The organism is Micromonospora sp. NBC_00858 (genome assembly GCF_045207365.1).
Classification (GTDB): domain Bacteria; phylum Actinomycetota; class Actinomycetes; order Mycobacteriales; family Micromonosporaceae; genus Micromonospora.
The window spans coordinates 796,755-912,097 of record NZ_CP108828.1; the positions used below are offsets into that span (position 1 = coordinate 796,755).

Here is a 115,343-nt window from a genome sequence, read left to right on the forward strand (position 1 = left end):
TCAGCGGGTACGCCCACCGCAGGTCGCCGAGCGCGGAGTGCCCGGTGGGCAGGCCGGCGTCGTCCCGCTCGATCACCGTGACGCCCCAGTGTCCGACAACGACCATGGTGATGGCGAGCGCGCGAAGCAGATCGATGTACCGCTCCCGGTCGGCCGGGGTGCGCTCGGCGAGCTGGCGCAGGCGGCCCATCGCCTCAGGCTATGCGCCCCGGCACCGGCCGGTGGTGTAACGGTTCGCTGTCAGGACTTGAAGTCGGGCCCCGGCTGTCGTAGAAATTCTTCAGTAACATCGTGTGAACTGAAGAGAATCAACGTGCCTCGCGAGACGGACGCCTTCCCCCACTCACCCGGCGACCGCCCGACCCGACCCGAGGAGAACCCATGAACAGGCGTGACATCCTGCAGCGCAGCGCCGCTGCCGGCCTGCTGGCCACCCCCGCCGCCGCCCTGCTGACCGGCTGCGCCAGCGGCGGCGGTGACAAGGACGACAACGCTGCCTACAAGGGCACCAAGAGCGAGCAGAACCCGCTCGGCGTCAAGGAGGACGCACCGCTCGAGGTGGTGATTTTCGGCGGTGGTTTCGGCGAGGAGTACGCCAAGGCCCACGAGGCCATGTACACCGAGAAGTACCCGAAGGCGAAGGTCAAGCACTCCGCCACCCAGGAGATCAGCAAGACCCTCCAGCCGCGCTTCGTCGACGGCACCCCGCCGGACGTGGTCAACAACTCCGGCGCCGGTCAGATCGACTTCAACGGCCTGGTCAGCCAGAACGCCATCGCCGACCTCGGCGAGTTGCTCGCCGCCCCGAGCCTCGACGTCCCCGGCAAGACGGTCAAGGACACCCTCCTGCCCGGCGCGGTCGAGGTCGGCTCGTACGACGGCAAGTTCCTGGTGTTGAACTACACCTACACCGCCTACGGCATCTGGTACTCCAACAAGCTGCTCACCGAGCGTAAGTGGGAGTACGCCAAGACCTGGGACGAGCACATCGCGCTCTGCAAGCAGATCAAGGCCGCCGGCATCGCCCCCTGGACGTACGCCGGCCTGCACCCCCGTTACATGAGCTGGCCGGTGATCGCCACCGCGATCAAGCTCGGCGGCCCCTCGGTGGCCACGGCGATCGACAACCTGGAGCCGAACGCCTGGAAGTCCGACTCGATGAAGACCGCCGCCGACGCGTGGCACCAGATCGTCAAGGACAAGTTCATCCTGGAGGGCTCGCCCGGCCTGGACCACAAGCAGTCGCAGACCGCCTGGTGCCAGGGCAAGGCCGCCTTCATCTCCTGTGGCTCCTGGCTGGAGAGCGAGCAGAAGGACGTCACCCCGGCCGGGTTCAACATGACCATCGCGCCGACGCCGAGCCTGGGCAGCGGCGACAAGCTGCCGTTCGAGGCGATCCGGGGCACCGCCGGTGAGCCGTTCATGGTGCCGGCCAAGGCCCGCAACGTGGCCGGTGGCCTGGAGTACTTCCGGACCATGCTCTCCAAGAAGGGCGCCCAGGACTTCACCCGGAAGGTCGCCAGCCTCACCGTGGTCGCCGGCGCCACCGAGGGCGTCGAGCTGCCGTACGGGCTGACCAGCGTGGTCAAGGCGCTCGACGCGTCCGGCGCCAACGGCTTCAACTGGGTCTACAACAACTACTACCGCAAGCTGGAGCGCAACCTCGTCGACGCCGCGTGCGGCGAGTTCTTCAGCGGCCGGATCGGCCCGGCGGAGTTCCTCGAGCAGTGCCAGAAGGGCGCCGACTCGATCGCCCAGGACAGCTCGATCAAGAAGTACAAGCGAGCGGCCTGACAGCCCGGCCGGCGGGGGTGGACCCACCCCCGCCGGCCGTATTCCGGGGAAAGGTCCTCACTGTGAGACATGGCAAGTGGCCGCTGATCGTCACCTTCCTGGTGCCGCCGGTCCTGCTCTACGTCGTCTTCGTGGTCTCGCCGTACCTGCAGGCGTTCCAGATCTCGACCACCGACTGGCTCGGCTACTCGCCCGACGCCAACTCCGTCGGCCTGGCGAACTTCAAGACCCTGTGGCACGACGACTACGTCTGGAACGCGTTGAAGAACAACGCGATCCTGCTGGCCCTGGTGCCGGTGCTGACCATCGTGCTCGGGCTCTTCTTCGCCACCATGCTCGCCATGGGCGGACGCAAGGGCCGCGCCGGTGTGACCGGGGTACGCGGCGGCGCGCTCTACCGCACGGTCTACTTCTTCCCGCAGGTGCTCTCCGTGGTGATCATCGCGCTGCTCTGGAAGGAGGTCTACCACCCCAACAAGGGGCTGCTCACCGCCACTCTGCACGGGATCGGCCTGTCCGCGCCGACCTGGCTCGGCGATCCGGCGACCGCCTTCTGGTGCGTGCTCGCGGTGATGGTGTGGAGCAACGTCGGCTTCTACGTGGTGCTGTTCGGCGCCGCGATGTCGGCCGTGCCGAAGGAGATCTACGAGGCGGTGCTGCTCGACGGTGCGTCCCGCTTCACCACGCTGCGCCGGGTCACCCTGCCGCTGCTCTGGGACACCGTCCAGGTCGCCTGGGTCTACCTGGCCATCTTCGCCCTGGACGGGTTCATCCTCGTGCAGTTGATGACCAACGGTGGGCCGAACTTCTCCACCGACGTGATCGGCGTCCGGATGTACGACACCGCCTTCGGCAGCGAGACCAAGTTCGGCTACGCCTCGGCGATCGGCGTGGTGATGTTCTTCCTGACCCTCTCGGTGGCGGCGCTGTCGCTGCGGGCCGGCCGGCGCGATCGGATCGAGTACTCGTGACCACACTGGACAAGCCCGCCCCCGCCGCCACCGCACCGACACCAGGCGCTGGCCGGGACCGCCCGGTCCGCCGGGAGTTCGGCGTGGCCAACGCCTTCTCGCACGGCTTCCTGCTGCTCTGGGGCCTGCTCACCGTGCTGCCGCTGCTGTGGATGTTCATCAGCTCGTTCAAGACCAACGGGGAGATCCTGGCCGACCCGTGGGGGCTGCCCGAGACGCTGCACTGGGACAACTGGGTGCGGGCCTGGACCGGCGCGCACATCGGCCGGTACTTCCTCAACAGCCTGGTGGTGGTGGCCGGCTCGGTCAGCCTCACCATGCTGATGGGTGCCACCGCCGCGTACGTCTTCGCCCGGTACGAGTTCCGCGGCCGGCAGTTCGTCTACTACCTGTTCGTCGGCGGCCTGATGTTTCCGGTGTTCCTCGCCCTGGTGCCGCTCTTCTTCGTGGTCCGCAACGCCGGTCTCTTCGGCACCTGGACCGGGCTGATCCTGGTGTACGCGGCCTACTCGCTGCCGTTCACGGTCTTCTTCCTGACCGCGTTCTTCCGGACCCTGCCGACCTCGGTGGCGGAGGCCGCGATGGTCGACGGGTGCGGTCACTTCCGGCTCTTCTTCCGGGTGATGCTGCCGATGGCGCGTCCGGGACTGATCAGCGTGGCGATCTTCAACTTCCTCAGCCACTGGAACCAGTTCCTGTTGCCGCAGGTGTTGATGCAGGGCGACGAGTCCAAGTGGGTGCTCGCCCAGGGGCTGTTCGCCCTGTCGGTGAGCCAGGGCTATGCCGGCGACTACGCCCGGCTCTTCGCCGGGTTGAGCATCGCGGTGCTGCCGGTGCTCGCCGTGTACGTGGGCTTCCAGCGGCAGGTGCAGGCCGGGCTGACCGCAGGCCAGCTCAAGTAATACGGCCGGTGCCGACCCCGGAGTCTCATCCTCCGGCCCCGGCGGGCGCTTGACCGATCCTGATCTCATCGCGCCTCGCGCCCTTGATCGCGCTCGATCCTGGAAAGAGTCCCCACCTCGTGGCGGGAGGGGACTACATCCTGGATCGAGCGCGCTCATCGCGTGGTGGCCGCGCGCCGTGCGGCGGCGGGCCGCCCGTGGATGGTCAGGGGGTGGCGGGGAAGAGTCGGGCGTGCAGGGTGGCCGGGTCGGTGAGCTCGGGTAGCTCGCGGGCGGCGAGCCAGGCCGCGGCGGCGGCCCCGTCGCCGGCGGTGCGCAGCGGGGCCTGCGGCCAGCGCCGGCCGACCTCGGCTCGGACGGCGGCCGCCAGCGGGGTGTCCCCGGTGAGCAGCCCGCCGCCGAGCACGACCGGCGTCACCGCACCGGCTGGGCGGATCCGGTCCACGCTCTCGGCGAGGTGCGCGGCGGCCTCGGTGACCAGCGCGGTGGCGACGGGTTCGCCGTCGGCGGCGGCGGTGACGACCAGCGGCGCCAGGCGGGCCAGCTCGACCGGTGGCCGGCGGGTCACCGTCTGGATCGTGGCGTCCACGGTGTCCCGGGAGCGGGGGGCGATCTCGGCGCTGCCCATCAGTTCGGTGAGGACCGCCGTGGTCAGTGCGCCGGGGGTGCGGCCGGCGTCCAGGTCGGCGAGCAGCCGGCGGACCGACTCACGGCCGAGCCAGAAGCCGGACCCGGCATCGCCGAGCAGCCAGCCGTGGCCGTCGGCGACCCGGTCCAGTCGCAGGTCGCGGACCTGGGCGGTGATCGCCCCGGTGCCGGCGATGAGCATCGTGCCGTCGGGGGCGGCGGTGCCGGAGGCGTAGGCGACCAGGGCGTCGCCGTACACGGCGTACGGGCAGCGCAGGCCGGCGTCGTGCCAGGCCCGGTCGAAGGCGGCTCGTCCGGCCGGATCGGCGAGCAGCCGGGCTGCCCCGGCCAGCCCGATCGTGCCGGCCGCCACCCGGGTCGGGTCGACGTCGGCGAGCGCGCCGCGGAGCGCGGTCAACAACTCGGCGGCGGCCTGGTCGGCGCCGTGACTGGTGGGGTTGCCGCCGCCGGCGCGACCGGTGCCGAGGCGTTCGCCGGTCAGGGTCAGGGCGGTCGCCCGGGTGGACGTACCGCCGACGTCCAGGCCGACCACGACGGTGTCGGACATCGGCACGGCCTCCTTGCGCTGGGCGGCGATCGGCCTGTTCATGCTGGTCGGCGTCGTCCCAGAGGGCAAGATCCGGCGGGCCCGGCAGGGTGTGCGCCAGGTAACAGTTTGAAAACTTCGCCCACGGTCTTGACATAGACGGTCGTTCAGTAAGAAATTTTACCACTAACAGTTAACAGTCTTTTCGGAAAGGTGAGGCGTCCCATGGTTGATCACGAGGTGGACACCGCCGCGGGGACCGCGGTGGTCGACGCCGACGCGTTCGACCGGCGGGGCGCGCTCGGGTCGGCCTCCGACGGGGTGCTGGCCCGGGTCCGCAACGGTCTCGGTGAGCTGACCGGCGCGCTGCGTCGGGTCGCCGAGCACGTGCTGAGCGATCCGGAGGCCGCCGCCCGATCCACGATCGTGGAGCTGGCCGAGCGCAGCGGCACCTCCCCGGCGACCATCACCCGCTTCTGCCGGGCGATGGGCTTCGAGGGCTATGCCGACCTGCGGCTGGGCATCGCCTCCGAGACCGGGCGGGCGCGCTCGGCCGGGTGGACCATCGACATCGGACGCGAGATCCAACCGAGCGACCCGCTGGCCCGGGTGCTCGACCAGATCATGGCCGCCGACACCCGGGCCATGCACGACACCGCCACGCTGCTCGACCTCGCCGAGGTGGAGCGGGCCGCGGTGGCGATCGCCGGCGCCAGCCGGGTGAACATCTTCGGTGCCAGCGGCAGCGCGCTGGTCGGCGAGGAGATGCAGTTCAGCCTGCACCGCATCGGTGTGGCCGCGTGGGCCTGGAACGACGTGCACGAGGGGCTTGCCAGCGCCGCGCTGCTGCGCGCCGCTGACGTGGCGCTGGGCATCTCGCACACCGGGCAGACCCGGGAAACCATCGAGATGCTCGCCGAGGCGGGCAGCCGGGGTGCCACGACCATCGCGCTGACCGGCTTCCCCCGTTCGCCGTTGGCCGAGCTGGCCGACATCGTGCTGCTCACCGCCAGCCAGGCGACCACCTTCCGGCCGGACGCGCTCTCCGCCCGCCACCCCCAGCTGGTCGTGCTCGACCTGCTCTACATCGCCGTCGCCCAGCGCACCCACGACCGCGCGCACGCGGCCTTCCGGCGCACCGCGCAGGCCGTCGACGGGCACAAGGCCGCGAAGGGAGCCGTTTCATGATCAGCGCCCAGGGGTACGCCGACGCGGTCCGCCCGGTGCTCGACCGGCTGCTCGACTCCGAGGCCGACGGCATCACCCGGGCCGCCGACCTGATCGCCGAGAGCCTGCGCGCCGGCGGGGTGCTCCAGGCGTTCGGCGCCGGGCACTCTGAGGCGTTCGCCGCCGAACTGGTCGCCCGGGCCGGCGGGCTGGTCCCCACCAACCGGCTCTCGGTACGTGACCTGGTGGTGCACGGAGACGCCCCGCGGGACGTCCTCGCCGACCCCAAGCTGGAACGCGACCCCTCCATCGCCCACCAGATCTACGCGCTCGCGGCGCCGCAGCCGCACGACGTGTTCGTGGTGGCGTCCCAATCCGGCATCAACGGCTCGGTGGTCGAGCTGGCGGCGCTGGTCACCGAGCGCGGTCACCCGTTGATCGCGGTCACCTCCGTCGAGCACACCGCACGGGTCGCCCCGCGGCACCCGTCCGGTCAACGGCTCGCCGACCTCGCCGACGTCGTGCTGGACAACGGCGCGCCGTACGGCGATGCACTGCTGCCGCTCGAGGGCGGCGGCGCGGTCTGTGCGGTCTCCTCGGTCACCACGGCGCTGCTGGCGCAGTTGCTGACCGCGGAGGTCGTACGACGGTTCCACCAGGCCGGAGAGGTGCCCCCTATCTACCTCTCCGCCAACGTCCCCGGCGGGGACGAGCACAACATCGCCCTCGAGTCGCGGTACGCCGGACGTCTCCGGCGTACCGCCTGACCCGAATTCCACAAGGAGAGACGACGATGTCGATTACCCCCGAGCACCCGGCCGCACTCGACCGTCGCACGGTGCTGCGTCGCGCCGCCGCCGTGGGCATGCTCGCCACTCCGGCCATCGGCCTGCTCAGCGCCTGCGCCACCAGCGGCGGCGACGAGGAGAACGAGCAGGTCGCCGGCGGCACCAAGAGCGCCACCAACCCGCTCGGCGTCAAGGACGACGCACCGATCGAGGTGGTCATCTTCAACGGCGGCTACGGCGAGAAGTACGCCACCGACGTGCACGAGCCGCTGTACAAGAAGGCGTTCCCCAAGGCGGAGATCAAGCACCAGTCCACCCAGGCGATCTCCACCATCCTCCAGCCGCGCTTCGCCTCCGGCAAGCCGCCGGAGTTCGTGAACAACTCGGGCGAGAAGCTGATGGACTTCGGCGCGCTGGTCGCCGACGGTCAGCTGCAGGACCTCACCGAGCTGTGGGACGCCCCGTCGGTCGACGACCCGGCCAAGAAGGTCCGCGACACCGTGGTGCCCGGCACCATCGAGGCGGGCTCGTTCAACGGCAAGCCGTACGTGCTGTACTACGTCTCCACCGTCTTCGGTATCTGGTACTCCGGCAAGCTGTTCAAGGACAACGGCTGGGCGCCGGCGAAGACCTGGGACGAGTTCATCACCCTGCTCACCGCCATCAAGGCCAAGGGCATCACCCCGTACGGCTACGCCGGGGCGAACGCGGCCTACTACCAGTGGAACGTGATCCTCACCCAGGCCGCGAAGATCGGCGGCGTCGAGGTGCTGAAGAACATCGACAACCTGGAGGACGGCGCCTGGAAGCAGGACGCGGTCAAGCAGGCGGCCACGGCGTGGGCCGAGGTCGGCTCGAAGTTCATCGACAAGAGCTTCGAGGGGCTCAAGCACACCGACGTGCAGCTGCGGCAGAACCAGAACAAGGTGGCCCTGTACCCCAGCGGTGACTGGCTGGAGGGCGAGCAGAAGAAGGACACGCCGTCCGGCTTCGAGTACCAGCTCATGCCGGTGCCGAGCCTGACCGCTTCGGACAAGCTGCCGGCCACCGCGCTGCGGGCCACCGCGGGCGAGGGCTACTTCGTCTCGGCGAAGAGCGCGAACCCCAAGGGCGGCCTGGAGTACATGCGCCAGATGCTCTCCAAGGCGGGCGCGAAGGGCTTCACCGAGGTGGTCAAGGCCCCGACCGTGGTCACCGCCGGCTCGGAGGGCTTCGCCTTCCCGCCCGGTGTGGCCAGCTCGCAGGCCGCGCTCAAGGCGGCCGGCCAGGACGTGTTCAACCTGTACTTCGACGGCTGGTACAAGGAGCTCGACACGGAGGCGCGCACCGCCACCAACGAGCTGATGTTCGGCCGGATCAACGCGGACGCGTACCTGGAGCGGATCCAGAAGCGCGCCGACGCGATCAAGAAGGACAGCTCGGTCGCCAAGTTCAAGCGCTGATCGATCGGAGCGTAGGGGTCATGCGGCACGGCAAGTATCCATTCGTGATCGGGTTCCTGTTTGCCCCGGTCACGCTGTACGTGGTCTTCGTCATCGCGCCGTACGCGCAGGCGTTCCAGATCTCGATGACCAACTGGCGGGGGCTGTCGGCCCCGCAGTGGGTGGGCTTCGACAACTACCGGAGGCTTCTCGACGACGGCGCCTTCTGGAAGGCGGTCCAGCACCACGGCGTACTGCTGCTTGCCCTGCCGCTGATCACCATCGCCATCGCGTTGTTCTTCGCCTTCCTGCTCAACGTGGGTGGCAAGAGCAGCGGGGGGCAACGCCAGGGGGTCTGGGGGGCGAAGTTCTACCGGGTGGTGTTCTTCTTCCCCCAGGTCCTGGCGGTGGCCATCATCGCGGTGCTGTTCCAGATGGTGTACCGGCCGAACGAGTCCGGCCTGATCAACGGCGTGTTGATGAAGCTCGGCTTCGACCCGGTGCTCTTCCTGGTCCGGCCGAACCTGGCCCTCTGGTCGATCATCGCGGTGCTGGTCTGGCAGGCCGTCGGCTTCTACGTGGTGCTCTTCTCGGCCGGGATGGCCTCCATCCCGGGTGAGATCTACGAGGCCGCCGAGATGGACGGGGCGACCAAGGTGACCCTGTTCTTCCGGGTCACGCTGCCGCTGCTCTGGGACACCCTCCAGGTGGCCTGGGTCTACCTGGGCATCGCGGCGTTCGACGCGTTCGCCATCGTCGCGGTGCTCTCGGTGGACGGCGGCGGCCCCGACGGCGCCACCACGGTGCTGGCCATGGAGATCTACCGCAACGCGTTCGTCTACTCGAAATACGGCTACGCCTCGGCCATGGGCGTGGCCCTGTTCTTCCTGACCCTCACGTTCGCGGCGCTGACGCTGCGGCTCAGCAAGCGGGAAAGCGTGGAGTACTGATGAACCCGCAGTCGACGCTGCCGCCGACGCCGGCGGCGAAACCGCCGAAGACCGGCGACCCGGGTGCCTCCGGTAGGCGAGGGCGGAAGGGCCCCCGCTCGGAGGTACGGCTCTTCGCTGGCCTGGGGCACATCGCGCTCGCCGTGTGGGCGGTGATCGTGATCGTGCCGATCCTCTGGACCTTCCTCGCCGCGTTCAAGAACACCAGCGAGATCTTCAGCAGCCCGTGGACGCTCCCGGCCGAGTTGCGGTGGGAGAACTTCGGCCGGGCCTGGACCAAGGCGAACGTCGGTCGGTACTTCCTCAACAGCGTCATCGTGGTCACGTGCAGCACCTTCGGCACGATGCTGCTCGGCTCGATGGCGGCGTACGTGCTGGCCCGGTACAAGTTCTGGGGCAACCGGGCGATCTACTACCTCTTCGTCTCGGGGTTGGCCTTCCCGGTCTTCCTGGCCCTGGTGCCGCTCTTCTTCGTGGTGAAGAACCTGGGCCTGCTGGACACCCACACCGGGGTGGTGCTGGTCTACATCGCGTACTCGCTGCCGTTCACGATCTTCTTCCTGGCCGCGTTCTTCAAGACGCTGCCGTCCTCGGTGGCCGAGGCGGGGTTGATCGACGGCTGCGGGCACACCCGGCTGTTCTTCCAGGTCATGATGCCGATGGCGAAGCCGGGCCTGATCAGCGTGGCGATCTTCAACATCATCGGTCAGTGGGCGCAGTACCAACTTCCGCTGGTGCTGCTCTCCAATTCGAAGGACAAGTGGGTGCTCACCCAGGGCATCGCGGACATCTCGGTCAACGCCGGTTACGAGGCGGACTGGTCCGGGTTGTTCGCCGCGCTGACCATCGCCATCCTGCCGATGATCATCGTGTACGCGGTCTTCCAGCGTCAGATCCAGGCCGGCCTCACCTCCGGCGCGGTGAAGTAGCCGCCGCTCAGTAGGCGCGGGTTCCGGCAGGAGTGGTCAGGATGATGGCCACTCCTTCCGGGACTGCGGACGCTCGTCGGCATGCCACGAGTGCCAGAGGGCGGCGTACGCCCCGCCGGCCGCGACGAGATCGTCGTGGCTGCCGATCTCGGTGATCCGGCCGTCCGCCAGGACGGCGACCCGATCGGCGTCGTGCGCGGTGTTGAGCCGGTGCGCGATCGCGATGACGGTCCGCCCGACGAGCACGGCGGCCAACGCCCGCTCGGTGCGCCGGGCGGTGGTCGGATCGAGCGCGGCGGTCGCCTCGTCAAGGATCAGCGTGTGCGGGTCGGCGAGCACCAGCCGGGCCAGTGCCAGTTGCTGGGCCTCGGCCGCGCCGAGTGGCCGGGCACCGTCGCCGAGCGGGGTGTCCAGGCCGTCGGGCAGCTCGGTGTACCAGTCGGCGCCCACGGTGGCCAGCGCGGCGCGCATCTGCTCGTCGGAGGCGTCCGGCGCGGCGAAGGCGAGGTTGTCGCGTACCGAGCCGATGAAGACGTGGTGCTCCTGGGTGACCAGGGCGATCCGGCGACGACGCTCGGCGGGGTCGAGGTCGGTCACCGGGCACCCACCGATGCTGACGACGCCGCGGCGCGGCGCGTCGATCCCCGCCAGCAGCCGGGCCAGGGTGGACTTGCCCGCCCCGGACGGGCCGACGACGGCCAGCCGCTCGCCGGGCCGTACCTCCAGATCGATGCCGTGCAGCACGTCGTGCCCGCCGGCGTAGGCGAACCGCGCCTGGCGCACGACGAGCCGTTCACCCCGCGACGTGGCCGTCGTGCCGGGCGGCTCCGGCGGGACCAGGCCCACGCCGAGCACCCGGGCGAACGACGCGAAGCCGCGCTGCGCCTGCTCCGTCCACTGCAGCAGCCGGTCCAGCGGATCGATCGCCTGCTGCAGGTAGAGCGCGGCGGCGATCACCGCGCCGAGCGAGACCATCTCCCGGGAGAGCAGGTACCCGCCGACGAGCAGGACCATGGCGATCGGCAGCGGATAGCTGGCCTCCACCACCGAGAAGAACACGGTGCGCAGCGCGAGAGTCGCCCGCCGGGCCCACCACACCCGCGTGATGCGAGTGGTGCCGTGCCCGATCCGGTCGTCGGCCAGCCGCAGCGCCTCCACGGTCCGGGCACCCTCGGCGGTGGTGGTCAGCGTCTCGGTCAGTTCGGCGGCCGCCGCCCCCTCGGCGAGGTACGCGGAGGTGGCCCGCCGCAGGTACCAGCGGGTCACCGCCCAGATCGACGGCAGCCCGGCCAGCGCCGCCAGCCCGAGCAGCGGGTGGAGCAGGAAGACCGCCCCGAACAGCAACGACAGCTGCACCGACGCGATGACCATGGTGGGCACCACGTCCCGGACGGTGGTGCCGACCGTCGACACGTCGACCGAACTGCGGGTGGCCAGGTCCCCGGAGCCGGCCCGCTCGACGACCGAGACGGGCAGCCCGAGTGTCCGGTCGACGAACTCCTCGCGCAGTTCGGCGACGGCCCGCTCCCCGAATCGGTGGCCGGCGTACTGGGCGTACCGGGAGAGCAACGCGCTCACCAGGACACAACCACCGATCGCCAGCGCCAGTCGGTCCACCGTGGCCACACCCGCGCCCGCGGTGACCCGATCGACGATGGTGCCCAGCAGCCAGGGCGGGGCGAGCCCGGCTACCGCTGCGGCGCTGTGCAGCGCCAGCACGACGCCGACCGCGCGCCGGTGCCGGCCGATCAGGTCACGCAGCGCCCGGCGGACGGTGCCGCGCTCGGCCACCGGCAGCCGGCTCACGGGTGGACCCCCGCAGCGTCGGCGGACCGGTCGATGTCGGGATCGGCACTGCCCCGGGCCACCAGGTACCGGTACCCGGGGTCCTGGTCGAGCAGGTCGGTGTGGGTGCCGGTGGCGACGATCCGGCCCGCCCGCAGGTGGGCGACCAGGTCGGCCCGGCTCAGCAGCAGCGGCGACGTGGCGAGCACGATGGTGGTCCGCCCGGCCCGCGCGGTACGCAGCCGGTCGGCGATCCGCGCCTCGGTGTGCGCGTCCACCGCCGATGTCGGGTCGACGAGGATCAGCACCTCCGGCTCGGCCAGCAGCGCCCGGGCCAGGCGTACCCGTTGGCGTTGACCGCCGGAGAGGGTGCGGGCTCGGGCGTCGATCACCGTGTCCAGGCCGGCCGGCAGGGCATCGACGACGTCCTCGGCCGACGCGGCCCGCAGAGCCGCGCGGATCCGGTCGTCGTCGGCCTCCGGCCGGGCGTCGTGGTCGGCTCCCGACCGGGCATCGTGGTCGGCTCCCGACCGGGCATCGTCGTGGTGGCCGTCCGGCGGGGACAGCAGGATGTCGCGCAGCGTTCCGGCGAAGAGGTACGAGTCGTGGTCGGCGACCAGGATCCGGGCCCGGACCTCGTCCAGGGCGATCCCGGTCAGCGGCACGCCGCCCCAGGTGGACTCGCTGGCCACGTACCGGCCGAGTCGATCGGCCAGTGCCAGCGCCGCCGCCGGATCGTCGGCGGCCACGCCGGTCAGCCGGCCGGTACGGACGGTCAGCCCGGTCATCGGGTCGTGCAGGTCGGCGGGGCGGTCGGGCGCGGCCCTGACATCCGGCCTTCGTGGGTCGGGCACGGTGCCCCGGCCCCGCCGACCCGGGCCGCCGACGTCGTCCGGGGTGAGCTTGAGCAGGGCCACGATCCGCCGGGCGGCGACCCGGCCGCGAATCAGCTGGTGGCTGCCCTCCAGCAGGAACCAGACCGGCACGATCAGGGTCGCCACGTAACCGTAGACGGCGACCAACTCGCCGACCGTGACGTCACCGGTCACCGCCATCCGCGCCGTGAGCCACACCACCGCCGCCAGAAACAGCCCGGGGATGGCCACCGTCGCCGCGTCGATCCAGCTGTTGACCGCGCCGACGCGGTAACCCTCGGCGAGCAGGTCCCGGGATCTGGCCGCGTACCGGCGGGCGAAGAGGTCCCGGCCGCCCACCCCGGCGAGCACTCGCAGCCCGGCCACGATGTCGCCGGATCGGGCGGTGAGCGCTCCCTGTTGCGTCCGGTAGACCGATTCCGCCCGTTCGAGGCGGCGTAGCAGCGGCCCGACGACCAGCGCGACCGCCGGCACTCCCAGCAGCACGCAGAGCGCGAGGACCGGGGAGATCGACCAGAGCAGCACGGCGATGACCGCGTACGCGACGACCGCGCCGACCCCCGGCCCGGTCAGCGTCAGCACCTGCGCCGACCAGTCGATGTCGGAGCCGCCGATGGTGGCCACCTCGCCTGCGGCGGCCCGGCGCGGCAGTACCGCGCCGATGCGGGACACCTGGCGCAGCACGACGGCCGCCGAGCGGGCCTTGGCGTCCTCCCGGATGAAGGTCATCGTGCGGTGTCGCATGATGCCCAGGTACGACAACCCGACGCCCGCCACGACGATGGCCGCGACCCAGAGTGCCAGGGCACGGCTGTCGTGTGCGCGCAGCCCGTCGTCGACGGCGCGGGCGATCAGGTAGGGCCGGAGGGACAAGCCGACCATCCAGGCCGTTCCGAGCAGGCTGCCGCGCAGCACCCGCCAGGGCTGGCGGCGGACCAGCCACCAGAGATAGCGCATTGGCCCCCCGGTGTCCGGAATGCCAGGGTCGGAATGCGGGATCTGCGGGGGCACCCGGCCACGCTACCGAGCCTTCCCACGATCCACTGTCCGGTTTTCGCGCGCCCGACCGCGCGCGCCGGCCCGGTTTCGATGGATGGGCTCGGCCGATGTCACAGGGGCGAGGCAGAATCGCATCCGTGCTGGTGGCGGTGGTGTCCGACGAGCGGGGCGGGGGAGAGCTGCGTCCGCTGGATGCCGCCGGCCGGCCGTCCGGCCCGACCGAGATCGTCACCGACCTGACCGCCGCGGTGGCCAGGTGGGAGGCCGCCGGGCATCCGCGCTGGGTGTGGCCGACCGCCGGTGCGGTCTACCCGGCGCTGCTGCGGGCCGGGGTGCGCGTCGAGCGCTGCCACGATGTGGAGCTGACCGAGGCGCTGCTGCTCGGCCACGCCGGCCGCTGGGGCGAGCCACGATCGTTCGCCGCGGCCTGGGCCCGGCTCAGCGGCGCGCCGGTGCCGCCCGATCCGCCGCCGCGTCCGGCCGCTCCGCCCGGGCACGGTCAGGGCGCGCTCTTCGACGCGCTGCCCGGCCCGGCCGGCCCGGGCATCGACGCCCTGATTCAGGTGTACGCCGACCAGCTCGCCCGGATCGCCGACACCGAGCACCCGGGCCGGTTCCGGTTGCTGGTGGCTGCCGAGTCGGCCGGCGCGCTCATCGCGGTGGAGATGGGCGTCGCGGGGCTGCCCTGGCGGGCCGAGGTGCACGACGCCATCCTCGGTGAGCTGCTGGGTGAGCCGTCTCCGGTCGGCGGCCCGCCGCGCCGGCTGGCCGAGCTGGCCGCCCGGATCGCCGACGCGTTCGGCGTCCGTCGGCTGCACGCCGACTCCCCGGCGGAGCTGCTGAAGGCGTTCGCCCGGGTCGGGGTGGAGCTGCCCAACACGCGGGCCTGGGTGCTGCGTGGGGTGGACCATCCGGCGGTGCCGCTGGTTCTGGAGTACAAGGAGCTCTACCGGATCTGGACGGCGCACGGCTGGTCGTGGCGCGAGCAGTGGGTCCGTGACGGGCGGTTCCAGTCGGAGTACGTCCCGGGCGGGGTGGTCTCCGGCCGCTGGGCCACCCGGGGCGGTGGCGCTTTGCAGATCCCCAAGGTGATCCGCCGCGCGGTGGTGGCCGACCCGGGCTGGCGGCTGGTGGTCGCCGACGCCGGTCAGTTGGAGCCCCGGGTGCTGGCCGCGGTCTCGGGCGACGCCAGGCTGGCGGCGGCGGGCGGGGCCGGCGACCTGTACGCCGCACTGGCCCGGGACGCCTTCGCCGGTGACCGGGCCAAGGCCAAGGTGGCCCTGCTCGGGGCGATGTACGGGCAGACCGGCGGGGCCGCGGTGCCCGCGCTGGCGGTGTTGAAGCGCAGCTACCCGACGGCGTTCGGTTACGTCGAGGCGGCGGCGCGCACCGGTGAGGCGGGCGGGTTGGTGCGCTCCTGGCTGGGGCGCACCTGCCCGCCCGGCTCGGCGGGGTTCGGCGACCCCGATGACGTGCCGACCGACCCGGATGGCGCAGCCGACCGGCAGAGTCCTCGGGCTCGCGCCGCGCGGTCGCGGGGGCGTTTCACCCGTAACTTCGTCATCCAGGCCACGGCTGCGGAGTGGGCCTCCACGCTGCTGGCGACGCTGCGCACCGAGCTGGCCGGCACCGACGCCGAGCTGGTCTTCTTTCAGCACGATGAGGTGATCGTGCACTGTCCGGCGGCGCAGGCCGAGGCGGTGGCGGCGGCGGTGGGCCGTAGCGGCGAGCGGGCCGCGGGGCTCCTGTTCGGCGACACCCCGGTGCGGTTTCCGCTGGATCTGTCCATCGTCGACTGCTACGCCGACGCGGCATAGCGCACAATTTTCCTATTTGCCCCGCTACCCGGGGCTGGCCGCACTCGTTGCATCCGGTGTCCGTAGGACGGGATGGACCGGGTACCGCCGTGCCCGGTCCGTTCCACGGTGGAGGGGGCGCAGCTGAACCGGATCGCAGGAATGATCATCGCCGCGGGCGGGGGGCGCCGCATCGGTGGCCCCGAGGCGCTGCTGCACCAGGGGGAGAAACCCCTGGTCAACCAGATGATCGACACGATGACCGAGGCGGGCTGCGAGCAGATCGTGGTCGTGCTGGGTGCCGCCGCCGAACAGGTCCGGGAGACCGCCGACCTGGGCAAGGCAACGGTAGTGATCAACAAAGCGTGGGGCACCGGGGTCGGCTCGTCGATCCGGGCCGGCCTGGCCGCCATGGATGACGAGGGGATCGAGGCGGTGGTGGTGGTCCCGGTCGACATGCCGGGCCTGACCGCGGTCGCGGTCCGGCGGGTGGCCGCGCTGCCGTACCCGGATGTGCTGGTCTGCGCCACCTACGACGGGCTGCGCGGCTACCCGATGCTCTTCGGCCGTCGGCACTGGTCCGGCATCGCCACCCTGGCCAGCGCCGACGTGGGCGCCCGGCCCTACCTGTTGGCGCACAAGGACCAGATCGTCGACATCGCGTGCGACTCGGTGGCCGACGGCAGCAGGGTCGACACCCCGGAGCTGATGGCGCTCTACGGGCTCACCGTTCCGCCGCAGCGCGTCGGCGTCTGAGCGCCGGTCGAACCGGGCCGTGGCCGCGCCGTGACCCGGCCGGCCGGGCGGGCAGTTGCCCGTCGGGTCGGCCGGCGCGGGGATGACCCGGCGGCTGCCGTCAGTCCGTCGGCTGGTCCGGCGTCCCGGTCTCGACCAGGCGCCGGTACCAGTGCGCACTGTCCTTCCAGGTGCGCTCCTGGGTGTCGTAGTCGACCCGGATGATCCCGAACCGCCGGTCGTAGCCGTAGCCCCACTCGAAGTTGTCCAGCAGCGACCAGACGAAGTAGCCCCGGACGTCCGCGCCCTGTTCGCGGGCATCCGCGATGGCGGCGATGTGCCGGCGCAGGTAGTCGACACGCCGCTCGTCGTGCACCGTGCCGTCGGCCGACACGACGTCGTCGAACGCCGCGCCGTTTTCGGTGATCATCAGGGGCTGGCCCGGGTACTCCTGGCGCAGCCGCAGCAGCAGGCCGGTCAGCGCGGCCGGGTCGATGTTCCAGCCCATCGCCGTGTGCGGGCCGGGCTGGGGCAGGAAGTCGACGTCGTCGGCGCCCACCCACGGTGAGTGCGCCGAGGCGCCGTGACCGTCGGCGTCCGACCGGGCCGAGTGCCCGTCCCAGGCGCGGACCAGGGTGCTGGAGTAGTAGTTGACGCCGAGCACGTCCAGCGGCACGGCGGCCACCTTCTCGTCGCCGTCGCGGACGAACGACCAGTCGGTGACGCTCGCCGTGTCGGCCAGCAGGTCGGCCGGGTACGCCCCGCCGAGCATCGGCCCGAGGAACGACCGGTTGGCCAGCGCGTCGATGCGCCGCACCGCGTCGGCGTCCGCTGCCGAGTCCGACTCCGGACGGATCACGTGCAGGTTCAGCGTCACCGAGAGTTCGGCCGTCGGCGCCAACTCCCGCACCACCCGACCGGCCAGGCCGTGCGCCAGGTTGAGATGGTGCACCGCCGCCAGCGCGGCGGCCGGTTCGGTACGCCCCGGGGCGTGCACGCCGGAGGCGTAGCCCAGGTACGCCGAGCACCACGGTTCGTTCAGCGTTGTCCAGGTGTGCACCCGGTCGCCGAGCGCGGCGACGATCCCGGCCGCGTACTCCTCGAAGCGCAGCGCGGTCTCCCGCACCGGCCACCCGCCGGCGTCCTCCAGCTCCTGCGGCAGGTCCCAGTGGTACATGGTGGCCACCGGGTGGACCCCGCGCTCCAGCAGGCCGTCCACGAGCCGCGAGTAGAAGTCCAGGCCGGCCTGGTTGAACCGGCCGGCGCCACCCGGCTGCACCCGCGGCCAGGAGATGGAGAACCGGTACGCGCCCAGGCCCAGCCCGGCGATGTGGTCCAGGTCCTGCGGCCAGCGGTGGTAGTGGTCGGCGGCCACGTCACCGGTGTCGCCGTTGTGCGTCCGACCGGGGGTGTGGCTGTAGGTGTCCCAGATGGACGGCCCGCGGCCGTCCTCGGTGGCCGCGCCCTCGATCTGGTACGCCGCCGTGGCCGAGCCCCAGACGAAGCTCTCCGGGAAGGTACGGGACATCATCGCGCCGCCACCTCGGTCCCGGCCACCACGCAGTGGTACGCCGACGAGGCGCCCGCCACCAGTTCGGCGGTGGCGACGCCGTCGCGGAAGCTCACCTCGAACTCCGTTCCGGGCCCGTCCCCGGGCGACGGGATCCGTACCCGTTGGCGTTGCCCCTCCGCCGGTGTGTAGAGCCGCAGTTGCACGCCGTCCGCCCATTCGTAGTCCGGCCGGTCGGAGCGCGCCCCGAACGGGATGATCGCGCCCGGCCGGGCGAGCACCGGGACGCTGTCGAACTCGTGCTTCTCGGTGACCCAGGCCGGGCCGGTGAGCTGCGCGCCGGTGACCAGGTGGGTCCAGGTGCCGGCGGGCACGTAGAAGGTGACCTCCCCGTCGGCGCTGAGCACCGGCGCGACCAGCACGTCGGAGCCGAGCATGTACTGCCGGTCCAGGTGCGCCGCGGCCGGGTAGTCCGGGAACTCCAGGATCATCGGCCGCATCATCGGCACCCCGTCGCGTTGCGCCTCCTGCGCTGCGCCCGCGAGGTACGGCATCAGGCTGAGCTTGAGCCGGGTGAAGTGCCGCAGCACGTCAACCGCCTCCTCGTCGTACGCCCACGGGACCCGGTACGAGCCGGAGCCGTGCAGGCGGGAGTGCGAGGAGAGCAGCCCGAAGGCGATCCACCGCTTGAACACCGTCGGGTCGGGGGTGCCCTCGAAGCCGCCGATGTCGTGGCTCCAGTAGCCGAAGCCGGACGCGGCCAGGGACAGCCCGCCGCGCAGCGACTCGGCCATCGCCACGAACGTCGACTCGCAGTCGCCACCCCAGTGCACCGGGAACTGCTGGCCTCCGGTGGTGGCCGAGCGGGCGAACAGCACCGCCTCGCCCTCCCCGCGCTCGGCCTCCAGCAGTTCGAAGACCGCCTTGTTGTAGAGGTAGGAGTAGTAGTTGTGCATCCGCTGCGGATCCGAACCGTCGTGCCACACCACGTCGGTCGGAATGCGCTCACCGAAGTCGGTCTTGAAGCAGTCGACGCCCATGTCCAGCAGCGCCTTGAGCTTGCCGGTGAACCAGCGGACCGCGTCCGGGTTGGTGAAGTCGACCAACGCCATGCCGGCCTGCCACTTGTCCCACTGCCAGACCGACCCGTCGGCGTTGCGGACCAGGTAGCCGGCCTCGCGGCCCTCCTCGAACAGGTACGAGCGCTGCGCGATGTACGGGTTGATCCAGACGCACACCTTCAGGTCGCGCTCGTGCAGCCGGCGCAGCATCCCCTCCGGGTCGGGGAAGGTCGCCGGGTCCCAGACGAAGTCGACCCAGTGGAACTGGCGCATCCAGAAGCAGTCGAAGTGGAACACCGACAGCGGCAGGTTGCGCTCGGCCATCCCGTCGACGAACTCGGTCACCGTCTTCTCGTCGTACGAGGTGGTGAACGACGTGGACAGCCACAGCCCGTACGACCAGGCGGGAACCCGGGCGGGTCGGCCGGTCAGCGCGGTGTAGCGGCGCAGCACGTCCTTCGGGGTGGGCCCGTCGATGACGTAGTAGGTGAGCGACTGGCCCTCGACGCTGAACTGGGTCTGCGTGACGACCTCCGAGCCCACCTCGAAGGAGACGTGCTCCGGGTGGTCCACGAACACCCCGTAGCCGGCACTGCTCAGGTAGAACGGCACGTTCTTGTACGCCTGCTCGCTGGCGGTGCCGCCGTCGGCGTTCCAGATGTCGACGGTCTGGCCGTTCTTCACGAACGGGCCGAACCGCTCGCCCAGCCCGTACACCGTCTCGCCGACACCGAGGGCGAGCCGCTCGTGTACGTGCCGGCGGCCCTCGCCGTCGGTGACGATGCCGACGCTGCGCCCGGTGGACGCGGTGACCAGCCGGTCGCCGTGCAGGAATTCGACCCGCCACCCGTCGATGAGCGCGACCCGGGCGGTCAACTCGCCGGTGGTCAACGACGCGCTGATCCCGGTGACGTCGACGTGGATCGGGTGCTCGTCGTCGGTGGCCAGCCCGAAGTGCGGCTCCTGGGGCAGCCCGCCGCTGTGGTGGCCGATGGTCACGCCGACGACGCCGGGGGCGGGGGAGAAGAACCGGACGGTGACCACCGGCCGGTTGAGGGTGTCGCCGCGTCCGGTGATCTGACCGGCCGGCGCGAAGACGGTGAAGCCGCGCTCGTCCGGCTCGACCGATTCCACTGTGCCGGGGCGCAGCACGCTGACCCCCGGGCGCAGTTGCCAGTACCCGTCGGTGAACTTCACTTCTCGGCTCCTGCCGTGATGCCGCGCGCCAGAGTGCGCTGGAAGATGAGGAAGAAGATGATGGCCGGCACCAGGCTGATCAGCGCGCCGGCGTTGGTGGTCGGGGCGTCCATCAGGCGGTCGCCCTGCAACGACGCGAGCGCGACCGGGATGGTCTGCGTCTGGTTGTCGATCAGCATGACCAGCGGGATCAGGAACTCGTTCCAGGTCCAGATGAAGAAGAAGATGAGCAGCACCGCGAGGGTGGGCCGCAGGTTGGGGAAGACCACCCGCCACAGGATCGTCCACTTGCCGGCGCCGTCCAACGAGGCGGCCTCCAGCAGTGAGCGCGGGAACGTGCTCATCACCGAGGCGAGCAGGTAGGTGCCGAACGCGCTCTGGATGACGGTGAAGATGATGATCACCGAGAGTTGCGTGTTGTAGAGGCCGACCTGCTTCGCGACGTAGTAGAGCGGGTAGATCAACGCTTCCTGCGGCAGCATGTTCGCCAGCAGGAAGAGCCCGACGATCCAGAGGCGTCCGCGGACCCGGCCGATGCCCAGGGCGTACGCGTTGAGCAGTGAGACTGCCACGCCGAGCACCGCCACGGAGCCGGCGATGAGCGTGGAGTTCCAGAGCTTCAGCGGGAAGTTCACTGTGGTCCAGTACGTCCGCAGACCCGTGGTGTAGAACTCCGTCGGCCAGCTCAGCGGGCCGCCGTTGGAGTAGTCGCTGGGCGATTTGAACGCGTTGAGCAGCATGAACGCGAACGGCACCAGCATCACCAGCGCGCCCAGCGTGACCAGGGCGAGCACCACCCAGCGGCTGACGCCGCGATGGTGCCGGTCGCGGACCGGACGGGTTCGGGACGGGGCGGGCGCGCGGTCCGCCGGAGTGAGCGTGACGGCCATGTCAGATCCCCCGGTCCCGGCGCTCGCTGCGGTACTGCATCCAGATGAACAGCACGGCCACCACCACGATGATCAGGGTGAGCACTGTGGAGATCGCGGAGCCGTAGCCGACCTGGAGCTTCTTGAAGAACGTGTAGTACGCGAAGTACGAGGGCACGTTGGTGGCGTTCTCCGGGCCACCGCGGGTCAGGGCGAAGATCGGCCCGAACACCTTCAACGCGGCGATGGTGCAGGTCAGGGCCACCACGAAGGTCTCCGGCCGGATCTGCGGAAGGGTGATCGCCCGGAACCGGTGGACCCAGTTCGCGCCGTCGACCTCGGCCGCCTCGTACAGCTCGGGGTCGACCCGTTGCAGCGCCGCCATGAAGACGACCACCGGGTAGCCGATCTGCACCCAGATCATCACCGCCATCACGGCGGGCAGCGCGGTGTCCGGGTCGCCGAGCCAGTCATGGCGTAGCGCGCCGAGACCGACCGCGTCGAGCAGACTGTTGAACGCGCCGTCGGGGCGCAGGATCCAGCCCCAGACGATGCCGGCCACCACGACGGGCAGCACCTGCGGGAGGTAGAACGCGGCCCGCAGCGCGGCGGCGGTGCGCGGCCGGAACCGGCGGCCGATGATGTCGAAGAGCACCGAGGCGAGCACCAACCCGAGCAGGGTGGGCACCACCACCATCGCGATGAGCATCGCGACGGTGTTCCGGAACGACGCCCAGAACACCTCGTCGTGCAGCAACTGCTGGTAGTTGTCCAGGCCGACCCAGGTGGGGTCGCCGACCCCGGACCACTTGGTCAGCGACAGGTAGCCGGTGCCGACCAGCGGTGCGCCGATGACCAGGATGAAGAGCACCGCTCCGGGGAGCAGGTAGAGCCAGTACGAGGCGTTGCGGCCGCGACGTTTCCGGCCTGGCGCGGGCTGAGTCGGTGTCGTCGCCGGGTGTGCGGCGGCGACGGTCTCGGAGACTGCCATGGAAGATCCTTCCCGGCGGGGCGGGCGGGCGCGCCGGTCGTGCCGGTCACGCCCGCCGCTCGCCGTGTCACTTGCCGGTGATCTCCTTGACGCCGTCGGCGTACGGCTTGGCGATCGAGTCGAGGACCTGGTCGGGCGACTTGGAGCCGTTGATCAGGCCCTGGAAGCCGGAGACCAGCACGTCGTAGTAGCCGGGAACCGGCCAGTCCGGGTAGAAGGCGAGGCCGTCCTGCTTGCTGACCGTGTTGAAGTCCTCGATCAGCTTGCGGTCCTTGGGGTCGCTGATCTTCGCCGGGTCAGCGGCGACGGGCACGCCACCGTTGTTGCCGATCAGGTCCTGGATCTCCGGACGCAGGGTGATGTCGATGAAGTCGTACGCCAGGCCCTTGGCCTTGCTGGTCGCCGGGACCACCCAGAGGTTGCCGGATGAGCCGGCCTGCAGGGTGTTGCCGGGGAAGAGGAAGGTGTCCCAGTTGGCCTTCATCTCGGCCTTGAACCGGCCGTACCACCAGCTGCCGGAGACGATCATCGGGGTCTTGCCGCCGATGAACGCGGTGCCCATGTCCTCGGCCTTCAGGCTCGCCGAGTCCTTGGCGACGTAGCCCTTCTTCACCCAGTCGGCGAAGGTCTCCGCGCCGGACTTCAGCGGGTCGGCCTTGAAGTCGACCGGATTCTTGTAGAGCTGGTAGTTGTCGACGAACTGCCGGTCCGCCTTGGCCAGCGCCAACTGGTAGAAGAGCTGACCGGCCGGGTACTCGGCGCCCGCCATGCCCAGCGGGGTGACGCCCTTGCCGACGAAGGTGTCCATCGCGGAGGTCATCTCGGCCATGGTGGTCGGGACCTTGATGCCGTGCTGCTGGAAGAGGTCCTTGTTGTAGTAGACCGTCACGTACTCGCCGTAGTTCGGCACGCCGAACCAGTTGCCCGAGCCCATCACGCCCTTGTCGCTGTAGCGGGCGGTGGTCTGCAGGCTGGGGCTGAGCTTGCCGGCCCAGCCGCGCTTGTCGGCCTCGGCTGTCAGGTCGGTGAGCAGGCTCTGGGAGGAGAGCAGGCCGGCGGTCGCGTTGCCCTTGTTGTACTCCATCACGTCCGGGCCCTCGGACGAGTTGATGATCATGCCGGCGTTCTGCTGAATCTGCTCGAACGCCTTGCGCGCGAAGCGCACCTCGACGCCCGGGTGCTCGGCCTTGAAGATCTCGATCGACCGGTCCCAGGCGACCCCCATGGCACTGTTGGCGCTCTCGTAGTGCCACAGTTTGAGGGTCTTGGCCCCGCTGTCGTCCCCGCTGTCCCCACCGCCGCACGCGGCCATGGTGGTCGTCGCGGTCGCTGCCAGGGCGAGCGCGGCGACGATTCGGCGGAATCGCTGCATTGCTATCCTCCTCATTGAGTATCTAGCCGGTACTTCACTGGGCCCGTCGTCGCGTTGCAGCGCGGCGGCGGGCCGTTTTAGCTGGTCAACCCCCGTTGGTCGGTGACCGCCCGGGTGCGTCCGGTGCTGGCCGTCGTGGCACGGCGGTCGATCCCCGGACTTCCAGCGCACATGGCAGCAGTTGCTGGTGGCGCTCGTCGCCGGACCCGTCCAGGTGGCGCAGCAGCGCCTCGATGGCGATCCGACCCATGGCCGAACCGGGAGACGTCATCGCGGTCAACGCCGGGGTGGCCAGCTCGGCGACCTGCCGCGAGGTGACCATCGAGACGACCGAGACGTCCTCCGGCACCGAGAGCCCTCGGCCGGTCAGCTCGCCGAGGATGCCGAAGATCGCGGTCTCGTTCATGGCCAGCACGGCGGTCAACTCCGGTGCCTGCGCGAACGCGGCGGCCAGGGCCGCCCGCCCGCCCGCGGCGCTGTCCTCGGCCGGGATCATCACCGGCTCCAGGCCGTGCCCGGCCATCGCCGACACAAAGGCGTCCCGGGTACGCAGCGCGGGGCCGTAGCCGCTGGCCAGGGTGGCGGCCGAGTGGTTGACGTAGACGATGCTCCGGTGGCCCAACCCGACCAGGTGGGCGACGGCCTCCCGCACGGTCTGCTCGAAGTCGATATCGACGTAGGAGAGCGCGGTGGTGTCGCCGGTGCGGCCGATCAGGACCAGCGGAACGCCGGCCTCCTGGAGCACGGTGACCCGCTCGTCGGCGAGCTGCACCTCCATCAGCACGACCCCGTCGAGCATCCGCTGGCTGGCCAGCCGCCGCAGGTCGTCGAGGTCGCCGCCGCCGACCGGCGAGAGCACCAGGTGGTAGCCGGCGGCGCTGGCTGCGGCGGCGGCGCCGGTGACGAAGGCGGTCTCGGTCGCGCCGAGGCCGCGCTCGTCCATCGGCATCAGCAGGCCCAGGATCCGGCTGCGCCGGCTGGCCAGGCCGCGGGCCATCGCGTTGGGCTGGTAGTCCAGCTCGGCCATCGCGGCGAGCACCTTGTCCCGGGTGGCCTGGGAGATCGGCCGGGTGCCGGTGAGCACGTACGACACGGTGCTGACCGAGACCCGGGCGAGGCGGGCTACGTCGTGCATGGTGGCCATCGCGCACCTCCTCCGGCCCAGCGTGGGATCGCTCCCGAATAATCGTCGAAGCGTTTCGACGAAGCGTTTCGACAGACGCTAGGCCACCCGTTACGACGACGTCAATAGCCGATGTCGAAAAGAAAGTCGGGCTGCCCTAAGGCCCCTCGGTGCTGCCCGTACTGGCCGCGCCGCGTCCCTCACCCGCCCCTTGGTGGTGCGCCGAACGCCATGGTCACGCTCGATCCTGGATGTAGTCGCCTCGTACCCCACCGGAGGCCACTACATCCAGGAGCTTGTCTCATCCTGTTTGGGCTGCTCAGGGATGGTTGACAGGTCGTGGTGGTGTGGTTGGGGTGCTGGTGTGCGGGTGTGGATCTTCGGTGTTGATCATCTGTCTAGCGGTTGATTTCGGTGTTGGTCAGCACGAGTAGGGCGCGTAGCAGGGTGGTGGCGTGTGGGCGCCAGCCGTGGCGTAGTCGGGTGAGGATGCGCCAGTTCTTGAGGTGAGCGTGGGCGTGTTCATTGGCCGCGCGTTCGCGGCTGAGCAGGGTGTTCACGCTGTGTTGGGCGGGGGTGAGGGGGTGGTGGCGGTTGCCGCGTCGTCCGGTGATGACGGTGGGGTTCTCGGGTTGGTCGTCGAGGCGGGTGTGGATGCGGTCGCAGATGACGGCGAGGTCATGACGGCGTAGCCGGGTGGGTAGGCGTAGGCGTTTGGCTTGGGTGGCTTCGTGGGTGCGGGCGCCGGCGGCGGCGGAGATCCAGAGCAGCCGGCCGTGGTGGTCGGTGAGGGTGAGTACGCGTAGGTGGTGAGCCTTGTGTTTGCCGCACCACAGGCGTCGTTCGGCGCGGCCGCTCGGGCGGTGCACGGGCAGGCAGGTGCCGTCGAACAGCAGCGGGTCCTCACTGCTGGTGCGGGCGGTGTGGGTGAGGACTCGGTCCAGGCGGGGCGCCATCGCGGCGAGAGTGGTGATGGTTTGCCGAACCCAGCGGCGCACGCTGTGATGCGACACCCCGTAGGCGGCGGCGAGGTCGGCGGGACGCTGATCATGGCGGAGCACGGCCAGCACGATGAGGGCGACCTGCTCATCGGGCAGCTTGCGCCACCGCGAGCGCACACCACGGCGATACCGGCGGATCGCTTGAGTGATCATGGTCAGCGACTTCGTCGACAAGGGCAGATGGACCTGGTAGACCAGAGCATGGCCCTCGGTGGGCGTGTTGTCGTGTGTCACGACCTGCAACCCTCACCGAGGGCCCTGCTATGAGCCACGCGCAACACCGGAACAGATCGAACCTTCCCGAGGGCAGTCGATCATCAGCGAAGATCACCACACCCTGACCAGCGCCGCGACCCCACGACTCGTCCTGTCAACACCACCCCACCAGCCCAAACAGGATGAGACAAGCTCCAGGATCGAGCACGATCTTGGATGCGACGGCACCCGACGGGCCGCGCACCCGACGGCGGCGCCCTGCCCACCCGGGCGGCGGAGGCCGCGGGGTCAGGAGAGGTCGAACAGGGCGGCGGCGCTGTCCCAGCAGACCGCGCGCAGCCAGTCGTCGCCCAGGTCCAGCCGGGCCAGCCCGGTCAACTGATCGGCGTACGGGTAGGGGATGTTCGGGAAGTCGCTGCCCAGCAGTACCTTGCCCGCCAATCCCAGCTCGCGCAGCCGGGGCAGCTCGTCGGCCGGGAAGGGTACGAACCGGTCGAAGAACGGGGTGAACGCCATCGTGGTGTCCAGCCGGACCCGCTCGTACGCCTCGGCGAGGTCCAGGAACGCCCGGTAGTCGGGGGCGCCGAGGTGCGCCACCACGGCGGTCAGCCGGGGGTGGCGGGCCAGCAGGGCGGCGAACGGCTCCGGTCCGGTGTGCGTGGTCCCCACCGGGGCGTGCCCGGCGTGCACCACCACGGGTACACCCGCGTCGGCGAGCATCCCCCATACCCGGTCGAGGTCCGGGTCGGTCGGCGAGAAACCGCCGACCTGCACGTGCACCTTGAACAGCCGGGCCCCGCCGATCAGCGCGGCCTCGACATAACCGGGAGCCTCCGGCTCCGGAAAGAACGTGGCCGAGGGCAGGCAGCCCGGGGTGGTCCGGGCGAACTCCAGCGTCCAGCGGTTCAGCTCCGCCGCCATGCCCGGTCGGTGCGGGTACGCCAGCGCGCCGAACGCGCGTACCCCGAGCCGGCGCAGGTGCGCCACCCGGTCGGCGTCGCTCCACCGGTAGCGGATGGGCCACTCGGTGCCGACCAGCGGCCCCGCGGCGTCGAAGTACTCCCACACCCGGCGCAGCAGCCGCGGTGGCAGGAAGTGCACGTGCACGTCGGCCAGCCCGGGCAGCCCGAGCGCGCGCCAGAACTCCGGCACCTGCTCATCCGCTGCTGGCGGTGACTGCTGCGGCGCCGGGTCGGTCATATCTCGATGTTGAACCGTTGCAGCACCGAAGGAGCGATCAGACCCGCGGTGGAGAGCAACGCGACCACGGTCAGGACGGCGCGCAGCACGACCACCTCGGTCTTGCTGCCGGTACGCAGCGCGATGCTGTTCGGCAGGCCGATCATCGTCCACATCCGCCGTCTGATCGGGATCGGCCAGAGGATCGGCACCCCGGCCCGGGTGATCATGTCGCCGAGGATGTGCACGAAGCAGCCCACCCCCACGGCCACGCCGATCAGCGGATAGCCGCGCCCGCCCGGGAGGTTGACGAAGGTGAACCAGGCCGCCCCGGCCGAGGCGAGGGTCACGATCACCCAGCCGGCCCGCTCAGCCCAACCGTCGAACAGCCCGCGCAGAGCCAGGCCGAACATGAAGAACAGGATGGTGATCACCGCCCACTTGCCGTACGCGGTGCAGAGCGCGGTGGTGCCCCAGCCGACCAGCAGGGTGAACGGGATGGTGTGCGTCAGCGTCCGGTGCCCGTTGTTGCGCCGGGGATCCTTGCTGAGCTTCGTCGCGTAGTAGACCCCGAGCGAGATCTTCTCCATCACCTCGGCGACGAAGAGCGAGAAGACCCCGAAGGTGCGGGCCACGGTGGCGCCGCCCTGGTTGCGGGTCACCTTGCCCGACAGGTCGAGGTCGGGAAAGAGCGCGCCGCCGGCGCACACGGCGGTGCCCACCGCCAACGCGAGCGGCGACTGCTGGTAGTCAGCGAACTGGTCCAGTGCCCAGGACCCGGCCAGCCATACCGCCGCGCCAGACAGCGCGTGCGACGGTCCCATCATGTCGGCTCACCCTCCCCAGGGATCTTGAGCGCCAAAACTACGCCACTGTAGTCAGCGTCGGCGCCGCAGGGGCATCACCCGGACGGTCCACAACGGACGGTCTCAGAGTGCGGGGGTGAAGCTCTGCCGGATCATCGGCAAGTATGTCGCGTTGACCTGCCAGTCGAACTCTTTTGTCAACCACGAGACGGTGTAGGCGCGCCCGGCCGAGGTGTTGGCCAGCAGCCGGAAACTGTGCACCCGGTCGCCGGCCGCGTTCTCCCAGGCGCACTCCCAGATCGCGCCGCCCTCGAAGATGTCCAGCGCGGAGATGTCCACCTTGCGATAGCCCGGTAGCGCCTCGCCGCCGGTGAGCCGGGCCTCCTCGGCCTTCCAGTACGCCACCGGATCGGGTCGGGCCGGCCCAGCCTCGACGCTGAGCACCCGAGGGCCGTCGGGCTCCCGGAAGCAGGTCACCGCCTCCTCGGTCCAGCGCAGCCAGGTCACCGGCGCGGCGATCCGGAAGCCGGCCGGGTCGTCGTGCCAGGTCCAGCCCTCCACCAGCCGGTACCGTGCGCCAGCCGGCGGCGGCACCGACGGCACCGGGACGGCCGTCGGCGGCGGGGGCGTCGCGCAGGCGAACGCGGCCGGCCGGGGGGTGGTGACGCCGCCCCCGGAGCCGGACGGCGGCGTTCGTCCGTCGCCGCGGTTCATCAGTGCAAGCGTGACGCCCACCGCGGCGAGCAGCGTGGTGACGGTGGCCGCACCGCCCAGGGCGAGCAGCCGCCGACGTCGGCGGCCGGGAAGGGGCGCCGGCCGGCGTCGCCGGCTCGCCGGGTCGGCGGGCTGGGCCGACTGGTCGATCAGAGCGGGCACGGCGGCGCGGCCTGCTTTGCGCACCGCCGCCACCGCCGCGGAGCGGGCCGGCTCGGCGGGCTCGTCGTCGTCCGTCGCCGCGCTCCGCAGCAGCGGCTCCACCTCGGCGGCGGTCAACCGCCGCCAGGGGTCGCGTTGCAACAGCCCGGTGAGCGCGGGACGCAACGGCCCGGCACGGCGCATCGGGTCGGGCGGTTCGATGGCCAGCGCGCTGAGCGTCGCCATCGCACTCGACCGGGCGTACGGCGAATGCCCCTCGACCGTCGCGTAGAGCGTCGCGCCCAGCGACCACAGGTCGGTACGCGGGTTCGACACCCCGTCGCGGGCCCGCTCCGGGGCGACGAACTGCGGCGAACCGAGCACCATGCCCGGCCCGGTCATCGCCCCGTCGCCGCCGTCGAAGGTGGCCAGCCCGAAGTCGGTGAGCACCACTCGACCGTCGTCGGCGACCAGCACGTTGTGCGGCTTCACGTCGCGGTGCAGCACCCCGGCGCTGTGCGCGGCCCGCAACGCGGCGAGCACGGCCAACCCGATCCGGGCGGTGCGCTGCGGGCTCAGCGGCCCCTCGTCGCCGATGATCTGCTGCACCGAGCGGGACGGCACGTACTCCATCACGATCCAGGGGCTCTCCCGGTCGTGCACGACATCGTAGATGCGGACCACGTTGGGGTGGTTGAGCCGGGCGGCGGTGCGCGCCTCGCGCAGCGTCCGCAGCCGCAACTCCGCGCGTTCGGTCTCGGCCAGCCAGGACGGCGGCACGACCTCCTTCACGGCGACGTCGCGATGCAGCATCTCGTCGTGGGCCAGCCACACCCGGCCCATCCCGCCGGTGCCGACCAGGTCGAGCAGCCGGTACCGACCCGCGATCAGCAACTGCTGCACCGCCGCTTCCCCTCGGTCACCCCGGGTTACACGATAGCCACCGACGCGGGTTTTCTCATCCGCTGAGCGGCCTCGATCCACGCCGGACGGTGGTCGGGAGAACGACCGTACGGTGCAGGTCAGCGGGGTGATCGGAAGCTGTTTCGCAGTACTGTCCAGTCCGCGCCGGCGGCGGTCCAGTCCCGGTCGTCGGTGGTCCAGCCCAGCATCCAGCGACCGCCCCCGGCGGGTGGATCGACGACCTGCTGTCGGGCGTGCAGCCGGGCGCCGTACGGCGCGTCCCACCGGCACTCCCACTCCGCCCCGCCGCCGCTGGCGGCGAGCCGGATCTCGTCGTAGCCCGGCAGCGCCCCGTCACCGGCCGCCGCCTCGCGGAGCGCCCGCAACCGCGCGAGCGGATCCGCGGCGCCACCCTCGGCGACGCTGAACACCCGGCCGGTCGCCGGGTCCTGGAAGCAGGCCACCGCTCGGTCCCGGTAGTAGTGCCAGCTCGCCGGCACGGAGACCCGGAAGCCGTTGGTGTCGGCGTGCCAGACCCAGCCGTCCGGCGGGCGAAACTCCTCGCCAGGAGCCGGCGACCTGGCCGGCACCGGCGCGCCGATGATGTCCGGGCGGACGCACGGAAACGGGGGCGGGGGCAGGTCTCTCCCGCCTAAGGGTGGGGGCCGGTTGCCGCCATCGCCGAACGGACCGGCCGGGCCACCACCACCGGGCGCACGGTCGGGGCCGCCACCGCCGGGCAACGGGTCCGCAGACGGCGTGGGCGTCGGCCGGCTGGCGGTCCCCGTCGGCTCGTCACCGGTGACGGCCAGCGCGGTGCCGACGCCGGCGGCGGCCGCCACCAGCAACGCCGCGACGACCAGGCCCGCCTGGCGCGCCGCACGCCGCCCGGCCGGTCGGCCGAACGTCCGAGCCGGTGCGTCGGCGGTGACATCCGGCTCGTCCGGGGCGTCGGCTCCGGTGGCGGTGGGTTGGTCGGGCTCGGACAGCCGGACGGTCGGGTCCTGATCGGACACGGTGGGCTGGTCGTCCGGGTCGGGCACCGGGGACGGGTCGGGCACCGGGGGCGGGCCGGACACCGGGGGCGGGCCGGTGACGCCGGTTGCGGCGGCCGTGAGCAACCGGTGGGCCTCGTCGTGGTCGACGCGGTGGCGCGGGTCGCGGCACAGCAGCCCGGCGAGCACGGGCGCGAGCGGTCCGGCGCGCGAGGCCGGGTCCGGCGGTCCGGCGGCCAGCGCGCTCAGCGTGGCCATCGCGGTGCTGCGGGCGTACGGGGAGCGGCCCTCCACGGCGGCGTACAGGGTCGCCCCGAGCGACCACAGGTCGGCGGCCACGGTGGACACCCCCTCGGCGGCTCGCTCCGGGGCGACGTACTGCGGGGAGCCGAGCACCATGCCGGGGCGGGTCATCGCGCCGTCGCCGCCGTCGAAGGTGGCCAGCCCGAAGTCGGTGAGCATCACCCGCCCGTCGTGTGCCATGAGCACGTTCTGCGGCTTCACGTCACGGTGCAGCACCCCGGCCGCGTGCGCGGCGTGCAGCGCGCCGAGCAGGGCCAGGCCGATCCGGGCCGTCCAGGCCGGCTCCAGTGGCCCCTCGTCGTCCAGCACGTCCTGCAGGGTGCGCGACGGGACGTACTCCATCACGATCCACGGGCTGCCCTCGACCGGGACGACGTCGTAGAGCCGGACCACGGCGGGATGGTTGAGCCGGGCCGCGGCGCGTGCCTCCCGCAGGGTGCGCGAGCGCAGCTCGGCCCGCTCGTGGTCGGCCAGCCAGCTCGGCGGCACGACCTCCTTGACCGCGACCTCGCGGTGCAACATCTCGTCGCGGGCCCGCCACACCAGGCCCATGCCCCCGCGGCCCACCAGGTCGAGGAGCCGGTACCGACCGGCGATCAGCACCTGTGCACACTCCTCCTCAGCCGCTGTCCGGGATACACCCTAGTCAGCGGATCGGGAGAGACCTATCGGTCGTCCGCCTCGGCTCAGCAGGCGGCGTGGTCCGCCCCGGCGAGCAGGTTGCCCTCTGGGATGGCGATCCGGGTACGTCCGCCCGCCAGTCGGGCGGCGGCCCGTCGGGCCTGTAGTGGACCGTGCTCGCGACGGGCGGTGGTGTAGCTGGCGGCGGTGCGGGCCGCGATGGTGGCCCAGCCGTACCGCTCGCCGACCATTGTGCGGGCGCGTCGGGCCATCCGCCGGGCGAAGACCTCGTCGCCGAGCAGTTGGCCGACCGCCCCGGCGAGCGCGTCCGGGTCGCTGTGCGGGAACGTCACGCCGGTCACGCCGGACTCGACGATCTCGGCGAGCCCGCCGGTGCGGGCCACCGCGAGTGGCGCCCCGGCGGCCGCCGCCTCCAGCGCCACCATGCCGAAGGGCTCATAGAGGCTGGGCACCACGGTCGCGTCGGTGGCGCCGAGCACCGCCGGCAGTTGGGTGGCGTCGAGGAAGCCGGTGAACCGGACGGTCGAGCAGAGCGCGAGCCGCCGGGCCTCCTCCTCCAGTTCGGGGCGGTACGGGCCGTCGCCGGCGATCACCACGCGCAGCCCGGGGTGCCGCTCGCGCAGCCGGGGCACCGCGTGCACCAGGTGCTGTACGCCCTTCTCGTAGACCAGCCGCCCGGCGTACCCGATCAGCGGGCCCTTTCCGGCGAAGCGTGCCCGGGCCGAGGCGACCGCGCGCGGTCGGGCGCGCCAGGCCCGGTCGTCGACCCCGTTGGGCACCACGTCGACCAGCGCGGCCGGCAGGTCGAACAGGGCGGTCACCTGCTCGCGCATGTACCCCGAACAGGTGATCACCCGGGTGGATGAGCCGCTGAGCCAGTGCTCGACGCCGTGGATGGTGCGGTTCATCTCCTCCGGCAGCCAGCCCTGGTGCCGGCCCGCCTCGGTGGCGTGCATGGTGGTGACCAGGGGCAGGTCGAGGTGTTCGGCGAGGGTGATGGCGGTGTGGGCGACGAGCCAGTCGTGGGCGTGGATGACGTCGTAGGTGCCGGCTTCGGTGGCGCGCAGGGCGGTGCGGGTGAGGGTGTGGTTGAACGCCATGGTCCAGGCCAGGAGGGAGCTGGTGGCCAGGGGGAAGGTGACGGGGTCTTCGGGGGCGCGCAGGATGCGGACGCCGTCGGCGTACTCCTCGAGGGGTGCGCCGTCGGCGTGCCGGGTGACGACGGTGACGTCGTGGCCGGCGGCGGCGAGGGCGACGGAGAGAGCGTGGACGTGTCGGCCGAGGCCGCCGACGAGCACCGGCGGGTACTCCCAGGAGAGCATCAGCACCCGCAGCTGCCGGGCGGGGTGGATGTCGATCACGTGGGCGTCGGGTGACATTGCGGCCCCCTTTGAGTTGTCCCCGGGCGCGCGCCGACCTGCACCGGAGCCGGTGCCTACCGTCGCGTCTGGATCTCCGACCCATCCTGCCGGGGTCGAGATAACCAGCGGAGACACCGCCGTTGCGGTCGTGTAAAGCGCTACTGGCCCTTTCGACGCACCCGCAGCAGCTCGGCCACCGACCACGCCTGGAACGGGCAGCCGGTCGCGGCATGCGGCGCGAGGCCATCGGCCGTTTCGCTCACCGAGCCTAGCCCAAACTCGGTCAGATGCGCCTCAATACCGATGAAGACGTCATCGACCGACATATTGCCCCGACGGCACGCGTCCACGTACGGGCCGAGCAGCCACGGCCAGACCGTGCCCTGGTGGTAGCCGCCGTCCCGCTCGGCCGGGCCACCCCGGTGCCGGCCCACGAACTCCGCCGAATCCGGCGCGAGGCTGCGCGGCCCGAGCGGGGTCAGCAGCCCGGCCGCGACCCGGCGCAGCGTCGGCTCGTCCGGCTCCAACGGCGCGAACGGCAGCGACCAGGCCAGCAACTGGTTGGGGCGCAGCGCGTCGTCGTCGTGCAGGGCGGCCCCGCCCAGCGGGTACGCCGGCGCGGGCGCGTCCAGCACGTCGTGCAGCCAGCCCGTCGGGGTCGGGTAGCGGTCCCGGAACGAGGCGGTGGCCTGCCCGTGCCGTCGCCACAGCTCGCCCGCGTCCTGCCCGGCCAGCTCGGTCAGCTCGGCGAGCCCGGCCAGCCCGTTGATCCACAGCGCGTTGACCTCGACCGGCTTGCCGGTACGCGGGGTGACCGGCACGCCGTACACCCGGGCGTCCATCCAGGTCAGCGCGGTGCCCGGGGCGCCCTGGGCGAGCAGCCCGTCGGCCGGGTCGACACCGATGCCGTAGCGGGTGCCGGCCAGGTGCGCGTCGATGACCGTGCGCAGGGCCGGCAGCAGCTCGTCGCCGAGGTCGGTATCGCCGGTGATCGTGACGTGCCGGCTCACCGCGTGCAGGAACCACAGCGTGCCATCGACGGTGTTGTACTCCACCCGCCCGGTGTCGGCCGTGTTGGCGAGCATCCCCTCGGACAGCGTCGCCGCGTACGCCCGCAGCAGCTCCCGACCCTCCTCGGCGCGGCCGGTGCAGAGGAACAGCCCCTCGTACGAGATCATCGTGTCCCGCGACCAGGCGCCGAACCACGGGTACCCAGCCACCACGTCGATCGCCGTGCCGCCGCCGGGACGCACCACGAACGCGTCCGCGGCCAGCGCGAGCGTCGCCTGCACCGGGTCGGCCGGCTTCGCCGCGGCCACCACCTGCCGGTTACGCCGCCGTGCCGTCGCCACGATCTCCTCGGCCGGTGGCGGCTCCTCATCCAGCCGGCCGGCCCAGGCCCGCACCGACACCGTGTCGCCGGGGCGCGCCAACTCGCCGGCGAAGCGTCCCACGTACCAGAGATCCTCGTCGGCGGGCAGGCCCCGGGTGGCCTCCTCGCGGTGGTGCACGCCCAGCCACCACTGCCCCTCCGGCGCCCAGCCCGGGCCGGCGAGCCGGTACGCCCCCTCGACGACCGCGCCGCCGGCCACCGGCTCGACCTGCGGCGTCGGGCCGTCGGCGCGCCGTTCGCCGTGCGCGTCGCGCCAGGTGCAGGCGGCGGAGAGCTCCAGCCGGACCGGCCCGCCGGCGACCAGCCGGTGCACCACCGCCACGCAGGAGCGGCCGGGCAGCATGGCCAGCTCGCGCTCGATCACCACCGCGCCGATCCGCCACCGCCACCGGGGCAGCCCGTCGACCAGGTCGAAGCGCTCCAGCAGCTCGAAGCCGCGCGGGTCGACGTCGCCGGAGGACCACTCGTGCGCGCCGAGCCGGACCCGCGCGCCGGACGGCAGGGTGACCGCCGGGTCCAGGCTGATCAGTCCCACCCGACGGGACGCCGGGGTCTCGCCGGGCACCACCAGCAGTCCGTGGTAGCGGCGGGTCCGCAGCCCACCGACGGTGCCCATGGCGTAGCCGCCGATGCCGTCGGGCACCAGCCACTCCCGGCTGGCGGCGCTGGTCAGGTCGCCGCAGACCTGCGGGCCGAAGCGAATGTCGATCAACTTTCCTCCACCGGCGGCGGGGTGTAACACGCCACGACGAGAATGGCCGCTGTGGTCAAGTACCGCGGCGACGTCAAAGATGTGCACGTGATCACTGACCGATCGTCCTCCGACGCCTCGCCACCCGACGCTGAGCGGCTCCGGCTCGCTCAGGCCAACTCGGGGGAGCAGGACTGGCGCGCATGGGGGCCCTATCTGTCCGAACGGGCGTGGGGGACGGTGCGGGAGGATTACAGCGAGCACGGTACGGCCTGGGACTACTTCCCGCATGACCACGCGCGGTCCAGAGCCTACCGGTGGAATGAAGACGGGATGGCTGGCGTCTGCGACGACCGGCAGACCTTCGCCTTCGCCCTCGCGCTGTGGAACGGCACGGACCCGATCCTCAAGGAGCGGATGTTCGGCCTCGGCGGTGACGGCGGCAACCACGGTGAGGACGTCAAGGAGTACTGGTGGTACGAGGACTCCACGCCCACCCACTCCTGGATGCGCTGGCGCTACCACTACCCGCAGGCCGCCTTCCCGTACGACGAACTGGTCGCGGTGAACGCGCTGCGCGGCCGGGACGACACCGAGTACGAGCTGGTCGACACCGGGATCTTCGACGACGACCGGTACTGGGCGGTGACCGTCGACTACGCCAAGGCGTCCCCCACCGACCTGTGCATGGTGGTGACCGTGGCCAACCGGGGCGACCGGGCGGCCACCCTGCACGTGCTGCCCAGCCTGTGGTTCCGCAACACCTGGGCCTGGGGGCTGCCCGGCGGTGACCGGATTCCCCGGCTGACCGGTGAGGGCGCGAGGCTGGTCGGCGAGCACCGGGTGTTCGGCCAACTGCTGCTGGAGGGCGACGGCGACCCCGTGCCGCTGCTCTGCGACAACGACTCCAACGCCGAACGGCTCTGGGGCCTGCCCGGCCGGTCCCGCTACCCGAAGGACGGCATCAACGACCACGTGGTCAACGGCGCGGCGACGGTCAACCCGGCGGGGGAGGGCACCAAGGGGGCGCTGCACTACGTACTCGATGTGCCGGCCGGCGGTCAGCGCCAGATCCGGCTGCGCCTGACCCGCACCGCGTCGCCGCCGGCCGCCGCGCCGCCGCCCCGCGCGGATCTTGGCGACGGCTTCGAGGCGGTGGTGTGGGCGCGGCGGGCCGAGGCGAACCGCTTCTTCGCCAGCGTGATCCCGGAGGCCGCCACTCCCGACGAGGCGCTGGTGGCGCGGCAGGCCATCGCCGGGCTGATGTGGGGCAAGCAGTTCTACCATTTCGACGTCAAGCGCTGGCTGGACGGCGATCCGGGCTCGACGCCGCCGCCGGCCGGACGCCGGCACGGGCGCAACAGTGCCTGGTGGCACATGACCAGCTTCGACGTCATTTCCATGCCCGACCCGTGGGAATATCCCTGGTACGCGGCCTGGGACCTGGCCTTCCACTGCGTGAGCATCGCCCGGGTCGACCCGGGCTTCGCCAAGGAGCAACTGCTGCTCCTGCTGCGCGAGTGGTACCTGCACCCCAACGGGCAGATCCCGGCGTACGAGTGGGCGTTCGGCGACGTGAACCCGCCGGTGCACGCCTGGGCGGCGCTCAAGGTGTTCGAGATCGACGGCGGCCGGGACTACGAGTTCCTGGCCCGGGTGATGCACAAGCTGCTGCTCAACTTCACCTGGTGGGTCAACCGCAAGGACACCGGCGGCAACAACGTCTTCGAGGGCGGCTTCCTCGGGCTGGACAACGTCGGGCCGTTCGACCGGTCGGCGGCGCTGCCGGTGGCCGGTGTGCTGGAGCAGTCCGACGGCACCGGCTGGATGGCCATGTACGCGCTGAACCTGCTGGACATGGCGATCGTGCTGGCCGAGCACGACCGGACCTGGGTGGACACCGCCACCAAGTTCTTCGAGCACTTCGCGTACATCGCCGCCGCCGCGTACGAGCAGGGGCTGTGGGACGACGAGGACGCCTTCTTCTACGACGTGCTGCGGCTCGCTGACGGCACGAAGGTGCCGTTGAAGGTCCGCTCGGTGGTCGGGCTGCTGCCGTTGGCCGCCACCACCCGACTCACCGCCCGGACCCTGCACCGGCTGCCGGAGCTGGGGGCGCGGCTGCGCTGGTTCCTCACCAACCGCCCGGAGTACGCCGAGGTGATCGGCACCCGCCGGCTGGGCCCGGACGGCCGCCAGCAGCGGCTGCTGTCCATGGTCGGTCCGGAGCAGGTCGTTCGGCTGCTGGCCCGGATGCTCGACCCCGACGAGTTCCTGTCCGACTTCGGCCTGCGCACACTGTCCCGCGCCCACCTGGACAAGCCGTTCTCGGTCACCCTCGGCGGGCAGGAGTTCTGCGTCGGCTACGAGCCGGCCGAGTCGACCAGTGGGCTGTTCGGTGGCAACTCGAACTGGCGCGGCCCGATCTGGATGCCGACGAACTTCCTGCTGATCAGCGCGCTGCGCGACTACGCGGCGTTCTTCGGCGACGACCTTCAGGTGGAGTATCCGACCCGCTCCGGGGTGAAGCGCACGCTGGACGAGGTCGCCGACGACCTCTCTGCCCGGCTGATCTCGCTGTTCACCCAGGACGACTGGGGTCGACGGCCGATCTACGGTGCGTGCCGGATCTTCCAGACCCATCCCGACTGGCGGGACCTGATCGCCTTCCCGGAGTACTTCCACGGCGACAACGGGGCCGGGCTGGGCGCCTGGCACCAGACCGGCTGGACGGCCCTGGTCGCCGACCTGATCCTCACGCTGCGCCGCTGACCCCACCGCCGCCGGGTGGCCCGGCGTACGCCGGCGGCATGATCGTGCTCAATCCATGATGTAGTGGCATCCCGTCGCCCCGAGGCCACTGGATCCTGGATCGAGCACGATCTTGCGGGTCGCTCAGCCTTGTGCGACCTTGCTCGTCAGCCGTTGAAGGATTCGGGGCCGAGGCGGCCCCAGGCCACGTAGGCGGCCAGGGCGAGATAGGCCAGGTTCAGCACGATGAACTTGCCGTCGCCTTGCCGGAGATGGGTGATCACCGCGCCGACCATCAGCAGGATCCAGCAGACGGCGGTCACCGGCACCAGGACCGGTGCGATGTCGAGCACGGCCGGCAGGATCAGACCGACCGCAGCCAGGAGTTCGAGGACCCCGAGGGTCTTCACGAAGCCGACGCTGGCGTGCTCGGTCCACCCTCCGCCGGGGGCCTCGGCCAGTTTCTCCTTGGGCACGAAAGTCTTGCTGATGCCGCCAACCAGGGCGACTATGGCCAGCAGTCCGGCAGCGACCCACAGAGTGACGTTCATGAGGTTTCTCCTCGCAGGGTTGTTGGCGACTCTGGTCTCGAAGTCAGCGTCGCCATCGGCTCGGGCAGGAGATGCCGCCGGCTCGATTCCTGTGACAGCTCGGCCAGGTGACGCCCGTCACAAGCGCCTGTTGTCACCGAAACCAGCGGAGCGGTGTCTTGTGAGCGACGCAGCCGAGATCGAGGACAGGAGCCGCCGGTGGCCAGCACATTCCGGAACCCGGGAGCGCAGTCATGAGCGCGGATCCGGGTACCGAAGCATTCGTCACCCACCGCAACCTGCTCTTCACCGTCGCCTACGAGATGCTCGGCTCGGCCGCCGACGCCGAGGACGTCCTCCAGGAGACCTGGCTGCGGTGGGCGGACGTCGATCTTGAGACGGTGCGGGACCAGCGCGCATACCTGGTCCGGATCGCCACCCGCCAGTCGCTCAACCGGCTGCGTACGCTCGGCCGCCGCAAGGAGTCCTACGTCGGCTCCTGGCTGCCCGAGCCGCTGCTGACCACGCCCGACGTCGCCGACGACGTCGAGTTGGCCGAGAACGTCTCGATGGCGATGCTGCTGGTGCTGGAGACGCTCGCCCCGACCGAGCGGGCGGTGTTCGTACTGCGCGAGGTGTTCGATCTGGCTTACGACGAGATCGCCGAAGCCGTCGACAAGAGCCCGGCGGCGGTCCGCCAGATCGCCCACCGGGCACGAGTACATGTCGCCGCGCGCCGGCCGCGCGGGGTTGTTTCGCCGGCCGAGGCCCGGGGTGCGCTTGAGGCGTTCCAGCGGGCGGTCGAGACCGGCGACATGCAGAGCCTGCTCGACATCCTCGCGCCGGATGTCGTGCTCCTGGGTGACGGTGGCGGAGTCAAACAAGCGCTGCTGCGGCCCGTCACGGGGGCCGGCAAGGTCGCCCGGCTGCTGGTCACCAGGAAGGTCAGGATCGCGGCCATGTCGATACAGCCGGCCGAGGTCAACGGCTACCCGGCGCTGGTCCTCCGGCTCGATGGCGAGATCGACACGGTCGTGGCGCTACGCATCGACGACGGCCTCATCACGGGGCTCTACGCTGTGCGCAATCCCGAGAAGCTGTCGCATATGCAGCGGGAGACCGCCCTGCACCGCTGAATCCGTGACTCGCATGACTGGTGGTGCCACCGGGTCGTCAGCGGGCCGACCCGAGCAGACGGCGCCACCATGCGGGGCGGGTGTGCCCGTCGCCTGGTGCGGACGGTCCTGGGACGCTACGAACCTCCCAGTGCCTCCCGGAGCCATCACTCCGCCGGCCACCACCATTGTCCAGCTTCACACCACCTGGTTGACGTCGCTGGATGCCATGCCGAGGCCTGCCGGAAAAGATCACGCGCCCGGGGTGGGGCTTGGGTAGCGTTGCCGAGCGTGATCGAGCTTGTCGAGCGGCATACCGTCCTCGCCGTGGTGGTCGGGTCGCGGGCGTACGGGCTGCACGGCCCGGGCTCCGACTACGACCGGCGTGGTGTGTATGCGGCACCGACCCGCGCGTTCTGGCATCTGGACAAGCCGCCCACCCACGTGGACGGGCCGGCAGCGGAGCAGTTTTCCTGGGAGTTCGAACGCTTCTGCGTGCTTGCCCTGCAGGGCAACCCGACGGTTCTGGAGGTGCTCTGGTCCCCGCTGGTCGAGACGATCACCGAGGACGGGGAGCGGTTGCTGGCGGCGCGGCGGGCGTTCCTGTCGAGTCGGGTGGCCGAGACGTACGGCAGTTACGCCCGGGATCAGCTGAAACGGGTGGCGGCCCGCCGGGAGCGCACCGGGGAGACGAATCACAAGCAGGCGATGCACATGATCCGGCTGCTGGTCGCCGGAGCGCATGTGCTGCGTACCGGGGAGGTTCTGGTCGACGTGCGGCACCTGCGCGACCGGCTGCTCGCGGTGCGGCGCGGTGAGCTGCCGTGGGACGTGGTCGGCGCCTGGGCGGCGGACCTACTCGCCGACCTCGCCGACGCCGCCGCCACCACCGCGCTGCCGGTACAGCCCGACCGGGAAGCCGTGGACCGGCTGCTCACCGCCGTACGGGAAAGGAACCTGTAGTGACCACCGAGGTGCCGTCGTGGGCCGGCGAGGCCGCTCGCGCTCTGCCCCGCCCGCTGTTGTTCGCCACCGTCAGCGGTGCCCACCTGTACGGGTTCGCGTCTGTCGACTCCGACCTGGATCTGCGGGCCGCGCACCTGCTGTCGCCGGGTGAGGTGGTCGGGTTGCGCACCGGCCCGCAGACGTTGCAGCACACCGGCGTGCGCGACGGTGTCGAGTTGGACGTGGTCAGTCACGATCTGCTGAAGTTCGCCAAGCTGTTGAACAGCCGCAACGGGTACGTGCTGGAGCAGTTGCTGTCACCGCTGGTGGTCGTGACCACCGCGGTGCACGCCGAGCTCATGTCTCTGGCACCGGGACTGATCACCCGTCACCACGCGCACCACTATCTCGGGTTCGCGGCCGGCCAGGAGAAGTTGTACGCCAAGACCGGGCAGCTCAAGCCCGCGCTGTACACGCTGCGGGTCCTGCTCACCGGGATCCACCTGATGCGGACCGGCCGCCTGGAGACGGACCTCGGTGTGCTCGCGACGAGGTTGGCGTACGTGCCGGACCTCATCGCCGCCAAGCGGGAGGCCGAACACGGACCGCTCCCCACTGGCGCCGCGCAGCGGCTCGCCACCGACGTGCCGCGGCTGCGCGCCGAGCTGGAGGCGGCCCGGGACGCGTCGGCGTTGCCCGACCGAGCGGACCCGGAAGCCGTGAACGCCCTGCACGACCTGGTGGTGCGGACCCGCCTGGGCGCGATGGCCGACGGCGTCGTTCCGCAGAGCTGAACCGCGACCAGTGCCGGGCGGTGGTATCGGGGTTCTCGCCAGTGTTCAATGGCGGGTATGGAGTGGATCGTGCCAATCGCCGTCGTGTTGGTGCTCGTGCTCGTGCCTCTGCTCGCCGCGAGTGGCCGCCGTTCCAACGTGGATCAGCAGGCTCGCAGGCTGGCCGTGGTCGAGCGCAAGTTGGATCTGATCATGGCCCACCTCGGCATCCGCGAGCCTGAGCCCGAGGCCCCTGGAGCGGTCCTGCAGGAGTTGCTCGCCGGCCGCAAGATCCAGGCCATCAAGATCTACCGCGAGGCGACCGGTGTCGGTCTGCGGGAGGCAAAGGACGCCGTCGAACTGCTCGCCCGGCAGCGCGGCCTGGGATGACGTACGTCGGACGCCTCGGACCGTGGCCTGCCCGCGAGGTCGAGTGCACTCTGCGAGACCCCGCCACGTCGGCTCAATCGTCGGACTAGCGTGGGCGCAAGCCGTTGAGTGCTGTGGTGACGACGCGGTCGGCGTACTCGGCGGTGAGCGGCCCACTGCGTTGCAGCCAGCGGTTGAGCAGGGGACCCCAGATCATCTCCACGGCCACGTCGAGGTCGAGGTCCTCGGCGAGTTGCCCGGCCTGTTGGGCACTGCGTAGCCGTTGCCGCTTGGCTTCCTTCAACGGCCCGTCCAGGCGTTCGACGTAGACGGCGGCCAGCTCGGGGTCGTGCGCGATCTCGGTGGCCAACGCGCGCATCGGCTGGTCGTACTGCGGATCGTTCAACTCCGTGACCGTGGCGCGTAGCACCGCTGTCAGGTCGGCTTCCAGGTCGCCGGTGTCGGGCAGTACCGGAGGCTCGCCCTCGCTGGCGCTGAGGAGAAGGAAGGCATCGAAGATGACCGTGCCCTTGGATGGCCACCAGCGGTAGATGGTCTGCTTGCCGACGCCGGCGCGCGCGGCGATGCCCTCGATGCTGAGTTTGGCGTATCCGACCTCCCGGAGCAGGTCGAACGCCGCCGTCAGGATGGCCTGCCGCGAGGCCTCTTTCCGGCGGGCCGCGTTCGGCGTGGCTCGGTGCTGCATGGTCATGCGCCGAAGGTTACCAGAAACACGAGACGGACCGTCTCGTCTTGACTGGCGAAGCGGCACGGCCTACCGTCATCGCAGAAGCGAGACGGACCGTCTCGTCTCAAGGGATGGAGATCGACTGTGCGCACCTCATCCGGCACTGCACCGCGTACCTGGTTCATCACCGGCGCCAGCCGCGGCCTGGGCCGCGCGTTCACCGTCGCGGCGCTCGAACGCGGTGATCGAGTGGTCGCCGCCGCCCGGACCATCGCCCGCGACGACTTCGACGAGCGCCACGGTGACAGGCTGCTCGTCCTGAGGCTCGACGTGACCGACCGGGCGGCGGTCTTCGCCGCCGTGGCCACCGCGGTCGAGCAATTCGGGCGGCTCGACATCGTCGTCAACAACGCCGGCACCATGTCCATGGGCATGGTCGAAGAGTTCACTGAGGCGGAGGCGCGGGCCCAGTTCGAGGTGAACGTGTTCGGCGCGCTCTGGGTCAGCCAGGCCGTTCTGCCGCACCTGCGCGCCCAACGTGCCGGGCACATCGTGCAGATCTCCAGCATCGCCGCGCTCGGCGGCTTCCCGAGCACCGGGATGTACAGCGCGAGCAAGTTCGCGCTGGAAGGTCTGAGTGAGGCGCTGGCGATGGAGGCGGCGGCCTTCGGCATCAAGGTCAGCATCGTGCAGCCCGGGGGCTACTGGACCGACCTGTACACCAGCATGACCTCGACCACCCCGATGGAGGCCTATGGTCCACTGCGCGCCGAACTGGAGCGGCAGTGGGCCGAGGGCTCGATCGACAGTGAACCCCGACTGGCCGCCGACGCGCTGCTGAAACTGGTCGACAGCGACGACCCGCCGCTGCGGCTCCTGCTCGGCAGCATGGTGTACGACCTGGCGTTCGACATCTCACGCCGACGAATGGACACCTGGGCGAGCTGGGAGAAGGTCAGCCGAACCGCCGAGCACGCAGTCCCGGCTCCCGGTGACACACACTGACTAGCCGCCGGCCGGAGGCCCCACCGTCCGGAGTGGACAACAAGAAAGGCAGGGAGCCCAGCTCCTTGCCTACCTCAACATATAGCGCACCGGGGGCCTTGCGGCAAGACCCGGGTCCTGCCGCAGAATCTCCCCCCGAACGCAAAACCTGTGGAAATCAGCGATTCGCGAACTACGTGCGCTTTGTCAACGTGGCTCTCGCGTACGCCGAGCCGCCGGTGGGACTCGCGGGGCAGAGGGGGATTCCAATGTTTGACGTGATCGTCGTCGGTGGTGGGCCGACCGGCATGATGTTGGCCAGTGAGTTGCGGCTGCACGGCGTGCACGCGCTCGTGCTGGAGCGGGAGACGGAGCCGGCCAGGTACGTTCGGGCGCTCGGTCTGCACGCGCGCAGTGTCGAGGTGATGGACCAGCGCGGTCTGCTGGAGCGGTTCCTCGCGCTCGGCCAGCAGTACCCGGTCGGTGGCTTCTTCGCCGGCATCCCCAAGCCGTCGCCGGCCCGGCTGGACACCGCACATCCGTACGTCCTCGGGATCCCGCAGACCAGCACCGACCGTCTGCTGGCCGAGCACGCCGTCGAGGTCGGCGTCGAGTTCCGCCGCGGCTGCGAACTGGTCGGGCTGAGCCAGGACGACCACGCGGTGACCGCCGAGTTGGCCGACGGCACGCGGCTGCACTCGCGTTACCTCGTCGGCTGCGACGGCGGCCGCAGCACGGTGCGCAAGCTGCTCGGCGTCGGCTTCCCCGGCGAGCCCAGCCGGGTCGAGACGCTGCTGGGCGAGATGGAGGTGGCCGCGCCGGCGGAGACGGTGGCCACCGTGGTCGCCGAGGTTCGCAAGACCCAACTCCGGTTCGGTGTCGGGCCCGTGGGGGACGGGGCGTACCGCGTCGTCGTGCCCGCAGAGGGGGTGGCCGAGGACCGCGCGGTCCCGCCGACCATCGAGGAGTTCAGGCGACAACTGCGGGTGTACGCGGGCACCGACTTCGGCGTGCACTCACCGCGCTGGCTGTCCCGCTTCGGTGACGCCACCCGGTTGGCCGAGCGCTACCGGGTCGGCCGGGTGCTGCTGGCCGGCGACGCGGCGCACATCCACCCACCGATGGGCGGGCAGGGTCTCAACCTCGGCGTCCAGGACGCGTTCAACCTCGGCTGGAAACTGGCCGCCGAGATCAACGGCTGGGCACCGGAGGGGCTGCTGGACAGCTACCACACCGAGCGGCACCCGGTGGCCGCCGACGTGCTGGACAACACCCGCGCGCAGAGCGAGCTGATATCCACCGAGCCGGGCCCCCAGGCGGTCCGTCGGCTGGTGTCGGCACTGATGAACTTCGAGGACGTGAACCGGTACCTCACCGAGAAAATCACCGCCATCGCAGTCCGCTACGACTTCGGCGAGGGCCATGAACTGCTCGGCCGGCGGATGCGCGACATCGGGCTGAAGCGGGGGCGCCTCTACGAGCTGATGCACGGCGGCCGCGGACTGCTGCTCGACCAGACCGGCCGGCTCTCGGTGACGGGCTGGGCCGACCGGGTCGACCACGTCGTCGACGTCAGCGAGGAACTGGACCTGCCCGCCGTGCTGCTGCGGCCGGACGGCCACGTGGCGTGGGTCGGTGACGATCAGCAGGACCTGCTCAGCCACCTACCCAGGTGGTTCGGCGCCGCCGTCAGCTGAGCGCGCACGTGTGACTGTCCATGATCGTGCTCGATCCACGATGTAGTGGCATCCCCGGTGTTGCGAGGCCACTGGATCCAGGATCGAGCACGATCATCGGGTCAGGCGTCCTGACCTGCGCGTTGAACGGGCACCGCACAGTCACCAATCCGTCACCGCGCCGCTACGTCTGGTGTCCTCGACTTACGCTCGTGGGCGTGTCCGCACCTACCGAAGGCGCCACCGAAGAGGACCGACGTGACTTCATCGTCACGGTCGCTCGGGAGTTGGCCGAGGCCGAGGGCTGGACGGGGGTGAGTACCCGGCGGCTGGCCGAGCGGGCCGAGGTCGACGTCGGCGATCTCTACCGGCACTTCGCCGATCAGGAGGCGTTGCTCGCCGCTGTCGCGGTGTGCGCCTTCGCCGACCTGGCCGCCGACCTGGCCGAGGCTCACGCGGAGGCCACCGAAGGTCATGCCGAGGCCACCGAAGGTACGAAACGGGCCTGGCCGGCGGTGGTGAGTGCGTACCTCGACTTCGCGTACGCGAATCCGGAGGTCTACGACGCGATGCTCGCGCTGACCCCCGACCTTGCCCTCGGCGTGGATGGCGTGCCGGCCGCGCCCCGGGCCGTCTTCGCCGAGCTGCGGGCGGCCCTGGCCCCACTGGCCGAGGGGCGTGACCCGGACACCCTGGCCGAGGTGGGCTGGAGTCTGCTGCACGGCGTGGTGATGCTCACCAGGGGCGGTCGGCTGCGCCCCGAGGCGCAGGAGGAACGGGAGGCGATGATCGCGGACCGGTTGCTGCGGTGGCCCTGACCGGCGGGCCGGAAAGTCGCTGGGTTCGCCGCGCGATACGTCCTAGAGTCCCGGATCGGCGGAGGAGCTGATCACAAGGAGGTGGCGGCATGACGGTGGACGCGATGGCCCGGCGGCAGGCGCAGGTGTTGGTCTTCGACGCGGACGACACCCTCTGGGAGAACAACGTCGTCTTCGAGCGGGTGATCGACGATTTCCTGGCTTGGCTCGACCATCCCACTCTGGACCGGGCCGAGACCCGGGCGATCCTCGACGACATCGAGCGGGCCAACGCGGTGGCGCACGGCTACGGCAGCAAGGTCTTCCTGCGCAGCCTCGCGGAGTGCCTGGAGCGGCTGCGCGAGCGGCCGGCCACCGACGCCGAGCGTCAGGAGATCGACCGGCTGGCGGTGGCCCTGGTCGAGCACCGGGTCGAGTTGATGCCCGGGGTGGCCGACGCGCTCGACGAGCTGGCCGGTCGGCACGAGCTGTTGCTGCTGACCAAGGGCGACCAGGTGGAACAGCAGCGCAAGCTGGACGCCTGCGGGCTGCTGCACCATTTCCGGGCCGCGCACATCGTCGCCGAGAAGAAGGTCGACACGTATCGGTGGCTGATCCGGGAGCACGGCTTCGACCCGGCCGGCGCGTGGATGATCGGCAATTCCCCGAAGTCGGACATCCTGCCGGCCCGAGCGGCCGGACTGAACGCGGTGTTCATTCCGAACGAGAACACCTGGGTGCTGGAGGACGACGAACTGGACCCGACCGACGCGGGCGTTCTGCGGCTGGCCGAGTTCCGCGATCTGCTGCGGCACTTCTGACCGTCCAGAAGCCGAACAGCGCCAGCGATCATGGTCGCGTTACGCCGACATGCCGCTTTTCCACCTTGAGATCAGTCACGCCGCTGGCGGTTCGCCGCGCCTTGTCCGGCCCGTCGTGGCGCGCCTAACCTGGGTCGGCGCTCACGGCCTCTCGGGGTGTGCCGGGGGCGCACCGGCGTCCGGCGGGTGGGCACCGTGGAGCTGAGTGCGGAGCGGCCGGCTCGCTCCGTCGAGCCGCGAGGCGTCGTGCCACGCACGCGCGTGCGACGGGGCGCCGGAGCTGTCCGCTTCCCTGCCGGTCCGCCGGAGGTCAGGGCCGGGTAGTTGCGGACCCGGCCCTGACCACGCCCCCAAACGACCACCCCCGGCGAGCGGGACAGACGCGAGCCGGGCCGACTGTCAGGATGACGGAATGAAGCGCAGATCCCTCCTGCTCGGTGCCGCCGCAGGCCTCGCGGTGCCGGCCGTGATCGCCCCTGCGGCGCCCGCGCTCGGCGCGAGCCGGCCGCCGGCGCCGGCCTGGGGCACGGCGCCGGTTCCCCGATCCACCCGCCCGACGCTGCCGCGCCACAACCTGGCCGCCCGGCTGACCACCCTGCCGCCGCAGACGAAGCAGGTGCTCATCGTCAGCTCCGCCAGCTACACCACCAACTACGCCACCCTTGAGGCGTACGTGAAGATCAGGGGTCGCTGGCAGCCCGCCTCGGCGTCGTTGCCCGCACGGATCGGCTCACAGGGCTTCAGCGACAACCACGTGGAAGGTGTGCCGACCACGCCCACCGGTGTCTACTCGATCGGCCCGACCATGTACGGCATCGCGGCGAACCCGGGCATGCGGTACCCGTACCACCGGCTGGTCAGCGGCGACTGGTGGAACGAGAACCCGTCGTCGTCGCGGTACAACACCTTCCAACACAGCTCGACCAACCCGGGCGGGGCCAGCGAGGCGCTGTGGACGGAGGTGCCCGCGTACACGCACTTCGCGGTCATCACCTACAACATGGCGCCGAACGTGCCGACGCCGATCCCGAACGCGGGCAGCGGCATCTTCCTGCACCAGTTCAGCACCAGCGCCGGCAACGCCACCGCCGGTTGCGTGTCCCTCTCCCACGACAACCTGGTCGACGTGCTGAACTGGCTGGACCCGACGGCCTCGCCGCGCATCGTGCTCAGCCCGTACGCCCAGCTCGGCCGATACTGACCTGCGCCGCGGAGGCGGGGTGTCCGGTTCAGGAGACCTTGCCGCCGCGGACGATGGCCACCGCCACCCGGCAGAACTCGTCCATGTCCGGGTTGAAGCCGGCCGCGATGTCGGGATGCAGCCCGGACCGCGTCTCGTCCAACAGTCGCTGGCAGACCTGCTCGACCGGCTCGCCGGCGTAGCCGCCGCGGACCCGTTCGATCGCTGCCTGGAGCGCCGAGGTCAGCTGGTCCTCCAGCGGGCCGCGCAGCTTCTGCTGCACGGGGTCGAGCCCGCGCGGGTCGAGCGTGACATGTGGCTCCGACATCGGTGCTCCCTTCGTCGGCGTCCGCGGTACCCCACCGCAGCCGTCGGTCAAACCCCGGTCGGTACGGCGGCGACCCGCACCTGATACGAGAAGTCCTCCGCCGGCTCCTCCTGGTACGACAACCGGCGGATCTGCCGGTCGTCGTCGTAGAGGGCGACGTCCACCAGGACGCCGAGGTGGGCCAGGCCGATGCTGGACACCCGCTTCTTGTCCTGCAGCACCGCGCAGACGCCGCCCAGCAGGGTGCTGGCGTCGGCCGTGCGGTGCCCGGGCGGGCAGCGTAGGACCAGGTCGACCTCGACCGGCCCGGGCAACGGCGTCCAGCCGGTGCGCTGGGCCGCTGCCAGGGCGGCCTGGAGCAGGGTGCGGACCCTCGTCGCCTGCCGGTGCCCGGCGGCGAAGATGGACAACGCTTCGGTCTTGACCGGTGGCAGGCCGCTCACCTCGAATGTCAGGGCGAGAGCGCGGGTGTCCTGCACGACGGCACCTCCTCGTTGGGACGATCCTGCCGAACCGCGGGAGCGGCGGTGGGACGTTCCCGCGATTACCAACCGATCGGGCAGGCTGGGGTCGGCCAGAGGCGTGTCGACGTCGGCGGCGAACGCGTTGGCTGCGGCGCTAGGAAGACGCTAGTCGACGGTGCGCGCGCTGGGTAGTCGTTCGCTCACCCGATGGGACGCGGCGCGAAGGCGCAGAACTCGTTGCCCTCCGGGTCGGCCAGCACCCACCACCAGTGGGCCTCGTCAATTGGCTCCCGCAGCAGCGTCGCGCCCGCCTCGATCAGCGCCATGGGTTCCGGGTCGACCAGGTCGACGTCCCAGTGCAGCCGGTTCTTGACGGTCTTGGGCTCGGGCACCCCGTTGAACACCCAGTGGTCCCAGGGGAACCCGGCCGCGCCGACCACCGACGCGTTACCCAACCCGTACTCGACTGTGCCGCCGACCACGCCGCTCCACCAGGCAGCCTGGGCGGCCGGGTCGGCCGCGTCCACGACCAGCTCGAAGAGGCCCGGTCGGGCGCCTTCCCGGGCCGGGAAGGCGCAGAACGGGTTGCCCTCCGGGTCGGCCAGCACCCACCAGCCGACCTCCCCGTCCGGTTCGCGAAGCAGCCGGGCGCCGGCGGCGAGCAGCGCCGCCGGCTCCGCGCCGGCCAACCGCAGATCCAGGTGTACGCGGGTTTTGCCGGTACGCGGCCCCGGCACGCGGTTCACCCAGATCGACTCGGCGTTCGAGCGCGCGGAGCGCGGGTCCAGGCGAGTGTCGCCGTCGCCGAGGTCCACGACCTCGGCGTCGAGCATCCGCCCCCAGAAGGCACCCAGGGTGTGCGGGTCGGCGGCGTCCAGACAGAGATCCTTGAAACGGGCTAGCACCGTCCCAGGATGCCCGGCCCGGCGGCGAGCCTGCTCGTCGCCGGGCCGGCGCTGTGGTGATCTCCCGCACACCGCGCCTCGCCACCCCCGGTCCAGCGGCGTCGGGTTTCGCGCAGGTTTCGTGACTTCCCAGCTCGGGCAGTGTGAAGGCCACGAAACGTCCGGGGTTGCCGCGCCGCTGGCCCAGCGCCCTGACCGTCTCGCCGTGCGCCGGGGCACGGTGCCTTCTCCCGGCTGCTGGCCGACAAGAGGGGAGGGGTGATGAACGACCCTGACGAGGCCCGACGTCGACGGCGACCACGGGTCCGCGTGGTGGCGGCTGCCGCCGCGTTGACGCTGGTGGCGCCCTTGGCCGCCTGTGGTTCCGGTGACGCTGGTGGCCCACCGACGCTCAACCTGTACTACCCGCCGGAACAGAACCTGCAGAAGGTCGTCGACGACTGCAACGCGCAGGCCCAGGGGCGGTACAAGATCGCCTACCGGGTGCTGCCCCGACAGGCCGACGAGCAACGCGTGCAGATGGTGCGTCGGCTGGCCGCCGAGGACACCGGCATGGACCTGCTCGGTCTGGATGTCACCTGGACCCAGGAGTTCGCCAGCGCCGACTGGATCCGCGAGTGGACCGGCCAGGACAAGGCCGAGGTCGAGCAGGGCACCCTCGCCGGGCCGCTGGACACCGCCCGCTACGAGGACAAGCTGTACGCCGCGCCGAAGAACACCAACGTCCAGCTGCTCTGGTACCGCAAGGACCTGGTGCCGCAGCCGCCGACCACCTGGGACCAGATGATCACGGCCGCGCAGCAGCTCAAGGACCAGGACAAGCCCTACCAGGTGCTCACCATGGGTGCCCAGTACGAGGGCCTGGTCGTCCTCTACAACACCCTGGCCGAGAGCGCCGGTGGAAACATCCTCAACGACGACGGTACGCAGGCCGTGATGGACGCCGGCACGGTCCGGGCGCTGGAGCAGTTGCAGCGTTTCGCCACGTCGGGCGTGACCTCGCCGTCGTTCAGCAACGCCACCGAGGACCCGGTCCGGCTGGAGTTTGAGTCCGGCGCGGGCGCGTTCCAGGTGAACTGGCCGTTCGTCTACCCGGCACTGCAGGAGGCGAACCCGGAGCTGGCCAAGCAGGTCGGCTGGGCTCGGATGCCGGGCATCGACGAGAACACCCCGAGCAAGGTCACCATCGGCGGGGTGAACATGGCGGTCAGCTCCTACTCCAAGCACCCGGAGCTGTCCTTCGAGGCGGCCCGCTGCATCCGCAACGCCGAGCACCAGAAGTTCTCCGCGATCAACGACGGCGTGCCGCCCACGATCGAGGCGGTCTACGACGAGCCGGAGATGGTCGAGGCGTACCCGATGAAGGACACCATCCTGGAGGAGCTGAAGGAGCCGGCGACCCGCCCGCTGACCCCGGCTTACCAGAGCATCTCCACCGTGATGTCGGCGATCCTGTCGCCGCCGTCGGCGATCCGTCCGCAGAAGACCGCGGACGAGCTGCGCGGCGCCATCGCCGACGCTCTCCAGTCCAAGGGGGTCCTCCCGTGAGCCTGCCCGCCACGCCGACCGGGGCGGACGTGACCGCCGAGGAGACCACCCGCGCCACCGACCGGCACGCCACCGTCCCCACCCAGCGCACCGGCCGTCGCAAGGCGCCGCTGAGCGAGAACAAGAAGGCCGAACGCAAGCTCGGCTGGCTGCTCTGCGCGCCCGCCGCGCTGGTGATGGTCGCGGTGACCGCGTACCCGATCATCTATTCGGTCTGGCTGTCGCTCCAGCGCTTCGACCTGCGCTTTCCCGACCAGCGCGAGTTCATCGGGCTGGAGAACTACGTCACGGTGCTCACCAACGAGTTCTGGTGGACCGCGTTCGGGGTGACCATGCTGATCACGGTGGTCACCGTGGCCGTCGAGCTGGTGCTCGGCATGGGGTTGGCGCTGATCATGCACCGCACGCTGGTCGGGCGGGGCATCGTGCGGACCGCGGCGCTGATCCCGTACGGGATCGTCACCGTGGTCGCCGCGTTCTCCTGGCGGTACGCCTGGACGCCGGGCACCGGCTACCTCGCCGACCTGTTCAGCGACGGCGCGCCGCTCACCGAGCGGGCCAGCTCGCTGGCGATCATCATGCTCGCGGAGATCTGGAAGACCACCCCGTTCATGGCGCTGCTGCTGATGGCCGGGCTGGCGCTGGTCCCGGAGGACCTGCTCAAGGCCGCGTCCACCGACGGCGCGACCGCCTGGCAGCGGTTCACCAAGGTGATGCTGCCGGTGATGAAGCCCGCGATCCTGGTCGCGCTGCTGTTCCGCACCCTGGACGCGTTCCGGGTCTTCGACAACATCTTCGTGCTGACCGCCGGCGGCAACGAGACCTCGTCGGTGTCGATGCTCGCCTACAACAACCTGATCCGGGGCCTGAACCTCGGCATCGGCTCGACGATGTCGGTGCTGATCTTCATCACCGTGGCGATCATCGCCTTCGTCTTCGTGAAGCTGTTCGGCACCGCTGCCCCAGGCAGCGACGACGGGGAGAGGCGCTGACATGGCCACCGGTACCGAAACCACCACCCGCGCCCGGTTGCGCTGGGGCCTGTTGGACGTCCTCGTGGTCGTCTTCGCGCTGGTCCCGGTGCTGTGGATCGCGTCGCTGTCGTTCAAGACGCCGGCCACCCTCACCGACGGGAACTTCATCCCCCGGGAGTGGACGCTGGACAACTACCGGACGATCTTCGACACCGACCAGTTCGTCCGCGCGCTGGTCAACTCGATCGGCATCGCGCTGATCGCCACGCTGATCGCGGTGGTGCTCGGCGCGATGGCGGCGTACGCGATCAGCCGGCTGGACTTCCCCGGCAAGCGGGTGCTGGTCGGCGTCTCCCTGTTGATCGCGATGTTCCCGCAGGTGTCGCTGGTGTCGCCGCTGTTCGAGATCGAGCGGCAGCTCGGCCTCTTCGACACCTGGCCCGGGCTGATCCTGCCGTACATCACCTTCGCGCTGCCGCTGGCGATCTACACGCTGTCGGCGTTCTTCAAGCAGATCCCGTGGGACCTGGAGAAGGCGGCGAAGATGGACGGCGCGACCCAGGGTCAGGCGTTCCGGCGGGTCATCGCCCCGCTGGCCGCACCCGGGCTGTTCACCACGGCGATCCTGGTCTTCATCTTCTGCTGGAACGACTTCCTGTTCGCCATCACGCTGACCTCCACCGAGCGGGCTCGTACGGTGCCGGTCGCCCTGTCGTTCTTCACCGGCGAGTCGCAGTTCGAGGACCCGACCGGGGCGATCTGCGCCGCCGCCGTGGTGATCACCATTCCGATCATTCTGTTCGTCCTCTTCTTCCAGCGCCGCATCGTGTCCGGCCTGACCTCCGGCGCAGTCAAGGGATAGGTGGTAGTCGTGGCTGACATCGTGCTCGACAAGGTGAGCAAGAAGTTCCCGGACGGGACCGTCGCCGTGCAGGACGTCGACCTGGAGATCGCCGACGGCGAGTTCGTCATCCTGGTCGGCCCTTCGGGCTGCGGCAAGTCCACCACCCTCAACATGATCGCCGGGCTGGAGGACATCAGCTCCGGCGAGCTGCGCATCGGCGGTCAGCGGGTCAACGACAAGGCCCCCCGGGACCGGGACATCGCCATGGTGTTCCAGTCGTACGCGCTGTACCCGAACATGACCGTGCGGGAGAACATGGCCTTCCCGCTGCGGCTGGCGAAGCTGGACAAGGAGACCATCAACCAGAAGGTCGACGAGGCGGCCAAGGTGTTGGAGCTGACCCCGCTGCTGGACCGCAGGCCGGCCAACCTCTCCGGTGGGCAGCGCCAGCGGGTGGCGATGGGCCGGGCGATCGTCCGGCAGCCGAAGGCGTTCCTGATGGACGAGCCGCTGTCCAACCTGGACGCCAAGCTGCGGGTGCAGATGCGCACGGTGGTGTCCCGGTTGCAGAAGCAGCTCGGCACCACCACCGTCTACGTCACGCACGACCAGACCGAGGCGATGACCCTCGGTGACCGGGTTGTGATCATGCGCGGCGGTGCGGTGCAGCAGGTCGGCCCGCCGCAGGAGCTCTACGACCACCCGCGCAACCTCTTCGTGGCCGGCTTCATCGGCTCGCCGTCGATGAACTTCCTGCACGCCGTCGTGCAGGACGGCGGGTTGCATACCGCGTTGGGCGACGTGCCGCTCGGCGATCGGGTCCGCCGGGAACTGGAGGCGGCCGACGCGCCGCGGGAGCTGATCCTCGGTGTCCGCCCCGAGCACTTCGAGGACGCCGAGTTGGTCGACGAGGACACCCGCCGCCGGGGCCTGGAGTTCGAGGCTCCGGTGGAGATCGTCGAGTCGATGGGCTCGGACAAGTACGTCTACTTCACCGTGGAGGGAGAGAAGGCCAGCGCCGCCGAGCTGGAGGAGTTGGCCGCGGACGCGGGCTCGGCCGACTTCAGTGGCGCCGGCAGCAACCTGGTCACCCGGCTGTCGGCCGAGTCCCCGGTGGCGGAGGGGCAGTCGCGCCGGGTCTGGTTCAACCTGGAGAAGATCCACCTGTTCGACCCGGCCAACGGGCGCAACCTCACCCTGCACGAGGGCCGGGCGGCCGGCGCGCTCGCCGACTGACAGCGTCCACCGTGGTGGGGCCGGCGGTCCGCCCGCCGGCCCCGTCGGGTCCTGCGCCGCACGCCCGGCCGTGACAAGGTGGTCGCAGGTCGCGTCGTGAAGCGGGGGACGGATGAACCGACGACTGGTCGCGCTGGCCAACGCGCACGGCGTGTCCACCTGGTACGAGGACTGGCGGCACCGGCGCGTCGAGGTCGCGCCGGAGACCGTCGTCGGCGTGCTCGGCCTCCTCGGCGTGGATGCCACCAGCCCGGCGGCCATCGCCGACGCGCTCACCGCCACCCGCGCGGTCGACCGGGCCGCCCTGCCGGAGACGGTGGTGCTCACCCACGGCGCCACTCGGGTGCTTCCCGGCCCGGGCGTGGTGACCCTGGAGGACGGTGGCCACCGCGCGGTCGACGGCGAACTGCCGGCGGATCTGCCGCTGGGCTGGCACCGGCTGGCCTGCGCCGGCCGGGAGGCGACGCTGGTGGTGGTGCCCCGCCGGCTGCCCGTGCCGCCGCGCACCTGGGGCTGGATGCTTCAGCTCTACGCGCTCACCTCGGAACGCTCCTGGGGCATGGGCGACCTCGGTGACCTGGCCGAGTTCACCGGTTGGGCCGGTGCCACCGGCGCGGGGCTGGTGTTGCTCAACCCACTGCACGCGGTCGGGCCGGCGCATCCGGTCGCCGCTTCACCGTATTCGCCGGCCAGTCGGCGCTTCGTCAGCCCGCTCTACCTGCGGGTCAGCGAGACCGCCGCGTACCGGGCAGCCGACCCGGCGACCCGGGCGGTGGTCGACGCGCTGCGCCCCGACCGGCGCGACCTGATCGACTACGACGAGGTGTGGACCGCCAAGCGGCACGCCCTGGAGCTGCTGCATCCGTACGCCCAGCCGGTGGACCTGGGCGCGGACCCGGCGCTGACCACCTTCGCCACCTGGTGCGCGTTGGCCGAGCGGCACGGGAACGACTGGCGGGCCTGGCCGGCGGAGCTGCACCACCCGGACGCCCCGGCGGTCGCCGAGCAGCGCCGCCAGCTCGCCGACCGGGTGGCCTTCCACGCCTGGCTGCAACACCTCTGCGACGAGCAGCTCGACGCTGTCACGGCGGCGGCCCGGGCGGCCGGGATGCCGGTCGGCGTGGTGCACGACCTGGCCGTCGGCATCGACCCGGGTGGCGCGGACGGCTGGCAGCTCGCCGACGTGCTGGCCCAGGGCGTGCGGGTCGGCGCCCCGCCGGACGACTTCAACCAGCTCGGCCAGGACTGGGGGCTCGTCGCGTGGCGCCCGGACCGGCTCGCCGCCACCGGTTACGCGGCCTACCGGGACATGCTGCGGCGGACCCTGCGGCACGCCGGTGGCCTGCGGGTCGATCATGTCGCCGGGCTGTGGCGGCTGTGGTGGGTGCCGCCGGGTGCCGGGGCCGCCGAGGGCACCTACGTCCGCTACGACGCCGAGGCGATGCTCGGCATCCTCGCGCTGGAGGCCCACCGGGCCGGGGCGGTGGTGGTCGGCGAAGACCTTGGCACCGTCCAGCCGGCGGTGACCCGGGGGCTGCGCGGGCGAAACATGCTCGGCTCGACCGTGCTGTGGTTCGCCCAGGACGACGACGGCGACTTCGTTCCGCCGACCCGCTGGCCGCGCAACGCGCTGGCCACGATCTCCACCCACGACCTGCCGACCGCTCCCGGCTTCCTGACCGGCGAGCACGTCCGGGTACGCGACGAGTTGAAGCTGCTCGGCGCCGACGTGGCGGTGGAGCGGGCCCGGGCCGACGCGGACCGGGAGCGGCTGCTGACGATGCTGCGTGCCGAGGCGCTGCTGCCCGACACGGCCGCGCCGGATGACGGCGAGGTGGTGGTGGCGATGCACGCCGCGCTCGCGGCCAGCCCGACCCGGCTGCTCGGCGTCTCCCTCTACGACGTGCTGGGCGAGGTGCGTCAGCCGAACATGCCGGGCACGGTGGACGAGTATCCGAACTGGCGGCTGCCGTTGCCGGCGACCGTGGCGGAGATCTGTGCGGACCCCCAGGTGGCCCGGGTCGTCGACGTGCTCACCGCGGCCCGCCCGCGACCTGCCAGCCCGGACGAGGACTGACGCCCGACGCCGCGCTGGTCAGGCCGGCCACTCGAACCGGGGCGGCAGCCCGAGGAAGTCGGCGTACCGGCCCAGGGCCTGCTCGACCCGGGCACGTCCGGCGGTGTCCAGTGGCGTCAGCGGCTGGATTGTCACGGTGACCGCGGCCCGGGCGACGCGACGTTTCCACAGGCCCACCACCCGGCCGGCGCGGACCACGGTGGACTGGAAGATGCCGTTGTTGCCCGGCACGACGGCGGCCTGGTGCGCGGGGTCGAGCATCAACGAGCGGTCCCGGAAGCCGAGCAGGTACTCGTCGAAGCCGGGCAGCACCAGCACGTCGTCGACCGGGGGGCGCGGTGCGTCGGCCAGCGCCGCGTCGACGTGCATCTCCACACCGTCGACCCGCACCACGGTCAGCACGTCGCCGGCGGCGGCCAGCCCACGCCGCGCGTCGGTCAGGGTGAGGCCGGTCCAGCCGGCGAACTCGCGGGCGGTGACCGGACCGTGCCCGCGCACGTAGCGGTGGGCGAGCACGGCCAGCGCCTCGTCCCGGTCCAACTGCCGTGGCCCGGGCGCCCACTCGTCGAGCAGCGCGAAGGTCTGTTCGGTGCCGACGTTCGGCGCAAGGCAGGTCACTCCGCGCACGCTGGCGTACCAGAGCAGGTGGTAGCCGCGCTGGCTGTCGGTGGCCAGGCCGGCCGCGCGGAGGGTGGCCAGGCACTCCGCCCGGGTGAGTCGACCGCCGCCGGCCAGCGCGGCGCCGAGCACATCCACCGCCCGGTCCGCGTCGGCGTCGGTGAGCCCGAGCTGCGCCCGCCGGGTCGACGCGCCGGCCAGCGACCGGACGCCGGTCAGCTCCAGCATCCAGCGCGCGTCGGCGGGCGGGACGAGGTGCACGGTGCCCCGCATCGGCCAGGTGCGCAGCGCCTCCCGCTTCTCCAACGCCGCCTGCACGTCGGTCACGGTCTGCCCGGGCAGCCGCGCGCCCAGCGACCACAGCCCACTGGCCAGGTCCTGTGCCTGCATCGCGCCGAACCACTCGACCACCTCGGCGACGCTGCCGGGTCGGACGCCCGGGTGCGGCCGCAGCAGCAGGCTGCTCATCCGCAGCGCCAGCGCGTCGGCTGCGCTGAGGTCGACAGGCATGGGTCGTGCCCCTTCCGGTTGCCGGGCTGCCAGCCTAGGGCCACCTACCGACGACTCCGCCTGACGCGGCGTCCCGCGCATCCGCCGCCCCCGCGCCCGTGGCCTGTCGCTCGCCGGTTCGCGCCCAGGGGGCGTAACGGCCGGCGCAGCGGGAAAGCGGCGCGTCGGAAGTACGCGCGCCGCGCGTGCGGAAGGGAGTCTGATGACTGCCGCAAACGAGCCGGCCCGGGGTACGGGCGCGCCGGCCGGGTCCCGGACCCATCGGGCGGACGCCCGCGCGAAGACCAGCGCGGCCGCCACCTTCGCCCTGGTCTTCGGCGTGGCCGGCCTGATCAGCGTGCTGACCGCCATTCTCGCCTGGATCGGGTTGGTGCTCGGCATCATCGGGGTCATCCTCGGCATCGTCGGGCTGAAGATGTCCCGCCGCCCGGGCGTGACCGGGCGGGGCGTGGCGATCGGTGGCCTGGTGCTGAGCATCCTGGCGGTGCTCATCGGACTGGGCCTCGCCGCGGGCATCTCCACCTTCATCAACAACGAGGGTGCGGTGGACCGCCTCCAACAGCAGGTCGACGACCTCCGCGACAAGCTCGACTGACGCTCACCGACGCGCACGATCGACGCGCCGGGCCGGGGCGCGCTCGCCGGCCGCGTCGCGCGACGGCTCCGGCGGGCGCGGCCGGAGATCACAGTAGGGTGGGCGACGTGCTCCGCCAGGTCACCGCGATCCGCTACGTCACCCCGCTACGCGAGGGTGGCTCGCTGCCGGGCGTGGTGGAGGCCGACGACCTCGGCACGTACGTGGCGAAGTTCCGCGGCGCCGGGCAGGGGCCCAAGGCGCTGATCGCCGAGGTGATCTGCGGTGAGCTGGCCCGCCGCCTGGAGCTGCGGGTACCACCGCTGGTGGTGCTCGACATCGACCCGGTGATCGGTCGGGCTGAGCCCGACCAGGAGGTGCAGGAGCTGCTGCGCAACAGCGGCGGCGCCAACCTGGGGATGGACTTCCTGCCCGGGGCGCTGGGCTTCGACCCGGTCGCGCATCCTGTCGACCCGATGCTGGCCTCGCGGGTGCTCTGGTTCGACGCGTACGTGGAGAACGTCGACCGGAGCTGGCGCAACCCGAACCTGCTGGTCTGGCACCGGGAGCTGTGGCTCATCGACCACGGCGCCTGCCTGTACTTCCACCACAACTGGCCGCGCGCCGGTGCCGCCGTGCACCGGGCGTACCGCGCCGAGGACCACGTGCTCGCGCCGTACGCCGACCGGCTCGCCGAAGCCGACGCCGAGCTGGCCCCCCGGGTCACCCCGGAGCTGCTCCGTGAGGTGCTGGCGCTGGTGCCGGAGGAGTGGCTGACCGCCGCCGACTTCGACTCGGCCGATGCGGCACGGGAGGCGTACCTGGCGCACCTGTCCGCCCGGGTCGCGCGCACCGCCGACTGGCTGCCGCAGGGGAGCGCGGCATGAGGCAACCCTTCGAGTACGCCGTCATCCGGCTGGTGCCCCGCATCGAGCGCGGCGAGCAGATCAACGTCGGCGTGCTGCTCTACTGCCAGCAGCGCGACTTCCTGGCCGCGCGGACGCACCTGGACGCCGACCGGGTCCGCGCCCTGGCGCCCGACGTGGACCTGCCGGCGGTGGCCGCGGTGCTCGACTCCTGGGACCGGACCTGCGCCGGTGACGGACCGGCGACCCGGATGCGGCTCGGCGAGCGGTTCCACTGGCTGGCCGCGCCACGCAGCACGATGATCCAGACCGGGCCGGTGCACACCGGGCTCACCGCCGACCCGGCGGCGGAGCTGGAGCGGCTGATGGCGGCGCTGGTCCGCTGAGCGGAGGCGGTGACCGGCGGACGGGCCCCTGATCGCGCTACGCCCGCCCCGTTGCCGGCGGAGCGCGATCCCCCGTTCAGGTGCCCGGCGCGGGGGCGGCGGAGTACTCCCGTCGGTGCCGGTGACATCAGGATCGCTCTCCGTGAACACCCGAGGGTCGGAACGCCCCGGAACTTGCGGAAAACTTGAGGATGCGGCCGCCGATCGGCGGGGCAGCGCGCGCGGGTTGCCGTTTGACGGTGCGGGCAACGGGTAGTCGCCGGAGCTGACTCTGACGAGAAGGGGAACATCTATGGCTGCCCAGACCAAGGTAGCGGTGATCTACTACAGCGCCACCGGCATCACGTACCAGATGGCGCAGGCCGTGTGCGAGGCCGCCGGGGATGCCGGCGCCGAGGTGCGCCTGCGCAAGGTGCGCGAGCTGGCGCCGGACGAGGCGATCCGCTCCAACTCCGGGTGGCAGGCACACCACCTGGAGACCCAGGACGTGCCCGAGGCGATGATCGACGACCTGTCCTGGGCCGACGTGGTGATCTTCGGCGCGCCGACCCGGTACGGCATGGTCGCCGCCCAGCTGAAGCAGTTCATCGACACCACCGGCCCGCTGTGGGCCCAGGGCGCGCTGGCCAACAAGGTCTACTCCGCGTTCACCTCGACGGCGACCTCCCACGGCGGTCAGGAGACCACCCTGACCTCGCTCTTCACGGTCTTCTACCACTGGGGTGGAGTCGTGGTGACCCCCGGCTACACCGACACCAGCCAGTTCATTGCCGGCAACCCGTACGGCGCCTCGCACACCAGCAACAACGGGGAGATCGCCCCGGACGCCGTGGCGCTGGGCGCCGCCGCGCTCACCGCCCGACGGGCGGTGCAGATCGGCGCCGCGCTGAAGAAGGGCCTGGCCGGCTGAGCCGACCGGTGACCGGTGGCCGGGCGAGGGCTCTCGGTCCCGTCCGACCACCGGTCGATCCAGCCGTACCCTCGGGCGCGGTGACTATGCTCGCCCGCCTGCCGCCGACAGCTCGTCCGGGCGCGGGGCCGGCAGCAGGTCGCCCAGCAGTTCGGTCAGCACGGCGAGCCCGTCCGGGCTGAGCACCGACTCGGGGTGGAACTGCACCCCGGCGAAGGCGCGCCCGCGCAGCGCGTGCACGGCGCCGTCGCGCACGTCCCGGGCCAGCTCCACCGGCCCGTACGCGGTATCCAGCCGGTCCACCTCGGCGCGGGCGGTGAACGTGGAGTAGAAGCCCACCCGACGGGGGTGGCCGAACAGCGGCACCTCCCGTTGCAACCCCTGGTAGGGGGCCTCGCGCCGGTGCAGGGGCAGCCCCAGCAGCCCGGCCAGCACCTGATGGCCGAGACAGACCGCGAGGGTCGGGCGACCGCTCGCCAGCAGCCCGGTCAGCAGCCCGCGCAGCGCCGCCATCTTCGGCTCGTCCTCGCTGCCCGGGTCGCCCGGTCCGGGCCCGGCCACCACCAGGTCATAGGCGTCGACCGGGCCGCTGGCGTGCCACGGCCGCAGCGTGACCGCGAGACCCAACGCGCCCAGCTGGTGGGCCAGCATGCCGGTGAAGGTGTCCTCGGCGTCCACGATCAGCGCCCGGCGGCCAATCAACCCGGGCAGCCCTGGCGCGTCCGGCGCTCGCTGGTCCAGCCAGAACCGCGCCAGCGGCGCGTTGCGCGCGGCCAGCGCCTCGCGTACCGCCGGGTCGTCGGCCAGCCGCGCGACCGGCCGGCCGTCGCCGGCGGGTGCCGCCGGGCCGAGGCCGAGCGCGGCCAGCACCCCGGCCGCCTTGGCGTGCGTCTCGGCCACCTCGCCGGCCGCCGTCGAGTGCCGGACGAGGGTGGCGCCCACCGGCACCCGCAGCCGGCCGCTGGGGGAGATCTCGGCGGTACGGATCAGGATCGGCGCGTCCAGCGTCTGCCGGCCAGCCTCGTCGTGACCGAGCAGGGCCAGCACGCCCGCGTAGTAGCCCCGGCCGACGCGCTCGTGCCGGGCGATCACCCGGCATGCGTTCTCCATCGGGCTGCCGGTCACGGTGGGGGCGAACATCGTCTCCCGCAGCACCTCCCGCACGTCGCGGGTGCCCCGACCGGCGAGCAGGTACTCAGTGTGTGCCAGGTGCGACATCTCCTTGAGGTACGGGCCGATCACCTGACCGCCGTGCTCCGCGACGGTGGCCATCATCTTCAGCTCCTCGTCGAGCACCATGTACAGCTCCTCGACCTCCTTGGTGTCGGCGAGGAAGCGCAGCAGCGCCGCCCGGTCCGGCGTGCCGCCGACGGGCCGGAAGGTGCCGCTGATCGGGTTCATCATCACCAGCCCGTCGTCGACGCTGACGTGCCGCTCCGGGCTGGCGCCGACCAGCGTCCGAGTCCCGGTGTGCACCACGAACGTCCAGTACGCCCCACGTTCGGCGACCAGCAGCCGGCGCAGCGCGGCCAGCGCGGCCACCAGCGGCGGGCCCTGCACGGTGGCATGCAGGGTGCGGTGGATGACGAAGTTGGCACCCTCGCCGCGACCGATCTCCTCGGACAGCACCCGCTGCACGGTCTGCGCGTACTCCTCGTCGGTGACGTCGAACGCGGCGTCGACGGCGCGCACCGGCTCGTCGGGCAGCGCGGCCAGCGCGTCGGCCAGGGCGATCCGTCGGTGCTCGCGGACCTGGAGGCACTCCAGCGGGTATCCGTCGTCGCGGCAGGCGAAACCGCGCTCGGTGATCTGCCGGTACGGCACCAGGGCCAGCGTCCGCGCCCCGGGCGCGCCCGGCTGCAGCGGGATGTCCGCCAGCCGGTCGACGGTGTCGACCGGGCCGGTGAACAGCTCCAGCTCGTCGGCGCCCTCGCGGCGCAGCAGCGCGAAGGGGCCTGGGTCGACGCCGCGCGCGACGGCGGCGAGCAGGTCGGTCAGGTGGGTCATCGGATTCTCCGTGGGGCCGGGCGCCGCCAGTGGGGCGGCCATCCGGGCCGGGAGATCCGGCGGCCGCCTCGATGGCGGCCGCGTGGATGGAGCTACGCGCGGGGGGTGGCCGCCGGGTCGGCGGGCCACCAGCAGGTCGGATGCGCGAGCATGCGATCCACCCTACGCGCCCGCAGCCGGGCCCGGAACCCGATGGCGCGTCCCGGTGGCGCCCGGCCCGACCGACGTTCCGGCACGGTCGGCAGCGGGTAACTTGACCGGCGATGAACATTCTCGCGCTCGATCTGGGCACCTCCTCGGTACGCGGGCTGGTGCTGGACGGGGACACCCAACCGATGCCCGGCGCCCTGGCCCGGCGGAAGGTCAACCTCGCCATCGGCGACAACGGCACCGGCACGCTCTCCGGTCCCGACTATCTCGCCTCCCTGATCGAGTGCCTCGACGAGCTGGCCGCCGCGGGGCACCTGCACGACGTCGATCTGGTCGCGGTCTCGGCGCAGTGGCACTCGGTGCTCCCGCTGGACCGCGACGGCACCCCGCTGGGTCCGGTGCTCACCTGGCTGGACACCCGGCCGACGCCGCGCGACGGTGCGCCCGGCCCAGCCGACCCGGACGACTTCCACCAGCGCACCGGCTGCTGGTGGCACCGCAACTACTGGACCGTGCGGCTGCCCTGGCTGCGCGAGCAGTCCGGCAGCCCGATCGCCCGGTTCGTCGGCCTGCCCGAGTACGTGCTGGGAGAGCTGCTCGTAGGGGCACCCATGTCGGTGTCCCAGGCCTCCGGGACCGGCCTGCTGGACCTGGGCAGCCTGCGCTGGGACGACGAGGCGCTGACGCTGGCCGGGGCGCGACCGCAGGAGCTGCCGCCCCTGGGCGAGCTGGAATGGCATGGCCGGCTACGGGCCGACCGCGCCCGCCGCTGGCCGCAGCTGGCCGAGGCCCGGTGGTCGCCGCCGGTGGGCGACGGCGGGGCCTCGAACGTCGGCTCGGGCTGCGTGGACCCGAGCCGGGCCGCGGTGACCGTCGGCACCTCCGCAGCCGTACGGCTGATGCAGCGGATCCCGGCCGGCGAGCCGTTGCCCCGGCTGCCCGAACGGCTCTGGCGCTACCGGGTCGACCACGACCACGTGGTGACCGGCGCGGCGTACTCCAGTGGCGGCAACCTGTTCGCCTGGGCCGACCGGGAGTTGCGGTTGCCCCAGGGCGCTGAACTGGACGCGGCGCTGGCGCTGGTGCCGGCGGGCGGTGGCCGGCCGGCTGACCCCCGCTTCGGCGGCGACCGGGCGCCCGGGCTGGCCCCGGCGGGTACGGGCGAGCTGCGTGGGCTCAGCTTCGGCACCACGGCGGTGGACATCCTGGCCGGGCTGATGCAGGGCCTGTGCGAGCTGGTCGCCCACGACCTCGCGGTGCTGGAGTCCACGATCGACCGACCGGTCGAGGTGGTGCTGGGCGGTGGCGCGGTGGCCGCGTCGGTGTGGTGGCGGCAGTCGTTCGCGACGGCGCTCGCGCCGCGACCGGTGTCGCACCAACGCAATCCGGAGATCGGTGCCACCGGCGCCGCGTTGGTGGCGCTGGGCCGTTACGGTGACGCGGTGGAGCTCGCCGACATCGGCCGGACGGACGAGCTGGTCTTACCGACCACGACACCACCTCCGCACCCGCAGTATCCTTCCTGAACCGCCGCCACGTTCGGACCGTTGACAGCGCTCCCGAGCCTGGTTGGATGGACTGCGCTCCCCGGACCGCGGTGGACGCGGCAGGACGGAGGAGGCAGGGTGGCGGCAGGTTCCGACCCGGGGAACGGCGCGGTGTCGAACCATCGCCGGCGTCGCTTCGATGTCCGGGTTGTTCCCCACCGGCGCCGCTCGCCGTTCCGGCTGCGCGACTGGCGGATGAGCACCAAGCTGGCCACCGTTCTGGTGGTGCCGTCGGTGGCGTTCCTGGTGCTCGCCGGCGTGCAGACCAGCGCGCTGGTGGGGCGGACCACGGCGTTGAACGACTTCGCCCGTCAGGTGGGCATCGGCCGGCAGATCACCGCGGTGGTGCACCAGCTCCAGCAGGAGCGGGACCGCTCCGCGGGGGAGCTGGGGGAGCTGCGCCGCGGTGGCGACCGGGAGACCTCGGCTGCGGCCCTGAAGCCTCTGCAGTCGGCCACCGACCGGGCCATTGTGGACCTCCGGCGGGCGGCCGAGCCGCTGGCCGACGCCGACGCCTCCTGGCGGGTCGCCTTCTCCGAGGTGCTGGAGGCGTACGACCAGGTGGTGGACATCCGGCCGGCGATCCCGCCGGCGGTGCTCAGCAACGACACCATCCTGAGCAACTACCACCGGGCCGTCGACGTGCTGCTCGACCTGCTCGCGGAGCCGACGCCGGGTCAGGAGCGGCCGGCGTTGAGCGACGCGGTGCTGCGCTACGTCCAGCTGGCCCGGGTCAAGGAGCTCTCCTCGCGGGTTCGGGCCCAGCTCTACGCCGCCGCGCGCGCCGGCCGGTACGGCACCGAGGACCGGGTGCTGCTCACCGACCTGCGCGCCCAGCAACTGACCGCGCTCGGCGCGTTCCGGGTGGCCGCCACCAGCGACCAGATCCGCCGGTACGACGAGAGCTCGGTGGATCCGCTGTTCCTGGTCGCCACCCGGTTGGAGGAGCGCAGCCTGCCGGCCGGTGACGCACCGCCCGAGGTGCTGCCCTCCGAGCAGTGGTGGGCGGCCAGCCAGCAACGCCAGGAGCTGCTGCGGCAGGTCGAGGCGGGGGTGCTGGACGACGCCGTGCGACAGGCCGACGACGCCAGCACCGGCCAGCTGCGCGCCACCCTGCTGGTGGTCGGCGGGATCGTCGCGGTGCTGCTGGTCGCCCTGCTGATCTCGCTGCTCGTCGGCCGGTCGGTCGCCCGGTCGATGCGGCTGCTGCGCAGCCAGGCGCTGCGGATCGCGCAGATCGAGCTGCCGGACGCGCTGGACCGGCTGCGGACCGTCACCGGCGGGGTGCCCGGCATCGAGGTCCCGCCGGCGGTGGTCCGCTCGCTCGACGAGATCGGCGAGCTGGCCGAGGCGTTCGTCGCGGTGCACCGCAGCGCGGTCACCGTCGCCGTCGAGCAGGCGCTGATGCGCCGCAACGTCAACGCGATGTTCGTCAACCTGGCCCGGCGCAGTCAGGTGCTGGTGGAGCGCCAACTGGAGCTGCTGGACGATCTGGAACGCGAGGAGAGCGACCCGGACCAGCTGGAGAACCTGTTCAAGCTCGACCACCTGGCCGCCCGGATGCGCCGCAACGACGAGAGCCTGCTGGTGCTGGCCGGCACTGAGTCCACCCGCCGGTGGAACCGGCCGGTGGGCCTCGGCGCGGTGCTGCTGGCCGCCGCCGCCGAGATCGAGCAGTACCAGCGTGTCCGCCTCGAGTCGGTGGGCAACGTGCACGTGGTCGGGCACGCCGTCGGTGAGCTCGTGCACATGCTGGCCGAGTTGCTGGAGAACGCCACCGCCTTCTCCCGGCCGGACACGGTCGTGGTGGTGACCGCCCGGGTCGAGGCCGCGTCCGCGCTGATCGAGATCGCCGACCGTGGCCTGGGCATGAGCCCGACCGGGTTGGCTGAGGCGAACGTGGTGCTGGCCAGCCCGCCGGCTGCGGACGTCGCGGCGGTCGAGCGGATGGGTCTGTTCGTGGTCAGCCATCTGGCCGCCCGGCTCGGTGTGCGGGTGCGGTTGGACGGCGGCGAGGATGGTCTCGTCGCCCGGCTCGTGCTGCCTGCCGCGTTGCTGGCCCCGGCGGGGGCGGTGGAGTTGGATCCGCCGGCGCCAGCCCGGATGTTGGCCACGAGCGCGGCTCGGGGCATTGGTGCGCAGCGGGTGCCCGGGGCCACCCGGGCGGCGGGCGTGCCAGGGCCGGCCGTGGCGCCACTGGACCTGCCCGTGGCAGGCCGCCCGCCGGGGATCGCCGTGCCCCGCCAGGGGTCGGTCCGGGCCGGAGACGTGCTCGCCCCGGCGCGGTCGGGTAACGGCGGCGGCTGGTGGTCCCCGGAGGGTCCGGTCGGGCCGGCGGGGCCGGGGCCGGTCGTGCCGCCGGCCATCCCGGTGACCGCCGGCACGAACGAGCGGGGCCTGCCGATGCGGGTACCGATGGCACAGCTCTCCGCGGTCACCCGCCCGGCCCGGCCGGAATCGGCGCCGGCGCGCGACGATCTGGACCCGGAGGCGGTCGGTGGCATGCTTTCCCGGCTCTACAGCGGGGTACGGCGTGCTGAGGCCGAGGACACCACCGAGATACCCGTGCCACCCTTCGGGGGGCACGACGAAGGGGGACGACGACAGTGACGACGTTGAGCCAGGAGGCACGGGACCTGAGCTGGCTGGTGAGCGCGTTCGCGGAGCGGGTGCCGGGTGTGGCGCACGCCGTGGTGGTCTCCTCCGACGGGCTGCTGGTTGCGCTCTCCGACAACCTGCCCCGCGACCACGCGGACAAGCTCGCCGCGGTGACCTCCGGCCTGATGAGCATCACCGCGGGCGCGGCCCAGATGTTCGACAATGACGTCGTCAAGCAGACGGTGGTCGAGATGGGCCGGGGCTACTTTCTGGTGATGCAGGTGCGGGACGGGTCGATCCTGGCCACGCTGGCCGCCGGGGACGCGGACATCGGCGTGGTGGGCTACGAGATGGCCCGGCTGGCCAAGCAGGCGGGGGAGATGCTCACCCCGGCGCTGCGGGCGGAGTTGCAGCAGGCGCTGCCTCGCTGATGGTCCGGCCGTGCCCCGGACGGTCACCGGCTCAACGGAGCCGAGCCGTCCGGGCCCGGCCGTCCGGGCGGCCCGTTCAGAGGCCGCCGTCGGCGATGACCGACCGGTACCAGTGGGCGCTGCGCTTGAGCACCCGCCGCTGGGTCGGGTAGTCCACGTAGACCAGTCCCCACCGCTGGTCGTACCCCTCGGCCCATTCGAAGTTGTCCAGCAGCGACCAGACGTGGAAGCTCTCCAGCGGCACACCGTCGGCGATGGCCCGGTGGGCGGCGGCCAGGTGGTCGCGCAGGAAGCTGATCCGGCCGGGGTCGTCGATGGTGCCGTCCGCGGCCAGGGCGTCCGGGGTGGGCAGCCCGTTCTCGGTGACGGTGAGCGGGATCGGGCCGTAGTCGCGGGTGACCCGGGTCAGGATGTCGTACATCCCGTCGGGGTAGATCTGCTGCCACTCGGCCTCGGAGGTCGGCCAGCGCTGCTCGGTGCGGCCGTCGGCGGTGACGTAGATCGGCGTGTAGTACTGCACCGCCAGCAGGTCGACCGGCGAGGAGATGACCGCCAGGTCGCCGTCGCGGATGCCGCGGACCATCCGGCTCTGTGGGCCGAGGTCGGCCAGCACGTCCTCCGGGTAGCTGCCCTTGAGCAGGGAGTCGAGGTAGAGGCGGTTCTCGTAGCCGTCGTAGAGGCGGGTGGCCGTGGCCGCCTCCGGCGAGTCGTCGGCGGGGTAGCAGGGGTGCAGGTTGAGTGCCGGGCCGATCCGGCCGGTGCCGCCGGCGGCGCGCAGCGCGCGGACCGCGAGCCCGTGGGCGAGCTGCAGGTGGTGGGCGACCAGGTAGGCAGCGTCCGGGTCCTGCCGGCCGGGGGCGTGGTGGCCGCTGAGGTAGCCGTTCTGCACCACGGTCTTGGGCTCGTTGATGGTGAGCCAGGCCGGCACCCGGTCGCCGAGGGCGCGGAACACCGCGTCGGCGTAGTCGGCGAAGCGGTGGGCGGTGTCCCGCGATTCCCAACCGCCGGCGTCCTGCAGGGCCTGCGGTAGGTCCCAGTGGAACAGGGTGGCCATCGGCGCGATGTCGCGCTCGTGCAGGCCGTCGAGGAGGCGGCGGTAGAAGTCGAGCCCGCGCTGGTTGGGCGCGCCGGTGCCGTCGGGCTGGATCCGTGGCCAGGAGATGGAGAAGCGGTAGCTGCGTAGCCCGAGGTCGCGCATCAGGTCGAGGTCCTCGGCGTACCGGTGATAGTGGTCCGCGGCGACGTCGCCGGTGTCGCCGTTGCGGGTGCGCCCGGGGGCGCGGCTGAAGGTGTCCCAGATCGACTCGCCGCGGCCGTCCTCCTTTGCGGCGCCCTCGATCTGGTACGCGGAGGTGGCCGCGCCCCAGCCGAAGTCGCGGGGAAAGCGCAGCGGGCCGGCGGGCCCGGTAGGTATCGACATGATTCTCCTCGTGGATACGGGGCCACCGCCGAGATTCGGGAGCGCTCCCATGATAGGTCAGGGGCGGCGAGCCCGGTCAGCCGGCCGTCGTGTCGGCCGGTAGTGGCGGGTTGAGGGCGGTGCGGCCCCGGACAGCGAACGAGGCCGACCGGGCGGCGCGGCGCGCCTGTCCCGTCGGCCTCTTTTCCCATCGTGTACGGGGGTTTAGTGTGGGGACGGGGGAGGGCAACCCCCGTCCCCACCGTAACTGCACACACACGGGCGGAATTTGGGTCCTGCCGTGCGTGTCGCGCGGGAGCCGGGCCACGCGAGTGGCTCTGGTTCCACCTCCCTCCGTGTGGCGGGACGATGGCTGACGACGGCGTCCGGGCTGGCCCGTCGTCGGCCCTCGGGCTGGTTCACCGGGCCCGTCAGAGACGGTCCCGGTGATCTTCTAGTTGGAACCTTGTCGATGGAAGCGCTCCCATCGACGATGCTGCGACTGTAACGCCCGTCACGCCTTTGTGAAAGACCCAAAACGAGATCGAAACAAGGCTCTGAATCGGCCTGCCGCGCGCTTGTTGTGGGAGCGCTTCCATGGCACACTGTCGATTCAACGCGACAGGAGCCAGATCGCGTGGCGCGGGTCCGCCGAGGGCAGCCGGTAGCACCACTTCCGGTCACGGACACCCGACCGCAGCCGGCGGGACCCCCTTCCCGCGCGGGCCGCAACCGCCGATCCCCGGCCGGGCCCGGGGCGACCACCTTCCCGGCGCCTCGAATCCCCCGCGCACCACCACCTTCGCGGGCTGGCGCCCCGCCGGGGACCAACCCGGCCTGGTCCGAGGAGACACCGCGCACATGAGACATCTGGCACGACGCCGTCGAGTGGCGATCATCGCCGCCGCCGCGCTCGCCGTCGGCGGGGTGACCCTGCCCGCCGGCGCCGCGCAGGCCGCACCGGCCTGCGACGTGGTCTACGCGACCAACGACTGGAGCACCGGCTTCAGCGCCAACGTGACGATCAAGAAACTCGGTGACCCGGTCACCGGCTGGACGCTGACGTTCGCCTTCCCCGGCAACCAGCGGGTCACCCAGGGCTGGTCGGCGCGATGGAGTCAGACCGGCAACCAGGTCACCGCCACCAACGAGTCGTGGAACGGCAACCTCGGTACCGGCGCCACCGCCAACATCGGCTTCAACGGCTCCTACACCGGCACCAACGCCAAACCCACCTCGTTCGCTGTCAACGGGGTCACCTGCGGCGGTGCCGCACAGCAGCCGCCGACCGTCGGGCTCACCGTGCCGGCCGGCCCGTTCGAGGCCCCGGCCGACGTGCCGCTGACCGCCACCGCCACCGACCCGGACGGCACCATCAGCAAGGTCGAGTTCTACCGCAACGGCCTGCTCGTCAACACCGACACCACAGCCCCGTACGGCTACACCCTCGAAGACCTGCCGGCGGGCGCCTACACCGTGCAGGCCAAGGCGTACGACAACGCCAACCTCAGCGCCACCGCCGAGAAGTCCTTCACCGTGGCCGCGGCCTCCGGGCCGACGCTGATCGCCACCCCGTCCGCGGTCACCGTCGCCGAGGGCGGCAGCTCCACGGTCAACCTCAAGCTCAGTGCCGCCCCGACCGCCACCGTGCCGGTCAGCCTGACCCGCACCGGCGACGCCGACATCACCGTCACGCCCGCCACGGTCAACCTCACCCCGAGCAACTGGAACACCGGGGCCACGGTCACCGTCGCCGCGGCCGAGGACGCCGACACCGCCGGTGGCACCGCCACCGTCACCGCCTCGGCGACCGGCTACGCGCCCCTCGCCATCACCGCCACCGAGGCGGACAACGACACCCCCGGCGGCGACAACACGTACGTCACCCGCTTCCTCGACCAGTACGGCAAGATCAAGAATTCGGGCTACTTCAGCCCCGAGGGGGTTCCGTACCACTCGGTGGAGACGCTGATCGTCGAGGCGCCCGACCACGGGCACGAGACCACCTCGGAGGCGTTCAGCTTCTGGCTCTGGCTGGAGGCCCAGTACGGCCGCGTCACGCAGAACTGGGCACCGTTCAACAACGCCTGGACGGTGATGGAAAAATATATAATTCCGAATCATTCAGACCAGCCCACCGCTGGCGCAGCCGGGACACCGCAGTACGCCGCCGAGCACGACCTGCCCAGCCAGTACCCCTCGCAGTTGGAACCGTCGGTGTCGGTCGGTCAGGACCCGCTGCGCGGCGAACTCCAGTCCACCTACGGCACCGGTGACATCTACGGCATGCACTGGCTGATCGACGTGGACAACACGTACGGCTTCGGCCGCTGCGGCGACAAGACCACCCGCCCGGCGTACATCAACACGTTCCAGCGGGGCACCCAGGAGTCGGTCTGGGAGACCGTTCCCCAGCCGTCCTGCGACACGTTCACCGCTGGCGGCCAGTACGGCTACCTGGATCTGTTCATCAAGGAGTCGGCGGCCCCGGCCAAGCAGTGGAAGTACACCAACGCCCCGGACGCCGACGCCCGCGCCGTGCAGGCGGCGTACTGGGCGCTGACCTGGGCCAAGGCGCAGGGCAAGCAGGCCGACGTCGCGGCCACCGTGGCGAAGGCGGCCAAGATGGGCGACTACCTGCGGTACGCCATGTTCGACAAGTACTTCAAGAAGATCGGCAACTGCGTCGGGGCGAGTGCCTGCGCGGCCGGCAGCGGCAAGGACTCGGCGCACTACCTGATGTCCTGGTACTACGCCTGGGGCGGAGCGTACGAGACCAACCAGAACTGGTCCTGGCGGATCGGCTCCAGCCACAACCACTTCGGCTACCAGAACCCGTTCGCGGCCTGGGCGCTCACCAACACCCCGGAGCTCAAGCCGCAGTCGCCGACCGCGGCCGCCGACTGGACCAAGAGCTTCGAGCGGCAGTTGGAGTTCTACACCTGGCTGCAATCCGCGGAGGGCGGCATCGCCGGCGGCGCGACCAACAGTTGGGGCGGCAACTACGGCCAGCCGCCGGCCGGCACCAGCACCTTCTACGGCATGTACTACGACGTCGACCCGGTCTACAACGACCCGCCGTCCAACCAGTGGTTCGGCATGCAGGCCTGGTCCATGCAGCGGATCGCCGAGCTGTACCTGCAGACCGGCAACACCAAGGCCAAGGCGCTGCTCGACAAGTGGGTGCCCTGGGCGATCGCCAACACCACCGTCGGCGCCAACTGGTCGATCCCGTCGGACATGAGGTGGACGGGCCAGCCGACCACCTGGAACCCGGCCAGCCCGCAGCCCAACACCAACCTGCACGTCGAGGTCACCGTCAAGGGCCAGGACGTCGGCGTCGCCGCCGCCTACGCCCGGACCCTGATCGCATACGCGGCCAAGTCGGGCAACGTGGCAGCCAAGGACACCGCCAAGGGTTTGCTCGACGCGCTCCACGCCGCCAGCGACGCCAAGGGTGTCTCCACCACCGAGAAGCGCGGCGACTACCGGCGCTTCGACGACACCTACGACGCGGCCAGCGGGCAGGGCCTCTACGTCCCGCCGGGCTGGACCGGGACGATGCCCAACGGCGACGCCATCGCCGCCGGCAAGAGCTTCGTCGACATCCGGTCGTTCTACAAGAACGACCCGGACTGGCCCAAGGTGCAGGCGTACCTGAACGGTGGTGCGGAACCCAGCTTCAACTACCACCGGTTCTGGGCCCAGGCCGACGTCGCCATGGCGTACGCCGACTACGGCAACCTGTTCCCGAACGGCTGACCGCGCCTCCGGGGTGGGTGGCGTGCCCGCCCATCCCGGGGATCCGGCCGGGTCCGGGGGAACGACGGGACCCGGCCGGCGAATGGCCTGACTCCCACGGTCAGGCCGGGGTGGGCCGGCCATCCGGCCAACGCAGCGGATCGGCTGGCCCGCCCCACCGCCCGGACTGGAGTGTGCCGCGAAAAAGCCCAGAAATTCGGGCCGTCACGGGATCACGCCGGAGACCGCGACGGAGTAACGTACGTCACCGGAGAGGCCGCTCCCCCCGTGGCGGCCTCTCCACTTTTTTACCCACCAGCGCCCCTGCCGGGTCCGCTCAGACGGGCGGCGCGGCAGACTCCCCGGTGACCGGGTGACGCAACCCCGGGTGCCCGGCCGGCAGGGACCGGCGCAGCACCACCCAGCTCAGCGCCAGCGCCGACGCGACCAGCGGCCAGGTCAGCGCGACCCGGGCCACCACCAACGCGAGCACCTGTCCACTCAGGAACAGCGGCACGAACACCGCCAACCGCAGCAGGTAGGTCGCCGTCCACACCCAACTGGCCCGGCCGTACCCGCGCAGCAGCGCCGGGTCGCGCCGCCACCGCGCCCGCTGGCCCAACACGGCACCGACCAGCACCCCGAGCAGCGGCCACCGCACCACGATGCTGACCGTCCAGGCCAGCGCGCTGGCGGCGTTGGAGAGCACCTGGATCAGAAAGAAGTTCTCGGCCCGGCCGGTACGCACCGCGATCAACGCCGCGACGCAGACGGCGAGCAACCCGATCAGAACCGAGCGCGGCCGGTCACCCCGACGCAGCCGTACGCCGGCCACCACGGCGCCGACGGCCACCGCCGCGCCGACCCCGGCTCCCAGCGACTCGCCGCCGAGCAGCCAGCCCGCCGCGAACGCCAGCGGCGGCAGGGTGGCATCGATGGCGCCGCGCCGGCCGCCCAGCAGGTCCGCCAACGACTCGGCCCGAGTCGGCCCGTCAGGGCCCGCGTCGACCCCAGTCCGCTTGTCCGCGTCGGGCGCGGCATGGCCGGCGTCCCGTTCCGGTGTGCCGCCCACCGCCACCTCCTCGCCTCCGTCCCAACGTAGCCGTCAGCCGTCGGTGGGCCACTGGCCGGTCGGCCGGCACCGGCCGCTACGGTGTGCGGATGCGGGCGACGGCAAGGGGTTGGACGGCGGTCTGGTTGGTCGCGCTGGCCCTTGTCCAGACGGTCGTCTTCGTCGCCGTCTGGCGGGTGGCCGTGCACACCGAGATCGGCCAGTGGATCGACACCGTCGCGTTGACCGGTAATCGGATCGGCCAGGATCGCATCGACGGTCCGGTGGACAAGCTCCTCAACGCGATGTCGGTGGTCTCCCTGCTGGCCGCCACCGCGATGATCGGGTTCATCGCCCTCATCCGGGGGCGGATCGCCCTGGCCATCACCGCCACCCTGCTGATCGCCGGGGCGAACGTCTCCACCCAACTGCTCAAGTACGGGCTGAGCCGGCCGGACTACGGCCTCGACCCGGAACGTGCGGCGGTGGGAAACAGCCTGCCCAGCGGCCACACCACGGTGGCCGCGTCGGTGGCGGTCGCGCTGGTGCTCGTGCTGCCGCCCAAGGTGCGGGCCGTCGGTGCCTTCCTCGCTGCCGGCTACGCCGCCGTCGCCGGGGTGGCCACCCTCTCCGCTGGCTGGCACCGACCCAGCGACGCGGTCGCCGCATACCTGGTGGTGGGCGTCTGGGCGGCGCTGGCCGGGCTGCTCCTGCTGATCACCCAGCGGGAGCAGGCCGAGGTCGCCCACGGTGACGCGCACCGACTCGCCGCGCTGCTGCTCGGGGCGGCCGGTGCGATCGCCCTGATCGCCTGCGGGCTGGCCCTGTCCTGGCTCGTCGACCTGCGCGGCACCGGCCCGGACGAGCTGGCCCGCCGGCCGCTCTTCGCCGGGTACGCCGGCAGCGCCGCCGGCATCGCCGGCACGATGGCCGTGGTGATGGCGTTGGTGCTCACCGTCGTGCACCGGCTGGTGCCCCGGGTCAAGGGCTGAGCGGACGAGTGGATCCGGTCCGAGCGGCGTTCCGCGCCGAGTGCGCACGGCTCACCGAAATCCTGGCCGAGCTGGACGACGCCGACCTCGACCGGGTGACCGACTGCCCGCCGTGGACGGTTCGAGAGTTGATCGCGCACGTGCGTACCGGCGCCGGCCGACTGACCGACATGCTCGCCGCGCCGGCCCCGCCGCGCGCCCAGGTGGACGCCGCCGGCTACTTCGGCGCGGCGAAGTTCACCCCCGAGGTGGACGCCGGTCGGATCTCCGGCGGCCGGCGGGACGCGCGGCAGGTGGACCGGGCGGCGTTGTCGACCGAGTTCGACCGGGCCTGGCGGGCCGCCGACGCGGCGGTCGCCGCGGCCCCGTCCGGGCGGGTGGTCCGGACCCGGCACGGCGACGCGATGCGCGTCACCGAGTTTCTGCGGACCCGGGTGCTCGAGGTGGGCGTGCACGGCCTGGACCTGGCCGCCGCGCTGGTCCGGCCGCCGTGGCTCACCCCGCAGGCGGCGACGGTCATCGCCGACCTGCTCACCGGCGGGCGACCGGTGCCGGCCGAGTTGCGCTGGGATCGACTGACCCTGATCCGCAAGACCACCGGGCGGGCGGCGTTGACCGGCCCGGAACGGGCCTCGATCGACGCCGCCAGTTTCCGCTGGCTCGCCTTCGGCCGCTGACTCCGGTCAGCTGGCCGAGCGGGGCGCGGGCACGTGCGGGGCGACGCGGCGCAGGTGCGTCAGCACCACTGGGTCGATCCGCCCCGGCACCAGCCGCTCCTCCAGGTTCTCCAAACCGGCCCAGGAGGTCAGTGCCGCCTCCGGCCCGTCGTCGGCCACCGGGTGGCCCAGCGCGCTGAGCAGCGCCGCCACCTCGTCGGCGACGGCGCCGCTGAGGTCGAGCAGGGTGGCCGGGTCGGGCCGGCTGAACAGCAGGGTGTGCACGGCGAGCAGCCGGCCCAGCTCGGTGACCGGGTCGGGGTGGTCGTCGACCCGCAGGTCGACCAGCACGTCGCTGCGGCCGCCGTACCCGCCGCCGCGCTCGACCACCAGCAGGCCGGCGCTCTGCCGGCCCCGCCGGTCGCCACCGGCCTCGTCACCGGCGCGCAGCGCGGCGACCAGCCGCTCGGCGAACGGCAGCGCGGACCCGGCCAGCCATGCGTCGCCCAGCGCGTCGACGACCTCCGGGCCGGTGAGCACGTTGCCCTGCGCGGCCCAGCCGTCGCCGGTCCGCCCGCCGGCCCACGGGTGGCAGGCCGGCCCGGTCCAGTTGGCGCCCGGACCGCTGGTGCCCACCACGCCGAGCTGGCGGTGCTCCCGCTCGGGGTCGGCGGCGATCAGGCCGGCCACCACGTCGGCGGCGGCCACGCCGGTGCGCAGCAGGGTCAGCCCCTGCGGACCGTAGGCGAGGTTGACGTGCGCCTGGGTGGCCAGCGCGCCGACCTCGGCCGCCGCGGCCGGCACCAGCGCCCCGGCGGCGAGGAACTTGCTGGCCACGACGACGCCGTGCAGGCGGTCGTCGGCGGAGCGTGCGACGAGGGAGAAGGTCACCCGCCGAGACTAACCTGCCGCGCCGGCATCACATTGCCCTCCGCGGATGGCTCAGAACGGCGTCGCGGCGGCCTCCGGTGGGGCGCCGTGCGCCCGGCGGGCGTCGCTGACCGCAACGGCGGCCAGCACCAGCGCCCCGCCGGCGGTGGCGACCAGACCGGGCAGGAACAGCAGCGGCACCGCCCCTGCCGCCAGCACCAGGATGGCGACCCACCGGGACGGGGAGACGCGCCCGAACACCTCGTACTCGAAGCGGGCCCGGCCGGCCAGGAACAGCGCCGGCCCACCGAGCACCATGGCCAGCCACGACCCGGGGATCCGGTCCAGCGGATGCTCGATGATCAGCTCGTAGCCGACCGCGGTGGCGGCCAGGCCGATCACCATCAGCAGGTGGGTGTCCGCCGCCGACCGGCCGATGCTGGCCGGGTGCCGGGCCTGCGCGACGGCCTCGCCCAGGATCTGCCCGGCGCGCTGGATGTAGATCCGCCACAGCAGGATCGACGTGGCCAGCGCCAGCGCGAACGCCCACGCGTGCCAAGCCTGGTACGGCCCCTTGCTGTACGCGAAGCCGGCCACCAGGATCGTCTCGCCCAGCGCGACCAGGAAGAACTGCTGATAGCGCTCGGCCAGGTGTTCCCCGGCGATGTCCCACCTCGAGACCGTCGACCGGCCCAGCCCGGGCACCGGCCAGCCAACCCGGGCGGCCACGTACTCGATGAGCAGCGCCACCGTCCAGAGCATTACCTTCCCGTTGGTGGGCAGCATCGCCCCACCGATCCAGAACACCCCGCTGACCGAGAACACCACCACCATCCGCACCTTCAGCCGGCGGTGCGGATTCGGTCTCAGCGCGATCACCAGGATCAGTGGCCGGGAGATCTGCGCGACCACGTACGCCACCGCGAACATCAACCCGGTCTGACTGAACGCCCGGGGGATCGCCACCCCCATCACCAGGCTGCACACCAGCGCGATCATCACCACGGTCTGCAGAGGCACCCGGTACGGGTCGTAGCGGCTGGTCGTCCACGCGGTGCCCTGCCAGACCGCATAGAGGGCGAGCAGCAACAGCAGTGTCTTGCCGCCCCCGGTGACCGCCCCCCAGCCCTGCACCCGATCCTGATCGTGGCTCAGATCCTCGAACGCGCGCGTGGAGATCCGGGTGAGCGCGAAGACGAAGACCAAGTCGAAGAAGAGCTCCAGGAAGGTCGCCCGGTTGGGGGCGGCCGCCGCGGGTAACGGCTCCAGGCGTCCCACTCCCCTGGAATCCACGGTCAGCGGCCTGCGCCGTCGGTCCGGTCCACCTGGCAGTCGTAGCACCAGGCGACAGCCCCTGCGGCCCGATACCGGCAAATCCGCCCGGTTCGGGGATCTTGCTCGCAGGCCCCGTCAACGGGCACGATCGATCGGTGACGAATCGATGGGGCATGACGGTGCCGTTGAGCGGCATCCCGCTGGCCGACCACGCCGCGGTCTACGCGACGCTCGACCGTGCCGGGTTCACCGACGTGTGGTCGTCCGAGGTCGCGGGGACCGACGCGTTCACCCCGCTGGCGCTCGCCGCGGCCTGGCAGCCCCGGCTGCGGTTGGGCACCGCGATCACCCCGGTCTTCACCCGGGGGCCCGGGCTGCTGGCGATGAGCGCGGCGGCGCTGGCCGAGGCCGCGCCGGGCCGGTTCTCGCTCGGCATCGGCGCGTCGTCGCCGGTGCTGGTGCGGGACTGGAACGCGGTGCGGTTCGACGAGCCGTTCCGGCGGACCCGGGACGTCCTGCGCTTCCTGCGCGCCGCGCTGCGCGGCGAGACCGTGGACGAGGTCTACGACACCTTCACCGTGCGCCGGTTCACCCTGGAAAGGCCGCTCGCGGTGCCGCCGCCGATCCTGCTCGCCGCGCTGCGCCCGGGGATGCTCCGGCTGGCCGGCGCCGAGGCCGACGGGGTCATCCTCAACTGGCTCAGCGCCGACGACGTGCCCCGCGCCCTGGCCGAGCTGGGCGAGCGCCGCGCCGGCTTCGAGGTGGCCGCCCGGATCTTCGTCTGCCCCACCGAGGACGCCGGGTACGCCCGGACGCTCGGCCGCCGGCTGATCACCAGCTACCTCACCGTCCCGGCGTACGCCGAGTTCCACCGCTGGCTCGGCCGCGACAAGGTGCTGGCGCCCATGTGGGAGGCCTGGGCCGCCGGTGACCGGCGTGGCGCCAGCGCGGCGGTGCCGGACGAGGTGGTCGACGCGCTGGTGCTGCACGGCTCACCGGAGCAGTGCCGCGCCCAGGTGCGCCGCTACGCCGACGCCGGCGTGGAGGTGCCGGTGTTCGCGCTGCTGCCCACCCCCGAGGTGACCGCCGGCGGGGCGGCCGCACTGACCACCCTCATCGCCCAGTTGGGCACCGACCCCGTAGGAGCGTCCGCGTGAACCTCACCGACCGGATCGTGGTGGTCACCGGCGGCGCTGGCGGCATCGGTGCGGCACTGTCCCGCCGGTTCGCCGCCGAAGGCGCCGCCGCCGTGGTGATCGCCGACCTGGACGGCGACGCGGCCCGCGCGGTCGCCGAGGGCATCGGCCCGGTCGCGCACGCCACCACACTCGACGTCACCGACGAGGATCAGGTCCGCGCGCTGGTCGACGACACCGAGCGACGGTACGGCCGGATCGACCTGTTCTGCGCCAACGCGGGAGTGACCACCGGCGGGGGAGTGGAGGTCGACGACGCCGGCTGGGACCGGGCGTGGCGGGTCAACGTGCTCGCCCACGTCTACTCGGCCCGCGCGGTGCTGCCCGGGATGCTCGCCCGCGGCGGCGGCCACCTGCTGCACACCTGCTCGGCGGCGGGCGTGCTGACCGCGGTGGGCGACGCCGCGTACACCGCGACGAAGCACGCCTCGGTGGGGTTCGCCGAATGGCTGGCCATCACCTACCGGGACCGGGGCATCCGGGTCAGCGCCCTCTGCCCGCAGGGAGTGGACACCCCGATGCTCGCCGGCGGGATCGTCGAGGGTCACCTGGGCGCCCGGGTGATCGCCGCCTCCGGCGCGGTGCTCACCCCGGACCAGGTCGCCGACGCGGCCATCGCCGGGTTGGCCGAGGAGCGCTTCCTGATCCTGCCGCACCCGGAGGTCGCCGACTACGCGCGCCGCCGCGCCGAGGACCCGGACGGTTGGCAGGCCGGCCTCCGCAAGCTCGTCCGCCGCCTAACGGCCTGACCCCCCTTCCACCCCGGCCTATCCGTTGGTGATCAAGAGGTTCGCGTCAGGAAACGGACCTGAGGTGACGCGAACCTCTTGATCACCGGGGTGGGTCGGTCGCCGTGCGGCGGCGCAGGGGTGCGGGATGGGTCGACCAGATGACGCGGCGCCACCAGGGGCGGGCGGAGCGCAGGCTCGACACGTAGGCGGTGGATACCTCGGCGGCCCGGGCCGCCTGGTCCGGGGTCGCCGCGCCGGGGGCGAAGGCCACCCGGTTGAGCAGGTCGGCCAACTCTTCGACGCCACCGGTTTCGGTGGTGCCGGTGCCGGTGCCGGTGCCGGTGCCGGTGCCGGTGGCGATGTCGTTCGGGATGGGTGGCCCGTCGCCCGTCCGGCCCTCGCCGGTTCGGTGGGTGCGGGCGTCGGCGAGGGCCTGCCGAGCCTGCCCGGCGACCTCGGTGGCCGCCAGGTCGTCGCCGACCGGCCGACCAGCCAGCCGCAACGCGTCGGTGACCTCCCGCCAGGCGCCTGCGATGCGCTGGCCAGGTTCACCCCGGCCGAGCCGGGCGCGGGTGAGCGAACGGCGCATCGTCAGCAGGGTGAGCAGCAGCGCCCCCACCAGCAGCAGCAGGCCACCGCTGCCGCCGGCCACCAGCACCGGAGTGGACACACCGCCCTGGTCGCTCGACCCGCCGGGGGCGGCGGCCGGCTCCGGCGACGCTGTCGGCTCCACGGTGGGTGCCGGGGCCTCTGACGGCGGCGGATCCTCCGGCGTCGGGCGGAAGTCCTCCTCCACCGGCCTCGGCTCGTTGTCCGGGCGGGGCATCGGGTCGAACGCCACCCAGCCCAGGCCGTCAAAGAGCACCTCCGGCCAGGCGTACGCGTCGCCGGCGCGTACCGGCCCCTGCCCGCTGGACTCGAAGCCCACCACCACCCGGGTGGGCAGCCCGGAGAGCCGCCCGAGCACCGCGAACGCCGCGGCGAACTGCTCCGAGGTGCCCTCCTGCCCGCCGCCGTTGCGTGGTCCGAAGAGGAAGAAGCCCAGGTTCGGGTACGCGTGCCCGCTCGGCGCGTCCGCCGCCACCCGGTAGTGCTCGGCCAGGAACTGTTCGATCGCCGTGGCCCGCGCGTACGGGGCGCCGTTCTCCTCGGCGAGCTGTGCGGCCAGCCGTCGCAGCGGGTCGGGCACCCCGTCGGCGACCCGCAGCACCCGCGCCACCTCCGCGCCGGCCGGCACGTTCGCGGTCGCCAGCAGGTTGGCGTCCGGGCGCTCCCGGGCCGAGGTCACCGTGTATCGCAGCCCCGGCGTCAGCCCCTCCGGCCGGATCAGCGTCCCGGTCGCCGGGTCGTACGCCACCCGGGCGCCGCTGACCTCACTAGGCGTGGCCACGGCGGGCAGCAACTGGCCGCTCAGCTCAGCCACGGTGATCTGCTGCCGGACGGTCTCCACCACGCTGTCCCGGGCCGGCGTCGAGGTTGGCAGGATCCGACCGGCGTTGCGGTACGTCGCGCCGACCCGCCAGGTCACCCCGTCGTAGTCGCTGAGCACCGCCAGCCGGATCCGCACGCTGCCCCCGGCGCCGTCCGCCGCCTCAGGCCCGTCCTCGGTGCCGCCGTCCGGCCCGGTGCTGTCGGCGCTCGGCGTGACGCCACCGGCCGGCGGTGTCGGGGCGCCGGAACGAACCGTGCTCACGTCGAGCAGTTTCTGTTCCGGGTGCAGCGCCCAACCGGAGATCCGGATCAATGGGTTCTCGTCCAGCGTCTGCACCTGCGGCGGCTCCACGTATCGGCGGGGGTCCACCGGCCGGCCGTCGACCTGACCGGCTAGCACCGGGCCGAGCAGCGCGACCAGCCCGACCACCAGCGCCACCCCGAGCGTCGCGGTGATGGCGAGCCGGACCCGCACCGCCGCGCGTACCCGGGGGGCGAGGTCAGCGCTCGGATCACCCCCGGCCGCTTGTACACCGGTGGGCGTCGCCAGGCCGACCGCCGCGACCGCGACGAACGCCAGCGTCACCCCGATTGCCGGTTCGGCGTTCGGGCCGACCACGTAGAGGGCGGCGGCGTAGAGCCCCGCTGCCGGCAGGTAGCCCAGCAGCACCCGGCCGGTGCGCAGCGCCACCTCCGCGCCGGCCAGCCCGGCCAGCCAGGCGGCGACCACCGGCACCAGCACCGTGTCCGGCGTGGGCTCAACCGGGATCATCGCGGTGAGCAGCCGGGGGATGCCGTTGCGCGCGGCATCCGCCGTCACCTCCAGCAGGCCGCCAGGCAGATCCGCCCGAGCGGCGGCCAGCCGCAGCGACCACAGCGTCCAGCCGGCCATCGCGGCCACCGACAGTGGCGCCACCAGCCAGGACGGCAGCCGCCGGGCGGCAACGCTGACCAGCACCGACCCGGCCGCGGCACCGATCACCAGCCGGGTCAGCAGGTCGCCGGCGTACACCCGGCCGAGCACCACCCCGGCCAACGCGGTCAGGCCGATCAACGCCAGCGGGACGACGGACGCCCGCAGCACCCGCAGCACCCGCCCGGCGTTCCGCTGCGGTGCGCGCGGCTCCGGGCTCGTGGCAGGGCCCGCCGGGCCGACGGTGCTCGCACCACCGTGCCGCTGCTGGCCGACGTCCGTCACCACCGGCGCACCCCGTCCCACTCGGCGGCGAACTGCGCCCCGTCGGCCGCGTCGACCACCACCAGGCCGGTCGAGCCGGCCGGCGTCGGCTCCGTCGCGCCGAACACCCCGACCACCACCGAGGGGTACGCGCCGCGTAGCGCGCCGACGTGGCCCAACTCGCCCCGACCACCCGGCCCGGTCAGGAAGATCAACGTGTCGCCGAGCCGGTCCTGCCGCAGCCGGGTGGTGGCCGCGCGCAGCGCGTCGTCGTCGCCGGAGAGCTCGGCGGCGGCGAGCCGGTCCAGTGGCCCGAGTGGGTGCCCGCCGCCCGGGTCCTCGCCCGTCTCATCGGCGGTCCGGTCGCCGTGCCCGCGCTCGGCCGGGGTGGCCGGTTCCGGGGCGACCAGCAGCAACAGCACCGGCAGGTCCGCGCGGTGCGCGGCGGTGACGATCGAGGCTGCCGCCTCGCAGGCCGACTCGAACGACTCCGCCACCCCATCCACCCGCTTCGGGTGTGCGGCGGCGCGATTGTCCAGCAGCACAACCAGGCGGGGCAGGCTGGTGTCCACGTTCTCCCGCACCATCAGCTCGCCGACCCGGGCGCTGGTCCGCCAGTGAATCCGGCGTAGGTCGTCGCCCACCACGTACTCCCGCAGCGAGTCGAACGTGATCGACCCGTGCGGCACCCCGTCCACCCGGCCGTCGAGGCTGCGCCCCGCGCCGGTCGGCACCGCCGTCAGCGGGTGGATCCGGGGGTGCACCCAGACCGGTGCCGTCGCACCGTACGGGCGGGCCAGCGCCACCAGGCCCAGCGGGTCGCGCCGGGTCACCCGCAGCGGCCCGACCGGCACGACCCCACGGCGATGTGTCGGCACCTCGTAGCGGACCTCCGTGTCCCGGCCGGGTCGCAGGCGCAGCAGCGGCACCGGCACCGTGCGGGCCCCGCACCGGTCTTCGGCCAGCAGGTTCGCCGAGCGCAGCCGGCCGGTGTTGCGGACGGTCAGCGTCATGCTCGCCGCCTCGCCACGGGCCACCCGGTCCGGGTCGGCCCGACGGGTCACCGTCAGCCGGGGCCGCCAGGCCGCGGTCAGCGCGGCGTAGCCGACGGCCGCGCCGGCCGCCGCGCCGAGCAGCGTCAACTCGGGGTACGCGAACCGGAAACCCACGCCCAGCAGCACGACGGCGGAGGCGAGCAGCCCGACTCCGCGGGCGGTGATCCCCATGGCGCTGCTGCCGGTCAGCCCTGCACCGGCGCCGGCTGCCCCGACGGCAGCGGCACCGGCACCGAGGCGATGGCCTGGCGCAGCACCTCCACGGCGGTCAACCCGCGCACCTGGGCGTCCGGGGTGAGCAGCAGCCGGTGCGCGAACACCGATTCGGCGAGCGCCTTCAGATCCTCGGGCATGATCCAACCCCGTCCGTCGATCAGCGCGTACGCGCACGCCGCGCGGGTCAGCGCGATCACGCCCCGGGGACTCACCCCGACCCGCACGTGCTGGTGGGTGCGGGTGGCGGCGGCCAACCGGACCGCGTACGCGTAGAGCGGCTCGGCGATGTGCACCCGGCGGGCCATCCGCACCATCTCCCCGACGGTGGCGGTGTCGGTGACCGGGGTCAGCGCCTCGGGGGAGCGGACGGTCGCGCCGCGCAGCACCTCCACCTCGACCGCCTCGTCCGGGTAGCCGATGGAGAGCTTGACCAGGAAACGGTCCAACTGCGCCTCGGGCAGCCGGTAGGTGCCGTCCATCTCCACCGGGTTCTGGGTGGCCACCACCAGGAATGGCTCCGGCACCGGGTGCCGGACCCCGTCCACGGTGACCGTGCGCTCCTCCATCACCTCCAGCAGCGCCGACTGGGTCTTCGGCGACGCCCGGTTGATCTCGTCGGCGATGACGATGTTGGCGAAGACCGGCCCCGGGTGGAACTCGAAGTCGCGGGTCGCCTGGTTGAAGATGGTCACCCCGGACACGTCCGAGGGGAGCAGGTCGGGGGTGAACTGGATCCGGCGCCACTGACCCTTCACGGTGGCGGCGATGGCCCGCGCCAGGGTCGTCTTGCCGACGCCGGGCACGTCCTCCAGGAGCACGTGACCCTGAGCGAAGAGCGCGGTCAGCGCCAGCCGGACCACCTGCGGCTTGCCGAGCACCACCGCGTTGATGTTCTCGGCCAGCCGGGCGGCCAGGGCGGCGAAGCCCTGCACCTCCGGCTGGGTGAGCGGCTCGTGGGTGTTCACGGTCGGTGGTGCTCCTTGCCTGGCTGGTTCAGCAGGTGGGCAGGACGTTGATGTTGTCGCCGCCCTCCAGGTTGAGCCAGGCCCAGGGGATGTAGTTCTTTCCGCTGTAGTTGACCTGCACCCACCAGGTGCTGCGCTTGTCGTTGTTGTAGATGTAGGCGTACACCTCTTCGCCCGACTTCTTGCAGTACGCCTGCAGTCGGGTGCCCGGCTCCGCCCAGCCCACCTGCTTGTCGTTGTCCTGCCGGGGGACCGAGAAGACCTCGTTGCCGTTGCGGCCGCTCACGTCCCTGTTGCAGTAGGTCGCCTCAGGCCCGGAGGCACCGTTGCGGCAGGTCGCAATCCCGTACAGCGCATCGGTGCCCTGCGCCCTGGTCGCGGTGCCCTTGCCGGCGGCGTTGCTCGCGGTCACCGTGAACGTGTACGCCGTGCCCGGCGTCAGGCCCGGCACCGTGATGCTGGAGCATGCCCCGGCCTTCGCCGGCTCGCCCGGCGTGCTCACCGAACAGGTGGCCTGACCGCCGCCAGCGTCCACGGTGAACGTGACCGTCGCCGAGGTGGCGGTCGCCGACGAGCCGGTCACCGTGACCCGTGGTTCGGCGACCGTGCGGGCCGTGGCGGTCGCCTCCGGGCCGGGCCCGGCCTCGTTGACCGCCTTCACCTTCACCGTGACGTTCTGGCCGTTGCCCAGCCCGGTGACGGTGGTGCTGGTGTCGGTCACCTCGCTGCTGCGCCCACCGACATCCACCAGGTACTTGGTCACCGGTCGGCCGTTCGCCTCGGCCGGCGCCCACTGCACCGTGACCGCGCCCGGCTGGTTGGCGACCGTGCCGGCCTGCAGGTCGACCGGCCGTCCGGGTGCCGCGAACGGCACCACCGTGTTGCTGACCGGCGAGGCCGCCGAGCCGGCGCCCTTGTCGTTGACCGCCACCACGGTGAACGCGTACTGGGTGCCGAACTCCAGCTCCCCGGCGGGCACCACCAGCTCCGTCTTCGTCGACTCACCGGCCGGCGCGTTCGTCCCCGCCGAGCTGGCCGTCACCGCGTACTTCGCGATCTTGTTGCCCTGCCCGTTCGCGGCCGGCCACTTCACCAGCACCGTGCCGTCCGGCCGCTCCTGGGCGGTGACGCTGGCCGGCGGGTCGGGCACCGCCGCCGTCGGCGTCACCGGGTTGCTGCTGCGCGACGGGCCGTCGCCCTTGGCGTTGACGGCGTGCACCGCGAACCGGTACGTCTCGCCGTTGGTCAGACCCTTGACCTCCACCGCACGCTGGTTGGCGCCCACCTCCAGGCGTTGGCCGGCACCCTGCACCACGTACTTGATGATCTCGGCGCCGTTCGCGGCGGCCGGCCGCCAGCTCACCCGGGCCTGGGCGTTGCCGGCGGCGGCGGTGACGCTGCGCGGCGCGCTGGGCTTGCCCACCCGGGGCTTCTTCGGCGGAGGCGGCGGTGGGGGAGTCGGCGGCGGGTCACCGCCGAGCACGTCGTTGGCGTACTTGTTGACCTCGCGCACCTGGTGCTTGTCGTCCACCACGCGCGCGGTCGCTGAGTCGGGGGAGTTGATGAACAGGTGGTTCTCCCGTACCTCCAGCTCCAGCGGCCCGTTCGCCCGACCGCGGACGGTGTCGACCAGTTGGCCGGCCGCGTCGAAGGAGTAGATGGTGCCGGTGGCCTCGTCGGCGCAGTAGAAGCGGTCCGCCCAGGCCACCGCCGGGCTGAGCCGCTCGCCGGTGCCCGGCACGGTGAACGCCCGCTCCTCGCCGGCTTCGCCCACCACCAGCACCCGCCGCTCGGCGGGCACGGTGACCGGGATGCGGGGCCCGCTGGTGCGGGCCGGCAGAGCCGCCGGCCCGGTCAACGTCAGCGGCGTCGGGCGCACCTCGCCGCGCTGCACCCGCACCAGCTTCCCGGCGGTGCGATCGAGCACCGCCACCCCATCGTCCAGCGTGGAGACCACCAGTTCGTGGCTGGCCTCCGCGACCTCGTACGTCTCGACCCGCTCCGGGCTGAGCCCGCCGCCGGCGGGCGCGGCCGAGGCCGGCGCGGACGGCAGCTTCGCGGCGGTGACCGCAGACACGGTGCCCTCGCTGGGCACCGCGATCCAGAGCCGGCCCTCCCCGTCGAAGGTGCCGCCGGTGATGCCCGGGGGATAGCGCACCGGCTCGCCGACCGGCGTCAGAGAACGCGGATCGAGCTGCCGCACGATGCCCTGCACGGCGTCGACGACGAACGCCGCGTCCTCGTGCAGCGCGACACTCACGCCAAGGCCGGGAGTGGTCCGGGTGGTCGCGGTGAGCTGCAGGGTGGCCAGGTCCAGTGAGCTGACCTGCCCGGTCTGCAGGTCACGCAGGATCAGCAGCCGGTCGGTCTGGGTGACCTGCATCGGGTGCCGGCGGGCACCCGCGACCTCGGTGCGGGTGTCGACCCGGGCGGTGACCCCGTTGACCCGGGCCAGCTCGCTGCGCGCCGCGCTCCACAGCCAGGAACTCGCGTCGTAGTTGGCGACCGCGTTGTCGGCCGCGCCCAGCCCGAGGACGGTCAGCCCCATGGCGGCCAGCAGCGCGGTCACCGTGCCAACTGTCACCAGCCCGCCGCGCAGCCTGGACCGCGAACGGGGGGTGTCGGTCTCCACGGCATCGTCGATGCTGGCCACAGCCGGCTGCCTCCCCTGAGTCGTGGCAGGTGGCGCGCCTCGCGGCGACCCCTCCCCTGAGCCGGGTGCCATCATATGGCTCTGCCGGTGACGGGGGAACCCGCACGGTCACCCCTGTGGATACCGAGCGTGTGCGTTGTGGACTCCCAGCTCAGCTCGGTGACGGCCGGTCTGGCTGGGTCAGCTCGTTGGGGTGGCGCGCTCCCGCTGGGTGCAGACCTGTCCCGAGGTGGCGAAGTTGTCGGTGGAGTAGACCGCCAGCACGGTGAAGCAGTAGTCCACCCGGGAGTTCAGCCCGTTGACCGTGTAACTGAGCCGGCCCGGGTCCACGGTGGCCATCACTCCCAGCGCCTGCCCCGCCCGACCACCGGCAACCATGAACGGCACCGAGCCGCCGGACGGGTCCGTCCAGCTCAGCGTGATCGTGACGGAGTCGTCCCGCAGCTTCAGGTCGCCCGGCGGAGGCCCGGCCGCCGTCGGCGCTGTGGCCGCCGGCGGGGTCCCCGTCGAGGGCGGCGAGTCGTCGCGGGTCAGGACCAGCGCGCCCAGGCCGGCCACGCCCACCACGGCCACCCCGGCCGCCACCACCGCGGCGATCAGCGTCGCCCGGCTGCGGCCCGTCGACCCGCCCTCATCGCTGTACGCCGCCGACCGGTACCCGTCCTGACCCGGCTGGTACTGCTGACCCGGCTGGTACTGCTGACCCGGCTGGTACTGCTGGCCTGGCTGGTACTGCTGGGCCGGATACGCCTCCTGGCCCGGGTGGTACAGCTGGCCTGGGTATGGCTCCTGGGCCGGGTACTGCTCCTGAGGCGGATAGGGCTCTGGGGTCGGTCGGGACGCCGGGGCGGTCGGCGGCAGAGGGTAGGGCGAGGCTGCGTCGGCAGGTGACATGAACGGACCCGGGGGAGGCCCCGTTGCCGCCGGTGGAGTCGACACCGGCTCGGCGTACCCCCCGGGGCCTGGTGCGGTCGGCGTCATCGGGGCCGGGTCGGCGCCCGGTGGCCAGGACGACGGTGCCGACTCGGCAGGAGCAGCGACGGGGCCGGGCTGCCGGGCGGCCTGGTTCGACGGGGCGGCGGTCGGCTGGCTCGGGCCCACGTCGGGTCTGGCCGGGTCGCTGCTGAACGACCGGACGGGCGGGCACACCTCGCTCTGGGCAGGGTCGACGCCCGCCTGGTGCGGCGGCGCGCTCGCCGGAGCTACCGTGCCGGGCTCGACCTCACCGTCGGTCCCGTCCGTGTCCATGGGGGTCTGGCCTGCCGGTTCGCCGTCCGCTGTGGGCAGTGGTTGCGACGGCGCGGTGCGGCTCCACGGCGGCGCGGTCAACCCCCAGGGCGGTACGGGCGGCGCGCTCACCGGGGGCGCGGAGACCGGGTGACCGTAACCGGGCGGCCCCGACACCGGGTAGGACTGGCCCGGCGGTCCGGACACGGGATAGGGGTGGCCTGCTCCAGAGACTGGCTGGCCGTAGCCGGGCGGCGCGGACACCGGGTACCCGGGTGGTGCGGAGACGGGTTGGGTGTAGCCGGGAGGCCCCGACACCGGATAGGGCTGAGCTGGCGCCGCCGACACGGGGTAGGGCTGGGCCGGCGGGCCGGAGACCGGGTACGGCTGGCCGGGTGGCGCGGAGACGGGTTGGGCGTAGCCAGGTGGCCCCGACACGGGGTAGGGCTGGGCCGGCGGTCCGGAGACGGGGTACGGCTGGCCGGGTGGCGCGGAGACGGGTTGGGCGTAGCCAGGAAGCCCTGATACCGGGTGAGGCTGGGCCGGCGGTCCGGACACCGGGTAGGGGTGTCCGGGTGGTGCGGAGATGGGCTGGATTTGCTGGGGCGGTGCCGCCCCGGCGCTGCTTGCGCTGCCCGAACCGCTCGCGTCGACGCGGGTGGCCGCGATGCGAGCGGCCTCCTCGGCCAGCAGCGGTTCGATCTGCCGGACCCGGATCGTCGGGTTGTCCCAGCGGGGCGCCGGACCCGGCGGCGCGGCGGCTGACGCCTGGGCGGAGGACGTCGGCGGCGGGGACGGCGGCGCGTCGACCGTTGAGTGGGTCGGTTGGTCGCCTGTCCGTTGACGCGGCGGTATCGCCGAGCCGGACGGCTGCCGAGGTGGCGGCTGTTGTCCGACCTGGTGCGCCGGCTTCGTCGGCTGGCCCTCCGCCGGTGGCCGGGGTGCTGGATCTACCGCCGGTCGGGGCTGCTGCTCCGCGGCGCGCTGGCGCGGCGGCACGGGAGGTGCGGGCGGCGTGGGTGGCGGGCCGGGCTGCGGTGGCGCGACGGAGGTCGACACCGACCGCACCGGCGGCTGGGCCGGGGCAACCCGGGGGGCGGGAGCCGCTGCCGGTGGTGCGCCGGCGCCGGTGGACGCGCGTACCACCGGTGGGGTTGGCCGGGGCGTGGGCGGCTGTTGCGGCGGAGCCCACGGTGACTCGGCGGCCGGGCCGCCCGCTCCCGGCCGCATCGCGGCCAGGGTCGCCAGAGACAGGGTCGGACCGGACAGCGCTGACCGGGTGCCGGAATCAGTCGCTGCGGTGGCCGGGACCGGGTGGGGCGTCGGCGGCGAGCCGTGCCGCCCGGCCGGCCCTGGTGCAGCCTCACCGAGGTAGTGGCGGGCGGCACGTACCGCCGGGTGGTGCTCCCCGAGTGCGGCGGGCCCCGCGGTGGCGACGCGGGTGTAGTTGCGGCGGGCCTCGTGCCGATTGCCCAACTCCTCGGCGACCTCGGCGAGCTCGAAGGCGAGCGCGAGCATCACCGGGTCGGAGTGTTCCCAGCGCCGCTCGCCCGCCGCGAACGCCTCCTCCAGCACCCGACGGGCGGCGAGCGGGTCCTCCGCCTCCCGGTGCAGGCGGGCCAGCAGGTGCGCGGTGTGCAGCACCTCGGGGTGGTCCTGGCCGTACGGCGGGCGGGCGGAACCGACGGCCTCCGCGAGCAGCTGCCGGGCGGAGCTGAGGTCGCCAGCGGTACGCAGGGCGAGGGCCCGGTGCTGGGCGGCTGCCAGGGGAGAGGGTTGGGGCACGTGGCAATGCTGCCGCCAGAGGGCCGCCGCACGCTACCCGGACACGCCTTCGACGGTGCTTCGGAGACGGCTGGTGAGGCGGTCTGAGCAGCGGTGGGAGCGCCTTCAAGGAGGGGTCGGAAGGCGATGTGCATGATCCACGAGTGCCGTGTACAGTAACTCCCCGTGCGGCCCGCTGCGCCGACCCTCGGGTGTCAAGATCATCCAGGTCGGCGAGGTAGGCTGAACGTGCAGGTCCGGGTGGCGGAATGGCAGACGCGCTAGCTTGAGGTGCTAGTGCCCGTATAGGGCGTGGGGGTTCAAGTCCCCCCTCGGACACGAACCATAACCCCACGGTGCGCGCTGAGATTCACTGCAGCGCGCACCGTTTGCGTTTCGGGTTGGTAGGTGAGCCGGAGTCCTAGTCGCTGGTAGACCTCGGCCTTGTCGGTGGGGTCGGCGTCGCGACGTACGGTGGCGATGTCGCCGAGTGCTTGGACTAGGTCTTTGATCTCGGTTCGGCTCATGCGGCGTGGGCGGTTGCTCGAGTGGGTGTGGAGATCTGCTTCGGCGCGGGCGCGTTCGGCTTGGGTTTGTGAGATCCATTCGGTCACTACTGCGGGATCCGCGCCGGCGTCGAGGGCGGCTCGGTAGCGCTCTAGCTTGGCATCGCATTCGGTGATGATCGTCTGGGCCGCTGCGGCGAGTGGTGGTGGTTGGTTCGGTGGCTGGGCGTCGGTCATCGCGGTGATGGTCTGTTCGATGCGGTGGGGTGTGAAGGCGGAGGCCAGCCAGGTGTCGAGCGGGTCGGTAAGGGTGTCCTCGCTCGAGAGCTGCGCGAGGCGATCGCCGCGCTCGGCTAAACCGCCCTACCCGTCCCGGGCTCAGCGGCCAGCGTTGCTGCGGCAGCGGCCGCAGGAGGTTCGCGGTGTAGTCCCGGGTTAAAGAGCATCGGTTTCCTAAGACGGTGCCCTATCTGTTTTCGCAGGCAAATGGCCTGCGGGTTCCTATTCTGTTTTCCGTGTTCGGGGTCGCACACGCGCTTTGCTGTGCTCGCTTGCTGAAGATCAGCAGAGCGGACGTAAGTCATGCCCTGGCCGTGCTTGGTCGGTCCGGCGTGTCCTTGTTGGGATCTAGCCAAACTTACCGCACAGTCAGGTCAGCGGGATCTCCCTCATCGTGGTTCGGGTAGCTGCGTAGATGAAGGGCGGCGGCTCGGTGAGGCAACGCTCGATATTGCGCCAACGACTCATCACGACCTCCAACTGGCCGAAGACGCTGCCCGCGTCGGCGGCTGTCAGAGCGACCATCCTGGCCCGGTGCTCTCGCACTGCGGCGATCTCCAGACGGTGCTCCTGGACGTGGCGGTCACGGGTGATGATCAGCCAACCCCCGGGCCGCGACCTCAGGGATCCACTCCGGGTCCTTCACCGCGGGCGAGGCGATGGGGCAAGCGGGCGTTGGCGTTTGTGGATGACCATGCCGGGGTCGCCGGGATAGGTGACGTCGGAGCGGAGACCGGCGAGGACGCGCGCGAGGCCGAGGAGGTCGGCATCGATGTAGAACCGGACCTCCGCTGGCTTGATCCTGCTCACGCCGCGCTGGGAGCTTCTCGTACGCCAGCGCCCATCGCACGTCGGGCACGTCGAGCTGGCACGTCTCGGCGATCTCCTCGACGTCCAGCCCTGCCTCGTCCTGCTCCCAGAGCGCCTCGGTGCTGATTCCCTTGATCGACGGCCGGCCGAACCGGACATCCGGCAGGATCCGCACCGGGGACCGTGGGTTGGGGTCCGGTCGCCAGTGTCACCGAACGGGCGCTGCGCGGCTCCGTGCGCAGCACGGGTTTGTGTCGGCGCCCCTTGCGCTCGTCCCCTTCGAGCCAGTAGTGCAGCGTCGACTGCGCCACCCGCAGCAGCCGGGCAGCCTCCGCCTCCGAGAAGACCTCACGCTCCAGGACACTCACCACAGCGCCACCGAAAGTGTGTCGACGTGTGAACGCGCGCATATCGGAGCCGTCGTCTCCACTGAAGGCAATCAACCGATGAATCCGGTTCTTTCAGAGCCGGCAGGAAGGGGTAACGGTGCGTCGACACGAGCGAGACGAGTTCCTGGTCGAGCGCGAGGGCATTATCACTTTCGACGCGAGCGGGCAGCCGGTGACTCGTCAGGTCGACCCTGAGGGCGGGGACCGGCGGTTCCGCTTCTCCCGGCTGGGGCCCAAGTCGCCTCGCCAGCCGGAGAACGAACTGGTCGTCGCGCTAGCCACCGCGATGACCTCCAGCACGACGCCGGATTCGCGGAATCCGGTCGTCCCGGCCGGCTTCACCTACCTTGGCCAGTTCGTCGATCACGACCTGACGATGGACGCTACCGCGACCTCCCTCGGCGAGGAGGTGACGGACGAGGAATTGTTGCAGGGCCGGTCCCCCGCGCTGGACCTGGACTCGCTGTACGGCCGCGGTCCGCGCGACGACGAGCACGCGCGTTTCTACCAACCGGACGGTGCCCGGCTGCGGGTGGGCACCAGTGCGGGGGTGGACGGGGACGACACGGTCGCGTCGCTGGACCTGGAGGGATTCGATCTGCCCCGGCGTGGCGTCGGGGCGACGAAGGCGACACGGCGGATGGCGGAGATCCCGGACACGCGTAACGACCAGAACCTCATCGTGGCGCAGGTCCACCTGGCGTTCATCCGCTTCCACAACCGGGTGGTCGACTACCTGGTCGAGCAAGGCGTGCCCGCCGATCGGCTGTTCGACGAGGCCCGGGACTGTGTGGAGCGGCATTATCAGTGGATGCTGCGCACGGACTTCCTGCCGCGGATCGTCTCCCCCACGATCGTAGAGGACGTCTTCGCCAACAGGCGACGGTTCGTCGACCCGGGGAACAACAGCCCCACGCCGACGATGCCGATCGAGTTCTCCGTCGCCGCGTACCGGCTCGGTCACAGCATGATCCGGGAGACGTACGAGTGGAACCGGTTCTTTCACTCCGGCCCGGACGCCCTGGCGCCTGGCTCTCTCCCGCTGCTGTTCAACTTCAGCGGCACCAGCGGCACGCTGTCGCCGGACGGCAGTCCGGACGATCCGGAGAGCGGATCCTTCGAGCGCCTGCCTACAAACTGGATCGCTGACTTCCGCCGGTTGTTCGACTTCTCCGAGGCCGGGCGTGAGGACCTGGCCGGACCAGGGCTGAACCTGGCCAAGCGGATCGACACGCTTCTGGTTGACCCGCTGGGCACGCTGCCGGAGGGCTCGTTCGGGGGCGGTGGTTCGACCCCACCAGTACAAAGAAACCTGGCGTTCCGGAACCTGACACGGGCCGGCATGGTCGATCTGGCAACCGGTCAACAGATGGCCGACCTCTTCGGCTGCGACCGTCTAACCGCCGGCCAGCTGCTCGACACCGACGGCGGAGCGGATCTCAGCGAGCTGACCACCGAGCAGCGTGACCTGATGGCCCACGAAACTCCACTGTGGTTTTACGTGCTGCGCGAGGCTGAGGTCAGTGGCGGCCGGTTGGGCCCGGTCGGCGGCCGCATCGTCGTCGAGGTCTTCCACCGGGCGATCGCGGGAAGCCGGGTGTCCACGGTGCGTGACCCGGACTGGCGGCCGTTCCTAGGCGACTGTAAGGACCGATTCACCATGGTGGATCTGCTGCTGTTCACCTTCGACGGCAAGGCCGACCTGATCAACCCACTCGGCGACTGAGCGCGGCATACACGGGTGAATTCGGGCTTGCGCAGCGGTCCCGGCTGCGCAAGCCCGTCGCGTTTCGCTCGTCCCTCTCTTGCCGTTCACTGAGGTGATCTCAACAAGAGTCCGGGCTCAGCTCGGGATGACACGGGCGCGGCGTCCATAGCGGACGGCACGGAGACAGGACGGGGGGCCCTCGGTAGGCAGGTTCTTGCGACGAAATCTGATCTATCAGGAAGGACCCCACGTGATTGCCTATCGTGCCATCCTCGAGGTCTCCAGGGAACTCGTGCAGCACGTGGCGCGGTTGCTACGCGCCGAGCGTCGCGTGGTCGGCACCCGATCGGGTACCCGCGCTCTGACTTCTTCTATCAGGCGCTCTGGTGTTGATGTGGCTCTGCAAGGGTGAGGACAAGACCAGCCTCGGGGCGGGGTTCGGGGTGTCGAGGGCAACCGCCTACCGGTACGTCGCCGAGGCCGTACGCGTCCTGGCGGCGCAGACTCCCACCCTGCATGACGCGTTGCGGCGGGTTGCCGCCGACGGCTGGTCGCACGTGATTCTCGACGGGAAGCTGATCGATACCGATCGGCTGGCCGAGACCACCACCAGCGTGAAAGGCGACATCGTCGACGCCTGGTACTCCGGGAAACACCGCAACTTCGGCGCGAACATCCAGGCGGTGATGCGCCCGGACGGGCTACCGATCGGGACCTCGGATGCGATGCCCCGGACACCTGCACGACCTGACCTGCGCCCAACAGTTGGACGTCACCGGCGCGCTCTACTGGGCCGCTTCGGCGCTGGATCTGCCGACCCTGGCCGACTCCGGCTACGAATGCGCTGGCCAGGGTATCCACACCCCGTACAAGCAACGCGCCGACGGCCGCCGTCTCGCCCCGGACAACCAGGCCTACAACGCCATGCTTCGATCCCTACGATGCCTCGGAGAACGCGGCTTCGCGATCCTCACCAGTCGACGGCGAACACTACGACACACCACCGCCAGTCCTCGCAGCATCGGCGACACCGTCCGCGCCGCCCTCCACCTCACCCACTTCGAATACCGATACCTACCAAATTCTTGTTGAGATCACCTCATTGTCCGCCCGCCGTGGTCTGGCTGCACATCATGCGGGAAGGCCGGACCCGGGTGCGCCTGCTCCATCTCCCCCGGGTGCCAGTGGATTGGCCGAGGGATGATTCCCGAGACGACGGCCGGGCGCCGGACGGGGGTCGGTGTGCGGTGGTGGCCGAATGTTCAATTGTGCTTCGGAGCGGTTACTCACACCGCTGGAGCTTGGTGGTCCGGCCCCGGCAGCGGAACGATTAAAAGAGCGCGAAACGCTTTCGCGCGTCTGCTCGCGAACCCACTAGATCCGTCTGAAGGAGCAGTCTGTCCGATGGATAAGGAAGAACTTAGCCGGCTCGCGGAGCTGGCCGAGGCCGCATTCATGGTCCGGTACGTGGTTGACGTACCCGAACGGGTTTCGTCCGCGCTCGGCACCGCTGACACGGGGATCGGCGGCGGTGTCGCCCTCTCCACACGCCACGGGGAGACCCACTACTGGAGCAAGGCGCTCGGATTCGGCTTCGCGGAGCCGGTGACCCAGGACCTGATGGATCGGATCTTCGCCTTCTACCGGGAGCAGGGCACCGAGGTCGCCACCATCCAGATCGCCCCGGGCCGGCTGCCGGCGGACTGGGATGAGATCCGGGCGGCGGAGCGTCTGGAGCCCGGCTCGGTGATCATCCAGCTCGCCTGCGAACTCGACGCGTTCCGCATCGAGGGCGTGACCGACCTGAGGATCGGGTTGGTCCCCTCGCGCGACGCCGACCAGTGGGCCGACGTGTTCGCGCAGGGGTTCAAGTGGCCGAGGGGCGGCTCGGTGGCCGAACTCGTGGCCGCGGCGGTGGCGAATCCCCGCCTTCACACGTACGGCGCCTGGGACGGTGACCGAGTGGTCGCGGCAGCGTCCCTCTTCGTCCATGGCGAGGTCGGGGTACTTGCTGGAGCGGCGACCGCGCCGGATCACCGGGGCCGGGGCGCGCAGTCAGCGTTGATTGCGGCCCGGGCCCGCGCGGCGGCCGAGGCTGGCTGTCGGTGGTTGGTGACGCAGACTTGGCGACCAAGCCCCGGGTCGGTCAACCACTCACTCAACAACATGCTGCGCGGCGGCCTTGTGCCGCTCTACGACCGGCAGAACTGGATCTGGAGGTCGACCGGTGCCGGCGACCGTGCGGTGACCGGTCGCGAGTGATCGGGCCACTGACGTAGCAACGACGAAGGCGCCGTTATCGTCAACGGCGCCTTTGTCACGTTTGTCGTGTCGATGCTCCGTGCTGTGGGCCGATGCTCCAACTCATCCTGGCAATGATGGTGATCGCGTCGACGCGGCAGATCCGGATGGCGGATCGTGACGGTGCCGGGCATCATCATCGCGTGGGTGCCCGCTGGACGATCGTCCTGGTTGACGACCTTCGTTCGTTCGTGGATGGCCGCAGCGCGGAGGTGGCCCGTACGAGCGCTGCCGGAGTCGAGGTCCTTCATCGGCACCGGGATGGGCGCCTGGACGAGCTGTGGCTGGACCACGACTTGGGCGGCGACGACACGATCCGGCCAGTCGTGGCCATTCTGGAACAGGCCGCTTTCGAGAAGCGCCCCTTCGACATCGTGATTGCCTCCCGGGCCGACGCTGTCCGAATGTCGGCCCTAAGGCGTGTTTCGTAACTCGGGTTGGCCGGTTGAAGTCACGGCGTGGCGGTGATCGATAACTGAAGAGGTCTCCGGTACTTGGTACAACGACCAAGAAGCACCATGCACCGGAGACCTCGTGGCCACCTTAGCGGTGACGCGGCGGCATGACCTGACTGACGCGCAGTGGGCTGTCCTGGCCCCGTTGTTGCCTGCTGCGTCGTCTACCGGCCGGCGCTCGAAGTGGGAGAAACGGCAGCTCATCGACGGGATCCGGTGGCGGATCCGGATCGGTGCCCCGTGGCGCGACGTGCCAGCGGAGTACGCGCCCTGGCCGACGATCTACGGACTGTTCCGTCGGTGGCAGCGCGATGGAACCTGGGACCGAATCTTGTCAGCGTTGCAGGCCCAGGGCGATGCCCTGGGACGGATCGACTGGACGGTCAGCGTGGACTCGATGACCAGTCGCGCTCACCAGCACGCCGCAGGTGCCCGCACCGACGGCCATCTGCAGAAGGAACCGCCCGGTGGGGTTCATGACGAACCGGCCGATCACGGGCTGGGCCGCTCCCGTGGAGGGCTGACGACCAAGACGCATCTGGCCTGTGAGCAGGGCCAGAAAGTCTTGTCCTTGATCGTCACCGCCGGGCATCGCGGGGACAGCCCGCAGTTCATCCCGGTCCTGCGCCGCATCCACGTGATCCGCCTCGGTGTCGGCCGGGCCAGGACCAGGCCGGTGCTGGTGCTGGCCGACAAGGCCTACACCAGCCGCACCAACCGCAGATACCTGCGCTCTCGGGGGATCCGGGCCTGCATCCCGAGCAAGAAGGACCAGGACGCTCACCGCAAAGCCAAAGGCTCGCGCGGCGGGCGCCCACCGGCGTTCGACCCGCAGCTCTACCGGCTACGCCACGCCGTCGAGAACGGCATCAACAGGCTCAAACGCCACCGCGGCGTCGCCACCCGCTACGACAAGTTGGCCGTCCGGTTCCAAGCCGTCCTGACCATCACCATCATCACCGAGTGGCTCTGACCTCGCGTTATGAAACACGCCTTAGAAGAGGAGACCTCGTGCCGTCCGTCCTGGCAGAACGACTCGCAGATCCTCCTGCAAGGCGATCCGGCCCGCGCGGAGCCCAAGAAGCTGCGCTACCGGTTGCTGCACGTTCCAGCCCGAATCGCACGCACCGCACGACGGACCTGGCTACGCATCGCCGACGGCTGGCCCTGGGCCCACGAGGTCATCACCGCGTTCGCACGGCTCGCAGCACTGCCCGGACCGCTGACCTGAACCAGAACCCTGCCCCTACAACAGCCTGGAGGAACCCGGCCACACGCCGGGTCACCACCATGCCCGCCAACAGAAAAACCGCTAACGGCAATCCCCCAACCAAGATCAATCACTCATGAAAGACCGAGGCTAGGAGTGATCGCGCCTGATGCGATGGACATCACAGGGGTGTATGTGTGATGACGACGCCAAACCCCGCCGGGGGTTCACGAGGCACGCGGGCTGGCGGCACGACGCACCGCCGACGGCAAGACCCCGTACTGCGCCCGAAACGCGCGCGTGAAATGAGCCTGGCTGATGAAGCACCAGCGGACCGCCACCCGCGCAATGCTGAGATGGCTCAGCATCGGATCGGTCAGGTCCCGGTGTGCCGACTCCAGGCGGCGTAGACGGATGTACTCGGTGACCGTGTAGAGCTCATGCTCGAACAGCCGGTGGAGGGTGCGCGGGGCCATTCGGTGGACGGCGGCGATGCGATTATGGGTCAGGCCCGAGTCGGACAGATGCTCCCGGGCGTAATGAAGGATCCGGAGCCGTTGCGCGTCCACCACCGCCTCGCCGTCGGCCGGTTCGGTCATGCTGAGCGCCCCGGCGATGATGTGCAGTCCCGCCTCGCCGAGGCGTCCGGCGGCGGCGCCGATCGACGTCCGCTCACCCACCGCGGCGGCGACGAAGTCCGCAAGCACGGCGCCCGGACCCGCGCCGAACGGATGGGCATGCTGCATGGCCTGCCGGACGACATTGTCCGGCAGCGACAGGGCGCCGCGCGGGAAGGCGAGCACGGCGCACGACCATTGCCGCTCGAGCCGCAGATCGTAAGGATGCCCTGTGTCGTAGAGCGCCATCTGCCCAGGCCCGATATGCACCTGCTGGCCATGCTGGGTTACGGTCGCGGCCCCGTCCAGCTGCATACAGAGCTTGAGGCGATCGATCGGTTCCTGCCGCGCGGCCAGCGGCGTACGGCGCAAGGTCTGCGGGCTCCCACTGATCTGATACGCGATCAGCGGACCAAGCGCCGTGCCGGACATCGTGCCGGTCGGCTCGTCCGCATGATCTGGGGTCAGGCGGCCGAACGTCTGGCCGAGGGACTGCCGCCACAACTCGACAACGGATGACGTCATGTCATCTGAGACGTGTCCCGAGCCGAAAGGTTCAGGCGCCAGCGGTCAAAGACCAGGGCGGATATCGTCAACTCCCAGCGACCGTGCCGAGAAACCGTGGTCCTCGTGTCAACTCACTATGACTTCATCGTGGTCGGGGCAGGCTCGGCCGGCTCCGTCGTCGCCGCCCGCCTGTCGGAGGACCCCCGCGCACGGGTGCTGCTGCTTGAATCCGGTCCGGCCGACACCCTGCCTGACATCTCGGCTCCGCCGGCCTGGCCCGCGCTGTGGGGCAGCGTTGTCGACTACTCCTACGTCACGGTCCCGCAACCCGGCGTCGGCGGCACCGTGCACAACTGGCCGCGGGGACACACCCTCGGCGGCTCGAGCAGCATCAACGCGATGGTCTTCCTGCGCGGTCACGCCGCCGACTTCGACCACTGGGCCAAGCAGGGCTGCGACGGCTGGGATTTTGCCTCTGTACTGCCGTACTTCCGCAAGATGGAAACCGTCGAGCGCGGTGATCCGGCGTACCGCGGCGCCAGTGGCCCGATGCGGCCGGCGGCCGCGGCCGAGCCCAACCCGCTCTCACGGGTGTTCGTGGACGCAGCCGTCGCGGCCGGCTATCCGAGGACCGAGGACTTCAACGGCGCGACAGCCGAAGGTGTGGGCTGGCATGACTTGTCCATCGCCGACGGACGACGGCAGAGTACCGCAGCCGCTTACCTACACCCGGTAGCCGAACGGCGCCCCAACCTGACCGTACTGACCGACGCGCGTGCACACCGGCTGATCATCGAGCGGGGACGGTGCGTCGGCGTCGTCTTCGCGCGGGACGGCGAGGTGATTTCAGCGTACGCGGACTACGAGGTCGTGGTCAGCGCGGGCGCAGTCGACTCGCCACGGCTGCTGATGCACTCGGGCATCGGCGACGCCACGGACCTCCGCCAGTTGGACATACCGGTGGTGCAGCATCTTCCGGGAGTCGGCAAGAACCTACACGACCATCCGCTAGCCAGCGTGGTGTACGAGGCGAAGCAGCCGGTCCCGGCCGGCCGGAACAACCACGCCGAGACGTCCATGCAGTGGCGCAGCGACCCTGGCCTGCCCGGCCCGGACATGCAACTGATGTTCATCCACGTCCCGTTCCACCAGCCCGCGCTGCAGGCCCCGCCGAACAGCTTCACCCTCGGCGTCGCGACGGTGCCCGAGGCGCGGGGAACGGTACGCCTCGCATCCGCTGATCCCGGGGTCGCGCCGCTGATCGACCCGAACTACCTCGGACACCCTTCCGACATTCGGCGCCTCGTCGAAGGGATCCAGGTAGCTCGGACGATCGCCGCCACCGAACCGTTCGACGGCTGGCGCGGCGGCGAGGTGCTGCCCGGACCGGACGTGCGGCATCCGGCGGGCCTCCGCGAGTATCTGCGCTGGGGCACCGGAACCTACTACCACCCGGTCGGCACCTGCGCGATGGGCACCGATGTGGAGGCGGTGGTCGGTCCGGACCTGCGCGTTCACGGTCTGGACGGGCTGCGTGTGGCCGACGCCTCCGTCATGCCCCGCATCGTCAGCGTCAACACCAACCCCGCGACGATCATGATTGGCGAGAAGGCCGCCGACATGATCCGCGCGACGCACTTCTGACGCCCGGCGCGGACAGCCTCACCGTCTGGTCGATCTCGCTTAGCTCTTCCCGGTTGCGGAATAACGGCGGGCAACCACCGGGCTGCGGGTGAGAGCGCCAGCTGCTCTCCGGCGCGCATGCGCGTCGAAGAGCAGCTGGCGCGGTCGGTGAGCGCTCAGTTCCGCGTCGTGAGCGATGAACCCTGTCGGCGCCGCCCCGTCGCCCTTGATGTGCGGCGGTCCATGGCCAGACCGCCACGAAAGAAGGAGCACCCATGGCATTGACGATTGCGGTGACAGGCGCCACCGGGGCCCAGGGCAGCGGCCTGGTGAGAGCTATCCTGGCGGACGCTGGCCGTGAGTTCTCGGTCCGGGCCATCACCAGGGACATATCCTCGGTGAGGGCCAGGAAGTTGGCCGAACTGGGCGCCGAGGTCGTATCAGCCGATCACACCACCGGCGCAGGGCTCGAAGAGGCCTTCGCCGACGTCCACGGCGCGTTCCTGGTAACCGACTTCTGGTCGCACATGTCTGCCGCACGGGAACCGGACCAGGCCCGTAACCTGGCCGAGGCGACCGCGAAGGCGGGCGTGCGGCATGTCATCTGGTCGACTCTGGAGGACACCCGGATTCACGTTCCCGTCGACGACCCTCGGATGCCGAGCCTGCAGGAGAAGTACAAGATCCCGCACTTCGACGCGAAGGCGGAGGCCGAGGCGTTCTTCCATCAAGCGGGCGTGCCGGTCACGTTCCTGCGAACCACCTTCCAATTTGAAAACCTGACCGCCGGTATGGCGCCCGTCCGTACCCCAGAGGGCCTCATACTCACCATGCCGATCGGTGATTCACCGATCGCCGGCATCGCGGCCTCCGACAGCGGCAAGGTCGCGTTGGAGATCTTCCGGCGCCGCGATGAGTTCGTCGGCCGGACGCTCAGCATTGCCGGCGACATCGTCACCGGCGCGGAGATCGCCAGCGCGCTGAGTGACGCCCTTCACGAACCCGTCGTCTACCGGCCGATCGGCCACGACGACTTCCGCGCCCTCGGCTTTCCGGCCGCCGACGAGGTGGGCAACATGCTGGGGACTGCCCCGGGTTTGGTTGACTCGCAGGGCTGAACGGTTCAGGCCGCGTGTGCGGGCCTGTTGATTGTCTCAAACTCGATGGGGGTGAGCCGGCCGAGGCGTCGTTGCCGTCGTCGGCGGTGGTAGGTGCGTTCGATCCAGGTCACGATGGCCAGGCGTAGCTCATGGCGGGTGGTCCAGCGTTGCCGGTCGAGGACGTTGCGTTGCAGTAGGGCGAAGAACGACTCCATGGCGGCGTTGCCGCCGCAGGCGCCGACCCGGCCCATCGAGCCCACCAATCCGTTACGGTGCAACGCTTTCACGAAATTTCTGGACCGAAATTGGCTGAGTGCACGATGGTGCCGGCCGGGCTGCGCAGCCGGGTCGCGTTCGACAGCGCGGTGACGGCCAGGGACGCCTTCATCCGTGAGTCGATGGAGTAGCCGACGATCCGGCCGGAGTACACGTCCTTGATCGCGCACAGGTACAGCTTGCTCTCGGCGGTGGGGTGCTCGGTGATGTCGGTCAGCCATACCCGGTCCGGGGCGTCGGCGGTGAAGCGGCGTCGCACCAGGTCGTCGTGCACCGGCGGCCCGGCCCGCCTGGTCAGGCCCTTGCGCTTGGCGAACACCGACCAGATCCGCTGCTGTGAGCACAACCTGGCGACGCGGTTCGGGCCGGCGGTGATCCCGTGGGTAGGGCAGTTCGTCGGCGATGAACCGGTAGCCGAACGCCGGGTCGTCGGCGTGGATGTCGAGGGCGGCGTTGATCAAATGGGCGTCGTCCCAGTCCCGCTGCGAGACCGGTTCGGTGCGCCACGCGTAGTAGGCCTGCTTGCTGAACCCCAGCACCCGGCAGGTCACCGCGACGGGGATCCCGTCCGCGGCCAGGTCACCCGACCAGCGGGTACGTCATTTTGGGGAGATCTCCTTGGCGAAGTACGCCGCGGCCCGGCGCAGGATCTCGTTCTCCTGCTCCAGGACCTTGTTGCGCCTGCGCAGCTCCCGCAGTTCGGCCGACTCGATACTGGCGGCACCGCCCGGGCGGACGCCGTCCTCGACGTCGGCGAGCTTGAGCCAGCGGTGCAGGCACGCCTCGGAGATCCCGAAGTCCTTCGCGATCTGCGCGATGGGCGCCTCGCCCTTGCGGGCGACCGCGACTACGTCACGACGGAACTCCAGGGGAAACGCTTTCGGCATGACAGACATCCTTCCAGCGAGGAACACATCCTCACGGGTCAGGAGTCAACTGAACCGGGGGCAATCCCTCCCATGGGACAGGATCATCGTGATGGCCCGCAGACTCACCCGCCACCGACACACCTGAACCCCTTTATGTTTTCCTCGGCGTATGAGACGAGAGTTGGCCTGCGAGCTCATCGGGCTGTGTCATTGGTTATGCTCCGTATCCGCTCAAGACGTTTCCTCGCTCTATGACGGCTACCGCGATGCGCGGTTCACCGAACTTCCACTCTTCATGAGCCGAGCCCTTCAATCTGTACGGGATGGGACGGTCGATAGGGCGCTGTGGCGTCCACGGTAGACGCCGACCGGAATGAGACGGCTGCTCAGCAGTTCTGTCTGGGGTCCGGTGTGACGCCGAGGATCGCGGCGAATCTCTGGTAGGCGCTGATGCGGCTGCGGACTGCTCCTGGGTTGCCGCCGTTGCACTCGAGGGCGCCGTTGATGCTGCGGATGGTTTCGCCGAAGCCGGCCCCGCCGGTGATCCCGGCGTGCGGTGTCATGTTTCCGGCACCTCGCTGGGTCATCCAGAACCAGAGAGCGGTCTGCCAGGCGACCGTGGGGTCGTTCTTCACGAGATCGGGATTATTGAGCAGGTCGATGCCCAAGGCCTGCCCGGCCGCGTGGTAGTTGGTGTTCCAGGACAGCTGGATGGGGCCGCGGCCGTGGTAAGCGGTACGCCCGGCCGGGCAGCCGTATGGCTGGCCCGGATCGCAGTAGTTGCCCCATGCGGAGCGGTTGATCTCTTCGACGTAGATGAGCCCGCCGGTCTCGTGGCTGACATTGGCCAGGAACGCGGCGACCTCGCGCTTTCGCGTGGTGTCGTCACCGGTGCCGGCGAACGCTGGGTAACGCGCCATCGCGGCGGCCAGGCCCTGGTATGTGTAGAACGGGTTTCGGCCCGGGAACATCTGCTGGAACTGAGCCCCGCTGAGGCTGTCCGCTTGTTCTCCGGTCACCGGTGCGGAGCTTCCGCCCGCTTGTTCTCCGGTCACGGGTGCGGAGCTTCCGCCAGGACTCGGCTGGGTCATCTGCACGACGCCGCCGGCGAGAAGAACCACGATGGATACCAGGCAGATGAGGGCCAGGATCGTGAAGGGGATGAGCCCGACCAGGGCTACCACGATGCCGATCGTCTGGACGGTGTCCGGCGGCTTGGTTCCTGACTGATTGCCCATCGATCCTCGCACTCGTTGCGCCTCGCGCCGCGGCTGTCGCAGTGATAACGGAGCCGGGACCCTCTCGGTTCACGACGCGGCGTCGATGGATCTGCCGGGCGGACCCGCCGTGGCTCAGCCGGGAGTACCCACGTCCGGGCCGTTGTGGCCGGAGCGCCGAGGGGACGGCAAGAGCGAACGACTCGCAATTTTCAGCGATCGTGAACCGGGGATCGGTCCGCTCCGTTCAGTGGACGTGCGGACCACGCGGCCGGCGACCTGGCTGACAACGACTGGAGAGGAACGGGAGGTAGTTCATGCATGCGGCCCATGTTCGACCGTGCGTCCGGCTGCCACGATCCGTCTCCGTCTTGGTGCTGGTCGCGACCGCCATGGTTCAGGTCGTGCTCGGGTTTTCGAGCGCAGCATCGGCTGCCGGGCGCCAGGTTGACCGCGTGCGGCAGTTCGCCGCGGCGCCGGCTCCCAGTCCGGGTGGTCAACTGACGGTTCGATTCGAGAACAAAGGCGCCTTCGTGGTCGCCGAGTTGTGTCTGCGAAACAGCCTTTCCGTGCCGTGGACCGGAGATAAGACCCCGAATGAGCGGCGAGACGCTGGCGGGGCCATTCACTGTCGCAGCCGAGACTTGCTCGTCAATCAAGAGGTCAACCTCACCGTTGACCTTGAATCGGACGGCAGCGCGTACGTCGACTTCAAAATCGGCTTGGGACCCACAAAGGAGGCGTACGACGTATCGGGGAGAAAGTGGTGCAAGTTCTCGGGCACCGTCCAGGGTGGAAAGATGGAGTGTGAGGACGTGGAAAGAGCGGCGAGTGCTCCGCCGGTTCCATCCATTGCCCCGTTCGATCCGGGATCGGCAGCGGACGAAAACGGTCAGCGTGCCGATCTCACACTGCTCAACCTGCTGGCGTGGTGTGTCACCGCCGCCGGTGTCGCCGGCCTTCTCGTCGTCGGAACGAACATGGCGCTGCAGCTTCACCGGGGTGTGATGGGTTTCGGATCGTCGTTCGCGCGGCGCGTTTTTCTGATCGTGATGTCGTGCTTCCTGGCGATGGCTGCGGGTCCGATCGTGCAGTTCTTGAATATCCCGTTGCCCTAGCGCGTCCGCCGGGCGCTGCTGAACTGACTCAGGAGGAGGACCTTTGTTCGGCTTGAACTTAATGAACGCCGCACTTCGGCTGGTTCCGCAAGTGCAGGTGCCACAGCCTACGAACGGCGGTTCGGCCCCCCCGGCGCTGGTCACCCTGGTGACGACCGGGTTGAGCCTGATCGCGTGGGGCGGTACAGCGGCAGGCGTCGCGGGGGTGCTCGTCACCGGCGCGAAGATGGCCATCTCCCACAAGCGTGGCGACAGTTCGGAGCACATGGGTCAGCTGGGACTCGTTCTCGGCGGTTGCATCCTGGTCGCCACGGCCGGACCCCTGGTGCAGTTCTTCTTCAACTGATGTGTCGTTCCCAATTCTCCCAGCCCGACATGGAGTCCGCTGATGAAAGGCCGATGGCGCGTCAGTTACGACGTCGATGCGCGACCGTTCTGGCGGCAGCGAGGATGGCAGTTGTCCGCAGCCTTCTTCGCCGTCATCCTCTTGGCTACGGTTGTCGTGAGCCTCCGCGGTGGGGCGCCCGCTCCGGCGCGGCCGGTGACGCTTGCCGGACCGCTGAGCGAGGGCGCGCCGTTCGAGGGTGATCGGCCGGTCGGTTGCCACACGGACGATTCTCGGCAGGACGCGCCGGTGGGGCCGCCGGATGACGTCACGTGGCGGGAACTGAACGGCGCACCCGTACCGTTGTCCGCTTCGGCCGGGCCGCGCCGCACCGATGGACCGTTGATGTGGTGCTTCGCGCGCACCCCGGCGGGTGCGGTCATGGCTGCCCATGTGATTCCGCGGCAGCTCAGCGGCAACGACTGGCGCACCATTGTCGATCAGCAGGTGGTGTCCGGTGCGGGGCGGGACCTCTTCGTCGCCATGCGCTCGTCCATCGCGGATTCCTCGGTGCGTTACACCACGAGCTCCGTCGGAGGGTTCTCGCTGCTGTTCTATTCAGCGGAGGCGGCGACGGTTCGTCTGCTGATCCGGGTGGGATCCGCCGGCTATGCCGCGACGGAGTACCGGGTGGCGTGGTCCGGCGGCGACTGGAAGATGGAGCCGTCCACTGCGGGCGACCTGTATTCGCCATTGACGCCGGTCGCGGATACCGCTGGTTTCATTTTGTGGGGGAAGTGACGTGCCGGATTGCAGCAATGGCGATGTCGTGTATTTCGGGGCGTTCGGCGGATTGACCGAATTGATCGACCAGGGAATCGACGGCATTCTCCGGAAGATCGCCTCTTCGATCATGAATGCCGCCGCCAGTCTCTTCGGAGATCTGGCGCAGAATGTGCCGACGCTGTCGCCGGACCAGGAGATCAATTCGAAGATCGGGCTCCAGACCAACTGGCTGGTGGTGACGATCGCCGTGGCGTCGTTGCTCTTCGCCTCGGTCCGCATGGCCCTGGAGATGCGCAGCGAGGCCGGCATGGCGGCGGTCAAGGGTCTCCTGCGGCTGATGCTGGTCGCCGGCGCGGGGTCGTTCGTACTCGGTGAACTGGTCCTGCTGTCGGACCGGTACACCGCGCACCTGTACGAGGCCGGCGTGCGGCAGCAGCTTCAGAGCATCGCCAGTTGCGACAACGGCGGCATCGCGACCTTCCTGCTGATCATCATCGGGATTCTGCTGATCATCGCGGGTATCGTCCACATCATCCTTCTCTACATCCGGCTGGGCGTGATGGTCCTGCTCGTCGGGACGCTGCCGCTAGCCGCCTCTGCCTCGATGACCCGCTGGGGGTCGACGTGGTGGCGCAAGCACATCGCCTGGCTCGTCGCCTGGCTGATCTTCAAGCCCGCGGTGGGACTGATTCTCTACGTCGGGACGACGATGATCGCCTATACCGGTACGAACGCGACGCATCAGAAGATCGCCGGCTGCGGTGTGCTGCTGATGTCCGCCGTGGCGTTGCCGAGCCTGCTGCGCCTGGTGGTGCCCGCGGCCGCCGCGCTGGGATCCTCCGACGGGGCGGCGTCGGCGGCCTCGTCGGCCACCGGCGCGGCGGGGGCGATCACCGGTGCGGCCGCGCGGCCCGGGTGGCGATACGCAACGGGCGGCGGGCAGTCGGGCGGGCGGGGTTCGTCCGGTCCGAGCGGCGCCTCGGCGGGAGGCGGAGGCACGCGCGGGGCCGGTGGCGGCGCCGGCAACCGTGGCCGCAGCACGGGCCGCCGGATGGCCTCGGGTGCGGCGCGAGTGGCGACCGGGGCGTTGAGCGGCTCTGCGCTGCTTGCCGCGCGGGCGGCGAGCACCACGGTGAAACACGGTACGAACTTGGCCTCCGGCGCGGTGTCAGGCGGCCGCGACGATGCGGACCACTGACGTGGTAGGTGACTCGGTGTCCCGCAGGAGCAGGAACGGAAGGTAGCGATGTCGAGCGGAAGCGTTCCGCAGAGGACGTACGGAAATTGGCGGCGCCCGCGCCGGTCCGGGCTGGGGCCGCTGGGTCTGATCGGCACGATCGGCACGTTCGGCGGCATTGTGGCGGTGTTGCTCGCCTCGCTGATCTCGCTGACCGCCGCTCTGGTGGTGCTGGTGCCCCTGGTCGTGCTGCTCGGTCCGCTGGCCCTGCGCACCGAGGACGGCCGGAATCTCTACCAGATCCTGGCCGTGCGGCTCGGCTGGCGCCGGCGCGTCGCCCACGGCGAGCACCTCTACGTGTCAGGTCCGCTGTCCCAGCGTCCCGGCGGCCGGTTCCCGCCACCGGGGCTGCTGAGCCGGGTGACCATGGGGGAGGGGCACGACGCGTTCGACCGGCCGTTCGGCGTCCTGCATCATCGCGGTCGCAATCGCTTCACCGTGGTCCTAGAGTGCGTACCCGATGGTGGTGGGCTCGTGGACCAGGAACAGGTCGACGTCTGGGTGGCGATGTGGGGCGACTGGCTGGCACGGCTGTCGCACGAGCCGAACCTGCGGGGCGCGTCGGTCGTCGTGGAAACGGCACCGGATTCCGGTATGACACTGGCCGCCGAGGTGCTGCCGCGTCTGGCCCCGGACGCCCCTGAGGTGGCACGCGCCGTCATGGAGGAGGTCGTGGACCGCTATCCGGCTGCGTCCTCCGAGATGCACACCTATGTGACCCTCACCTATGCCGCTCCTGGCGGGACGAAGCATGAGCTCGAGGACGTCATCGCCGACTTGGCGGTCCGCATGCCGGGCCTGTGCGGCGGCCTTGTCGGTGCCGGCGGAGGATCGGCGGAGCCGCTCTCGGCCGAGCGCATCGCCGAGGTCATCCGCATCGCCTACGACCCAGCGGTGGTGTCCGAGGTCATGGAGGCGCGCGCCGCGTACGGCGGTACAGGGCTGGAATGGGAAGACGCCGGACCGGCCGCATGCGTCGAGACGACGGACGCATACGCCCACGACTCGGGTGTGTCCCGGACGTGGGTGCTGACGATGGCGCCGCGCGGCACGGTGGGGTCGGGCGTGCTGCGTACCGTGCTCGAGGCCGCTCCCGGCACACGCCGTAAGCGGGTGGCACTGATCTACCGGCCGATCGACCCGGCGACCTCGGCCCGGATCGTGGAGGCCGATCGCCGCAACGCGCAGTTCATGGCCACCTCGGGCCGGGGCATGGTGCGGGCCCGAGCCGCCGCTGAGGTGGCGGCGGCCGAGCAGGCTGCCGCGGAGGAGGCCTCGGGGGCCGGGCTCGTTGAGTTCTCCCTCCTGCTCACCGTCACGGTCGACTCGGCGGAGGAACTGGTGGACGCCAACGTCACGGTACGCAACCTGATCGCGGGCTCCCGGCTGTCGATGCGGCCGGCCAACCGCATGCAGGCCGCCGCGTTCGCGTGTTCGCTGCCGGCGGGCATTCTGCCGTGGGAGCACACGCTGGTCCCGCACGAGTTCCAGGAGGCGTTGTGACATCCGTGGCGCGGGTCAGGCAGTTCCGGCTGGGAGCAGGCTGGCGCAAGGGTGCCTCGGGACCGCGGACGGCGCTGGACGCCGCGCCGGCCGTAGTACCTGCCGTCGAGGACTCGATCCTGGGTCAGGCGACGAGAACCCGGGTCCCGGCCGGGGGCTCGGCGGGTACGAGCAGCGGCCGTGTGGGTTACCTCGATCCGCCGACGATGTGGCGTGCCACCAGCGTTCAGGCGTGCGGGCTGTGGCCGTTCGCGGCCGGCTCCGGGGCGCCGATGAGCGGTGTTCCGCTCGGGCAGCATCTGGTCACCGGTGCCACCGTCTGCGGGGACCCGCTGTCGTGGTTCATGCGAGCGCGGTACATCTCCAACCCGTCGCTGTTCATGCTCGGCATGCCCGGCCTTGGCAAGTCCACATTGGTCAACCGCATGCTGATTGGGCTGGCCGCGCAGGGCGTGACACCGCTGGTGCTCGGCGACCTCAAGCCGGACTACGCGGACACCGTGCGTGCCCTCGGCGGCCAGGTCATCACGATCGGCCGCGGCGTCGGCGGGATCAACGTGCTCGACCCGGGAGCGATGGGTGCCGCGGCCCGTCGCATCGGCGGCCGCGCGGGCGAGTCCCTGGCCGCGGAGACGCACGGGCGGGTGCTCAACATGCTGGCCGCCCTGCTCACCATCGTGCGCGGCCAGCCGATCAACGACCACGAGCAGTCGGTGCTGTCCGCCTGCCTGAGGCACATGCGCGAGCGTACCCCCGAGGGCCGGTCGATTCTCCTGCCGGACCTGGTCACAGCGTTGGCCGAAGGACCGGAACCGGTCCGCGCGGTAACCCTGGACCGGGGCCAGGACGATCGCTACCGCGAGGCCGTCGACCCGCTGCACCGATCGCTGCTGGGCATCCTCGACGGACCGCTGGGGGACACGTTCTCGTCCGAGACCTCGACGCACATCAACCCGAACGCGCCGGCGGTCTGCATCGACATCTCCCGGATCGGGGAGTCCGACACCCAGCTCACTGCCGCGGCCATGCTGGCCGCCTGGTCCGACGGCCTCGGCACGGTGGCCGCCGTGCACGCTCTCGCCGATGCGGGACTGACTCCCCGGCGATGGTTCTTCACCGTGCTGGACGAGCTGTGGCGTCCCCTGCGGGCGGCATCGGGCATCGTCGACCGCATCGACGCGCTGACGCGGCTCAACCGATCCCTCGGCCTAGGCGACGCGAAGATCACGCACACCCTGAAGGACGCGGAGGCGGTGGGGACCGAGGCCGACCGGGCCAAGGCCCGGGGCTTCGTCGAACGGGCCGGCATGGTGGTCTGCGCGGGCCTTCCGCGTACGGAGATGGAGGAACTCGGTCGCATCGTGGGGCTGTCCCAGCGCGAGATCGACCTGGTGTCCTCCTGGTCGTCCCCGCCGGGCTGGGCGAGTACCGGCGTGAACGACGAGCCGCCCGGCCGTGGCCGCTTCCTCATCAAGGTCGGCGGACGCCCCGGGATCCCGATCCGGATGGCTATCACCGACACCGAACGCCACCTGCACGACACGAACACCCGGTGGGTGCAGAACGACTACGCCGAGCAGCTTTCCCTCCCGCGTAGTGCGGTGTCCGGAGCGGAAAACTGGCCGTGAGGGGCGGATCCGGCAACGATGCCGGCGCGACCGTTGTTGTGCTGGTCGCTTGCGGCGCGACGGCCTGCGGCGCGGTGTTCCTGGGCGGCACCTTCGGGACCGCCCTGGCCGGCGGCGGCTGGCGTCCGCCGCCGGTCACCATGAGTTCGGTCCGGCGGATGGTCGAGGCGGGCCCCACCGTCCTGTGGCCGGAAACCGCGGCATGGGCCGTGTACGGCGGTATCGCCCTGCTCGTGTTGATCGTGGCGGGACTCGCGGCCCTCGTGGTCGCTCCGCTGCGGGCCCGGCTGGGTAGGGCGAACGGACTGGCCACGCCGCGCGATCTCGCAGCCTTCAGCCGGGAAGCCGTTGTCCAGCGCGCCCGCGGCCTGCGCCCGTCGCTAGAGGGCGTGCGTAAACCGACGCCGGACCAGACCGGGAACCTACTGGGTGACCTCCACCCGTCCGGGCCCGAACTGCGCTCATCGTTCGAGGACGTCGAGCTCGACCTGATGGCACCGCGGGCCGGCAAGTCGACGGGCATCGCTGTTCCCCGGGTACTCCGGGCGCAGGGGTCAGTCCTGATTACCTCGAACAAGTCGGACGTGTTCGCCGTCACGAGGGCACAGCGGGAGAAGGTCGGCACGGTATGGACGTTCGACCCGCAGGGCGTCACGCACACCAATCGCGCTATGTGGTGGGACATGCTGGCCGCCTGCGTGACCGTCGAGGGCTCGCGGCGGCTGGCCGGTCATTTCGTGGCCTCGGTCAACGATGACACCGCGAAGAAGGACTTCTGGATCTCGGCGGCGCAGAACACGCTGACCTCCTTGTTCCTCGCGGCCGCCCGCAACGGCGTGCCGGTGACCGACATGCTCGGGTGGCTGGCCGATCCCGGCGACCGTGCCCCCATCGACCTGCTGCGGGACGTCGGTCTGCACGCCATGGCGGAACAGCTTCAAGGCACGATCCGCGGCGCGGTGCAAACCCGGGACGGAATCTACGAGACCGCGCGGCAGTGTGTGTCCTGCCTGCTGGACCCGGCCATCGCGGCATGGGTCACGCCCGATCCGCAGGTGCCGGAGTTCCGCCCGGACCAGCACGTCCTCACCCAGGACACGCTGTACCTGCTCTCGAAGGACGGCGGTGGCTCCGCGGCCGGTGTCATAGCCGGGCTGGCCGACACGACCCTGCGGGCGGGTGTCATGGCGGCCGAGGGCATGGGCGGACGCCTCGACCCGCCGATGACGGCGGTGCTGGACGAGGCGGCGAACGTCTGCCGCATCTCGGACCTGCCGGACCTCTACAGCCACCTCGGTTCGCGCGGCATCAACATCGTCACCCTGTTGCAGAGCTACAAGCAGGGCGCTCGGGTGTGGGGTGAGGCCGGCATGGACGCGCTGTGGGGCGCGGCCACCATCAAGCTGCTCGGAGCCGGCCTCGACGACGCCGACTTCGTCGACAAGGTCGCCCGTCTGGTGGGCCAGCACGACGTGAAAACGCTCAGCGTGTCCCGCGGACGGGACGGCACGTCGCGTTCGACCTCGTACCGGCAGGAGCAGATCCTGCCGGCCGACAAGATCCGCGCACTGCCGAAGGGCACAGCGCTGCTGTTCGCGACCGGGGTCCGGCCCGCGCTCATCCGTCTGCGGCCCTGGTACAAGGAGCCGAATGCGGGACCCATCTCCGCGGCCGCGAAGCAGGAGGAACGGGCCATCGCCGAGCGGGCCGCCGCGGCCAACGCCGGTGCGACGCCCGCTGCCACCGGCCGGGCGGGTACGGGCCTCTGGCCTCCCCTGACCTGATTTACCTCAAGGAGCGATCAATGACTACACGGACAGACAAAGAGCCGACAGCTCCCGCATCGACAGACAGCGGGCCGGCGGCCGAGGGGACTGGCCCCGGGCCGTCCTCGCCACGCCCCGACGGCGAGCCGACAGCCAACGCAGAGGAGGCCGCACCCGCGCCGTCCTCTCCATTCATCCTGTTCATGGCGGGCCCGGTGTTGTCCGAGGAGCTCAGACGCCTCGCGATGTGGGTTGAAGGGCTGCTGCTGCCGGTGTTCGGGCGGGAGGTCACGACCACGGCCCCCTGGTGCCCACAATGGTGGGCGCACGCCGAGGCGGTGGCGCGGCTGCACGCGCTGTGGCTCGCCTGGCAGGATGCGAATGCACCGGGCAGGGACATGCAATCGATATCCTCCTGGATCCGTGACCATCTCGACGTCGGCATGACAACCTTGCGTGACCCGTCGGGCCCGTTCGCCGGCTGCAAACGCGGTAGTCACCGCGACAAGGAAATCCCGTACGTCGAACCCATCCCGTCCCCACCCCCTGCGTAGGAAGGAACCGGCATGACGATGACGGAGGAGGACGCCGAGGAGGTCGTTAGCTATGTCGCGAAGTTGTTGCCGCGGGACTTCGAGGACGTTCTCAACAAAATGATCGAGGGTGAGAACGCTGAGGCTGAACGCCGACAGCTCGAGGGCATCAAGCGGGAGGCGCAGCGCGCCGCCCAACAAAGTAAGCCCCTGTCGGCTGCAGCTGTCGCGTGGGCGTGGCTCGACGCGTACGACGGTTCTCCGGTGCTTACCGATCCCGACCGGGCACGAGAGGCATTCCGTCGGGCACTGAGCCAAGCAGTGCTGACTCTCCGCACCGCACGGGACGAACGTGAACAGGGCCCGATGCAGCGCGTCGCTGAAGCGGCGCAGAGCCAGAGCCAGAGCCAGAGCGTGGGTGGAACGCAGAAGCCGCCCTCGAAAGGTCCGAGCCGAAAGCCGGATAGGCCGGAACGAAGAGGCGCCGACCGAGGACGGGGAAGTCTTTAGGTGTGTCATGCCGGAGGGGTGTCCTCAGCCGAACGGTGGGACCCGAGACCGAGTAGCGAAAGCCCGGGATGAACAGCTCAAGGGATAGGCACGTCGTCGAGTTGCTGGGCGCCTACTATCTGGATGCCCTGTCGCTCGAGGAGAACCGCGACATCGAAAGTCATCTGGGCGGCTGCGAGTTGTGCCGGGCGGCCGTCCACGAGATCGTCGAAGCGGTCGCGGTGCTGGCCTTCGTCGACGACGAAGGACGTCGCACCCTCCTCGAGGACTTCGGTGCTCTTCACCGCAGCGGCCCGCCGACCGCCGCATTCGAGAAATTCGGTCCGGGGCCGGTCACCAGCGACTGGAACTACGACCTCGCGGTCGGATGGAGGAGCACTCAGGGGCTGGCGAAGCGTACGGCGCCGTCGAGCGGGAGTGGTGGCAGCGGGGTTGCCCGAGGACTGCCCTGGCGGCCGCCGAACCGGGTGAATCGGATGCGATCGCTCGCCTCGACCGGGTTCCTGCTCGTCGCCGCTGTTCTGGTCATGACGTTGTCCGGAGTAGCGCTTCTGCGCGGCGCCTGGGACACGCCCGCAGCCGGTGCCACGGCGACGGCCGCACGTGAAGCGCGCGGCATCGCGGTGTCGATATTCGCCACCGAAGACGCGGAAGGCCTCCTCATCCGGTCCGCCGTCAGCGGAATGCAACCCGGGGCGAGTTATCTGCTCTCCGCCGTATCAGCCGATGGCCGGAGTATGCCGGTAGTTCGGTGGACCGCGACCGGTACGGAACGGGAGTGGGCCGGTCGGATAGCACAACGTTTGTCCAATGTGGTTTCGGTCACTCTGATGCAGCCTGCCGCGCGGATCGAAATCACTGTGCCGCTTCACGACCATCCTTCGTGATTCACTGCACGTTTGTTTCACCTTCGCGTCAGTAATGGCGCATTCACGTCTCGATTCCGGTAGTCCAAGATGCCGGCCATGACCGGAATTAAGTCACTCTTCGCGGCCCAAGTCTGACCGCAGTCAGGGCGTTTAACCCCGCGATCTTGTCTGGTTCACTTTCATCCGCAATTGACGGACTTGCCGTCCGTCGAGACGGCCCTCGGACGCCCTACGCCTACTTCATGACCGCACGGCGAGCCTATCCGTCCGACCTGTCCGACGCCCGGTGGGCACTGATCGCACCGCGCCTGACCGCCTGGCGACAGGCCCGCACCGACGCCGGCGTCAGTGGCCGCGCTCCCACCCGCGACCTCCGCGACATCTTCAACGCCACCCTGTACGTCAGCCGCACCGGCACCGCCTGGCGGTATCTGCCCCACGACTTTCCGCCCTACCGCACCGTCTACGGCTACTTCGCCGCTTGCAGCAAGGAAGGCATCTTCACCGTACTGAACTACGACCTCACCGGCCTTCTCCGTGACCACCACGGCCGCACGATCGAACCCGACGGATCCATCATGGACAGCCAGAGCGTGAAGACCTCGACCAACGCCCCACTGTCCACGCAGGGCATCGACGCCGGGACGAAGGTCGTCGGCCGCAAACGCGGCATCATCACCGACACCCTCGGCCTGCTCCTCGCCGCCAGCACCAGCGACAACACCATCGGCATGGACCTGCTCGACCAAGCGACTCCCGTCTACCCCACCCTGACCAAGACCTGGGTCGACGCCGGAGTCAAGAACCGCGTCGTCGAACACGGCGCACAACGCGGCGTCGACGTCGAGATCGTCATCAAGGACCCGCGGGTCAAGGGCTTCAGCGTGGTCAAACGCCGATGGGTCGTCGAATGCACCCTCGGCTGGCTCATGCACCACCGGCGGCTCGTGCGCGACCACGAAGCCGACCGGACAACTCCGCCAGCATGATCACCATCGCGATGATCCACAACCTCGCCAAACGGCTCACCGCCGAAACCACCCCAACCTGGCGATACGACTAAACACGCATAACCGCCAAAATATGTGAATCAGGACGTCTTCTCGAAGTTGTGACCAATATTGATCGAACACGGTGAAGCCGGGGCCGGACGGATCGTCGTATCCGTTGTGAGAAGTTTCGAGCCTCTTGACGATGGTGCGAGCGCAGCGGCGAACCGCGCCACTGGAGCGTCGACGTTTGTCGATCGAACACCCGAGGGGACGGTTGGCGAGGCCGTTGAGGACAGGATCGACGACGAAGGACAGGAAGCTGGGATGGTGCACCTGCAGCAGGTGCACCGGCCTGTGCTGCTTGCCTATGTCGTGCGGCTGACCGGGGGAGATGTGCACTGGGCGGAAGATGTCGTGCAGGAAACAATGGTCCGGGCCTGGCGGAATCCCGATGCGCGGAATGCGGATGGGCGCTGGACCCGTGGATGGCTGTGCACCGTCGCCCGGCGCATTGTCATCGATAACGTTCGGGCTGCCCAGGCGCGTCCTCCCGAGACGTCGGACGAGCACACCGCGGAGATTCCGACCGAACGCGACGAGGTCGAACGGATGATTGACGGGCGCGAGATCCGCTCCGCGATCGCCGCACTGCCGGAGCGCCTTCGTACCGTTCTGGTGGAAGTCTATTACGAGGAACATTCCGTCGCGGAGGCGGCGGAGGTCCTGGACGTGCCCGAGGGGACAGTCAAGTCGCGAACCTTTCACGCCCTCCGCGCCCTGCACAACGCGTTGAGTATGCGCGGCTTCTTCGTGGATCGGCGTGACTGAGACACGGCGCGACAGACCTCGAGCGTACCGATGGTGCCGGGCCGGCCGGCAAGCTCTCGCCGCCTCGCCGGGTTTTTCGAATCGTCTGTCATTCAGCGTGTTGCCGCGCCGGCCGAGGATGACCAGAATAGGCGTAAATTCGATGAGACAACCGCTCGGCAAAGCTCTGCTCGGCGTTGTGGCGGTCGCGCTGGCGGCTGTCGCCGCGATGCCTGCCGCGGCGACCACGCGCGAACCGGAGGTCACGAAGTACTACGTGGTCCGCTCGTCCTATCAGGGCACGCCGGAGACGCTGCACGAGATCGCTGCTCGGTTTCTCGGCACCGAGACCCGCTTCATCGACATTTTGCGGCTCAACGCCGGCCGTAAGCAGCCGGACGGCGGTGTGCTGACCGACGCGCTCGGTCTGCGTCCGGGCTGGCTGCTCATCCTGCCGTGGGATGCTGTCGGTAGCGGTGTCGAGCGCGGTGAGCTGCCTACCGGTGCGCCGCCGCGGGCGCCGGATCGTTCGGAAGGGACGGGGCCACTGGGTTGTGTCGCGCCGGCGGCGTTGACCGGACCGGACTGGGCCACGACGCGGGTCGCGTCCGACCGCGCCTGGTCGCGTACGAAGGGTGCCGGCCAGG

95 protein-coding genes, 1 tRNA gene and 3 pseudogenes (2 of these 99 cut by a window edge) are annotated in these 115,343 nt (G+C 71.1%); 59 read left to right on the forward strand and 40 right to left on the reverse strand.

Annotated features, from left to right (window positions below; all coding sequences use genetic code 11):
- Positions 1-190: the beginning of an acyltransferase gene (locus OG990_RS03730; protein WP_406078984.1), read on the reverse strand. Its footprint begins 1,235 nt before the window's first position; the window shows 190 of its 1,425 coding nt (coding positions 1-190); its start codon is at positions 188-190; the stop codon falls past the left edge of the window.
- Between the two features lie 191 nt (positions 191-381).
- Here OG990_RS03730 and ngcE (OG990_RS03735) point away from each other — a divergent pair, with 191 nt between their 5' ends.
- The 3 genes from ngcE (OG990_RS03735) to OG990_RS03745 all read left to right on the forward strand — a co-directional run bounded on the left by ngcE (OG990_RS03735) (position 382) and on the right by OG990_RS03745 (position 3,667).
- A complete protein-coding gene (ngcE, locus tag OG990_RS03735) occupies positions 382-1,794 on the forward strand; it encodes an N-acetylglucosamine/diacetylchitobiose ABC transporter substrate-binding protein (protein WP_355612550.1) in 1,413 nt (470 codons plus the stop codon).
- Positions 1,795-1,856: 62 nt separating this feature from the next.
- On the forward strand, positions 1,857-2,765 hold the full coding sequence (locus tag OG990_RS03740; protein ID WP_406078985.1) for a carbohydrate ABC transporter permease: 909 nt from the start codon (positions 1,857-1,859) through the stop codon (positions 2,763-2,765).
- Positions 2,762-3,667 carry a carbohydrate ABC transporter permease gene (locus OG990_RS03745; protein ID WP_328418659.1) on the forward strand — a complete coding sequence of 302 codons (906 nt, stop codon included), beginning with the start codon at positions 2,762-2,764 and terminating at the stop codon, positions 3,665-3,667. The genes OG990_RS03740 and OG990_RS03745 overlap by 4 nt, the downstream gene beginning before the upstream one ends.
- A 205-nt stretch (positions 3,668-3,872) precedes the next feature.
- Here OG990_RS03745 and OG990_RS03750 read toward each other — a convergent pair whose 3' ends face one another.
- Positions 3,873-4,862 carry an N-acetylglucosamine kinase gene (locus tag OG990_RS03750; RefSeq protein ID WP_406081641.1) on the reverse strand — a complete coding sequence of 330 codons (990 nt, stop codon included), beginning with the start codon at positions 4,860-4,862 and terminating at the stop codon, positions 3,873-3,875.
- Between the two features lie 204 nt (positions 4,863-5,066).
- Between OG990_RS03750 and OG990_RS03755 the strand changes: the two genes are divergently transcribed.
- From OG990_RS03755 to OG990_RS03775, 5 genes are read left to right on the forward strand one after another with little or no spacing between them, the layout of a single operon-like run.
- Complete coding sequence (locus OG990_RS03755) at positions 5,067-6,029, forward strand: MurR/RpiR family transcriptional regulator (RefSeq protein WP_406078986.1); 963 nt, start codon at positions 5,067-5,069, stop codon at positions 6,027-6,029.
- A complete protein-coding gene (locus OG990_RS03760; RefSeq protein WP_328418657.1) occupies positions 6,026-6,775 on the forward strand; it encodes an SIS domain-containing protein in 750 nt (249 codons plus the stop codon). Before OG990_RS03755 ends, OG990_RS03760 begins: the two co-directional genes overlap by 4 nt.
- Positions 6,776-6,801: 26 nt before the next feature.
- Positions 6,802-8,238 carry an N-acetylglucosamine/diacetylchitobiose ABC transporter substrate-binding protein gene (gene ngcE, locus OG990_RS03765; protein ID WP_406078987.1) on the forward strand — a complete coding sequence of 479 codons (1,437 nt, stop codon included), beginning with the start codon at positions 6,802-6,804 and terminating at the stop codon, positions 8,236-8,238.
- 20 nt (positions 8,239-8,258) lie between these two features.
- Positions 8,259-9,167, forward strand: a complete 909-nt coding sequence (locus OG990_RS03770; RefSeq protein WP_328418655.1) for a sugar ABC transporter permease — start codon at positions 8,259-8,261, stop codon at positions 9,165-9,167.
- Entirely contained in the window at positions 9,167-10,096 is a 930-nt protein-coding gene (locus tag OG990_RS03775) for a carbohydrate ABC transporter permease (protein ID WP_386983734.1), read from the forward strand. Before OG990_RS03770 ends, OG990_RS03775 begins: the two co-directional genes overlap by 1 nt.
- A gap of 36 nt (positions 10,097-10,132) precedes the next feature.
- Here OG990_RS03775 and OG990_RS03780 read toward each other — a convergent pair whose 3' ends face one another.
- Both OG990_RS03780 and OG990_RS03785 read right to left on the reverse strand, forming a co-directional pair.
- On the reverse strand, positions 10,133-11,902 hold the full coding sequence (locus OG990_RS03780) for an ABC transporter ATP-binding protein (protein ID WP_406078988.1): 1,770 nt from the start codon (positions 11,900-11,902) through the stop codon (positions 10,133-10,135).
- Positions 11,899-13,767, reverse strand: a complete 1,869-nt coding sequence (locus OG990_RS03785) for an ABC transporter ATP-binding protein (protein WP_406078989.1) — start codon at positions 13,765-13,767, stop codon at positions 11,899-11,901. The genes OG990_RS03780 and OG990_RS03785 overlap by 4 nt, the downstream gene beginning before the upstream one ends.
- 95 nt (positions 13,768-13,862) lie before the next feature.
- Between OG990_RS03785 and OG990_RS03790 the strand changes: the two genes are divergently transcribed.
- A complete protein-coding gene (locus tag OG990_RS03790; protein ID WP_406078990.1) occupies positions 13,863-15,572 on the forward strand; it encodes a bifunctional 3'-5' exonuclease/DNA polymerase in 1,710 nt (569 codons plus the stop codon).
- Between the two features lie 141 nt (positions 15,573-15,713).
- Positions 15,714-16,307 (forward strand): NTP transferase domain-containing protein, encoded by a 594-nt coding sequence (locus OG990_RS03795; RefSeq protein ID WP_328426735.1) that lies wholly within the window; start codon positions 15,714-15,716, stop codon positions 16,305-16,307.
- Positions 16,308-16,407: 100 nt separating this feature from the next.
- On the opposite strand, the gene OG990_RS03800 is transcribed toward OG990_RS03795, so the two are convergent.
- The 13 genes from OG990_RS03800 to OG990_RS03860 all read right to left on the reverse strand — a co-directional run bounded on the left by OG990_RS03800 (position 16,408) and on the right by OG990_RS03860 (position 34,775).
- Positions 16,408-17,817 (reverse strand): GH1 family beta-glucosidase, encoded by a 1,410-nt coding sequence (locus OG990_RS03800; RefSeq protein WP_406078991.1) that lies wholly within the window; start codon positions 17,815-17,817, stop codon positions 16,408-16,410.
- Positions 17,814-20,054, reverse strand: a complete 2,241-nt coding sequence (gene yicI, locus OG990_RS03805) for an alpha-xylosidase (RefSeq protein ID WP_406078992.1) — start codon at positions 20,052-20,054, stop codon at positions 17,814-17,816. The genes OG990_RS03800 and yicI overlap by 4 nt, the downstream gene beginning before the upstream one ends.
- Positions 20,051-20,944, reverse strand: a complete 894-nt coding sequence (locus OG990_RS03810; RefSeq protein ID WP_406078993.1) for a carbohydrate ABC transporter permease — start codon at positions 20,942-20,944, stop codon at positions 20,051-20,053. The genes yicI and OG990_RS03810 overlap by 4 nt, the downstream gene beginning before the upstream one ends.
- A 1-nt stretch (position 20,945) precedes the next feature.
- Positions 20,946-21,914: a sugar ABC transporter permease gene (locus OG990_RS03815; protein ID WP_328418648.1), complete on the reverse strand. Its 969-nt coding sequence runs from the start codon at positions 21,912-21,914 to the stop codon at positions 20,946-20,948.
- Between the two features lie 67 nt (positions 21,915-21,981).
- The gene (locus tag OG990_RS03820; protein WP_406078994.1) at positions 21,982-23,286 is read right to left on the reverse strand and encodes an ABC transporter substrate-binding protein; all 1,305 of its coding nucleotides are present in this window, start codon (positions 23,284-23,286) and stop codon (positions 21,982-21,984) included.
- Between the two features lie 85 nt (positions 23,287-23,371).
- Positions 23,372-24,430, reverse strand: coding sequence for a LacI family DNA-binding transcriptional regulator (locus OG990_RS03825; RefSeq protein ID WP_406078995.1), 1,059 nt, complete (start codon positions 24,428-24,430; stop codon positions 23,372-23,374).
- Between the two features lie 377 nt (positions 24,431-24,807).
- The gene (locus OG990_RS03830; protein ID WP_406077537.1) at positions 24,808-25,644 is read right to left on the reverse strand and encodes a transposase family protein; all 837 of its coding nucleotides are present in this window, start codon (positions 25,642-25,644) and stop codon (positions 24,808-24,810) included.
- A gap of 270 nt (positions 25,645-25,914) precedes the next feature.
- Positions 25,915-26,826 carry an amidohydrolase family protein gene (locus tag OG990_RS03835; RefSeq protein WP_406078996.1) on the reverse strand — a complete coding sequence of 304 codons (912 nt, stop codon included), beginning with the start codon at positions 26,824-26,826 and terminating at the stop codon, positions 25,915-25,917.
- Complete coding sequence (locus OG990_RS03840; protein ID WP_328418644.1) at positions 26,823-27,632, reverse strand: metal-dependent hydrolase; 810 nt, start codon at positions 27,630-27,632, stop codon at positions 26,823-26,825. The genes OG990_RS03835 and OG990_RS03840 overlap by 4 nt, the downstream gene beginning before the upstream one ends.
- Positions 27,633-27,734: 102 nt before the next feature.
- Positions 27,735-29,369 (reverse strand): serine/threonine-protein kinase, encoded by a 1,635-nt coding sequence (locus tag OG990_RS03845; RefSeq protein WP_406078997.1) that lies wholly within the window; start codon positions 29,367-29,369, stop codon positions 27,735-27,737.
- Positions 29,370-29,488: 119 nt separating this feature from the next.
- Positions 29,489-31,219 carry a serine/threonine-protein kinase gene (locus tag OG990_RS03850; RefSeq protein WP_406081642.1) on the reverse strand — a complete coding sequence of 577 codons (1,731 nt, stop codon included), beginning with the start codon at positions 31,217-31,219 and terminating at the stop codon, positions 29,489-29,491.
- A 134-nt stretch (positions 31,220-31,353) separates the two neighbouring features.
- Positions 31,354-32,688, reverse strand: coding sequence for a glycosyltransferase family 4 protein (locus OG990_RS03855; RefSeq protein ID WP_386983713.1), 1,335 nt, complete (start codon positions 32,686-32,688; stop codon positions 31,354-31,356).
- A 140-nt stretch (positions 32,689-32,828) separates the two neighbouring features.
- Positions 32,829-34,775: an amylo-alpha-1,6-glucosidase gene (locus tag OG990_RS03860; RefSeq protein ID WP_406078998.1), complete on the reverse strand. Its 1,947-nt coding sequence runs from the start codon at positions 34,773-34,775 to the stop codon at positions 32,829-32,831.
- Positions 34,776-34,817: 42 nt separating this feature from the next.
- Here OG990_RS03860 and OG990_RS03865 point away from each other — a divergent pair, with 42 nt between their 5' ends.
- On the forward strand, positions 34,818-37,526 hold the full coding sequence (locus OG990_RS03865; RefSeq protein ID WP_406078999.1) for an MGH1-like glycoside hydrolase domain-containing protein: 2,709 nt from the start codon (positions 34,818-34,820) through the stop codon (positions 37,524-37,526).
- Between the two features lie 146 nt (positions 37,527-37,672).
- On the opposite strand, the gene OG990_RS03870 is transcribed toward OG990_RS03865, so the two are convergent.
- Positions 37,673-38,056, reverse strand: coding sequence for a DoxX family protein (locus OG990_RS03870; protein WP_406079000.1), 384 nt, complete (start codon positions 38,054-38,056; stop codon positions 37,673-37,675).
- Positions 38,057-38,289: 233 nt separating this feature from the next.
- On the opposite strand from OG990_RS03870, the gene OG990_RS03875 reads away from it, so the two are divergent.
- From OG990_RS03875 to OG990_RS03890, 4 genes are all read left to right on the forward strand, one after another.
- Positions 38,290-39,171 carry an RNA polymerase sigma-70 factor gene (locus tag OG990_RS03875; RefSeq protein ID WP_406079001.1) on the forward strand — a complete coding sequence of 294 codons (882 nt, stop codon included), beginning with the start codon at positions 38,290-38,292 and terminating at the stop codon, positions 39,169-39,171.
- 270 nt (positions 39,172-39,441) lie between these two features.
- Complete coding sequence (locus OG990_RS03880) at positions 39,442-40,113, forward strand: DNA polymerase beta superfamily protein (RefSeq protein WP_406079002.1); 672 nt, start codon at positions 39,442-39,444, stop codon at positions 40,111-40,113.
- On the forward strand, positions 40,113-40,889 hold the full coding sequence (locus OG990_RS03885; RefSeq protein WP_406079003.1) for a DNA polymerase beta superfamily protein: 777 nt from the start codon (positions 40,113-40,115) through the stop codon (positions 40,887-40,889). Before OG990_RS03880 ends, OG990_RS03885 begins: the two co-directional genes overlap by 1 nt.
- Before the next feature lie 57 nt (positions 40,890-40,946).
- The gene (locus OG990_RS03890) at positions 40,947-41,258 is read left to right on the forward strand and encodes a ribosomal protein L7/L12 (protein WP_406079004.1); all 312 of its coding nucleotides are present in this window, start codon (positions 40,947-40,949) and stop codon (positions 41,256-41,258) included.
- Positions 41,259-41,343: 85 nt separating this feature from the next.
- Here the strand turns inward: OG990_RS03890 and OG990_RS03895 are convergent, their stop codons facing one another.
- The gene (locus tag OG990_RS03895; RefSeq protein WP_406081643.1) at positions 41,344-41,943 is read right to left on the reverse strand and encodes a TetR/AcrR family transcriptional regulator; all 600 of its coding nucleotides are present in this window, start codon (positions 41,941-41,943) and stop codon (positions 41,344-41,346) included.
- A 126-nt stretch (positions 41,944-42,069) separates the two neighbouring features.
- Here OG990_RS03895 and OG990_RS03900 point away from each other — a divergent pair, with 126 nt between their 5' ends.
- The 5 genes from OG990_RS03900 (at position 42,070) to OG990_RS03920 (ending at position 47,404) form a co-directional block, all read left to right on the forward strand.
- Positions 42,070-42,930, forward strand: a complete 861-nt coding sequence (locus OG990_RS03900) for an SDR family oxidoreductase (protein WP_406079005.1) — start codon at positions 42,070-42,072, stop codon at positions 42,928-42,930.
- Between the two features lie 248 nt (positions 42,931-43,178).
- Positions 43,179-44,606, forward strand: coding sequence for a rifampin monooxygenase (gene rox / locus OG990_RS03905; RefSeq protein WP_406079006.1), 1,428 nt, complete (start codon positions 43,179-43,181; stop codon positions 44,604-44,606).
- A gap of 197 nt (positions 44,607-44,803) precedes the next feature.
- The gene (locus tag OG990_RS03910; RefSeq protein WP_406079007.1) at positions 44,804-45,403 is read left to right on the forward strand and encodes a TetR/AcrR family transcriptional regulator; all 600 of its coding nucleotides are present in this window, start codon (positions 44,804-44,806) and stop codon (positions 45,401-45,403) included.
- 89 nt (positions 45,404-45,492) lie between these two features.
- Entirely contained in the window at positions 45,493-46,203 is a 711-nt protein-coding gene (locus OG990_RS03915; RefSeq protein ID WP_328418628.1) for an HAD family hydrolase, read from the forward strand.
- Positions 46,204-46,615: 412 nt separating this feature from the next.
- Positions 46,616-47,404 (forward strand): L,D-transpeptidase, encoded by a 789-nt coding sequence (locus tag OG990_RS03920; RefSeq protein WP_406079008.1) that lies wholly within the window; start codon positions 46,616-46,618, stop codon positions 47,402-47,404.
- A 28-nt stretch (positions 47,405-47,432) separates the two neighbouring features.
- On the opposite strand, the gene OG990_RS03925 is transcribed toward OG990_RS03920, so the two are convergent.
- From OG990_RS03925 to OG990_RS03935, 3 genes are all read right to left on the reverse strand, one after another.
- On the reverse strand, positions 47,433-47,711 hold the full coding sequence (locus OG990_RS03925) for a hypothetical protein (RefSeq protein WP_328418626.1): 279 nt from the start codon (positions 47,709-47,711) through the stop codon (positions 47,433-47,435).
- Between the two features lie 47 nt (positions 47,712-47,758).
- Positions 47,759-48,190, reverse strand: coding sequence for a hypothetical protein (locus OG990_RS03930; protein ID WP_328418625.1), 432 nt, complete (start codon positions 48,188-48,190; stop codon positions 47,759-47,761).
- Positions 48,191-48,375: 185 nt separating this feature from the next.
- Positions 48,376-49,080, reverse strand: coding sequence for a VOC family protein (locus OG990_RS03935; RefSeq protein ID WP_406079009.1), 705 nt, complete (start codon positions 49,078-49,080; stop codon positions 48,376-48,378).
- Between the two features lie 261 nt (positions 49,081-49,341).
- On the opposite strand from OG990_RS03935, the gene OG990_RS03940 reads away from it, so the two are divergent.
- The 5 genes from OG990_RS03940 (at position 49,342) to malQ (ending at position 55,759) form a co-directional block, all read left to right on the forward strand.
- Entirely contained in the window at positions 49,342-50,628 is a 1,287-nt protein-coding gene (locus tag OG990_RS03940; protein WP_328418623.1) for an ABC transporter substrate-binding protein, read from the forward strand.
- A complete protein-coding gene (locus tag OG990_RS03945) occupies positions 50,625-51,620 on the forward strand; it encodes a sugar ABC transporter permease (RefSeq protein ID WP_328418622.1) in 996 nt (331 codons plus the stop codon). Before OG990_RS03940 ends, OG990_RS03945 begins: the two co-directional genes overlap by 4 nt.
- A gap of 1 nt (position 51,621) precedes the next feature.
- On the forward strand, positions 51,622-52,464 hold the full coding sequence (locus OG990_RS03950; protein WP_355614526.1) for a carbohydrate ABC transporter permease: 843 nt from the start codon (positions 51,622-51,624) through the stop codon (positions 52,462-52,464).
- A gap of 9 nt (positions 52,465-52,473) precedes the next feature.
- Positions 52,474-53,682, forward strand: a complete 1,209-nt coding sequence (locus OG990_RS03955; RefSeq protein ID WP_406079010.1) for an ABC transporter ATP-binding protein — start codon at positions 52,474-52,476, stop codon at positions 53,680-53,682.
- Positions 53,683-53,794: 112 nt separating this feature from the next.
- Positions 53,795-55,759 (forward strand): 4-alpha-glucanotransferase, encoded by a 1,965-nt coding sequence (malQ, locus tag OG990_RS03960; protein ID WP_406079011.1) that lies wholly within the window; start codon positions 53,795-53,797, stop codon positions 55,757-55,759.
- 18 nt (positions 55,760-55,777) lie between these two features.
- Here malQ and OG990_RS03965 read toward each other — a convergent pair whose 3' ends face one another.
- Entirely contained in the window at positions 55,778-56,887 is a 1,110-nt protein-coding gene (locus OG990_RS03965) for a winged helix DNA-binding domain-containing protein (protein ID WP_406079012.1), read from the reverse strand.
- A 202-nt stretch (positions 56,888-57,089) separates the two neighbouring features.
- Here OG990_RS03965 and OG990_RS03970 point away from each other — a divergent pair, with 202 nt between their 5' ends.
- The 4 genes from OG990_RS03970 to wrbA all read left to right on the forward strand — a co-directional run bounded on the left by OG990_RS03970 (position 57,090) and on the right by wrbA (position 59,623).
- Positions 57,090-57,482, forward strand: coding sequence for a DUF4190 domain-containing protein (locus OG990_RS03970; RefSeq protein ID WP_328418617.1), 393 nt, complete (start codon positions 57,090-57,092; stop codon positions 57,480-57,482).
- Between the two features lie 107 nt (positions 57,483-57,589).
- Positions 57,590-58,348 carry a HipA family kinase gene (locus tag OG990_RS03975; RefSeq protein ID WP_355614538.1) on the forward strand — a complete coding sequence of 253 codons (759 nt, stop codon included), beginning with the start codon at positions 57,590-57,592 and terminating at the stop codon, positions 58,346-58,348.
- Positions 58,345-58,713: a DUF3037 domain-containing protein gene (locus OG990_RS03980; protein ID WP_328418615.1), complete on the forward strand. Its 369-nt coding sequence runs from the start codon at positions 58,345-58,347 to the stop codon at positions 58,711-58,713. Before OG990_RS03975 ends, OG990_RS03980 begins: the two co-directional genes overlap by 4 nt.
- A gap of 292 nt (positions 58,714-59,005) precedes the next feature.
- Positions 59,006-59,623 (forward strand): NAD(P)H:quinone oxidoreductase, encoded by a 618-nt coding sequence (gene wrbA / locus OG990_RS03985; RefSeq protein WP_406079013.1) that lies wholly within the window; start codon positions 59,006-59,008, stop codon positions 59,621-59,623.
- 84 nt (positions 59,624-59,707) lie between these two features.
- Here wrbA and OG990_RS03990 read toward each other — a convergent pair whose 3' ends face one another.
- Positions 59,708-61,630, reverse strand: coding sequence for an anthranilate synthase family protein (locus OG990_RS03990; protein WP_406079014.1), 1,923 nt, complete (start codon positions 61,628-61,630; stop codon positions 59,708-59,710).
- Between the two features lie 263 nt (positions 61,631-61,893).
- Between OG990_RS03990 and OG990_RS03995 the strand changes: the two genes are divergently transcribed.
- The 3 genes from OG990_RS03995 to OG990_RS04005 all read left to right on the forward strand — a co-directional run bounded on the left by OG990_RS03995 (position 61,894) and on the right by OG990_RS04005 (position 66,356).
- Entirely contained in the window at positions 61,894-63,306 is a 1,413-nt protein-coding gene (locus OG990_RS03995) for an FGGY family carbohydrate kinase (RefSeq protein WP_406079015.1), read from the forward strand.
- 99 nt (positions 63,307-63,405) lie between these two features.
- Positions 63,406-65,937, forward strand: coding sequence for a nitrate- and nitrite sensing domain-containing protein (locus tag OG990_RS04000; protein WP_406079016.1), 2,532 nt, complete (start codon positions 63,406-63,408; stop codon positions 65,935-65,937).
- A 5-nt stretch (positions 65,938-65,942) separates the two neighbouring features.
- Positions 65,943-66,356, forward strand: coding sequence for a roadblock/LC7 domain-containing protein (locus OG990_RS04005; RefSeq protein WP_328418611.1), 414 nt, complete (start codon positions 65,943-65,945; stop codon positions 66,354-66,356).
- Between the two features lie 76 nt (positions 66,357-66,432).
- Here the strand turns inward: OG990_RS04005 and OG990_RS04010 are convergent, their stop codons facing one another.
- Entirely contained in the window at positions 66,433-67,776 is a 1,344-nt protein-coding gene (locus tag OG990_RS04010; protein WP_406079017.1) for a GH1 family beta-glucosidase, read from the reverse strand.
- 840 nt (positions 67,777-68,616) lie between these two features.
- Between OG990_RS04010 and OG990_RS04015 the strand changes: the two genes are divergently transcribed.
- Complete coding sequence (locus OG990_RS04015; protein WP_406079018.1) at positions 68,617-71,517, forward strand: glycoside hydrolase family 48 protein; 2,901 nt, start codon at positions 68,617-68,619, stop codon at positions 71,515-71,517.
- Between the two features lie 316 nt (positions 71,518-71,833).
- Here the strand turns inward: OG990_RS04015 and OG990_RS04020 are convergent, their stop codons facing one another.
- Positions 71,834-72,466 carry a DUF3159 domain-containing protein gene (locus OG990_RS04020; protein ID WP_406081644.1) on the reverse strand — a complete coding sequence of 211 codons (633 nt, stop codon included), beginning with the start codon at positions 72,464-72,466 and terminating at the stop codon, positions 71,834-71,836.
- A 185-nt stretch (positions 72,467-72,651) separates the two neighbouring features.
- Here OG990_RS04020 and OG990_RS04025 point away from each other — a divergent pair, with 185 nt between their 5' ends.
- Positions 72,652-73,539 (forward strand): phosphatase PAP2 family protein, encoded by an 888-nt coding sequence (locus tag OG990_RS04025; RefSeq protein WP_386983664.1) that lies wholly within the window; start codon positions 72,652-72,654, stop codon positions 73,537-73,539.
- Positions 73,540-73,547: 8 nt separating this feature from the next.
- Complete coding sequence (locus tag OG990_RS04030) at positions 73,548-74,216, forward strand: maleylpyruvate isomerase N-terminal domain-containing protein (protein WP_406079019.1); 669 nt, start codon at positions 73,548-73,550, stop codon at positions 74,214-74,216.
- A gap of 6 nt (positions 74,217-74,222) precedes the next feature.
- On the opposite strand, the gene OG990_RS04035 is transcribed toward OG990_RS04030, so the two are convergent.
- Positions 74,223-75,086 carry a DUF1028 domain-containing protein gene (locus tag OG990_RS04035; protein ID WP_406079020.1) on the reverse strand — a complete coding sequence of 288 codons (864 nt, stop codon included), beginning with the start codon at positions 75,084-75,086 and terminating at the stop codon, positions 74,223-74,225.
- Between the two features lie 51 nt (positions 75,087-75,137).
- Positions 75,138-76,343 carry a low temperature requirement protein A gene (locus OG990_RS04040; protein WP_406079021.1) on the reverse strand — a complete coding sequence of 402 codons (1,206 nt, stop codon included), beginning with the start codon at positions 76,341-76,343 and terminating at the stop codon, positions 75,138-75,140.
- 170 nt (positions 76,344-76,513) lie between these two features.
- Between OG990_RS04040 and OG990_RS04045 the strand changes: the two genes are divergently transcribed.
- On the forward strand, positions 76,514-77,497 hold the full coding sequence (locus tag OG990_RS04045; RefSeq protein WP_406081645.1) for an LLM class F420-dependent oxidoreductase: 984 nt from the start codon (positions 76,514-76,516) through the stop codon (positions 77,495-77,497).
- Positions 77,494-78,285: an SDR family oxidoreductase gene (locus OG990_RS04050; protein ID WP_328418603.1), complete on the forward strand. Its 792-nt coding sequence runs from the start codon at positions 77,494-77,496 to the stop codon at positions 78,283-78,285. Before OG990_RS04045 ends, OG990_RS04050 begins: the two co-directional genes overlap by 4 nt.
- 82 nt (positions 78,286-78,367) lie before the next feature.
- Here OG990_RS04050 and OG990_RS04055 read toward each other — a convergent pair whose 3' ends face one another.
- The 5 genes from OG990_RS04055 to OG990_RS04075 all read right to left on the reverse strand — a co-directional run bounded on the left by OG990_RS04055 (position 78,368) and on the right by OG990_RS04075 (position 88,776).
- Positions 78,368-80,899, reverse strand: a complete 2,532-nt coding sequence (locus OG990_RS04055) for a DUF3488 and transglutaminase-like domain-containing protein (RefSeq protein ID WP_406079022.1) — start codon at positions 80,897-80,899, stop codon at positions 78,368-78,370.
- Positions 80,893-82,101, reverse strand: coding sequence for a DUF58 domain-containing protein (locus tag OG990_RS04060; RefSeq protein ID WP_406079023.1), 1,209 nt, complete (start codon positions 82,099-82,101; stop codon positions 80,893-80,895). Before OG990_RS04060 ends, OG990_RS04055 begins: the two co-directional genes overlap by 7 nt.
- A 14-nt stretch (positions 82,102-82,115) precedes the next feature.
- A complete protein-coding gene (locus OG990_RS04065; protein WP_328418601.1) occupies positions 82,116-83,111 on the reverse strand; it encodes a MoxR family ATPase in 996 nt (331 codons plus the stop codon).
- A gap of 28 nt (positions 83,112-83,139) precedes the next feature.
- Positions 83,140-85,764, reverse strand: a complete 2,625-nt coding sequence (locus OG990_RS04070) for a fibronectin type III domain-containing protein (RefSeq protein WP_406079024.1) — start codon at positions 85,762-85,764, stop codon at positions 83,140-83,142.
- A gap of 180 nt (positions 85,765-85,944) precedes the next feature.
- The gene (locus OG990_RS04075) at positions 85,945-88,776 is read right to left on the reverse strand and encodes a tetratricopeptide repeat protein (RefSeq protein ID WP_406079025.1); all 2,832 of its coding nucleotides are present in this window, start codon (positions 88,774-88,776) and stop codon (positions 85,945-85,947) included.
- Between the two features lie 234 nt (positions 88,777-89,010).
- Between OG990_RS04075 and OG990_RS04080 the strand changes: the two genes are divergently transcribed.
- Positions 89,011-89,094, forward strand: a tRNA-Leu gene (locus OG990_RS04080).
- On the opposite strand, the gene OG990_RS04085 is transcribed toward OG990_RS04080, so the two are convergent.
- From OG990_RS04085 to OG990_RS04095, 3 genes are all read right to left on the reverse strand, one after another.
- On the reverse strand, positions 89,076-89,498 hold the full coding sequence (locus OG990_RS04085; RefSeq protein ID WP_406079026.1) for a hypothetical protein: 423 nt from the start codon (positions 89,496-89,498) through the stop codon (positions 89,076-89,078). The genes OG990_RS04080 and OG990_RS04085 overlap by 19 nt on opposite strands.
- 411 nt (positions 89,499-89,909) lie before the next feature.
- Complete coding sequence (locus OG990_RS04090) at positions 89,910-90,164, reverse strand: hypothetical protein (RefSeq protein WP_406081646.1); 255 nt, start codon at positions 90,162-90,164, stop codon at positions 89,910-89,912.
- 18 nt (positions 90,165-90,182) lie between these two features.
- Complete coding sequence (locus tag OG990_RS04095) at positions 90,183-90,350, reverse strand: hypothetical protein (RefSeq protein WP_406079027.1); 168 nt, start codon at positions 90,348-90,350, stop codon at positions 90,183-90,185.
- 486 nt (positions 90,351-90,836) lie between these two features.
- On the opposite strand from OG990_RS04095, the gene OG990_RS04100 reads away from it, so the two are divergent.
- From OG990_RS04100 to OG990_RS04125, 6 genes and pseudogenes are all read left to right on the forward strand, one after another.
- Positions 90,837-92,465, forward strand: a complete 1,629-nt coding sequence (locus OG990_RS04100) for a peroxidase family protein (protein ID WP_406079028.1) — start codon at positions 90,837-90,839, stop codon at positions 92,463-92,465.
- Positions 92,466-93,167: 702 nt separating this feature from the next.
- The gene (locus tag OG990_RS04105; protein ID WP_406079029.1) at positions 93,168-93,539 is read left to right on the forward strand and encodes a transposase family protein; all 372 of its coding nucleotides are present in this window, start codon (positions 93,168-93,170) and stop codon (positions 93,537-93,539) included.
- A 312-nt stretch (positions 93,540-93,851) separates the two neighbouring features.
- Entirely contained in the window at positions 93,852-94,709 is an 858-nt protein-coding gene (locus OG990_RS04110; RefSeq protein ID WP_406079030.1) for a GNAT family N-acetyltransferase, read from the forward strand.
- Positions 94,710-94,891: 182 nt separating this feature from the next.
- Positions 94,892-95,179 (forward strand): cyclic-phosphate processing receiver domain-containing protein, encoded by a 288-nt coding sequence (locus OG990_RS04115; RefSeq protein WP_406081647.1) that lies wholly within the window; start codon positions 94,892-94,894, stop codon positions 95,177-95,179.
- A 118-nt stretch (positions 95,180-95,297) separates the two neighbouring features.
- Positions 95,298-96,176 carry an IS5 family transposase gene (locus OG990_RS04120; RefSeq protein WP_406081648.1) on the forward strand — a complete coding sequence of 293 codons (879 nt, stop codon included), beginning with the start codon at positions 95,298-95,300 and terminating at the stop codon, positions 96,174-96,176.
- 69 nt (positions 96,177-96,245) lie between these two features.
- Positions 96,246-96,434: pseudogene (locus OG990_RS04125) on the forward strand (transposase); the annotation flags it as partial.
- Positions 96,435-96,640: 206 nt separating this feature from the next.
- On the opposite strand, the gene OG990_RS04130 reads toward OG990_RS04125, so the two are convergent.
- Positions 96,641-97,555, reverse strand: coding sequence for a helix-turn-helix domain-containing protein (locus OG990_RS04130; protein ID WP_406079031.1), 915 nt, complete (start codon positions 97,553-97,555; stop codon positions 96,641-96,643).
- 105 nt (positions 97,556-97,660) lie between these two features.
- Here OG990_RS04130 and OG990_RS04135 point away from each other — a divergent pair, with 105 nt between their 5' ends.
- On the forward strand, positions 97,661-99,181 hold the full coding sequence (locus tag OG990_RS04135) for a GMC family oxidoreductase (RefSeq protein ID WP_406079032.1): 1,521 nt from the start codon (positions 97,661-97,663) through the stop codon (positions 99,179-99,181).
- A gap of 254 nt (positions 99,182-99,435) precedes the next feature.
- Complete coding sequence (locus OG990_RS04140; RefSeq protein WP_406079033.1) at positions 99,436-100,278, forward strand: NmrA/HSCARG family protein; 843 nt, start codon at positions 99,436-99,438, stop codon at positions 100,276-100,278.
- A gap of 5 nt (positions 100,279-100,283) precedes the next feature.
- Here the strand turns inward: OG990_RS04140 and OG990_RS04145 are convergent.
- A pseudogene (locus OG990_RS04145) lies at positions 100,284-101,423 on the reverse strand (IS3 family transposase).
- A gap of 368 nt (positions 101,424-101,791) precedes the next feature.
- The gene (locus OG990_RS04150) at positions 101,792-102,643 is read right to left on the reverse strand and encodes a chitinase (protein ID WP_406079034.1); all 852 of its coding nucleotides are present in this window, start codon (positions 102,641-102,643) and stop codon (positions 101,792-101,794) included.
- A gap of 350 nt (positions 102,644-102,993) precedes the next feature.
- On the opposite strand from OG990_RS04150, the gene OG990_RS04155 reads away from it, so the two are divergent.
- The 11 genes and pseudogenes from OG990_RS04155 to OG990_RS04205 all read left to right on the forward strand — a co-directional run bounded on the left by OG990_RS04155 (position 102,994) and on the right by OG990_RS04205 (position 113,960).
- Positions 102,994-103,740 carry a hypothetical protein gene (locus OG990_RS04155; RefSeq protein ID WP_406079036.1) on the forward strand — a complete coding sequence of 249 codons (747 nt, stop codon included), beginning with the start codon at positions 102,994-102,996 and terminating at the stop codon, positions 103,738-103,740.
- 43 nt (positions 103,741-103,783) lie between these two features.
- Complete coding sequence (locus tag OG990_RS04160) at positions 103,784-104,086, forward strand: hypothetical protein (protein ID WP_406079037.1); 303 nt, start codon at positions 103,784-103,786, stop codon at positions 104,084-104,086.
- Positions 104,087-104,128: 42 nt separating this feature from the next.
- The gene (locus tag OG990_RS04165) at positions 104,129-104,866 is read left to right on the forward strand and encodes a hypothetical protein (RefSeq protein ID WP_406079038.1); all 738 of its coding nucleotides are present in this window, start codon (positions 104,129-104,131) and stop codon (positions 104,864-104,866) included.
- Between the two features lies 1 nt (position 104,867).
- Positions 104,868-106,049, forward strand: a complete 1,182-nt coding sequence (locus OG990_RS04170; RefSeq protein ID WP_406079039.1) for a hypothetical protein — start codon at positions 104,868-104,870, stop codon at positions 106,047-106,049.
- Positions 106,050-106,097: 48 nt separating this feature from the next.
- A complete protein-coding gene (locus OG990_RS04175; RefSeq protein ID WP_406079040.1) occupies positions 106,098-107,591 on the forward strand; it encodes an SCO6880 family protein in 1,494 nt (497 codons plus the stop codon).
- Positions 107,588-109,219 carry an ATP/GTP-binding protein gene (locus OG990_RS04180; RefSeq protein ID WP_406079041.1) on the forward strand — a complete coding sequence of 544 codons (1,632 nt, stop codon included), beginning with the start codon at positions 107,588-107,590 and terminating at the stop codon, positions 109,217-109,219. The genes OG990_RS04175 and OG990_RS04180 overlap by 4 nt, the downstream gene beginning before the upstream one ends.
- Positions 109,216-111,003, forward strand: a complete 1,788-nt coding sequence (locus OG990_RS04185; RefSeq protein WP_406079042.1) for a TraM recognition domain-containing protein — start codon at positions 109,216-109,218, stop codon at positions 111,001-111,003. Before OG990_RS04180 ends, OG990_RS04185 begins: the two co-directional genes overlap by 4 nt.
- Positions 111,004-111,200: 197 nt before the next feature.
- Positions 111,201-111,539, forward strand: a complete 339-nt coding sequence (locus OG990_RS04190) for a DUF4913 domain-containing protein (protein ID WP_406079043.1) — start codon at positions 111,201-111,203, stop codon at positions 111,537-111,539.
- Positions 111,540-111,551: 12 nt separating this feature from the next.
- Positions 111,552-112,028 carry a hypothetical protein gene (locus tag OG990_RS04195; RefSeq protein WP_406079044.1) on the forward strand — a complete coding sequence of 159 codons (477 nt, stop codon included), beginning with the start codon at positions 111,552-111,554 and terminating at the stop codon, positions 112,026-112,028.
- Positions 112,029-112,096: 68 nt separating this feature from the next.
- The gene (locus OG990_RS04200) at positions 112,097-112,915 is read left to right on the forward strand and encodes a zf-HC2 domain-containing protein (RefSeq protein ID WP_406079045.1); all 819 of its coding nucleotides are present in this window, start codon (positions 112,097-112,099) and stop codon (positions 112,913-112,915) included.
- A gap of 224 nt (positions 112,916-113,139) precedes the next feature.
- Positions 113,140-113,960: pseudogene (locus OG990_RS04205) on the forward strand (IS5 family transposase).
- Here the strand turns inward: OG990_RS04205 and OG990_RS04210 are convergent.
- On the reverse strand, positions 113,923-114,237 hold the full coding sequence (locus OG990_RS04210) for a hypothetical protein (RefSeq protein ID WP_406081991.1): 315 nt from the start codon (positions 114,235-114,237) through the stop codon (positions 113,923-113,925). The pseudogene OG990_RS04205 and the gene OG990_RS04210 sit on opposite strands and share 38 nt — an antisense overlap.
- On the opposite strand from OG990_RS04210, the gene OG990_RS04215 reads away from it, so the two are divergent.
- Positions 114,214-114,717, forward strand: coding sequence for a sigma-70 family RNA polymerase sigma factor (locus tag OG990_RS04215; RefSeq protein WP_406079046.1), 504 nt, complete (start codon positions 114,214-114,216; stop codon positions 114,715-114,717). The genes OG990_RS04210 and OG990_RS04215 overlap by 24 nt on opposite strands.
- 178 nt (positions 114,718-114,895) lie before the next feature.
- A protein-coding gene (locus OG990_RS04220) for a S8 family serine peptidase (RefSeq protein ID WP_406079047.1) crosses the window boundary here: on the forward strand, positions 114,896-115,343 show its beginning. 1,022 nt of this gene lie beyond the right edge of the window; only the first 448 of its 1,470 coding nucleotides appear in the window; the start codon lies at positions 114,896-114,898; its stop codon lies off the right edge, out of view.

Excerpts from the sequence above, each read along its gene's own strand:
- OG990_RS04045 (WP_406081645.1), top strand. The coding sequence starts at position 76,514 with ATGACGGTGCCGTTGAGCGGCATCCCGCTGGCCGACCACGCCGCGGTC.
- OG990_RS03775 (WP_386983734.1), top strand. The coding sequence starts at position 9,167 with ATGAACCCGCAGTCGACGCTGCCGCCGACGCCGGCGGCGAAACCGCCG.
- OG990_RS03760 (WP_328418657.1), top strand. The coding sequence starts at position 6,026 with ATGATCAGCGCCCAGGGGTACGCCGACGCGGTCCGCCCGGTGCTCGAC.
- OG990_RS04010 (WP_406079017.1), bottom strand. The coding sequence starts at position 67,776 with ATGTCGATACCTACCGGGCCCGCCGGCCCGCTGCGCTTTCCCCGCGAC.
- OG990_RS04165 (WP_406079038.1), top strand. The coding sequence starts at position 104,129 with ATGAAAGGCCGATGGCGCGTCAGTTACGACGTCGATGCGCGACCGTTC.
- OG990_RS03835 (WP_406078996.1), bottom strand. The coding sequence starts at position 26,826 with ATGACCGACCCGGCGCCGCAGCAGTCACCGCCAGCAGCGGATGAGCAG.
- OG990_RS03965 (WP_406079012.1), bottom strand. The coding sequence starts at position 56,887 with ATGCCTGTCGACCTCAGCGCAGCCGACGCGCTGGCGCTGCGGATGAGC.
- OG990_RS04215 (WP_406079046.1), top strand. The coding sequence starts at position 114,214 with ATGGTGCACCTGCAGCAGGTGCACCGGCCTGTGCTGCTTGCCTATGTC.
- OG990_RS03980 (WP_328418615.1), top strand. The coding sequence starts at position 58,345 with ATGAGGCAACCCTTCGAGTACGCCGTCATCCGGCTGGTGCCCCGCATC.
- OG990_RS03995 (WP_406079015.1), top strand. The coding sequence starts at position 61,894 with ATGAACATTCTCGCGCTCGATCTGGGCACCTCCTCGGTACGCGGGCTG.
- OG990_RS04175 (WP_406079040.1), top strand. The coding sequence starts at position 106,098 with ATGTCGAGCGGAAGCGTTCCGCAGAGGACGTACGGAAATTGGCGGCGC.
- OG990_RS04150 (WP_406079034.1), bottom strand. The coding sequence starts at position 102,643 with ATGGGCAATCAGTCAGGAACCAAGCCGCCGGACACCGTCCAGACGATC.
- OG990_RS03920 (WP_406079008.1), top strand. The coding sequence starts at position 46,616 with ATGAAGCGCAGATCCCTCCTGCTCGGTGCCGCCGCAGGCCTCGCGGTG.
- OG990_RS04110 (WP_406079030.1), top strand. The coding sequence starts at position 93,852 with ATGGATAAGGAAGAACTTAGCCGGCTCGCGGAGCTGGCCGAGGCCGCA.
- OG990_RS04085 (WP_406079026.1), bottom strand. The coding sequence starts at position 89,498 with ATGACCGACGCCCAGCCACCGAACCAACCACCACCACTCGCCGCAGCG.
- OG990_RS04130 (WP_406079031.1), bottom strand. The coding sequence starts at position 97,555 with ATGACGTCATCCGTTGTCGAGTTGTGGCGGCAGTCCCTCGGCCAGACG.
- OG990_RS03895 (WP_406081643.1), bottom strand. The coding sequence starts at position 41,943 with ATGCAGCACCGAGCCACGCCGAACGCGGCCCGCCGGAAAGAGGCCTCG.
- malQ (WP_406079011.1), top strand. The coding sequence starts at position 53,795 with ATGAACCGACGACTGGTCGCGCTGGCCAACGCGCACGGCGTGTCCACC.
- OG990_RS03970 (WP_328418617.1), top strand. The coding sequence starts at position 57,090 with ATGACTGCCGCAAACGAGCCGGCCCGGGGTACGGGCGCGCCGGCCGGG.
- OG990_RS04105 (WP_406079029.1), top strand. The coding sequence starts at position 93,168 with ATGCGATGCCCCGGACACCTGCACGACCTGACCTGCGCCCAACAGTTG.
- OG990_RS03795 (WP_328426735.1), top strand. The coding sequence starts at position 15,714 with ATGATCATCGCCGCGGGCGGGGGGCGCCGCATCGGTGGCCCCGAGGCG.
- OG990_RS03940 (WP_328418623.1), top strand. The coding sequence starts at position 49,342 with ATGAACGACCCTGACGAGGCCCGACGTCGACGGCGACCACGGGTCCGC.
- OG990_RS03840 (WP_328418644.1), bottom strand. The coding sequence starts at position 27,632 with ATGATGGGACCGTCGCACGCGCTGTCTGGCGCGGCGGTATGGCTGGCC.
- OG990_RS03800 (WP_406078991.1), bottom strand. The coding sequence starts at position 17,817 with ATGATGTCCCGTACCTTCCCGGAGAGCTTCGTCTGGGGCTCGGCCACG.
- OG990_RS03850 (WP_406081642.1), bottom strand. The coding sequence starts at position 31,219 with ATGGGCCTGGTGTGGCGGGCCCGCGACGAGATGTTGCACCGCGAGGTC.
- OG990_RS04015 (WP_406079018.1), top strand. The coding sequence starts at position 68,617 with ATGAGACATCTGGCACGACGCCGTCGAGTGGCGATCATCGCCGCCGCC.
- OG990_RS04140 (WP_406079033.1), top strand. The coding sequence starts at position 99,436 with ATGGCATTGACGATTGCGGTGACAGGCGCCACCGGGGCCCAGGGCAGC.
- OG990_RS03815 (WP_328418648.1), bottom strand. The coding sequence starts at position 21,914 with ATGGCAGTCTCCGAGACCGTCGCCGCCGCACACCCGGCGACGACACCG.
- OG990_RS04195 (WP_406079044.1), top strand. The coding sequence starts at position 111,552 with ATGACGATGACGGAGGAGGACGCCGAGGAGGTCGTTAGCTATGTCGCG.
- OG990_RS03950 (WP_355614526.1), top strand. The coding sequence starts at position 51,622 with ATGGCCACCGGTACCGAAACCACCACCCGCGCCCGGTTGCGCTGGGGC.
- OG990_RS04060 (WP_406079023.1), bottom strand. The coding sequence starts at position 82,101 with ATGGGGATCACCGCCCGCGGAGTCGGGCTGCTCGCCTCCGCCGTCGTG.
- ngcE (WP_355612550.1), top strand. The coding sequence starts at position 382 with ATGAACAGGCGTGACATCCTGCAGCGCAGCGCCGCTGCCGGCCTGCTG.
- OG990_RS03820 (WP_406078994.1), bottom strand. The coding sequence starts at position 23,286 with ATGCAGCGATTCCGCCGAATCGTCGCCGCGCTCGCCCTGGCAGCGACC.
- OG990_RS03750 (WP_406081641.1), bottom strand. The coding sequence starts at position 4,862 with ATGTCCGACACCGTCGTGGTCGGCCTGGACGTCGGCGGTACGTCCACC.
- OG990_RS03790 (WP_406078990.1), top strand. The coding sequence starts at position 13,863 with ATGTCACAGGGGCGAGGCAGAATCGCATCCGTGCTGGTGGCGGTGGTG.
- OG990_RS03915 (WP_328418628.1), top strand. The coding sequence starts at position 45,493 with ATGACGGTGGACGCGATGGCCCGGCGGCAGGCGCAGGTGTTGGTCTTC.
- OG990_RS03755 (WP_406078986.1), top strand. The coding sequence starts at position 5,067 with ATGGTTGATCACGAGGTGGACACCGCCGCGGGGACCGCGGTGGTCGAC.
- OG990_RS03870 (WP_406079000.1), bottom strand. The coding sequence starts at position 38,056 with ATGAACGTCACTCTGTGGGTCGCTGCCGGACTGCTGGCCATAGTCGCC.
- wrbA (WP_406079013.1), top strand. The coding sequence starts at position 59,006 with ATGGCTGCCCAGACCAAGGTAGCGGTGATCTACTACAGCGCCACCGGC.
- OG990_RS03770 (WP_328418655.1), top strand. The coding sequence starts at position 8,259 with ATGCGGCACGGCAAGTATCCATTCGTGATCGGGTTCCTGTTTGCCCCG.
- OG990_RS03855 (WP_386983713.1), bottom strand. The coding sequence starts at position 32,688 with ATGTCACCCGACGCCCACGTGATCGACATCCACCCCGCCCGGCAGCTG.
- OG990_RS03990 (WP_406079014.1), bottom strand. The coding sequence starts at position 61,630 with ATGACCCACCTGACCGACCTGCTCGCCGCCGTCGCGCGCGGCGTCGAC.
- OG990_RS03925 (WP_328418626.1), bottom strand. The coding sequence starts at position 47,711 with ATGTCGGAGCCACATGTCACGCTCGACCCGCGCGGGCTCGACCCCGTG.
- OG990_RS03825 (WP_406078995.1), bottom strand. The coding sequence starts at position 24,430 with ATGGCCACCATGCACGACGTAGCCCGCCTCGCCCGGGTCTCGGTCAGC.
- OG990_RS03890 (WP_406079004.1), top strand. The coding sequence starts at position 40,947 with ATGGAGTGGATCGTGCCAATCGCCGTCGTGTTGGTGCTCGTGCTCGTG.
- rox (WP_406079006.1), top strand. The coding sequence starts at position 43,179 with ATGTTTGACGTGATCGTCGTCGGTGGTGGGCCGACCGGCATGATGTTG.
- OG990_RS03865 (WP_406078999.1), top strand. The coding sequence starts at position 34,818 with ATGGCCGCTGTGGTCAAGTACCGCGGCGACGTCAAAGATGTGCACGTG.
- OG990_RS03875 (WP_406079001.1), top strand. The coding sequence starts at position 38,290 with ATGAGCGCGGATCCGGGTACCGAAGCATTCGTCACCCACCGCAACCTG.
- OG990_RS04200 (WP_406079045.1), top strand. The coding sequence starts at position 112,097 with ATGAACAGCTCAAGGGATAGGCACGTCGTCGAGTTGCTGGGCGCCTAC.
- ngcE (WP_406078987.1), top strand. The coding sequence starts at position 6,802 with ATGTCGATTACCCCCGAGCACCCGGCCGCACTCGACCGTCGCACGGTG.
- OG990_RS03810 (WP_406078993.1), bottom strand. The coding sequence starts at position 20,944 with ATGGCCGTCACGCTCACTCCGGCGGACCGCGCGCCCGCCCCGTCCCGA.